Genomic DNA, 111259 nt, shown 5'->3' with positions numbered 1-111259 from the left:
CTTCTTCGCGCAGCATGTCCAGGGCGCGCAGGCTGTTCTTCTCCCGCAGCCGCGGATTCTTGCCGGCGTGAATCACCTGCAGCGCCTGGATGAAGAATTCGATTTCGCGGATGCCGCCCCGGCCGAGCTTGAGGTTGCGCTCCGCCTCTTCGCTGCGCACCAGGCTCCGGTCGATGCGCTGCTTCATCACCTTCATGTCCTCGACCATGCTGTAGTCGAGGTAGCGGCGGTAGACGAAGGGCTCGAGAATCTTCAGGAACTGGTCGCCGAGCGCCAGGGAACCGGCTACCGGCCGGGCCTTGAGCATGGCCGTCCGTTCCCAGCTCTGCCCCCAGCTTTCGTAATAGAGTTCGGCCCCGCGCAGGGAGTTGGCCAGCTCGCCGCGGCTGCCTTCGGGGCGCAGGTTGAGGTCGACGCGAAAGACGAAGCCGTCGGCCGTGACCTGCCCCAGGGCCCGGCTGATATATTCTCCGAGCTTGCAGAAATACGCATGCAGACCAATCCGGTTGCGGCGGCCGCCGCGGCCGTCGTCGATACCGGCGGTCTGGCCGCGATCGGAAGTGTAGATGTAGATCAGGTCGATGTCTGAGGAGAAGTTCAGTTCGCGGCCGCCGAGCTTGCCCATGCCGATGACGGTGAATTCGGCCTCCAGCGGGCAGGCATCCGCCTCGACCGCCAGCAGCGGCGCACCGTAGTCGGCGCGCAGCAGCCGGTCACAGATCTCGTATGCGCGCTGCAGGCAGGCCGAGGCCAGGTCGGCCAGCTCGCGGCCGGTGGCTTCGAAATCGGCCAGGCCGCACAGGTCGCGGCCGCCGATGCGCAGTATCTGCCGGTACTTGAAGCGGCGCAGCTGTTGCTGCAGGGTGGCGAAGTCGGTGTCGTCGGGTATCTGCTGCCGCAGCTGACGCAGCATCAGTTCCCGGTTTGAGTCCTGGTCGAGATCGCCGGCGATGAACAGCCGGTGGAAATGGTCGGCCGCGCGGCAGAGGATGCCGGTCATGAGGGCCGAGGCGCCAAGGATGGTGAGCAGCTGCCGCCGGCGCCGGTCGTCGGCCAGCACCTCGAGCAGCAGGTCGCGCTCGACCGACCAGCCGAGGCGTTCGAGATTGTTCAGCGCCTGGTCGGGGTCGGCGCTGGCGGCTCCGTCGGTCAGCACCGAGGCCAGCAGATCCGCATCGGCCAGCAGCTCGTTGAGCAGCAGCAGGTTGGCCGTGGTCTTGCCGGGATCGGCGTAGCCGAGACCGGCGGCGATGTCGGCCAGAACCTGGTCGTCGTGCCGGTCGCAGGCGTCCGCCAGCTGCTGACCGAGCCGCCTGTCCGTCACCGTTTCGTCCCCTCGGCAAGTTCCGGCAGGGTATGGACGAAATCGCCTTCGGCGACGCCGTTTTCGGTGATGATGGCGGTTATCAGGCGCGCCGGAGTAACGTCGAAGGCCGGGTTGTAGACCGCGATGTCCTCCGGCGCCAGCCGCTGCTCGCCGATGTGGGTCACCTCGCGCGGGTCGCGCTCCTCGATCGGGATCTGTCTGCCGTCGGTGAGGCTGAAGTCGATGGTCGAGATGGGGGCGGCGACATAGAAAGGGATGCCGTGTTCTTTGGCCAGTACCGCCAGGGAATAGGTCCCGATCTTGTTGGCGGTGTCGCCGTTGGCGGCGATGCGGTCGGCGCCGACGATGACGCAGTCGACGCGCCCCTGGCTCATCAGGTAGCCCGCCATGTTGTCGCAGATCAGGGTTGTCGGAATGCCGTCCCGCTGCAGCTCCCAGGCGGTGAGACGCGATCCCTGCAGAAAGGGCCGGGTTTCGTCGGCGAAGACCTCGATCTGCTTGCCGGCGGCGGCCGCCGCGCGGATGACGCCGAGAGCGGTGCCGTAGCCGCCGGTGGCCAGGGCGCCGGCGTTGCAGTGGGTGAGAATCCGGCACCGTTCGGGCAGCAGCTTCTGCCCGTGCTCGCCCATCGCCCGGTTGATGCGCTCGTCCTCCTCGAGAATGGCCAGCGCTTCGTACTCGAGGGCGATCTTGATCTGCAGCACCGGCCGGTCGGCGTGGCTGCGGGCGAAGGACTGCATCCGCTCCAGGGCCCAGAAGAGATTGACCGCCGTCGGCCGGCTGGCGGCCAGCAGCTCGCAGACGGCGGCGAACTGCTCGAGAAATGCGGCCGTCGAGTCGGTGTCGATGTCGCGGGCTCCGAACCAGGCGCCGAAGGCGGCGGCGCAGCCGATGGCCGGCGCGCCGCGCACCACCATGGTCCGGATCGCTTCCGCCACCTCGCGGTAGTCGCGGTAGTCGAGCCAGACCTCCTCGGTCGGCAGCCGGCGCTGGTCGATCATTTGCAGCACGCCGCCTGTGTATCGCAGAGGCTTGACGCCGCCGCCGGCGGCCGCGGCGCAACGGTTGGGAATGTTGGTTTGCATGATGATAACCTTTGTATTCAGGAGTCAGCCCTTGACCCCTTCGGCCGTTAATCCAGTTTCTTTCTCAACAACTCGTTGACCAGCTGCGGGTTGGCCTTGCCCCTGCTGGCCTTCATCACCTGGCCGACCAGAAAGCCGAGCACCTTGGTCTGCCCGGCGCGGTACTGTTCGACCTGGGCCTGGCAGTTGGCCAGCACCTCGTCGACCATGGCCTCGATGGCGCCGGCGTCGGTGACCTGTTTCAGCCCCTTTTCCTCGATGATGGCGTCGGCGGTCTTGCCGCTGTTCCAGATCTCCTCGAAAACCTTCTTGCCGATATTGCCGGAGATGGTGCCGTCGGCGATGCGGTCGAGCAGGCCGCAGAGCAGTTCCGGCGTCACCGGGCATTCGGCGATGGCGACCTCTTTCTCCTTCAGGTTGCGCAAGACCTCGCCCATGACCCAGTTGGCGCAGGTCTTCGGATTGCCGTGCCGTTCGACGCAGGCCTCGAAATATTCGGCGATGCCGCGGTCGGCGGTGAGGACGCCGGCATCGAACTCCGGCAGGCCGAACTCGCTGCGGTAGCGACGCCGCTTGGCCTCGGGCAGTTCCGGCAGGCTCTCGCGCACCCGGTCGATCCAGGCCTGGTCGATGGTCAGGGGAACCAGGTCGGGATCGGGGAAGTAGCGGTAATCATGGGCCTCCTCCTTGCCGCGCATGGAGCGGGTGACGCCCCGCTCGCTGTCGAACAGGCGGGTTTCCTGCACCACTTTGCCGCCGTCCTCGATCAGTTCGATCTGGCGCTCGATCTCGTACTCGATCGCCTCCTTGATGAAGCGGAAGGAATTGATGTTCTTCAGCTCTGCGCGAGTGCCGAATTCCTGCTGTCCCCTGGGGCGCACCGAGACGTTGGCGTCGCAGCGGAAGGAGCCTTCTTCGAGGTTGCCGTCGCAGATACCGAGGTAGACGACGATTTCGTGCAGCCGCTTCAGGTAGGCGACCGCCTCGTCGGCGCTGCGCATGTCCGGTTCGGAGACGATCTCGAGCAGCGGAGTGCAGGCCCGGTTGAGATCGACGCGGGAGGTCGCTTCGCCCGACTCGGAATGGAGCAGCTTGCCGGCGTCCTCTTCCATGTGAATGCGGGTGATGCCGATCTTCTTGGGACCGCCTTCGGTTTCGATCTCGAGCCAGCCATGCTCGCAGATGGGCCGTTCGTACTGGCTGATCTGGTAGCCCTTGGGCAGGTCGGGGTAGAAGTAGTTCTTGCGGGCAAAGATCGATTTGTCGGCGATCCGGCAGTTGGTGGCCAGGCCGGCGCGGATGGCGTACTCGACCACCTGTCGGTTGAGCACCGGCAGGGCCCCCGGCAGGCCGAGGCAGACCGGACAGGTCTGGCTGTTGGGCGTGTTGCCGAAGGCGGTGGAGCAGCCGCAGAAGATCTTGCTGTTGGTGGTCAGCTGGACATGGACTTCCAGGCCGATGACCGGTTCGAAGATTGAGGACATGGTGTTGCCTTTCGACACTGTTCTGTTTCGATATCAATCACACCACGAAGGCACGAAGAGCCCGAAGGAAAATCAGATGCCAGGGAATGACAGGTTTCAGTCTTCGTGGCTTCGTGGTTGCTTTTCTGCCGTTCGGTCAGATAGCCGCCTTTTTCAGATGCCAGTCGGTCGCCTGCTGAAAGGCGTGTCCGGCGCGCAGCAGGCTCTGTTCGGCGAAGGGACGGCCGATCAGTTGCAGGCCGATGGGCAGCCCGGCGGTGGAAAAGCCGCAGGGCAGACTGAGGCCGCAGGTGCCGGCCAGGTTCACCGGAATGGTGAAGATGTCCGAGAGGTACATCTGCAACGGATCGTCCAGCTTTTCGCCCAGGCCGAAGGCCGGGGTCGGCGCCACCGGGGTCAGGATCAGGTCGACCTGTTCGAAGGCGCGGACGAAATCGTCGCGGATCAGGGTGCGGACCTTCTGCGCCTTCAGGTAGTAGGCGTCGTAATAGCCGCTGGAGAGGGCGTAGGTACCGAGCATGATGCGGCGTTTGACCTCGGTGCCGAACCCCTGGGTGCGGGTGGCGCAGTACATGTCGATCAGCCCCTTGCCGGGATCGACCCGCCGGCCGTAGCGCACACCGTCGTAGCGGGCCAGGTTGCTGGAGGCCTCGGCGGTGGCGATCAGGTAGTAGCAGGCGACGGCGTAGTCGGTATGCGGCAGGCTGATGTCGACGATCTCGGCGCCCAGGCCGCGATAGACTTCGATGGCTGCCTCGATCGCCTTCTGCACGTCGGCGTCCAGGCCCTCGATGAAATATTCGCGCGGCAGGCCGATCTTCAGTCCCTCGATCTTCTGCTGCAGGGCGGCGGAATAGTCGGGCACCGGGCAGTCGATGGAGGTCGAATCCCGGTGGTCGTGGCCGGCGATGGCCTGCAGCAGCAGGGCGCAGTCCTCGACGGTACGGGCGACGGGACCGACCTGGTCGAGGGAGGAGGCGTAGGCGATGACTCCGTAACGGGAGACCCGGCCGTAGGTCGGCTTGAGCCCGACCACGCCGCAGTGGGCGGCCGGCTGGCGGATGGAGCCGCCGGTGTCGGTGCCGAGGGTGGCGACCGCCTGGCGGGCGGCGACGGCGGCGGCGCTGCCGCCGGAGGAGCCGCCGGGAACCCGCTCCGGATCCCAGGGATTGCGGCAGGGGCCGAAAGCGGAATTTTCGTTGGACGATCCCATGGCGAACTCGTCCATGTTGAGTTTTCCGAGCAGGACGGCGCCGTTTTCCTTCAGCCGGGCCACGGCCGTGGCGTCGTAGGGGGCGACATAGTTGTCGAGCAGTCGTGAGCCGGCGGTGGTGCGGGTCTGCTCCAGGTTGAAGATGTCCTTGACCGCCAGCGGAATGCCGGTCAAAGGGGCGGCTTCACCGGCCGCCAGCCGTTCGTCGGCGGTTTGAGCCTGGGAGAGGGCCAGCTCGGAGCAGATGCTGAGGTAGCTGTTGAGCCGGGCGTTGGTGGCCTCGATGCGCCGCAGGTAGGCTTCCGTCACCTCGCGGGCGCTGACTTCGCGTCTGTCGAGCGCCTGGCGCAGCTGCTGCAGATTGAGATCGATCAGATCCATGGAGTGTCAACCTTTTCAGTGGATGTTCGTCTGCATGTTTTGAGAACGGGTGGCGTTCCCGGCGGCGCGGACCCGGTCGGCCGCCGTTATTCGATGACCCTTGGGACGACGAAACAGTCTTCCTCGCGCTGCGGCGCGTTGGCCAGGGCCTTGTCCAGGCCGATGGACGGCCGGACCTCGTCCGGGCGGAAGGCGTTGTCGACGGGGACGGCGTGGGACGTCGGCTCGATGCCGTCGGTGTCGAGTTCGTTCAGCTTGTCGACATAGGAAAGAATGGCTTCCATGTCCACGGTCAGGCGTTCCAGTTCCTCGCCGGCCAGTTCCAGCCGGGCGAGACGGGCGACCTGAGCGACCTGGTCACGGGTGATTTTCATGGGGAGCTCCTTGCGAGATGGTGCGGGGTTGTCCCTGTGCAACGAAAGTGCTGTAAAATATCATGATCGCATTTCGGGGACAAGGGGCGCTCCGGCCGAATAAGTGCGCTGGCACGGGGGATTCTGTGCTAAGATTACGGCATCCGGTCGCAAGCACGAAGCGACCGATGACCACGACGATACGGAGGAATTCGAACATGCGCGCAATTCTGTTGATACTCATGGCATCCATCCTGATCGTAGCCGGCTGTGCACAGCCGCAAACCAAGGCGGGCAAGGGTGCCGCCTGGGGGACCGGCATTGGCGCCGCCGCCGGGGCCGGCCTCGGCCAGGCGATTGGCGGTGACACCAAGTCGACCTTGATCGGTGCCGGCATCGGTGCCCTGGTGGGCGGTCTGGCCGGATATCAGATCGGCAGCTACATGGATGCCCAGGAGGCGGCTTTCCGCCAGGAGTTGGCCACGGTCGAGGGCGCCAGCATCCGGCGCGACGCCGATACCCTGGCCCTGACCTTCAAGTCGGACGTGCTGTTCGATGTCGATTCGGCCCTGCTCAAGCCGGGGGCGCATGACGAGCTGTTCCGGGTGGCCAAGGTGCTCAACCAGTATCCGCAGACCACCCTGCTGGTCGCCGGCCATACTGACAGCACCGGCAGCGAGGAGTACAACCAGCGGCTGTCCGAACGGCGGGCCGAGGTGGTGAAGAACGCCCTGGTAGGCAACGGCGTCAATCCGGAGCGTATCCGCACCATCGGCTACGGTGAAAGCCGGCCGATCGCCAGCAACGCTTCCGAAAGCGGCCGTCAGCTCAACCGGCGGGTGGAGATTCGCATCGAACCGATTCGCCGCTGATATCCAATGTGGTTCCAAAATAACAAAAGCCCGCGCTTGTCAGCGCGGGCTTTTGTGTCGTGATGCATCTTTCGAATCAGTTGGGACCCGGTTTGTCGTTCGTATCCTTGTCCGCCGAATCCTTGTCATCCAGGCGCTTGAGCTCCTGGGCGTCCTGATCGTCACTGTCGTCATTCATCCCCTTCTTGAAGTTGCGGATGCCCTTGCCGAGGGCGCCGCCCACCTGCGGCAGCTTGCCGGCGCCGAAAATGACCAGGACGATGATGAGAATGATGATCAGTTCCTGGGTGCCGAGTCCGAACATGTGCTTCCTCCTACGATGGAATGCCATGGTTATACATCGACCGCCGGCAAAAGACAACAACTTCCCAAATCCACCTTCGGGGTTCGGTTGCCGTGTCAGAGCCATCCGATTCGTTGCCGCATCGATTCGCAACCGGATTTCGGGGTCAGGGGGGTGTCTGCGGTTTGACGACCATGACGCGGGCGATGTCGGTCAGGGTCAGTCCCATCTTCTTTTCCGGTTCGATAGAGGCTGCCCACTCGATCAGGGTCGGATAGTCGGGGGTGAGCCACTGGAAGGCGAGGCAAAGGGCGGTTTCGTCGTCGGCAACCTCGAAGGGGGCCGAGAATTCGTAATCCCGGTGGCGGATATTGCCTGTGCCGCGCAGGTGCAGGGTGCCGGAGAATCGTTCGTCGGTCGTCTTGCCGATGCGCAGGCGAAGCTCACAGACCGTATTGGTCAGGGCCTGTCGTGGAGCCGTCAGGTACAGCAGGGGCAGTTCGCCGGTCGGCGGATTGCATCCGGCGCAGTCGATGCGGCGGCTGGTGTTGACGATGTGTCGGCTGGCCAGGGCGCCGCGAAGATATTCGGCGGGAGAGATGCCGGTTCCGTTGGGGTCGTTTGCCTGGTCCATCTTTTCAGCCTGTTTGGATGGTTGCCGGGCCCCGCGGTCAGCGGGGCCCGGCGGTGCCGGTTCAGTGGTTGCGGGCGTAATCCGGATTGTCCATCGGATCGCCCTTGTAGCCCAGCTCCTTCCAGGGCAGGCGGCCGTTGTCGCCATGACAGTCGAGGCACTGCAGCGCCTCTTCTTTCGGAGCGACCTGGTGGTCGATCCGCCAGTACATCTCGGTCGGCGCGAAACCGTATTTGCCACTGTAGGGCAGTCCCGTCGATTCCATGCCGATTCTGGCGGCCTTGTCCCAGTCGAAGGTCGACCAGAAACCGTCTTCGCCGTAGACGTGGGCGGTGATGAAGATCTTGTTCTCGGTGTCGTAGATCTGTTTGCCGGTGTGGACCTTGAACGGATAGATCTTGGCGTTCTTGTCGTTGATGTCACCCAGCGGCCAGGTCAGTCTGGTCGGCTTGTCGGGGTCGATCTTCGAGCCGCGCAGGTAGACGCCGCTCTTGCCGTTGAACCAGGCGTAGGTCGGGATGACGTTCTTCTTGTAGGTCAGGGTGCCCATGGTCTTGCGGTACTTGATGCCGGCTTCGGCCGAGACGGTGTCCCTGCCTGCCGTCGACCAGTCCCAGTCCATCTGCGTCGGCATCTCGCGGGCGAAGGCCGGAATGTGGCAGGTCTGACAGGCGACGCTTGCCGTATGGCGATTCAGCCGCGATTCTTCATGCGGGGCGCTGTCGTGACAGCTGGTGCACTCGAAGCCGTTTTTGCCGTCGGGCGAAGTGGCCATGTTGGCGCCGGGAATCTGGTGGTTCTCGGTGACATGGCAGGTCTGGCAGGCAAAGTCGAGCCCGTCCGGCGACATGTGGACGTCGAGTTCGCGGTCCGGAAATTCCATCGACGAATCGAGGTCGCCGTGCTTGACGGCGTCACCGCCGCCGCCGAAGAAGTGGCAGGCGCCGCAGTTGTAGCGGCTCGGCTTGCCGACGTTCCGCGCGATTTCGAGAATGTCGACGCCCTTCCTCACTTCGCCGGCATTGTCACCGTCCTTGTGATAGCGGCCGGTGGTGTCATGGCAGACCAGGCAGTCGATGCGGCTCTGATCGGAGAAGTCGAAGTTCTCGTCCCGCCAGCCGTAGCCGATGTGGCACTCGCTGCAGTGCACCCGGTTGGTCGGCGTCGAGGTGCAGAAGTTGTTGATGGCGTTGATCTTGCCCAGCTTGACCTTCTTGCCGTTGACGACCTGCTCGCGCTGCCAGGTCCAGTGAGGCGTCTTCATCAGGTGCTCGGCCTCTTTCTTGTGGCACTTGAGGCACTGCTTGGTCGCTTCCGGTCCACTGTTGATCGGCCCCTTGATGTAGGCGGCATGCGACGGGGCGTCTTCATCGGCCACGGCATGCGTGCCGGTGGCCAGCAGGGCCAGGGTCAGGGTGAACAGCAGGGGAAAAAGTCTTCGCAGCATGATGGTTTCTCCTGGTCGTCTTTTGTTTCAACAATATGGATGTTTGCATGATTGTGCCGGGGAAAAAGGGGGGAAAGCCGCCCCCCTTTTTCCACCGGTTGCCGGTCAGAACCGCACGGTGATCGAGGCGTTGAGGTCCCAGACCTCGTCGATCGCCGGCAGCATCGAGTAGACCTTGCCGGCCTGAACGTCCTCGACTTTCTTCGGCTCGCCCACCGGGGCGCCGCTGCCGGTGTACTCGTAGTCGTAGTAGAGTCCGGCAACCTTGATGAACATGTTCGGGTTGACATCGACAATGTAGTAGACCTCGCCGACATGACCGCGGGTGGCCAGCTTGCTGCCGACGACGTCATCCTGCGCCTGGGTGAAGGGCAGCCAGTACTTGGAGCCGTAGTTGTACTCGACACCGAGCTTGCCCATCGGTGCCGGGATCTGCACGCCGAGATAGACCGAGTAGCCGTTCTCGGCGCTGTCGTCGGTGGTGCGGCCGGTCGGAGCGAAGGCAACGGCGTCGACACCGATGGTTGCCGGGTTGCCGTTGGCGTCGACCGGGATCAGCTCGGCGTCCTTGTTCAGGCCGCCGAACAGGCCCGCTTCCCCGTTGGGGTCGGTGCGGGTCCAGCCCAGGCTGACGAACCATTTCAGGCCGCTGTCCTCCTCGCGCAGGTAGCCGACACCGCCGAGCAGCATGTCACCGATGTTGTGGGTCGCCTGCACCCGGGTCAACAGGTTGAAACCGGGGAAAATGGCGGACTGGAAGCTGGCCGGCAGGAAGCTGCTGGGGACCGCCAGGACGCCCTTGAAACCATCGGTCACATCCTTGGCCCCGAACAGGGTCAGCTGCAGGAAGTTGGTGCCGTCGTTGAGCAGGTCGATGTTGAAGCCGCCCAGGTGGGTGTCCTCCAGGTCGATCTCGTTGAACAGCTCGCCGTTGCCGTACTCCGATTCATAGCCCTGGCCGTAGCAGAAGCGGACCACCTGCCCCTCGACGCCGGTCACCCGTCCCAGTTTGTAGCCGATGGTCATGCCGTCGAAGTTGAAATTGACCAGGTGGCCGGAAGGCGTGCCGCCGCGCAGCTCGTTCTCGCGCAGGTGGGCCGGCGGTCCGTAGGTCGAGGGCCGGCGGCCGATGGAGAGATAGAAGTTGCTGCCGCCGATGTCGTTCCAGCTGAAATAGGCGCGTTCCACCTGCAGGTAGTCGCTGGTGGTGTTGCCGCTGTTGGTGCCGTCCATGGTGAAGGAGTTCCAGGAATCGAACACCTTGACATTGGTCGAGTCGCCCCAGTTCTTGTACATCAGCAGCCGGCCATGGAACTTGACGTTCTTGTACACCTTGGCCTTCATGCCGAGTCGCAGCCGGGTGGTGTAGAGCAGGTCGTTGTCGAAATCGTCGGTCTTGCGCTTCAGGGTTCCGTCGGTGTTGAAGTTGGGAACCAGCAGGCCGGAGGTGGAATCATTGACAAAGGCCGGCTGGACGTTGGTGAGATCCCGGTAATGCAGGGTGTCCGCCTTGACCCGCAGGTCGCCGTAGAAGCTGATCCGGTCGGTGGCGGCGTGCATGGTGTTCTTGTCGATCTGCTCCTGCAGGTAGTCGATCTCTTCGTAGAGCTGGTCGATCTTTTTCTGCAACTCGTCTACCGAAGCGCCAAGAACCGTGCCCGGCAGGGCGATGGCCAAGGCTAGAATCAGGACGAAAAAGGTTCGCATCGCGTGCCTCCTCGGGAAAGGATTGAAAGGTTATCCGCAGGTTTCCGGCTGGTCGGAATCGGCGGCGTGGTCATAGAGGAACTGGTTGATGTCCTTCAGGTCCTTTTCCTTGAACTTGCCCCAGATTTCCGGTTTGGCCTTGTGCTTGTCGCGCTTGAAGAAGCGGTCCCACTGGCTCATGGTCTTCGACAGGGGAGTCAGCTCGCCGCCTTCGGCGCCGGCGACATGGCACCGCTTGCAGTGTTTCTTGAACAGGTACTTGCCCTTTTTCGGGTTGCCGCCCTGGGCGGCCATGACGGATGTCGCCGCGAACAGAGCGATGGCGACGATGGCTGTGATTCGTTTTGCCAGTTTCATCGTTGTGCCTCCATGTGGTTTGGTGACGCCGTGCGTCTGGTCTGTTGGTTGAGGTTCGTGTGCCATTTACTCTCGGCGTTTAATGATGATTTCGAATATTCGGGTATCATGATTTGTGCCAATATTTTACGGTAATTTATGCGACATTTCGTAAATATTCATTACGATTGAGACTTTTAGAAAAAGTTAAGAATTCATCCACCTTAATGAGCCTGCAAAAAAAAATGATTCGATCGCAATATTGCCTGATGGCGGCATGACATGCAGTCATTTGGCCAAACGGACCCGGCTAAGAGAGTTTTCGGCTGTCGGGGTGGGAGACTTTAGCTTTTTTGTCTGGCCGTCGGGGGGACGGCCGGATGGGTGGGATGCGGAGAGGGACTCAGAGTTCCGGCTCCATGTCGTCGCCGAAATCGTCGGCGTCGTCTTCGAGCTCGTCGATGAAGTCTTCGTCGAGAAAGTGGTCGAGAAACTTTCGATTGTTCTTCAGACAGCGTTCGATGTCCCGCTGCAGTTCGGCCAGTTCCGGATAGCGCTCTGAAATTGTCGCCGGGGCGGATCCTGATGAATCGACGCCGGTCTGTCGCTGTTCATCTCTTTCCTGTTCGCTCACGATGTTCCTCCAGGGTCTGCAGGTAGAGATCGAGATAACGGCTGGCGGAGCGCCGCCAGCTGTAGTCCTGCCGCATGCAGACGGCTACGAGACGTCGCCAGGCCGTCCGCTCGCCGAACCGGGCCAGGGCGCGGTCGACTGCTTGCAGCAGGGCCTGCGATGTCGGCTGTTCGAAGCAGAAACCATTGCCGGTTTGCGGCCGGCTGTCAATATCGAAAATGGTGTCGGCCAGGCCGCCGGTCGACCGCACCAGGGGCACGGCGCCGTAGCGCAGGGCGATCAGCTGGCCGAGCCCGCAAGGTTCGAAACGGCTGGGCATCAGAAAGAGGTCGGCCCCGGCGTAGATGCGCCGGGCGAGGGCGTCGTCGAAGCCGAGCCGGATCGCCACCCGGTCGGGATCGGCCGCCGCCAGGGCCTGCAGGCGTGCACTAAGGGCTCTGTCGCCGCTGCCGAGCAGTGCCAGCTGCACCGGCCGCCGGGCGAGCCTCGGCCAGGCATCGAGCACCAGGTCGATTCCCTTTTGCCGGTCGATGCGGGTGACCATCGCCAGCAGTGGTGTCCCGGCCTGCTGTGGCAGGCCCAGCTCGCGCTGCAGCCGCCGCTTGCACAGGGCCTTGCCGTCGAGGCTGTCGGCGGCATAGGGATACGGAACGGCGCTGTCGGCGGCGGGATTCCAGTCTTCGGGATCGATGCCGTTGAGAATGCCGCTCAGGCGCTTTTGCCGGCTGCGCAGAATGCCCTCGAAGCCGCAGCCGGATTCGGGCGTCAGGATCTCCTGGCAGTAGGTCGGTGATACGGTAGTGATGCGGTCGGCGAAGAAGATGCCGGCCTTGAGGAAGGAGAGCTTGCCGTAGAATTCGATCCCCTCGGGATGGAACAGTTCCTCCGGCAGGCCGAGCAGGGGCAGAACCTCCGGCTCGAACAGCCCTTGGTAGGCCAGGTTGTGAATGGTCAGCAGGCTGGCGATGGATCGATAGAAGGGGGTGCTGTGTAGTTCGGTGGCAAGCAGCAGGGGAATCAGTCCGGTCTGCCAGTCGTGAACGTGGATCAGCTCTGGCTGGAAGCCGAGGCGCGGCAGGGCCTCGAGCACCGCCCGGCAGAAGAAGCCGTAGCGCTGGGCGTTGTCCGGGTAGTCGACGCCCGCCTCGCCGTACAGCCCGTTGCGTTCGAACAGCTCCGGCCGGTCGATGAACCAGACCCGCACCCCCTCGTGGTCGAGCTGCCTGACGCCGCAGACTTCCCGCTGCCTTCCCATGGCAACCGTCAGCCGCAGACCGGTATCGGTCGGTGGAAATCCGCGCTGCCGCACCATGCGGTGCAGAGGGAGGATGATGGCGACCTGGTGCCCCATGCGGGCCAGGGCGCGCGGCAGCGAGCCGGTGACATCGGCCAGGCCGCCGGTTTTGGCAAAGGGGGCGACTTCGGATGCGACAAAGAGAATTTTCATGGCGGTCTCAGACGGGAGGAAGTTTAGCGCAATCGCCCTCCGGAGCGCCAGGGGGAGCGAGGTCGTCGAGATCCAGCCAGGCGGTGTTGCCGCCGGTTTGTTCGCGCCACAGCCTTTGCAGGCTGCCGTCGGCATCGGGCAGCGGTTTGAGGTGGAGCAGAACCCGGTACTGATAGGGGCCGAGCTCGAGGCGCAGCCCTTCCCGGCGCAGGGTCGGCAGGTGCAGCAGTATCTTCTTGCCCTCGCGGATTTCCCGGCCGGAGAGAAACGGCATCTTCTGTACCGCCGGCGCCAGGGCTTCGGCCAGCTCCGGAGACTGTTTCGCCACGGTCCTGTCTTCGGCGCTTCTGGAGACGGCGAAACGGATGCGACCCGCTGTCGGGTGCGGACTGTTGTTGACCACCACCAGCACCCTTTCGTCGCCGTGGCCGTTGCTGAAGGCGAAGACGTTTTCGTCGCAGCCGGTGTCGGTGACGAAATCGTAGAAGCGGAAACTGTCCGCCCCGCTGAACAGGCGCCGCCGGCGCAGCAGGGGGAAGATCTGGCTCTGGTGGTGGCGGAAGAAGCCTTCGTCCCGCTCTTCGTCGAGCAGGGGACGGACGAATTCCATGCCGTACTTTTCGCGCAGGCCCTCGACCTGTCCGTGACCGAACAGCGGCAGCCCGGGCAGGGTGGCGAGCAGGACGGCGACGGCGAAATATTTGTCGCCCTTGCCGAACTGCTCGACGGCGGTGGCTTCGTCAGGATTGTTCATGAAGTTGACGAACCGCTGCAGGATGCGCCGGTCGCAGGCGAGGGTGTCGCGGATGACCCGGTGGTAGCGGGCGTTCTCCTCGTGCTTGAGCATGTTCATGAAGGCACTGTTGTAGACCCGGTGCATGCCGAGTTCGCGCACGAAGTAGCCTTCGAGCATCCAGAAGGCTTCGGCCAGCAGCAGGGTGTCCGGCGCCTCGGCGGCGAGACGGTCGACCACCTGGCGCCAGAATTCCTGGGGAAAGGCGCGGTCGAACTCTTCGGCCGTCAGGGCGAACATGGCGCGGGACGGCACGCCGGAGCCGCCGCCGGGCAGGGGATACCAGAGACGCTGAAAATGCCGTTTCGCCAGGGTCATGGCGGCATCGAACCGGATCAGGTCGAAGCGTTTTGCCACCTGCAGAATCAGCTCGATCATCGCTTCGCGCACGTCCGGCCTGAGATAGTCGAGCTGGGCGGTGTCGTTCCAGGGCAGGTGGGTACCGTCGTTGCCGTGGTAGATGTAGCGGGTGCGGCCGCTGCGCCGGTCGACATGGCGGAAGACGACGGCGGCGTCGCTGTGATCCCAGTAGCCGTCCTCGATGACCAGCTCGATGTCCGGATGCCCGGACAGGTCGGGCCCGGTGAAGCTGTAGCCGGGGAAGGGGGGATGGTCGGTCTGGACGAAGCGCTCGGGATGATCGCGCAGCCAGCGGGAATCGAGGCCGAAATGGTTGGGAACCACATCGCCGCACAGGAGGATGCCGTGCCGGCGGCAGCGGTGCCGGAATCGGTCGAAGGCCGCGTCGCCGCCGATTTCCGCGGCGATGTCGTAGTCGAACAGGGCGTAGGCACTGGCGGCGGCGTCGCGGTTGCCGCGCAGCCGCTTGATCTTTGCCGAGGCCGGCGAGCGTTCCCACAGGCCGATCAGCCACAGGGCGTTGAAGCCGCAGGCTGCGAGCTGCTCCAGTTCGGTGTCGGGAATGTCGTCGAGGGTGCGGACTTCGGTCTGGTAGCGGTGGCCGAGCTGGTACATCCAGACCCGGATCGACTTGGCGATCAGCACCACGTCGGCCATCCAGTCGGCTTCGGGGGTGAAGCCGTCGCTTTCGTGTCCGCCAAGGCCGGGGGGCTGCGGCGGCCCCGCGCCACCGGTCGGCCGGCGCATCTCGGAGCTCACCGCTTCGAATACGGCATCCAGTTCCGCCAGCAGTTCCGCCGGCAGCAGGGGCTGCCAGTGCCGGCGAACCCATCTCAGCTGGTCGGCGAGGCTGTCCGGCTGGCGGCGGAGCGGTTCGCAGATCAGGTCGTAGAGGGTGCGCCCAGAACCTTCGCCTGCTTCCTCAAGGGGAAGTTGCAGCAGCCGGCGGTAGTGGCAGGCCGTCTCCAGCTCGCTGTCGTCGAACAGCGAACGGGCGCCTGCGGCGGCGGGATTGTCGTTCTGGGAGGCCAGGATGAAGATTTCCGGCAGCAAGCGGGCGATCGTCTCCGCTTGCGGCGCATCTTCGTCCGCTTCGGCTGGCGGGAAGAGACGCCGGAACTGGATGAGGGTCAGCTCCAGGTTGCTGTCGGCGGGCGGTTGCCGCCGGTGCAGCTGCTGCCGGCAGAGGTGGCGCTGGGCGCGGCAGAGGGCGGCGAGCAGCAGCAGCTCGCTACCGCTGGCGACGTTGGGGCCCTCGCATTCGCGCAGGGCGCCGGCGATGCGGAACAGCCGCTGCCGCTCGTGTTCCCGGGGGCAGTCCGCCAGCCTTTCGTCCAGCCGCAGCCGGCGCCGGGCCTTGTCCGAAATGGGAAAGGGCTGCCTGAGAGAGTTGCCGTGTCGGTTCATGGCATCGAATCAGCGTTTTTGAGCGGGGTTTTCGCCGCGCAGAAAGGCGGCCGCGTCTTCCGGCGCCACCAGGTTGACCGGCACTCCCGTGGCCTGCTCGATGCCGGTGCCCCGCGCCAGGCAGGGATGAATTTCGAGGTACCAGTGATAGTCGTGGGCCAGCGAGGTCCAGTAGTTTGGACGGCCGAAGCGGGTGTGCTGCGGCGGGGCCGTGCGCAGATAGAGCCGGTACGACGGCGTCCGCAGGGCCTGGCGCAGGCGTGCCAGGACGTTGCGCAGCACCTCGGCCAGCGCCAGCAGTTCGTCTTCGCCGACCCGTACGAAGTCGTGTTCATGCCGCCGGGGGACGAGCCGCAGCTCGAAGGGCCGGCCGGAAGCGTAGGGGACCAGGGCGACAAAGTGGCCGTCGTCGTGAACGATGCCGGTTTCGGTGTGCAGCTCCTGCCGCAGCAGGTCGCACAGCAGGCAGCGCTCCTTGCGGCTGAAATGGTCGCGGCAGTTGTGCAGTTCCGCCGCCATCAGAGGCGGAATCAGGGGCAGGGCGATGATTTGCGAATGCGGGTGCGGGATGTCCGCTCCCGCCAGCGGCCCCTGGTTGCGGAAGAGGCAGATGGCGCGAAAGCGCGTGTCGCGGCGCAGGTCGTTCAGGCGTCGCTGCCAGGTGTGCAGGACGGCGACCAGTTCCTGCGGCGCGAAGTCGGCCAGGTCGCGGTCGTGGTCCGGATTCTCGATGACGATTTCGTGGGCCCCGACGCCGTTCACCCGGTCGTAGAGGCCATGGCCGCGGGGATCGAGATCCCCCTCGATGGCGAGAACCGGATGCCGGTTGGGAATCACCCGGACCTGCCAGCCGGGGGTATCGGGGGGCTGGCGTTCGGGGCGGACTGCGTCGATCTCCGGCGGGGTGCGGCTTTCGTTGCCGTAGCAGAAAGGGCAGAACTCGACCCGGGGCGCCGGCTGTTCGAGCAGAAACTCCTGCAGGCGGCGGCCCCGTTCGCGGTCGACGATCACCCAGACGCCCTTGAGGGGATCCCAGCGGATTTCAGACATGCAACCGGTCCTTTCGACGGTCAGACATACCACTCGTCGGCTTCGAGCAGGGTGCCCCGGTAGGGAATTTCCAGCGGCGCCTCGACCGGCCAGCGGGCCATCTCCCGGTCCTGTTCGCAAAGGTGGAGACTGAGCAGCAGCACGTCCCCGGCCTTCAGCTCCAGCGGCGCCAGCGGGATGGCCAGTTCGACCACCTGCTCTACCGCGCCCTTGCCGCGGCCGACGATCCGGCTGTCGCCGGCCCGATAGAGGAAGACCTCCCCGCTTTTCGGAACGAACCGGGCCAGCCAGGCGTCGGCGGCGGTCAGGTGTATGTCGAGGTGATGCCCCTCTTCGAGCAGGTCGTCCTGGTGCGCGTGCGGGTCGAGACGCAGAAAGAGATGCTTCAGATCGTAACCGAAAAGCAGGCTGGTGAACAGCTGGTCGCGCGGGTGCATGGCGCCGCCGCCGGTCAGGCTGGCCCGGCCGGCGGCGAGCCACTCGAAGTAGTCGCCGGCCTGGCCGTTGATGGTGGGCGTGAACAGGGCCGTCGGTTCGCGCAGCCGCCGCCGTTTGCTGACCGGCGGCTTGATCGGCTGTTTCAGTTCGGGCGGCGCCGACCGGCCCGTCGCCAGGTAGAGGGCTTCGAGATGCCGGCGGAAGAGCAGGTCGAAGGTGTCGGCCTGGGCGCTGGCGTGATCGTCGCCGTACCACCAGAACCAGTCGCTCCCCTCTGCCCGCAGCAGATGGTCGCTCCGGCGATCGTCGGGCTGCGGCGCCTGATCGCCGAACGTCTCGCTCCGCGCCCGCGCCAGCAGCTCCCAGGCCCGGTTCTCCTCCGGGTGGCCGATCCAGATGTGGAAGTCGCTGTTGATCCAGGAGCCGGGGGCCAGCCGTTTCAGGCTCCTGGTCCGGCAGTGGTGCAGTGCTTCGCTGACGGTCGTCAGCCGCAGCCGGGAGGAGGCGCCGATCCCTTCGTAGAGGGTGCGCAGAAAGGGATAGCCGTTCTCTTCGTAGCTCTCCCAGCAGTTTTCGCCGTCGAGAACCAGGGCCAGCAGCCCGCCGGGGGCCTGTTCGGCCGCCCTCTCGAGATGTCCGATCAGGTCTTCGGCGGCCCGTTTCGGTTTCCAGTGGGCGTAGACGAAACCGATGCGGTCGGACAGCTCGAGGTCGCGGAAGATCAGGGGCAGTCCCCGGTAGCTGTAGGGGCGGTAAAGGTCTTTGCGGTTGCGCAGCCCGCCGGGGAGGCTGCGGTGCAGAATCCCTTCGTCGCTGGCGGCCCAGGGAATGTCTTCGTCGATCATCAGCTGCAGGGCTTCTTCGCTGACCGCTCCCTCGGCGGGCCACATGCCGCGCGGCCGGACGCCAAGATAGTGCTGTATCAGGTCGCGTCCGCGGCGGATCTGCAGCCGGGCGTCTTCGGGATGGCGGAAGCCGGTGGCGGGCAGGGTGGTGGCGGGCGATGCCTCGGCGGCGATGGCGGTATTGCAGAGCAGTGGCAGAATGGGGTGCGCGTAGGGGGTGAAGGAGATCTCAATGCGTCCTTCTTCCTCCAGTTGCCGGTAGAGGGGAAGAATGCCGGCGACCTCGGCATCGAGGCGGTCGAGCAGCCCGGCTTTTTCAGCTTCGCTGAATCCCTCCTGCTTGGCCAGCAGCTCTTTGACCGGGGGCTCTTGCCGCAAATGGTGCCCGGTCCAGCTCAGCAGAAACCAGACCTGCAGGTCGCGCAGGTCCTTTTCCCTGAACTCCCCGGCGCCGCCGGTCTCTTTCTTGCGGGCCAGCTCGCGGTAGCGCCTGTTGGGCAGGATGTGCCGCTCGGCGTGCACCGTGAAGAACCGGTCGACGAGAAAGCGGCGCTCGTCATCGTCGAGATCCCGCGGATCGCGGCGGGCCAGCTCGAGCCACAGATCCTGCACTTCGCCCCGGGCGTAACGGTCGAGTTGTTCCACCAGCACCGGCACCAGGTTGAAGGTGATGCGGGCCGCTTCGATTCCGGCCATCGTGCGCAGCATCTCGCCGTAATCCTTGACCGCGTGCAGCCAGGTCCAGGGCAGCAGGGTCAGGCCGCTGACCGGATCGCGATAGTCGGGCTGGTGCATGTGCCAGAGGATGCAGACGTTCAGTTGCTTCATGCCGCGGGCTCCGTTCAGGGGCGCAGATCGCGTTCCTGTTCCAGCGTCTTTTTCCAGGCCGTGATCTTCTCCCGGTAGTGTTCGAGCAATTTACCGGCGGTGGTGGCGTCCTCCGCCTCGGCGATGAGGTGGACGACCGGGCGGAACTGGTCGGGCAGCACCAGCACCCAGGCTTCGCCGTGGGTGATGCGCACGCCGTCGATGAAGCTCGCCTCCAGCTGCGAGGCGGTTTCGCTCATCCGGCGCATGATCCCCCCCTTGTATTCGGCGCTGCACGGCACTTCGCGATGCAGGTAGTGCCTGTGTTCGGCGACCTGTTTCAGGTCGTGCAGACTGCTGCCGGTGCGACAGAGCATCTCCAGCATCTTGGCAACGGTGAACAGGCCGTCGAAATTGGGATGCAGGGCCGGAAAGGCGAAACGCCCGTCGAGGGTGCCGGCCATGACCGTGCCGTTTTTGGTGGCGGCTTCCACCAGGGCACGGCCGTCGACGCGGGTGCGTTCGACGCTCAGCCCGGTCCTTGCCGCCAGTTCGTCGATGACGCTGGGCGCCGAAACCGGGACCACGAGCCTGCCGCCATCGTTGTCGCCGCAGCTCAGGGCGCAGAGGGCAACCAGGCTTTCCAGGTCGCTGAGCACCTCGCCCCGGTCGTCGATGATGGTCAGCTTTTCGCCCGATGGCCCGAGCCAGATGCCGGCCGTGGCGTCGAGGATGACGACGATGCGCGAGAGCTGTTCCAGGAAGAGGGCCTTCTGTTCAGGTGTGGTGCCCGCCTTGCTCTCCTCGACGTGGGAATTGATTTCGACCACCTCGCAGCCGAGCTCGTTGAGCAGTCCCGGCAGCAGGTCGGCCGCCGGCGAATGGTTGAGGTCGATGACGACCTTGGGCCGCCGGCGGCTGAGGAGCTTGCGGTCGATGGCCTTCAGGAAATGGTCGCGGTAGACGTCGTAGGCGCCCGGCATGTCGAAGATGCCGCCCGGTTCGCTGTGGTGGGCGCGTCGGAAATTCTCCTTGAAGTAGATGCGCTCGACGCTCTTGCCCATGGCGGAGGAGAATTCGAGCCCCTCGGCATCGAGAAAGACGATTTCGGTGGCGGCCGGGTCGGTCGGCGACTGGCGGAAGTGGACGCCTCCGACCTCGCCGAAGGTGGCCAGCTTGAAGGTCAGCACCGGCAGGGGGCAGGTCAGTACGTCGCGCACGTTGATGCCGGCCGACAGCAGGCCGCCGACGAAGGAACGCTTGAGCATCCGTGACGAGCGGATGGCGTCACGGCCGGCGAGAATGGTGCTGCCACGCGGCAGGGTGGAGCCGTAGGCCGCGCCCAGCCGGGCGGTGAATTCCGGCGTCAGCTCGACGTTGGTCAGGCCGCTGACCAGCGGCCCCTCGAACAGGGACTTGCGCCATCGTTCTCCCCAGATGAGATTGGTAGTGACCGTCGCATCGGCTTCCACCACCTTGCGCGGCCAGATCTTGACGTTTCGCTTGAGCAGCGCTCCGTCGCCGATGGTGGTTTCGTCGCCGACGATGACGCCCGGCTCGATGGTGACCTTGCGGCCGGTGCGGGCGTTGTGCCCCAGCACCGCGTCGCTGATGCGGGTGCCGCTCTTGACGTAGACGTTGTCCCAGAGGACGGCGCCGTTCAGCTCGACGCCGTCCTCGAGGGTGCAGTTGCGGCCGATGATGCTGTCGCGGATGACGGCGCGGCCGTTGATCTGGGTGTTCTCGCCGATAATGACCAGCCCCTCGAGAACGGCGCCGGCGCCGTTCTCGACGCTCGATTCGCCGCCGAAGTAGATACGTCTGTCAGGGGCGAGCAGCGGTTCTTCGATGGTGACCTCGACCCGGCCGCGGGCGATGTCACGGCAGGCTTCGAGGTAGGCGTCGGTGTTGCCGATGTCGGCCCAGTAGCCCTCGAGCCGGCAGCCGAACAGCGGGGCGTCGTCCGCCAGCATGGCCGGAAAGACGTCTTTCGACCAGTCGCGGTTGCTCTGCTCGGGGATCAGGTCGAGGACGCCGGGCTCGATCACGTAGATGCCGGTGTTGATGGTGTCGGAAAAGACTTCGCCCCAGCCCGGTTTTTCGAGGAACTTGGTGATGCGGCCTTGCGCGTCGGTGATGACGACGCCGAACTGCAGCGGGTCGGATACCGAGGTCAGGGCGATGGTGGCCTGCGCCTTTTTCTGCCGGTGAAAGTCGATGGCCCGGCGCAGGTCGATGTCGGTCAGCAAATCGCCGCTGATGATGAGGAAGGTTTCGTCGAGAAACTTGGCCGCGGCCTTGACCGCGCCGGCGGTGCCGAAGTCCTCCAGCGGGGTGACATAGCGGATGCGGACGCCGAACTCGCTGCCGTCGCGGAAGAAATTCTTGATGATTTCCGGCTGGTGATAGAGGAGCATGACCAGCTCGGTGATGCCGTGCCGCTTGAGCAGGTCGACGATGTGCAGCATGATTGGCCGGTTGGCCAAGGGAATCATCGGCTTGGGCAGGTTGATGGTCAGGGGCTGGATGCGGGTGCCGAAACCACCGGCCATGATGACGGCTTTCATAGTGGACGTATTCCTCCATGCCAATGAAATGCGCAACGCTCGCCGGAAGCGAAAGGCGATGGCCGGCCGGCTGCCGTCCTCAATCCCCCCCGCCGTGGTCCGTCATGGCCGTCTGTCGCCACCGGGTTCCGGTGCCGAACAAGTATATCAACAGCCGGCGGCTGCGCAACGCAGCCTCCGGCAGTCTTTTTCGCCGTCCAAATCCACCATCTGCTTTTCGCGGACCGGGGATGCCGGAACGGGCACAGATGCAAGGCATCCTGCCGATTCTGGTTCAGCGGTAGCCCAGGCTACGTCGAGCACCGAAGGCGCAGCTTGCGGGCTTGTCCTGCCGCCCGGAAGATGGCATAAAGGCGCCATGCGCGAAAAACGGTACCGGCTCTTTTCCGAGGTGATGAAGCGGCGGTTCGGCGGCCGGGTGCACAAGATCTCCGTCGATGCCGGTTTCGGCTGTCCCAACCGCCAGGGCGGACGGCGGGGAGGCGGCTGCATCTTCTGCGACCCCGGCGGCTCCGGCGCCGTCGGCATCGATCGCGGGCTGGACGTTGCCGGCCAGATCGAGGCCGGCAAGGAGGTGATGACCCGCAAGTACAAGGCGAAGCGGTTCATGGCCTATTTTCAGCCGTTTTCCAACACCTTCGCCCCCGTCGAACGGCTTCGGATTCTCTACGACGCCGCCCTGGAGGTGCCCGATGTCGTCGGCCTGGCGGTCGGCACCCGCCCCGACTGCCTGCCGGACGAGGTGCTCGACCTGTTGGCCGAATACCACCGGCGCACCTGTTTCTGGCTCGAAATCGGTCTGCAGAGCAGCCACGACGCCACCCTGGCCGCCATCGGCCGCGGACACGACTACGCCTGCTTTCTCGACGCCTTCCGGCGGGCGAAGGCGCGGGGGCTGCAGGTCTGCGTGCACGTGATTCTCGGCCTGCCGGGCGAGACGCGTGAACAGATGCTGGCCACCGCCGACGAGATGGCGCGTCTGCAGGTCGACGGCATCAAGCTGCACCTGCTGCACGTGCTGGAAGGGACCGAGCTGGGGCGGATGTACCGCGACGGCGGGGTTGACGTCATGGAGCGGGACGCCTATGTTGATCTGGTCTGCGACGTCATCGAGCGGCTGCATCCCGCAACCCTGATCCAGCGGCTGACCGGCGACGGGCCGCGGGATCGCCTGCTGGCGCCGCTCTGGTCGCTGAACAAGTGGGAGGTGCTCAACGCCATCGACGACGAGCTGCAGCGGCGGGGAAGCCGGCAGGGGAGCCGGCTGTGCCATCCGGCAGCCACCTGAGAGATTTTCATGGAGGAATCGTGCGACGTCTGATTTTCGGCACCCGAAGCTATCACTGGTTCGAACGCCTGGTGGTGGCCGCCCTGACCGCGCTGGTCAGCATTTCGGTGGTTCTCACCCTGATCCAGTCCGGCGTCGAGCTTTACCAGGTCGTTCTCACCGGCCCGGCCCTGTTCGACCACAACCAGTTCATCAAGGTTTTCGCCTCGTTCATGACCGTGCTCATCGCGCTCGAATTCAATCACACCGTGCTGGCCGACATCACCACCAAGAAGCCGATCGTCAAGGTGCGCGCGGTGTTGCTGGTGGCCATGCTCGCCCTGGCCCGAAAGGTGGTGCTGGTCGATTTCAAGGAGGTTTCCTACACCTCGATGCTGGGCCTTGCGGTGCTGATCATCTGCGTTTCCGGCGCCTACTGGGCGGTGCGCCGGGACGAGTTCCTGTCGGAGGGCGAGTCGGAGGAGGGACGTGATTGAGATCATCACCACCGGCGGCACCATCGACAAGGTCTACTTCGACGCCAAGAGCACTTATGAAGTCGGTGAGTCGCCGGTGGGCGAGCTGCTCAGGGAAGCCAATCTGACCGTCGACATCCGGGTACGCCCCCTGCTGCGCAAGGACAGCCTGGAGATGACCGACGCCGACCGGGCCCAGATCCGGCGGGCGGTGCAGGAATCGGCCACCGAACGGATCGTCATTACCCACGGCACCGACACCATGGTTGAAACCGGCCGGGCCCTGCTCGGCATTGCCGGCAAGACCCTGGTGCTGACCGGAGCCATGCTGCCGGCCCGCTTCCGCTCCACCGACGCCCTGTTCAACGTCGCCAGCGCCATCACCGCCGTGCAGCTGCTTCCGCCCGGCGTCTACATCGCCATGCACGGCCGTATCTTCGATCCGCGCACCACCCGCAAGAACGTGGCCGAAAACCGCTTCGAAACCCTCGCCGGCGACTGAGGCCGTGCAAGCGCTATCCTTGCCCGGAATCAGTACTTTGTGGCAGCGCGTAGCTGAACACGCTGCGTTCATTTGCCGGAGCCAGGTAGTCGGGGAAAACGAGGGCGAAGGCTTCGGCGGGAGTCCGGTAGAAAGAACCGATCTGTTCCCTTGATTCTGGTGACCAGGTGGTCGTCGCCGTGTGACACCGCCACCTTCGGCCTGTCCCAGGACTTCCCGCCCGTATCCATCTGCAGGCTGTTGCCGGGGGGGCAGAAATCCTCGATAATGCCTTCAATATCCTTTGTTCTCATATCTCTCCCACCGGAATCGCGGTTTCGAACTTGATCCGCTCCATGGCGAACAGGGTGCGGAACTTGACCACGTTGGGGTCGTGGTTGAAGAGCCGGTTGCAGATCGCCTGATACTCCTTCATGTCGACCAAGTGGATGACCAGCAGCACGTCGGTTTCGCCGGTGACGCTGTAGACCTGGGTCACCGCTGGTTCCTTCGCGAGCAGATCGAGAAACTGTCGCTGCGCCTCGGCGCCGTGGCGCTCGAGCGTGACCTCGACAATGGCGGTCAGGCCACGGCCAAGCCGGTCGGGATCGGCCAGGGCGACCGTTTTCAGCAGGACGCCTTTCTGTTTCAGTCGTTTGACCCGGCGCAGACAGCTGGAAGGGGAGAGGTTGACGCGGTCGGCCAGCTCGGCGTTGGTCAGATCGGCGTTGTGTTGCAGAACCTCGACAATGCGGCGATCAATGGCATCCATGTGCAATATTTCTCCATTTAGGTGTGCTCTATTGCAACAGTATGTCACAAAAGCGGCCATTTTGCTCCCCTATTTCATCCAGGCTGCACTATTCTTTGGCCACGGAGGTGCCCGGGAGAACCATGAAACCACTGATTCAGGTGAACGAGATTGTCCGCGATGGCGTCCGGCTTTACCTGGAGCTGCTCAAGGTGATGGTGCCGGTGATGGTGCTGGTGCGCGTCGCCGTGGAGCTGGGAGCCATCGAGCTGACCGGTCGGCTGGTGGCGCCGGTGATGGGACTGGTCGGTCTTCCCGGCGAGATGGGGTTCGTCTGGGTGACCGCCATGCTGGTCAACATCTACGCCGGAGCCGCCGCTCTGCTGACCCTGCTGCCGACGGTACCGCTGACCGTGGCCCAGGCGACCGTGCTGGGTGCGATGATCCTCATCGCCCATTCGCTGCCGGTGGAACAGCGCATCGCCCAGAAGGCCGGTGCCGGGTTTCTCTTTACCCTGGTTCTGCGTCTGATTGCAGCGCTGGTCTATGGGGTGATTCTCAACCTGATCTATGCCGGGTTCGAATCGATGCAGCAGCCGTCCCGGGTGGTCTTTCTGCATCTGACACCGCCGGCCTCCGGCTGGGGGGAGTGGCTGGTTGCCAGTGTCCGCTCGCTCTGGTCGATCTTCTGGATTATCCTGACCCTGCTGACTGGTCTGCGTCTGCTCGACCGTTTCGGCGTCACCGCGTGGATCGCCCGGCTCCTGCAGCCGGTGCTGCGGTTGATGGGGATCGGCACCACGGCCACCTCCATGACGGTGACCGGCAGCCTGCTGGGGATCTCCTTCGGCGGCGCGCTCATCCTGCAGGATGTGCGCAGCGGCATGGTCTCGGCCCGGGACGTTTTTCTCAGCCTCTGTTTCATGTGCATCTGCCACAGTCTGATCGAGGACACCCTGTTTGTGATGGCCGTCGGCGGGCACTGGTCAGGGCTGCTGGGGCGCTTTCTCTTCGCTCTGATCCTGACCGGCTTGCTGGCCCGGCTGGTTCAGAGGCTCCCGACCCGGACGGTGGAGCGCTTCCTTTTCGGGCGGTCCGTCCGGTCAGCCGGTTCCGGTGCCGGGTAGAACGCCCTTCGGATGTCGAGCTTCCGGAAACCGGCCATGCGTCGCAGTGATCGCAGATTGAGCGAGGAACAGTGCCGGGGGCTGCCAGGGCAGCCCGCGTCTGCCGGTTGGCCCTTTACGATCCGGAGGCCGGGGCCCCTACATCGTGCCGTTGACCTTCAGCTGGCAAGATGACCGGCTGGTCTTTCATGCCGCCAGAATCGGCCGCAAGCTGGATCTGATCCATCGGAAGGGCAGGGCTGCCTTCGAGATCGACCTGCACTCCGAGGTGGTTGTTGCGGCACAGGCCTGTGACTGGACGGTCAGGTTTGCCAGTCTGGTCGGCAGCGGTCCGATAAGGATTCTCGAAGACGAGGATGAAAAGGGCCGGGCTCTTGAGGTCCTGATGCGGCATAACAGGCATACGGGCCCCCTCGAGATACCGGTCGCGGCGGTGCGCGGGACGGCGGTTTTCAAGCTGCAGATCGAAGAGATGAGTGGCAAGTGCAACGATCTGGAATGGTTCAGTCAGGTCGTGAACCGGAACAAGGACAATGATGAGCTCTCTTCGTCTTCAGGCGGAGGGGGATGAACACACTCAAGGAGTCAGTAGACAACCCATGAAACAGGGAACCCTCAAGGCCGACATCCTGCTACTCATGACCGCCACCATCTGGGGCTTTGCCTTCGTTGCCCAGCGCGTCGGCATGGACTATGTCGGCCCCTTCACCTTCAACGGGGTGCGCTTCGCCCTCGGCAGCCTGTCGCTGCTGCCTCTGATCCTGCTGCTCGGCAAACGGCAGTCGCAGCCGAAGGGGATCGAGCGTATCCCGGTTTTCAAGGGAGCGCTACTGGCCGGGCTGGCGCTCTTTGCCGGATCTTCCCTGCAGCAGGCAGGACTGGTCTACACCACTGCCGGCAATGCCGGGTTCATCACCGGTCTCTACGTGGTGCTGGTGCCGATTGTCGGGCTGTTCTGGCGCCAGCGGCCACGTGTTGGCACCTGGATCGGCGCGATGCTGGCGGTGGTGGGGCTCTACTTTCTGAGTGTCACCTCCGATTTCACCATCTCCTTCGGTGATTTTCTCGTCCTGCTCGCGGCTTTTTTCTGGGCCGGGCATGTGCTGCTGATTGGCTGGCTGGCGCCGCGCACCGACCCCCTCAAGCTGGCCTCGGCCCAGTTCGCCGTCTGCGCGGCGCTGAGCCTGCTGACCGCCCTTGCCGTCGAGCAGGTGAGTCTGCAGGGGATTCTCGATGCCACGGTCCCCATCCTCTACGGCGGGCTCGGCTCGGTGGGGATTGCCTATACCCTGCAGGTCATCGCCCAGCGCGATGCCCACCCCGCCCACTCGGCGATCATCATGAGCCTTGAAGGGGTGTTCGCCGCCCTCGGTGGCTGGTGGCTGCTGGGCGAAATCCTCACCCTGCGCGGGTTGTTCGGCTGCGGCCTGATGCTCGCCGGGATGATCGTTTCCGAGCTGTCGGTCTTCTTCGGGCAGAAAAAGCCGGATGCCGCGGGGGAATTGAGTCCGGTCGGAGAGTGAAGCCGCAACAGGGCAGCCTCGCCGCGATCTGCATCGGTTCGTTGCGACACTTGATTGCTTTCAGCCTGGTGAAGAAGGTGTGGGGGATCTCATCAAGGCATTGATGGGAACGATTCCCGTGTGCGGGAATCGGAAGTCTTTTCGTTTTTATCGACCAGTGCCGCCTCCCGCGCCAGGATCGCCCGCTTGCGGGTGGTCCCCCAGCGGTAGCCGCCGATGCCGCCATTGCTGCGCAGCACCCGGTGGCAGGGAATCAGATAGGCGATGGGATTGTGCCCCACGGCGGTGCCGACCGCCCGGTGCGCGCCCCGATGACCGACCGCGTCGGCCAGGGCGCCGTAGGTCACGACCGCCCCTTCCGGAATTTTCAGCAGTGCCTGCCAGACCTTGAGTTGAAAATTGGTCCCTTTCAGCAGCACCTTGAGCGGTTTTTGTCCGCGCTTTTGGGCCGGGGCGAAGATCTGCCCGACGATGTCTTCGCTCGTCCGCGGGTTCTCGACCAGGGACGCCTCCCGCCAGTTGTGGCGCAACTCTTCGAGGGCTCTGTCCCGGGTCTCCCGGTCGACGAAGGCGAGACTGCAGATGCCGCGTCCGGTGACGGCGATCAGGCATTCGCCGAAGGGGGTGGGATGATAGCCGTACTGCAGGTTCAGTTCACGCCCCCAACTCTTGTACTCGCCCGGCGTCATCGCCTCGACGCTGACGAAGAGATCGTGCAGACGCCCCGGTCCGCTCAGGCCGACATCGAGGGCGGCCTCCAGCACCGAGGCCGAGTCGCGCAGCAGTCTCTTGGCGCTTTCCACCGTCAGGTGCTGCAGAAAGCGCTTGGGGCTGACGCCGGCCCAGGCCTTGAACAGCCGTTGAAAATGGTAGGGACTCAGGCCGATATGGGCAGCGACCTCCTCCAGTGAAGGTTGGTCGGTGGCATGTTCCTCCAGAAAATGGATCGCCTGCTCGATGCGTCTGTAGTCAGGATGGTCCAAGGCGGCGCCTCCTGTTTGCTTCCCGGAGCTGAGTTTACAGGAACGCGGCCAGAATAAACAGGGGGCGCAGGAGAAGCCACCCGATTCTTGCGGCGGAAAGGATCAAGAGCACCAGGAAAATCGGCGTGTTTTTGACGCAGGGCCGGAGAGGAGCAGGGGCGGAGGAGGGCAGATGAGGTCAGGCCCTGGACCTGCCCCCTTGGTCGGACTGCCTGGAATGGTTCCTTACCCCCTCTGCCTCCATATACCGGCTGCGCAGGAAAAGGTAAATTCCCGACGCGAGTCCGGCCGTGCCGAACAGCATGGTCATGACTACAATCTGGTACCGGACCGCGACCAGGGGGGAGATTCCCGAAAGAATCTGCCCGGTCATCATGCCCGGCAGGGAGACAAGGCCGACGGCCAGGAGGGTGTTGGTCACCGGAATCAGTGAGGCTTCGAAGGCCGTGCGCCGTGCTTCCGCCACGGGCACGCCGCGCAGGCTTTCCGCCTGAAAGCGCTCCGCCCCAAGGCTGACCGCGTTCATGGCGCCGGCGAAGATCATCCCGGCCAGGGGGACGAGAAACCGGGGTGCGAACCAGGGGTCCATGCCAATGACCCCCTGGGTTACCAGGGCCAGCACCGGCAGGCTGCTTGCGCCTATGGCAACAAGTCCTGCCGCAAAGGCGGCCTTTTTGCCGTCTCTGACATGCCGGACCGCTATCCTGGTGGCGAAAAAGAGCATCACGGCCAGGACCAGCAGAACCAGCCTGTAGTCTTCGCTCTTGAAAACATAGACCAGAAGATAGCCAATGGCGATCAGCTGCAGCAGCATGCGCGCCAGGGCATACAGACCATGAAACGCCTTGGCCCGCCACGCGGCCATGAGGACAAGCGCAATGGCCGGCGGAACGAAGGTCAGCGCCAGGCCGGTCAGGGAAATGGTGGGGATGTTAGATGCCATAAGGCCTCCTTTTGCATCCAATCCTTTCTGTAGTATCTCGCCCTGACGAATTTGCAAGCGTCTGCCGCAATGGTGTCGGGGGGGGGCAGAAATCCTGGCCCGGGAGGCGAGGGGGCAAGTCCTGAATTACAAGTTCAAAACCTCTGTCTCCCCCTGTCCATCTACTCCCTGCACCAAAATAAAACGCCCCGCGGCTACAGCCGCGGGGCGTTTTATTGATGTGTCGCAGGCCTCAGGCCTTTTCCTTGGCGTCCTTCTGCGTCTGCGTCTTGCGCCCCTTCCAGGTTTTGGGGCGGGTTTTGCCGGTGGTGCCGCGCCAGATCTTGCCGCGCTTGGTTCTGCGATCTCCTTTGCCCATGGGGAATCCTCCTTTGAACCTGTTGCTGTTCTATTGACGATTCATCGTGGTTTCAGGGGTCACGCGATGCCAATGATTTAGATTCTCAGCGATTTTTTGTCAAGAGGGGGGGCGGAAGACTTTTCAGGATGGAAAAAACGCCCTATCATGGCGGAACTTTCTTCGGCCTGCTCTCGAAACGGATCCGCGCGTGCTTCTTACCTGTCTCAAACTCTACGGCGCCGCTCTTTTCTGGGGCGGCACCTTCGTCGCCGGCCGCTGGCTGGGAGGCACCACCTCGCCGGTGACGGCGGCCTTTTTCCGCTTTGTCGTCGCTTCGCTGGCGCTGCTGGTGCTCCACTGGCGGCGGGAAGGACCTCTGCCCCGTCTTTCGCCGCGGCAGGCTGCAGCCGTTCTGCTGCTCGGACTGACCGGCATCTGCGCCTACAATCTGCTCTTTTTCGAAGGGCTGACCCGGATCGCCGCCAGCCGGGCGGCCCTGATCATCGCCCTGAACCCGGTGGCCATCACGCTCGGTGCGGCGCTGATGTTCGGCGAGCCGCTGTCGCGCCTGCGGCTGCTGGGGGCGGCCATTTCCCTGGTCGGGGCGGTGGTGGTCATCACCCGCGGCGAACCGGGACTGCTGCTGGACGTGGGAGTCGGCGCCGGTGAGCTTCTCATTCTGGGCTGCGTGCTGAGCTGGACGCTCTACTCCCTGATCGGGCGGCGGGCGATGCGGGGGCTGACGCCACTGGGCGCCGTCTGCTGGTCGTCAGTAGCCGGCACTTTGCTGCTCGCCTGTTTCGCCCTGCCTGCCGGCAGTCTGCTCGAGGGGGCGCGGCTGACGGCGGGCAGCTGGCTGGCGATCGGCTATCTCGGGCTGTTCGGTACCGTTCTCGGTTTTCTGTGGTATTTCCAGGGTATCCGGGCGCTCGGACCGGCCCGGGCGGCGGTTTTCATCAACTTCGTGCCGGTCAACGGCGTCCTGCTGGCGACCCTGCTGCTGAACGAGCCTCCCGATTCTTCCCTGCTCGCCGGGGGAGCCCTGGTGCTGACCGGCGCCTGGCTGGCCATCCGGCCGGCGACCGGGACGCGGGCGAAAGGGTGAAGGAGCGGACGCCCCATGACGAAGAACGGTTCCACGTCCAGGAAAGGTCCGGCCCGGAAACGGACCGACAGCTCGTCCGGGCTGCTCATCGCCCGGCTGTTCAGTTTCACCGGCCGCCAGCTCCGGCACATCGATCCGGAGCATCGTCGCGTTGGCGAGGTCAGCTTCCAGCAGTCGTAGGCGACGGTGTTTTTCCCGTTTTGGCAAAAAGAACGCCCCCGTGCCGGCATGGCGCGGGGGCGTTCTTTTTGAGAGCGGCCAGGGAGTTAGCTGGAGGGGCCGTCCGTGCCCGGGCTTTGGATCCCGGAGAAGGATTCGTTGAAGATTTCCAGCAGTTCCAGGTTCTGCTTGGAAATCATCATGGCGTTGCCGATGATGCCGTAGTAGAGGATGCTCAGCCGTGTTTTCGAGGTGTTGTCCTTGATGCGTTCGACCTGCTTCTCGTTCAGTTCGGCGGCCAGCTGGCGCAGCTGGAGGTCCTTTTCCTCGATGCCGCCCAGGTCGGCGATACGGCCGCGGCTGATCATGTCGGCGACGTCGAGCAGAATGGCCCGGATCTGCTCCCGTACCTGCTGCAGTTCCTCGATCTGCTCCGGCAGCAGGCCCTTGTGCTGGTTGCCGACGTGGGTGTAGGCGCGCAGGACGATGTCGCGGTGGCCGTCGGTCAGCTTCTGCAGCCGGCGGACGGTCTGGGCGTACTTGTGGCTGATGCGCATCCCTTTTTGCGCCAGCAGGCGCATCGCCTTGAAGATGTTGGCGCTGATGATGTTCGACCACTGCTGGTATTGGGTCAGTTTCTTGCGCTCGTAGCCGATGCGGTCGAAATTTCCCTTGAACAGGGCGTCGAGGGTGGCGTCGAGGGAGTCGGCGAGTTCCTTGAGCAGCAGGCTCATGTGTTCGAAGGTGGTAGCGATGGCGGTGTTGGCGTCCTCCACCGACTCCAGGTTGAAGATCGCCTGCTTCTTGCTCTGCTCTTCCATTTGGCGGTGCTTGCGGTGGGCGTTGTAGATCAGCACCGCCGCCAGCACCAGCAGCAGAATGACGCCGACGCCTTTGGTGTAGAAGATGATGGCGGCGAAGATGCCGGCGAAGGTGAAGGCGATGACGGCGGTCATGAACCAGCCGCCGATGACGGTCAGCACGCCGGTGACGCGGTAGACGGCGCTTTCCCGCCCCCAGGCCCGGTCGGCGAACGACGTGCCCATGGCGACCATGAAGGTGACGTAGGTGGTCGACAGGGGGAGCTTGTTGGCGGTGGCGTAGGAGATGACGGCGCTGGCGACCATCAGGTTGACCGAGGCGCGGATCAGGTCGAAGGAGGGACGGCCGCCGGCTCCCTGCACCTGAGGTATGTTTTCGGTGTCGAACCGCTCACCGATCCAGCGGCGGATCGGGGCCGGAATCAGAACCCGGATGCTGTCGGAAAAATAGAGCACCAGGCGGACGATGGCGCGCGACAGGCCGATCGATTCGAAACGCTCGACCCCTTCTTCCTGCTGGCTGAGCTGGATGGTTGTTTCGGTGACGCTGCGAGCCTTGCGCGACAGGAAGAGGGTGGCGACCATGATGGCGCCGGCGACCAGCAGGTAACTGGTTTCGGAAGGTACCTTTCTGCTCAGCGCGCCCATGGTGACGTGCAGCGGATCGGCGCTGGCCATGGCCGCCTTGAAGGCGTGCAGACCGGCCATGGGGACGCCGATGAAGTTGACCAGGTCGTTGGCGGCAAAGGCCAGGGCCAGGGCGAAGGTGCCGACCAGGATGATCGGCTTGAGGATGTTGACTTTCAGCGACTGCAGAATCTGCAGCACCACGGCGGAGACGACGAAGATGGCGCCCATCAGCAGCGGCCCGTGTCCCTTGATCCAGGCGATGTTCTCCCCGGTCATGAAGGAGGCGCCCTTGGCTCCCTTGATCAGGATGAAGTAGGTGATCGACGCCATGGCGATGCCGCCCCAGATGGCGCCGTAACGGCGCATCCGCTTCTGGTAGTCGAAGGTGAAGAGCAGCCGGGTGAGAAACTGGACGATGGCGCCGCAGACGAAGGCGACGGCGACCGAGAAGAGGATGCCCATGATGATGGCGATGGCCTTGGCCGAGTTGATGTACTGGCCGATGGTGGCCAGGCTGTCGCCGGCGTCGACAATCTTGAGCAGCGAGACGACCACCGCCGCACCGAGCAGTTCGAAGACCACCGAGACGGTGGTCGAGGTCGGCAGGCCGTAGGTGTTGAACAGGTCGAGCAGAATGATGTCGCTGATCATCACCGCCAGAAAGATGGTCAGCAGCTCCGGCATGGTGAAGAACTCGGGATGAAAGATTCCCTTGCGGGCCACTTCCATCATGCCGCTGGAGAAGAGCACGCCGGCCAGCAGGCCGAAGGCGGCGACGGTCAGGATGACGTTGCGCGAGGCGACCCGGGCGCCGATGGGCGAATTGATGAAGTTGACCGCATCGTTGCTGACACCCACCACCAGGTCAAGGGTGGCGATGAGAATCAGGATGCCGACGCCGACTGCGAAGAATTCAGTTCCCATGTTGCTAACCTCTTTGTTCGCGAAGAATGAATCCGGTCAGAAAACCTCGCCCCCGGCGCGACGGAAGGGCGCGGGGCGGCTCGGCGACAGGCGTTCTTTCGGCGCTGTTCTGCCGGACATTTTTTCCGTTTTCGGGCCAAAGACAGAGGCCGGCTTCATCTCCCGGTGCCGGTCGTCTTCTGTCCGGGGCGTTTATATCATTATTGGTCAGACATTTCTGCCATAAAATTTATCTGCCGAGACAAAAAATGGAATCAGGTGAGGCATGGCAGATCGGCGGCTGGGGAGGGAAGATCGGAGGACCGCCAGAAGGGCGCGACATCATGCAGCGCCTCTGTTTTGTGCGGTTTCGCTGTTGGCCGGTTGGTGCCGCCGTTGGTGGCGACACCAACTGGCCAGCCAGGCTGTTGTTACAGGATCTGGCTCAAAAAGAGCCTGGTCCGGTCGTTCTGCGGATTGGCGAAGAATTCGTCCGGCGTGTTCTGCTCTACGATCTGGCCGTCGTCCATGAACATCACCCGGTCGGCGACGCTCTTGGCGAAGCCCATCTCGTGCGTGACCACCAGCATGGTCATCCCCTCCTCGGCCAGTTCGACCATGACGTCGAGCACCTCCTTGACCATTTCCGGGTCGAGGGCGCTGGTCGGCTCGTCGAAGAGCATGATCTTCGGCTTCATGCACAGGCTGCGGGCGATGGCGACCCGCTGCTGCTGGCCGCCGGAAAGCTGGCCGGGGTACTTTTTCGCCTGTTCGGCGATCTTGACCTTTTCCAGGTACATCATGGCCATCTCCTCGGCCTCTTTCTTCGGTGTCTTGCGCACCCAGATGGGGCCGAGGGTCAGGTTCTCGAGGATGGTCAGGTGGGGGAAGAGGTTGAAATGCTGGAAGACCATGCCGACCTCGGCGCGCACCTTTTCGATGTTCTTGATGTCGTTGGTCAGCTCGATGCCGTCGACGACGATGCGGCCGCGCTGATGCTCCTCGAGCCGGTTGATGCAGCGGATCATGGTCGATTTGCCCGAGCCCGAGGGACCGCAGATGACGATGCGCTCGCGCGGCTGCACCTGCAGGTTGATGTCCTTGAGGACATGGAAGTCCCCGAACCACTTGTGCATGCTTTCGATGATGATGATCGGGCCGGTGCCCGTTAAGGTGGCGGAAGTCTGTCCGTTCATGGTGTCCTGTCCGTTCAGCGTCCGGTGTTCAGTTCCTTTTCCAGCCGGCGGCTGTAGCTCGACATGGCGTAGCAGCAGACGAAGTAGAGCGCGGCCAGAAAGAGATAGGCCTCGGTGGAAAAGCCCATCCATTCCGGGTTCGAGAGGGTGACCTTGGTGGTCTTCAGCACGTCGTAGAGGGCGATGATGACCACCAGCGAGGTATCCTTGAAAGCCGAGATCAGAATGCCGACCGTCGGCGGGATGACGATTTTCAGGGCTTGCGGCAGGATGATCAGCCGCATGGTCTTGCCGTAGTTCAGTCCCAGCGAGTCGGCCGCCTCGTACTGCCCCTTGGGGATGGCCTGCAGGCCGCCGCGCACCACCTCGGCGATGTAGGCGGCGGTGAAGAGGATGATCGCCACCTGCGCGCGCAGCACCTTGTCGAAGGTCACCCCTTCCGGCAGAAAGAGGGGGAACATGACCGACGACATGAAGAGCAGACTGATCAGGGGCACGCCGCGGATCAGCTCGATGTAGACCACGCACATCGACTTGATGGCCGCCAGCTTCGAGCGCCGTCCCAAGGCGAGCAGGACGCCGAGGGGATAGGCGAAGACCATGCCGAAGAAGGAGAGGAGCAGGGTCAGCGGCAGGCCGCTCCACTTGCCGGTCTCGACCACCGGCAGCCCCAGGCCGCCGTGCATCAGCCAGCCCATCAGCAGGATGCCGACCAGCCAGATGACGGCGAGGGATTTTTTCCAGCGGCGGCGGTCCTTGGAATAGAAGGCCAGTCCCACCAGCAGGATCATGGTCAGGGCCGGCCGCCATTGCTGGTCCTCGGGGAAGAAGCCGAAGAAGATGAAGCGGACGTTCTTCGGGATGATCGACCAGCAGGCGCCGCCGCCCTCGCGGCAGACGCCGGGATCGGTGTACCAGTGGCTTTCGATGAAAGCCCATTTGACCAGGGGCGGTATCGTCAGCCAGAGCAGATAGAGGGTCGCCAGGGTGAGCAGCGAGTTGAACCAGCCATTGAACAGGTTCTCCCGCAGCCAGCCGAGGACACCGACCTTGGTGACCGGAGGCCGGATCTCTTCATTGTCACGGATCAGGTCGCTCATGGTCAACGCTCTACCAGGGCCATTTTCTTGTTGTACCAGTTCATGAACAGCGAGGTGGACAGGCTGAAGAAGAGATAGACCAGCATGATCAGTGCCACGCCCTCGATCGCCTGTCCGGTCTGGTTGATAGTGGTGTTGGCCACCGAAACGAAATCGGCGTAGCCGATGGCGATGGCCAGCGAACTGTTCTTGGTCAGATTGAGCATCTGGCTGGTGACCGGTGGGATGATCACCCGCAGCGCCTGCGGCAGCACCACCAGCCGCAAGACCTGTCCCGGCTTCAGGCCGATCGACATGGCCGCCTCGATCTGTCCCTTGCTCACGGCCTGGATGCCGGCACGCACGATTTCGGCCACGAAGGCCGAGGTGTAGAGGATCAGGCCGATGAGCAGGGCGCTGAACTCGGGACTGACGGTCAGCCCGCCGCGAAAGTTGAAACCGCGCAGCACCGGAACGTCCATTGCCGTCGGCGCGCCGGCCAGCAGCCAGACCGCAAGCGGCAGCAGAACGGTGAGGGCCATCCCCATCCGGTGCACCGGCAGCAGCCTGCCGGTGCGGTCCTGCACCCGGTGTCCCCAGCGGACCAGCAGAAACCAGCCGACGATGCCGACGCCGGCGGCGGCCAGCATCCAGACATGGGACGGGTGCGCGGCCGGGACGGCGAAGATGAGGCCGCGGTTGCAGAGAAAGAGCCCCGGCAGCGGGTTCAGCGCCTGGCGCGGCGAGGGGAAGGCCTCGTAGAAGATGGCGTACCAGAAGAAGAGCTGCAGCAGCACCGGAATGTTCTGCATCACTTCGATGAAGGCCACCGAAAGCCGGGAAACCAGCCAGTTGTGCGACAGCCGCGAGATGCCGATGATGGTGCCGAGAATCAGCGAGAAGAAGATGCCGACGGAAGAGACCTTCAGGGTGTTGAGGGCGCCGACCAGCAGGGCCCTGCCGTAGGTGTCCGCCGCCGAATAGGGGATGGGCGGCTCGGCGATTTCGAAGCCGGCCTCGCGCTCCAGAAAGCCGAAGCCGGTGGCGATCGACTGGCGCTGCAGGTTGGCCTGGGTGTTGACGAAGAGGGTGTAGCCGATGGCCAGAGCCGTCAGCAGGACCGCCGCCTGAAAGAGGTGTCCCCGTTTCACCGGGTCGCGCCAGAAGGGGACCTTGCTCCGGTATTCGGTTGTTGCCATGTCAGGAGTGTTCAAAACGGATAACGTGATATTGCGAGAAATGGGGAGGCACCGGGCGGTGCCTCCCCCGCAAAGGACGACAGTTTACTTGAAGGGGGGCGTGTACATCAAGCCGCCTTTGGTCCACAGGGCGTTCAGGCCGCGCTCGAGGCCGAGCTTGGTGTTGACGCCGACGTTGCGCTCGAAGACCTCGCCGTAGTTGCCGACCTGCTTGATGATGTTGTAGGCCCACTTCTCGTCCAGGCCCAGGGCCTTGCCGTTGCCGGGAGTGACGCCGAGGAAGCGCTGGATGGCCGGGTCCTTGCTCTTGAGCATCTGGTCGACGTTCTTCGAGGTGATGCCGAACTCCTCGGCCTGGATCATGGCCATGACGGCGAAGTCGACGATGTCGCGGAACTGGTCGTCACCGTGGCGGACGGCCGGCGCCAGGGGCTCCTTGGAGATGATTTCCGGCAGGATGACGTAATCCTTCGGATTGGGGGCGACGGCGCGGATGCCGGCGAGCTGCGAGGCGTCGGAGGTCATCACGTCGCAGCGGCCGGCGAAGAAGGTCTTGGACAGTTCGGCGGTCGATTCGATGACCACCGGTTTCCAGGACATACCGTTGCTGCGGAAGTAGTCGGCCACGTTCTGCTCGGTGGTGGTGCCGGGCAGAACGCAGATGGTGGCGCCGTCCAGCTCCTTGGCGCTCTTGACGCCGAGTTTCTTCGGCACCATGAAGCCCTGGCCGTCGTAGTAGTTGACGTGCACGAAATTGAGGCCGAGCTGGGTTTCGCGGCTCAGGGTGCGGGTGGCGTTGCGGGTCAGGATGTCGATTTCGCCCGACTGCAGGGCGGTGAAGCGCTGCTGGGCGGTCAGCGGGGTGAACTTGACCTTGCTGGCGTCGCCGAAGATGGCGGCGGCCACGGCACGGGCGGTGTCGACGTCGAGGCCGCGCCAGACCCCTTTTTCGTCCGGCATGCCGAAGCCGAACAGGTCGCCGTTGACGCCGACCTGGATGAAGCCTTTCTTCCGGACCGCATCGAGGTCCTTGCCGGCGAAGGCGACGCCGGCCATGAGCAGGGACATTCCGACAACCAGGGCGATCAGTCTCGTCAGTTTCATCTCTTTGTCTCCTCCATTGTCTGTGATGGGTATCCGGCGCAAATGGCCGGATTCATTCAGCAAGCTTAGCCGCTTTTCGCCTTTCGAAAAGGGCCGGCGGCCGACATTGAACATCTTGAGGGGGCAGGTCGAAGCGCTTATTTGTCCGGCAAAAAAAGGATGTTCGGCAAAATCAAACAGAGTTTGATTCTATACGGCAGGGACAGGGGGCTTGTCAAATGGAAAATACGGCTGCCGGGGGTGGAAAATGGCGTTGCGGAAAGAGACGGGTCGCTCAGCGGCTGGCGGTCGCCGGCGGCGGGGACACGGCGGTGGCCTGGCCGGCCGGTCCCGTGCCCCAGGAGATGAAGAGCAGGGAGGCCCAGATGATGCCGATCAGAAGAACGAAGAGGCGCGCTTTCATGGTTGCGCAATCTAGCCCATCCGCCGGTCGAAATCAAGCGCTTGTCCGGGACGGGGCGCTGTGGTATTTTTCGCCTCCTTCCCTGCGACCGACAGATACCGATTCAGCATTCCGGACTTCATTCGATGATCGATCTGGCTACTCTCAATCCCCAGCAGCGCGCGGCGGTGGAACATGGCGAGGGCCCGCTGCTGCTTCTGGCCGGCGCCGGTTCCGGCAAGACCCGGGTCATCACCTTTCGCATCGCCTGGCTGGTCCAGGCCCGCGGGGTGGCCGCCGAACAGATTCTGGCGGTCACCTTCACCAACAAGGCGGCGCGGGAGATGCGCGAACGGGTTGCGGAGCTCATCGGCTCCGGGCAGGCGCGGAAGATGACCATCTCCACCTTTCACGCGCTCTGTTCAGCGATTCTGCGCCAGCACATCCAGCGCCTCGGCTACCGGCGCAATTTCACCATCTACGATGCCGCCGACCAGCTCAGGCTGGTGCGCGATCTGCTGGCCCGTCACGATTTCGCCGGCCGCGGCTTTGCCGCCGAACAGATTCTCTGGGTCATTTCCGACTGCAAGAACCGGCTGCTCGCGCCCGAGGATTTCCACCCCGCCGTTAATGACCCTCTGCAGCAGGCGGCGGCCGTCATCTACCCCGACTACCAGCAGGGGCTGCGGGCCTGCAACGCCGTCGATTTCGACGACCTGCTGCTGCTGACCCACCGGCTTTTTCTCGAGCACGAGGATGTCCTGGAGCAATGCCGGCAGCGGTTCCGGCATATCCTGGTCGACGAATACCAGGACACCAACACCGCCCAGTACCAGCTGCTGCGTCTGCTGGCCAGCCACGGCAATCTCTGCGTCGTCGGCGACGACGACCAGTCGATCTACGGCTGGCGGGGGGCCAACCTCGGCAACATTCTCGATTTCGAAAAGGACTTTCCCGGTACCCGCACCATCCGCCTGGAACAGAACTACCGGTCGACCGGAACCATTCTCGAAGCCGCCAACGCCGTGATCCGCCGCAACAGCCGCCGCAAGGAGAAGGCCCTCTGGACCGCCGGCGGCGCCGGCGAGCCGCTGGAGCTGATCGAGGCACCGGACGAGGAGGAAGAAGCCCGGCTGGTCGCCGAGCGCATCCAGGCGGAACGCTACCGGGGGCGGCGCTGGCGGGAGATGGCCATTCTCTACCGCACCAATGTTCAGTCGCGCCCCTTCGAGGAGCAGCTGCGCTATCTCGACATCCCCTACCGGCTGGTCGGCGGCCAGCAGTTCTTCGACCGCAAGGAGGTCAAGGACGCCGTCGCCTATCTCAAGGTGCTCTACAATCCGCGCGACGAAATCAGCCTGCTGCGGATTCTCAACTATCCGCGGCGGGGCATCGGCCCGACCAGCGTCGAAAAGCTGATCGCGCTGTGCAACCGGCGAGACGTCTCGCTCTGGGAGGTGTTGCGCGATCCGGACGAAGCCGGCCTCACCGACCAGGTGCGGGGCGAAATCGCCCTGTTCGTGCGGCTGATCGACACCTGGCGCTACCGCTTCGAGCAGGCCGACGATCTGCAGCAGACGGTGCGGCAGCTGTTCGACGAGCTCGGGCTCGAGGCCGAAATCCGGCGTACGGCCGGTAGCCGGGAGCAGGGGGATCGGCGCTGCGAGTTCCTGCAGGATGTGCTCAATGCCGTCGGCGCCTATCAGAATCGCGAAACCGCGCCGAGTCTGGCCGGTTTTCTGGAAAAGGTCTCCCTGCTCGACGACGATCGTCGGGAGGACGAGGAGGATGCAGAAGACGCCGTCACCCTGATGAGCCTGCACAGCAGCAAGGGGCTGGAATTTCCCCTGGTCTTTCTGGTCGGCATGGAGGAGGGCTGCCTGCCCCACCGCAAATCGGTCGATGCCCTCGAGGTCGAGGGCGGCTTCGATCCCCATCTTGAGGAGGAACGGCGGCTCTGCTATGTCGGCATCACCCGCGCCCGCGAGAAGCTGGTTCTGACCCGGGCTGCCAGTCGTCGCAAGAGGGGCCGGCCGGAGATGCGGGAGCCGAGCCGCTTTCTGCAGGAGATTCCCGAACGGCTGTTCACCGGCGGGGCGGTTTCGGGCCCGTCGCCGGAACGGGAGGAGGAGAAGGACCGGCGGGCGAAATCCTTCTTCTCCGACATCCAGTCGCTGCTCGGGGACTGAGCGTCCACTCTGGCGGCAATCTCTGATAAAGCTTGCGCGGCCGATCGCCGATGAGAAGCGAGGAGGGAGACGAGATTTTTCTCCGAAACCTTGTTTGCGAGGCGACGGCCATGTCACAACCTGCCACAGAGACGACTTTCGACTGGTTGCCACTGCCGGCCCTGCTGCTGGATGTCAGGGGCCGGCCGGTCGCCGGAAACCGGCGTTTCGGGGAATGCTTTCCGGATGCTTGTCGCGACGACGGTCTGGCCGGACTTCCGTCCTGGCTGGAAAAGCTGCCGGAGGAGCTCGCCGCCCGCGTCGCTCTTCCCGGCCAGCCGGTTTCGCTGCAGCTGCCGGTGGCGGATCCCGTACTGGCCTGCCGGCTGCCGGATGAGGCCGGCGGCGGCTGGCTGCTCCTTCTTCCGGACGAGAACGTCCGCTTCACGCCTGCCAGCGATGCCGATATCACCACCCTGCTCGAAGGTCTGCCCGATCCGGTCTGCGTGATCGAAGCGAAAACTCTCCGCATTGTCCACGCCAACCAGGTTTTTCGGGAGGCTTTTGCCGAAAAGGGTGACCCGATCGGCTGCACCTGCCACGAAATCACCCACGACAGCGTCTTTCCCTGCGCCGATGCCAGAGGACACTGCGCCGTGCGCCGGGCGATCGGCACAGGGCAGCGGGCCCGGGCCGAGCATGTCCATCCGGACGATGTTTGCGGGGAACGGTTCTTCGAGGCGATCGCCCAGCCGCTGGCCGGCTCTGGCGGCCGGGTTGACAAGGTGCTCTACTGCCTGCGGGACGTGACCGAAGCCCGGCGCTCGCGGGAGGAGATCCGGCAGCTTTCCAATTACGATCCTTTAACCGGCCTGCCCAACCGGGTTCTGTTCGTCAAGCGGCTGGGGACGGTGCTTGAGCGGGCGAGCCTGGAACGGAGCAGGGTGGCGGTGATGTTCCTCGATCTCGACCGCTTCAAGAGCATCAATGACACCCTGGGACACAACATCGGCGACATGCTGCTGCTCGGCATGAGCGGACGGCTGGGCGAATGCCTGCGCCGGGTCGACGTGGTGGCGCGGGTGGGCGGTGACGAGTTCGTGGTCATCCTGCCCGACCTGAAGGCGGAAGGGGAGGCGGAAGCGGTTGCCGAGCGCTGCCTGGCCCGGCTGGCCGAGGCGTTCGACATCGAGGGACAGGAGGTCTTCAGCACCGTCAGCATCGGTCTGGCCTACTTCCCCGACGATGGCCAGGACGAAGAATCGCTGCTGAAGAACGCCGAATTCGCCATGTACCAGGCCAAGGAGAAGGGGCGCAACACCTGGCAGCGTTTCTCGCTGGAGACCAATGCCGGGGCGGTGGAACGGCTGGTGCTCGAGACCGGGTTGCGGCATGCCCTGGAGCGGCAGGAGATCTTTCTGCATTTCCAGCCGCAGGTGCGCACCGTCGACGGCGTCTGGGTGGGGGCCGAAGCCCTCTGCCGCTGGCGGCACCCCTATCTGGGACAGGTGCCGCCGGTCAAGTTCATTCCGGTCGCCGAGGAATGCGGCCTGATTACCGAAATCGGTGCCTGGGTACTGGCCGAGGCCTGCCGGCAGGGCGTGGCCTGGCAGCGGCAGGGCCTGCCGGCGTTGCATATCGGGATCAACCTTTCCGCCCGGCAGTTCGCCACGCCGGGACTGGTGGAGAGTGTCGAGTCGATTTTGCGGCAGACCGGCATCGATCCCCGACTGGTCGAGCTGGAACTGACCGAGAGCATGCTGATGGATGACGCGGCGGGAGCGGCCGAGTTGCTGCACCGGCTGCGCCGGCTGGGGGTACGGCTTGCGATCGACGATTTCGGTACCGGCTATTCGTCTCTCAGCTACCTGAAGCATTTTCCCATCGACCGGGTGAAGATCGACCGCTCCTTCATCAAGGACCTGGAAACCGATCCGGACAGTGCCGCCATCGCCGGCGCCATCATCGCCATGTCGCACAGTCTCGGACTGGCGGTGGTCGCCGAGGGGGTCGAGACCGAGGGGCAGCTCGCCTTTCTGCGCGAGCGCGGCTGTGACGAAATCCAGGGATACTATTTCGGCAAGCCGATGAGCGCCGAGGATTTTTCCGCCTGTCTGCGGCGGCAGATGGCGGCTGCCGACCGTATCTGACTTTTCCTCAGTCCAGGATGATCGTCCCGCCGGCGGTCCGGATTCTGGCCGTCAGTCGCGGCGGTGTGCCCTGTGTTACCTTCACCCGGTCGCTCAGGCCGAGCTGTTCGAGAACCGTTGTCAGCCGCCGCGGCCGGTGCGGCGGTGGCGGTGGGGGCGCCCGCCGTTCACGCCAAGAAGACCTATCACTGGAAAATGGTTACCACCTGGCCGCCCAATTTCCCGGTTTTCGGCGAGAGCGCCAACCTGATCGCCAAGCTGGTCGAGCGGATGTCGGAGGGCCGGATGAAGATCTCCGTCTACGGTGGCGGTGAGCTGGTTCCGGCGCTGCAGGCTTTCGACGCCGTCAGCCAGGGGATGGTCGAGATGGGGCACGGCTGCGCCTACTACTGGGCCGGCAAGGCCCCGGCCGCCCAGTTTTTCGGTGCGGTGCCCTTCGGCATGAATTCCCAGCAGATGAATTCCTGGCTGCAGGACCAGGGGATGGACCTGTGGCGCGAGCTGTATGGCAATTTCAATTTGGTTCCCTTCTCGGTCGGGTTCTGCGGCGTGCAGATGGGCGGCTGGTTCAACCGTGAAATTAACACCCTCAAAGATCTCAAGGGACTGAAGATGCGGATTCCGGGTCTTGGCGGCAAGGTCATCGCCAAGGCCGGAGGTACGGCGGTTCTCTCCGCCGGCGGCGAGATCTACACCAATCTCGAGCGCGGCGTCATCGACGCCACCGAGTGGGTCGGCCCCTACCACGACTACAAGATGGGCTTCTACAAGGTCGCCAAGTACTACTACTATCCGGGCTGGCACGAGCCGGGAACCGCCATCGAGATGTTCGTCAACAAGAAGGCCTTCGAAAGCCTGCCCAGGGACCTGCAGCAGATCGTCGAGGCGGCGGCGCAGTTCTCCTGCAACTGGATGCTGGCCGAATTCGACGCCCAGAACAACAAGTACCTGCAGAAGCTGATCAACGACCACGGGGTGAAGCTGAAGAAGTTCCCCAGCGAGGTCCTCAGGCAGCTCAAGACCTACGCCGCCGAGGTGATTGCGGAAGTCACCGCCAAGGACGCGATGAGCAAGAAGGTTTATGCCAGCTACGGCAAGTTCCAGAAGATGGTGACCGACTGGAACAAGATTTCCGAGATGGCCTATCTCTCCATCGGCTGACGGATGGAGGGCCCCGCGCGTTGCGCGGGGCCCAGGGCCGCTGAAAAAGGCCTGTCTGCGGCGTTATCCTCATCTGTCCGGCACTCGACGTACGGCTTGAAGTACGCCTCATGCCTCGAGATTTCGGATGCCTTACATCCAGACCTTTTTGAGCGGCCTGCCGAAAAAAGGCCTGTCTGCAGCGTTATCCTCCCTCCTTGCGCATTCGACGATCGGTTTGAATGAACCTCCTGAAGTCGTATTGCCAACCGTTTCGGTTTTTCAATCCTGACAAAGAAGCAGCCAGAGCGCGACGGCGGCCAGGGCGATGACGGCGACGATGGTGGCGCCGATCAGGCCGGCCGCTTTCGGTGACGAACCGGTCACCGCCTCTTCCAGTCTGCCCACCACCGGAAAGCGCTCCATCACCGCCCGGACGTGCGGCGCCGATTTCAGTTCTTCCGTCAGGTCGGCTCCCGCCTGATGGATGTCCTGGTGGTTCCCTTCGGCCCACAGCGGGCTGGTGCTGACATCGTAGATCTTGCCGTTGACCGCGACATAGGCCTTTCGTCCTTCACGGCCGTCGTGACGGGCGAGTTCTTCACGGGTCATGGTCTGTTCCTCGTTTTTTTCTCCAACCTGAATCAGCGTGTCATGCCGGATGGAGAGTGCAAGTGCCTGGCCTGAATGGGTTTTTAAAAAATCTGAGGCCCCACCCATAGGTTCGCCGGCGATTCAGGTTCAAGGGTACCCCTTCGCGTCCGCGATACAAGCTGCTGCCGCCGGGGTTGGCAATCGGGCGGCGCATGGTGTATTAATTTATCCTGATTCTTTCGTCGTTTTCCCGCATCATGTGCCCTGGTCTGATGGAGGGGCCTGGCCAGACAAGGTTGCACTCCCATGTACCTGAGTCATTTCGGACTGAACCAGACTCCCTTTTCGCTGACTCCAGACCTCGATTTCTATTTCAGCTGTCCCGGTCATCGGCAGGCACTGAACGTGCTGCAGCTGGCCATCGAGGAGGGGGAGGGTTTCATCAAGATCACCGGCGAGGTGGGGACCGGCAAGACCCTGCTGTGCCGCAAGCTGCTCGATCTGCTGCAGCCCTCGCACCAGGCGGCCTACCTGCCCAATCCCCTGCTCGGGCCGCTCGAACTGCACCGGGCCATTGCCGAGGAGATCGGCGCCGGACCGCTTGGCGGCACCGAGTCGCTGCACGAGCTGCAGCGGCTGATTCTGGCCCGCTGTCTCGAACTCGGCGAGCAGGGAAAACGGGTGGTCGTCTGTCTCGACGAGGCGCAGGCCATGTCCGATGTCAGTCTCGAGGCGCTGCGGCTGCTGAGCAATCTCGAAACCGAAAAGCGGAAGCTGCTGCAGATCGTTCTCTTTGCCCAGCCGGAACTCGACGTGCGGCTCGAACAGCCCCACCTGCGGCAGCTGCGGCAGCGGATCGGCTTCGCCCATCATCTCGTTCCGCTCGACCGGCAGGGAGTGTGCGACTACATCGCACACCGGGTGCAGATCGCCGGCCGGAAGCTCGGACCGCTCTTTACCCCGGCGGCCTGCCGACTGATTGCCCGTGCCAGCCGGGGCGTGCCGCGCCTGGTCAACATCCTCTGTCACAAGGCGCTGCTGACGGCCTACGCCCAGGGCGATCCGCGGGTCGAACGGCGCCATGCCGTCGCCGCTGCCAGGGATACCGCCGAAGTCCAGGCTCCGTTCAGCTGGCGCGACCGGCCGACGCTTCTGTGGGGCATCGGCGTCGTCACCCTGGTCGAACTGGCACTGGTCACCTGGCTGCTCAAGGGGGGATGGTAGGCGGCCTTCTGCGATCGCTCAGGAGCAGAAGTAGGTCGTTTCCTGCAGGCAGCGGTCGAAGCGGGCGAGGATCGCCTGGCGGTCGGTCAGGCTGATCCGGCCCTCGCCGACCGCCTGCTCGGCCTGCCGCCGCAGCCGGTCGCGCAGATCCTCCACCCGGTACTGCATCAGCTGCAGAATGTCCTCCACCCGGTCGCCCCGGTCTTCGCGCGTGACCTGGAAGCCACCGTCGGGATCGATGCGCACGCTCGCCACGTCGGTGTCTCCGAACAGGTTGTGCAGATCGCCGAGGGTCTCCTGGTAGGCACCGACCAGGAACACGCCGAGCACATAGTCCTCGCCGGTCTTCAGTGCGTGCACCGGCAGGGTGCTGCGGGTCGCCCCGTCACCGATGAAATGCGAGATGCGCCCGTCGCTGTCGCAGGTGATGTCGGCGATGATCGCCTCGCGATCCGGCCTTTCGTCGAGCCGGTGGATCGGCGCCACCGGAAAGAGCTGGCCGATCGCCCAGTGGTCGGGCAGCGACTGGAAGACGCTGAGGTTGCCGTAGCAGATGTCGGCCAGCTCGTCGCGCAGCCGGTCCAGCTCCTTCGGCCGCCGATCCATGCCGCCGAACCTTGCCACCAGCCTGTGGCCGGCCGCCAGCAGCAGGTTCTGGACCCGCGCCCGCCGCCGCAGGGACAACTCGCCCCGGGTGAAGGCCTGGTGCAGCCGGTCGCGCAACTCGACGATTTGCCGGTAGGCGGTCGCCGGATCTTCGCCGTCGAGGGCCGCGAGCAGGTCATGCATCCGGCGCAGCTCGTCCGGATCGTCCGCTGCGGGCCGCAGCTGGTCCGGTTCGGCCTCGAAACGGGTGACGTCGAAGATGTCGAACAGCAGCAGGGAGTAGTAGGCGACGGTCGGACGCCCCGATTCGGTGATGATGAGCGGCGGATCGTCATCCGCCAGCTGTCGCTGAACCGTCGCCACCAGGCGGTCGGCGTATTGCCGCAGGCTGTAGTCGCGCGACTGGCTGTTCTGCGAGCGGTCACCGAGATAGTCGACGGCCAGGCCGCCGCCGAAATCGATCATGCCCATGGGGGCGCCTTCCTGCCGCAGTTCCCGGTAGAAGCGGCAGGCTTCCTGCGCCGCCTGGCCGATCTGGTCGAGGACCGGGATCTGCGAACCGAGGTGGCAGTGCAAAAGCCGCAGCGTCTCGAGCCGACCCGCCTGTTTCAGCCGGTCGACGACGCCGACGATCTGGCTGATGGAGAGGCCGAAGATGCTCCGCTCGCCGCTGGTCAGGTTCCAGTGGCCGTCGACCCGGGTCGAGAGCTTGGCGCGGATGCCGAGTACGGGCGTAACGCCCAGCCGGTCGGAGCAGTCGAGGATCAGGTCGAGCTCGCCCGGAGTTTCCAGCACGAAGACACAGTTGTGGCCGAGCCGCCTGGCTTCCAGCCCCAGCTCGATGAAGGTGCGGTCCTTGTAGCCGTTGCAGACGATCAGCCGTCCGTCGGCCGGCAGGCTGGCCATGGCGATGGCCAGTTCGGCCTTGCTGCCGGCCTCCAGCCCGTGCCGCCAGGGTGTGCCGAAGCGGGTGATCTCCTCGATCACCTGCCGCTGCTGGTTGACCTTGATCGGGAAGACCCCCTGGTAGCTGCCGCCGTAGCCCCGTTCGCGAATGGCCTGGTGAAACGCCTTGTTCAGGCGGGCGATCTGGGCGTCGAGCAGGTTTTCGATGCGCAGCAGCAGCGGCAGCCGCAGCCCCCGCCGGCGCAGCCCGTCGAGGATCGCCGGCAGCGCCACCCGGACATCCCCGCCGTCGAACGGCACCCTGACGGTCAGCGCACCATCGGGATCGACGTCGAAGTAGCCGTTTCCCCAGCGGCGGATGCCGTAGAGCTCGGCGGAATCGTCCGGGGTCCAGTTTTTCGGGATGGACGGCATGGTGCGGCTCCAAGAATCAATGCAGAATTCAAAGGTCAGGATATTTGACCATCTCCTGGCTCCTGAATCCTGTCTTCTGACTACTGCTGTTCGATATTCTCCTTCGCAAAGGTCGGCAGCATGAAGGCGCCGAGGTGCAGGTCCTCGTTATAATACCGGGTGCGGAAGGCCCGGTTCGCCGCCCGCTCACGGTCGAAATCCCGGACCGGGTGGTACTTCTTGCTGGCGAAGGCGAAGCTCCACAGGCCGGACGGATAGGTGGGGATGAAGGCCTGGTACATCTCGACGATGGGAAAGACCTCGCGCAGGGCCTGGTACATGTTTTTCTGGATCTCGGCGTGGTAGAAGGGGGATTCGCTCTGGGCGACCATGATGCCGTCCTCTTTCAGGGCGCCGTGAACCAGCTGGTAGAAGTCTTTTTCGAACAGGCCGACCGCCGGGCCGATGGGATCGGTGGAGTCGACCAGGATAACATCGAAGCTGTCCCGGTTTTCCCGGATGTAGGCCAGCCCGTCGTCGATGTGCAGTTTGACCTTCGGGTGGCTGCCGTCGATGGCGCAGGCCAGGCTCGGCAGATATTCGACCGATTTTTCCACCACCAGGCCGTCGATTTCACAGAGTGTGGCCAGTTCGACTTCGGGATGCCGGACCACCTCGCGGATGGTGCCGCCGTCGCCGCCGCCGATGACCAGCACCTGTTTCGGATCCGGATGCACGAACAGGGCAGGATGCACGATCATGTCGTGGTAGACGAACTCATCCCGCTCGGTGCACATGACCAGGCCGTCGAGCAGCATCATGCGGCCGTACTCTTCGGTCTCGACGATGTCAAGCTGCTGGAATTCGCTCTTGCCGGAAAAGAGGGTGCGCCTGATCTCGAGGGTGATGCCGGCGTGCGGGGTGTGCTTTTCAGTGTACCAGATGCTCATGCCAACTCCGTTGGATGTGGACGGACGAACGGAAGGCCGTCCGGCGAAAGGGAACCGGGCTGTCGGCGACCGGCGGGCCGGACCGTGGCGGGACCCTGGGGCCGCCACGCTTTCACCATCCTGCCGGACGTGCGGATTCCCGCCGTTTTGGCGGCCGGGATGAATCGCCTTATAACGCCCCTTGTGGGGGGTGTCAATCGAATTTGGCGGCGTGCGCCAATCCTTGACTTTTCGGGCTCTTCCCGATTTACTGGGACGGATTCTTCATGAAAGGATGCGACAGTCGATGGTCAACGGAGAAAAGATCGGTTTCATCGGCGGCGGCAACATGGCCGAGGCGTTCATCAACGGTCTGCTCAACGCCGGCGCCCGGACGGAGAACATCCGCTTTTTCGAGCCCAACCACGATCGGCGGCAGCACATTGCCGAAACCTACGGCGTGCAGGCGGCGGACGACAACCGCGAGCTGGTCGAGTGGGCCGGCGCCGTGGTGCTGGCCATCAAGCCGCAGATCGTCAAGGAGGTGCTGCGGCCGCTGCACGGCATTTTCACCCGCGACAAGCTGCTGATTTCCATTCTCGCCGGCGTTTCGACCCGGACCATCGAGGGGCTGCTGGGCGGCGAGCCGCGGGTGGTGCGGGCCATGCCCAACACCCCGGCCCTGGTCGATGCCGCCGCTTCGGCCATCTGTCGCGGCTCGTACGTCGAGGAGGGGGACATGGAGCACGCTGCCGGCCTCTTCCGTTCGGTGGGGACGGTGCACGAGGTGGCCGAGGACCAGATGGACGCTGTCACCGGCCTGTCCGGTTCCGGCCCCGCCTATGTCTTTACCGTCATCGAGGCGCTGGCTGCGGCCGGCGTGCAGCAGGGGCTGCGTCTCGATGTCGCTCACGAACTGGCGCTGCAGACGGTCTACGGTGCCGCCAAGCTGGTCAAGGAAACGGGCGAGCATCCGGCCCTGCTGCGGGAGAAGGTCTGTTCTCCCGGCGGCACTACCATCGCCGCCATCCGCACTCTCGAGGAGCGGGGGCTGCGCGCCAGCCTCATGGAGGCGGTGGCGGTGGCCACCCGGCGCTCCGAAGAACTGGGTCGGGAGTGACCTTTTCGTGACCACCCTGCTTTGTCAGCAATCTGTGGCCGGCATCTGCCGGCTTTTTTTGTCGGCGATTTCATTCATTATTGAATAAGTCAATTCATAAATGTATAGTGGCGGGAGGGAGGCGAGCATGAACCTTTCAAACGAGAGCGCGACCCGGCGGCTCGAGGCGCTGGTCCGGGAGCTCGACGCCATCATCGATTCGTCGTCCGACGGGCTGTGGATCTGTGACGCCGAGGGGAGGGTGATCCGCATCAATCCGGCGTCGGAGCGGATCAACAACATCCGCGCCGAGGAGGTGGTCGGCAAGCGGATGGACGAGCTGCTGGCAGCCGGTTTCGTCGACCGTTCGGCGGCCCTCGAGGCGCTGAAGGAGAAGCGGGTGGTCAGCCTGCTGCAGACCAACCACAACGGCCGGCGCCTGATCTCCACCGGCACGCCGGTGTTCGACGAGGCGGGCGAAGTCATCCGGGTGGTGGTCAGCGAGCGGGACATCACCGAGACCGAACGGTTGCAGCGGCAGCTCGAGGAGCAGCAGGCGATGGAGGAGAGCTACCGCGACCAGATGCTGCAGATGCAGCAGCTGGAACTGCGCAACCAGCCGATCATCGCCCGCAGCCCGGCCTTTGCCCGGGTGCTGCGCCAGGCGCTGAAGGTGGCCGCCGCCGATTCCTCGGTGCTGATCACAGGCGAATCGGGCACCGGCAAGGGGCTGCTGGCCGACATCATTCACCAGCATTCCGCCCGCGCCGACAAGCCGCTGATCAAGCTGAACTGCGGCGCCATTCCCGAAACCCTGATCGAATCGGAACTGTTCGGCTACGAGAAGGGGGCTTTTACCGGCGCCCGCAGCTCCGGCAAGCCGGGGCACCTGGAGCTGGCCAATGGCGGCATTCTCTTCCTCGACGAAATCGCCGAGCTGCCGCTGGCCTCGCAGGTCAAGCTGCTCCGCTTTCTCGAGGACGGCCGCATCACCCGTCTTGGCGGCACTCGGACGGTGCAGGTCGACGTGCGCATCATCGCCGCCACCCACCAGGATCTGCAGAAGATGGTCGACGAGGGGCGTTTCCGGTTCGATCTCTTCTACCGCCTCAACGTCATTCCCCTCAACGTGCCGCCGCTGCGGGAGCGCCGGGAATGCATCCTGCCGCTGGTGCGGCACTATCTCGAGCATTTCGGCGGCAGGATCGGCGCGCAGAAGCGGTTGACCACGGCGGCCTCCGACCGCCTCGAGGCCTACGATTTCCCCGGCAACGTGCGGGAGCTGATGAACATCTGCGAACGGCTGGTGGTGATGAGCGAAACCAATCTCATCGACGTCTCCGACCTGCCGGCCGTCGTGCTCGGAAAAGAGGCGGCCGACGATGAACTGAACGGCGACTGGCCGACGCAGATGGGGCTGGAGCAGATCGTCGCCAGCGTCGAGCGGCAGGTGCTGCGCCGGGCCTGCGAGCGTTACCGCAGCCAGGCGCGCATCGCCGCCGCTCTCGGAGTCAGCCAGCCGACCATCGCCCGCAAGCTGAAGAAGTACGGTTTGAGTTGCGGCTAGCGGACGCGGTTTATTCAATATTGAATAAAAAGTCGCCAGGCGCGCCCTGTTTGGCGAACCCTGTTTGTTTTTGTCGGCGCCATCCCTGATTTTCAATTTTCCCTTTGCCGTCAACGGCTTGCGCCTCCCCGCGTCCGGCCCTTCGGCAGCCGCTGTCAGGCGGCGTCTTTCTTTGCTTTCTGTTCCCTATCTATCTTGAATCACTTTGGTTTTCGTGCTGTCGGCGCCGGGTTCCGTGGTTGCCGCGCTCTCTGTTTGAAAGAGCAGAACAGTATTTGGCATTTCTCTTGCTGTTCCCTCTTGCCGCCGGAGTGATACGATTGTCGTTATCTTCCTGCTCCGTACCTGATCGCCAATTCCATTTCAGCGCGAGGTGAAAATGATGTCACACCTTTACAACAACGCCATTGTCGAGGTTCCCCGTCCCGAAAACGAGCCGGTCCTTTCCTATGCCCCCGGCAGTGCCGAACGGGCGAAGCTCAAGGCCGCCCTGGACGAGATTGCCGGCCAGAAGATCGAGATTCCCCTGATCATCGGCGGCCGCGAGGTGCGTACCGGCAACATCGCCCAGGTGGTGATGCCGCACGATCACGGCCATGTTCTCGCCGAATATCATCAGGCCGGCCCGAAAGAGGTTGAGCAGGCCATCGAGGCCGCCCTCGAGGCGCAGAAGGTCTGGCGCAGCCTGCGCTGGGAGGATCGGGCGGCCATCTTCCTCAAGGCGGCGGATCTGCTGGCCGGCAAGTACCGCTACCGGATGAACGCCGCTTCCATGCTGTCGACCAGCAAAAACGTTTTTCAGGCCGAGATCGACGCCGCCTGCGAGCTGATCGACTTTCTGCGCTTCAACGTCTACTACGCCCAGCAGATCTACCGGGAGCAGCCGATGTACAACGCGGCCGGCAGCTGGAACCTGGTGCAGCACCGGCCGCTGGAAGGCTTCGTCTTCGCCGTCACGCCCTTCAACTTCACCGCCATCGCCGGCAACCTGCCGACCTCGCCGGCGATCATGGGCAACGTGGCGGTGTGGAAGCCGGCTTCGAGCTGTGTCTACACCCCCTACCTCTTCATGCAGATTCTCAAGGAAGCCGGTCTGCCGGACGGCGTCATCAACTTCGTTCCCGGGCGCGGCGCCGCCGTCGGTGATGTCTGCCTGGCGCATCCCGATCTGGCCGGCGTGCATTTCACCGGCAGCACCGAGGTCTTCCAGAACATGTGGCGGACCATCGGCGAGAACATCCAGCGCTACAAGTCCTACCCGCGCATCGTCGGCGAGACCGGCGGCAAGGACTTCGTCTTCGCCCATGCTTCCGCCGACATCCCTTCGCTGGTGACGGCGCTGGTGCGCGGCGCCTACGAGTATCAGGGGCAGAAATGCTCCGCCGCTTCGCGCGCCTACATTCCCGAATCGATCTGGCCGCAGGTGCAGCAGGCGCTGCTCGACGAGCTGAAACAGACCCGGATGGGCGATGTCCGCGATTTCCGCAACCTGGTCAACGCTGTCATCGACCGCAAGGCCTTCAGCGACATCACCGCCTATATCGATTACGCCAGGGAGTCGGCCGACGCGGTCATTCTCGCCGGCGGCAATTACGACGACAGCAAGGGCTACTTCATCGAGCCGACGGTGATTCTGGCCAGCAAGCCCGACTTCAAGACCATGGTCGAGGAGATCTTCGGTCCGGTACTGACCATCTACGTCTATCCCGACGCCGAATACGAGCAGACCCTCCAGCTGTGCGACCGGACCTCGCCCTACGCCCTGACCGGCGCCATCTTCGCCCAGGAGCGGCAGGCGGTCAGCCAGGCCCTGGCGGCGCTGGAGAACTGCGCCGGCAACTTCTACATCAACGACAAGCCGACCGGTGCCGTCGTCGGCCAGCAGCCCTTCGGCGGCGGCCGCGCCTCCGGCACCAACGACAAGGCCGGCAGCCCCCTCAACCTGGTGCGCTGGGTGTCGCCGCGGACGATCAAGGAGAATTTCGTGCCGCCGACCGCCGTCCCCTATCCCTTCATGGACGCCGAGTAGGGGCAGGGGGTCGCCATGTCGCTCTTCAACCAGCTGGTATCGCGCACCATCATGCACATCCCGGCGCCGGTGGTGCGCTTCTTCGCCAAGGGCTACATCGCCGGTGAGCGGCTCGAGGACGCGGTGCGGGTGAGTCGCGAACTGAACGGCCGGGGCATCATGACCACCATCGACGTGCTCGGCGAGTTCATCACCACCCTCGACCAGGCCGAAAATTTCAAGCGGGAGTGCCTCGGGATTCTCGACACCATCGACCGCGAAAAGCTGGACGCCAACCTGTCGCTGAAACCGAGTCAGATGGGCCTGCTCCTGGACCGGGAGCAGGCGCTGGCCAACATCCGCGAGATCGTGGCGCGGGCGGCGGATCTGGGCAACTTCGTCCGCATCGACATGGAGGACATCTCCTGCACCGACGCCACCCTCGATTTCTACCGGGCGTTGCGCGAGGAGTTTCCCGGTCACGTCGGGGTGGTGCTGCAGGCCTATCTGCGCCGCACGCCGGCGGATGTCGCCGCCCTGGCCGATGCGCCGATGAACTTCCGGCTCTGCAAGGGTATCTACAACGAACCGCGTACCGCCGCCTGGAAGAATCAGGAAACCATCAACCGCAGTTTCGTCCACATCCTTGAGAAGATGCTGGCCGCCGGCGCCTATGTCGGCATCGCCACCCACGACGAGAAGCTGGTCTTCGAGGCGATGCGCCTGGTCGACGAGCAGGGGCTGAAGCCGGAGCAGTACGAGTTCCAGATGCTGCTCGGGGTCGACGAGGAGCTGCGCGACATCATCGTCGCCGCCGGTCACCGGCTGCGGGTCTATGTCCCCTACGGCGAATCCTGGCTGCCCTACTCGCGGCGGCGGCTGAAGGAGAATCCGAGCATCGCCGAGCATGCCCTGCGGCAGATGCTGAACATGCGCAAGGTTTGAATTCCGCCGCCCGGTTGCGTCTTGCCGGGCAACGGGAACTTGGAATGCGGACGCAGAACATGTAGTATCTGTCAACCATTGTTTGATTGAGCCAAACCGAGCCGGTTCACGAGGTGCGGCGGAACAAGACGGAGGCCGCCGTGCAATCACCAACACAAGGGAGGTAAGAGATGAAGAGACTGAATCGACTGATGCTGGCCCTGGCGGCCGTCTGCCTGCTGGCGGCGCCCGCTCTGGCCGACACCCTCAAGGTCGGTGTCCAGGCCCCGATCACCGGTTCCTATGCCAACGAAGGCCAGGGGATCGACAACGGTGTCCGCCTGCTCGCCGAGCAGATCAACGCCAAAGGCGGTGTGCTGGGCAAGAAGATCGAAGTGATCACCTGTGACGACCAGGGGACCGCCATGGCCGCGGCCATCTGCGCCAAGGACCTGGTCAACCAGGGAGTCAAGATGGTCATCGGCTCCTACACCTCGACCTGCGCCGAGGCGGCTCAGAAGACCTACTTCGACGCCGGCGTCATCCAGACTTCGGACGGCACCGCCGACAGCCTGACCGAGAAGGGCTACTGGACCTTCCTGCGCAACTCGTTCCCCAACAGCGCCGAGGCCGAGTTCGCCGCCAACTACATGGTCAAGGTCAAGAAGTACAAGCGCATCGTCATCATCTCCGACTTCTCGACCTACGCCGACGGGCTGGCCAACGCCACCGAGGCGGCGGTCAAGAAGCTCGGCGGCAACGTCGTCTCGCGTGACAAGATCAAGGCCGACTCGCAGAACTTCACCCCGGTGCTGACCCGCATCAAGGCCAAGAATCCGGACGTGATCTTCTTCGCCGGCTATTACACCGACGGCGGCCAGCTGCGCGCCCAGCAGGTGGCCCTCGGCATCAAGGCCGACTTCATCGGCGGCGACGCCAACGACAACCCCGACTTCGCCAAGCTGGCCGGTTCCGCCGCCAAGGGCGCCTACATCGTCAACGTCCCCTCGCCGGACGTGCTGCCCTATGACATCGCCAAGTCTTTCATCGCCGCCTACAAGAAGAAGTACGGCATCATGCCGGCCTCGATCTGGGGTCTGATGAACATCGACGGCATGCGCGCCATCATTCATGGCATGGAGCAGACCAAGAGCTTTGACACCAAGAAGGTCGTCGAGTACCTGAAGAACATGAAGGAGCCCCTGCCGGGCATCACCGGCCCGATCGCCTTTGCCGAGGACGGTAATCGCAAGGGCGGTTCCTACGTGGTCAAGATGATCCAGGCCGACGGCAGCTACAAGCACGTGTACGTCCAGTAAGATCATTGCCTGAACGGGTGGGGGGGAGTTTCCGCTCCCCTCCGCCTTTCCCCGAAAACAGATACCTGGCTGCCCCCCCAGAGGCGAGGGCAGGACGCTGGTGTCCTGTCCTGGCTTCTGGACGGCAGGTCCGCAGAAGCTCGTCAAGCAACGCGGGAGTGGAGTTTCATGGATATCTTTCTGCAACAGCTGGCCAACGGCCTGACCATCGGCAGCATGTTTGCGCTGGTCGCCCTCGGCTACACCATGGTCTACGGGGTTATGCGCCTGATCAATTTCGCCCACGGCGACCTGGTCGCGGCCTCGGCCTTCGTCGGCCTGACCATCTATACCCAGGTGATGGGGCAGGCGACCTCGCTGGCGGCGGTGATCGCCATCTTTCTGCTGACGGCCGGAGTCATGGCCTGTGTCGGCGTGCTGCTCGAACGGCTCGCCTACCGGCCCCTGCGCACCGCCCCGCGCCTGTCGGCGGTGGTGTCGGCCCTGGGGGCGTCGCTGGTGATCCAGAACGGCGTCATGCTGATCTGGGGACCGCAGATGCGCATCTTTCCCGAGCTGGTGCCGCAGGTCTACTACACCTTTGGCGGGGTGGTCATCAGCCTGATGCAGGTGATCATCCTGGTGCTGTCCCTGGTGCTGATGATCGCCCTCTACCTGTTCGTCGAGAAGACCCGCATGGGCGCGGCGATCAGGGCGGCGTCCATCGACCAGGATGCCGCCCGGCTGATGGGCATCAACGTCAACCAGATCATCGTGCTGATCTTCGTCATCGGCTCTTCGCTGGGGGCGGTCGGCGGTCTGTTCATCGGCCTCTACTATCGCGGCATCACCTTCAACATGGGCTGGCAGTACGGTCTCTACGCCTTCATCGCGGCGATCATCGGCGGCATCGGCAACATTCCCGGCGCCATGCTCGGCGGCATGCTGCTGGGACTGTTCAATGCTTTCATCGCCGGTTACGTCTCGAGTACCTGGGCCGACGCCTTTACCTTCATTCTGCTGATCGTGATTCTGATTGTCCGTCCCACCGGCATTCTCGGTGAGCGGGTTGCGGAGAAAGTCTGATGGAGAAACTGCAACGCTTTGGCTACCCGGTCTTTTTCGCGGTGATGGCGGTGCTGCCGCACCTGCTCAATCCGCGCTGGCAGGCGGTGGCCATCACCTTCCTGATCTTTGCCGTCGTCGCCCTGTCGCAGGACATCGTCCTGGGCAAGTGCGGCATGTTCAACATGGGCCAGGCGCTCTTCTTCGGGCTGGGCGCCTATGCCACCGCCATCCTCAACAGCAAGTTCGGCTGGCCGATGCTGGCGACCATCCCGGTGGCCATCCTGGTGCCGGCGCTGTTCGGCATCCTGCTGGCTGGCCCGATCGTCCACCTGCGCGGCGACTATCTGCTGGTGACCACCATCGGCTTCAACATCGTCTTCGTGCAGGTGCTGCAGAACGATCTCGGCGGTCTGACCGGCGGGCCCAACGGCATCTTCGGCCTCGACGCCATGAACCTGTTTGGTCTCAGGCTCGCCAGCCAGGTGTCGGTCTACTACTTCGCCTTCGCCGTGCTGCTGTTCACCCTCTGGCTGATGCACAACCTCGAAACCAGCAAGGCCGGCCGGGCGCTGCACTACCTGCGCGAGGACCAGCTGGCCGCCGAGAGCATCGGCATCAACGCCCGGGTCTACAAGATTTTCGCCTTCGGCCTGTCGGCGGGCATCGCCGGGCTGGCCGGAACGGTCTACGCCACCCAGTATTCCGCCGTCAGCCCCGAGGCCTTCGACTTCATCCAGTCGGTGCTCTTCTTCAGCATCGTCATCGTCGGCGGTTCCTCGGTGCCGGGGGTGCTGCTGGGGGTTTTCGTGATGTTCGTGCTGCCGGAGATCTTCCGCGAGTTCGCCACCTGGCGCTTCTTCATCTTCGGCTTCGCCATGATCCTGGCGATGATCCTGCGCCCGCGCGGCATCTGGCCCGCCAAGTTCGGCCGCATTCCGGCATATCTGGTCAAGGAGTCGAAGCATGGCGCCTAACGAGCTGATTCTGAAGAATGTCACCAAGCGATTCGGCGGCCTGGTGGCGGTCGACGATCTGAGCATGACCGTCGCGCCGGGACAGATCTACGGCCTGATCGGCCCCAACGGCGCCGGCAAGACCACCGTTTTCAACAACATCACCGGCATCTACCGGCCGGAAGAAGGTTCCATCCGCTGGCGGGGCGAAGAGCTGGTCGGCCTGCCGCCGCACAAGATCGTTGCCCGCGGCATCGTTCGCACCTTTCAGACCATTCGCCTGTTCGGTGAGATGTCGGTGGCCGAGAACATCATGAGCGGCCGGCACATCCGCAGCAGCCAGGGCTGGTGGCACGGCATCGTCCACACCCCCGGTTCCCGCCGGGACGAGCGCGAGAACTGGAAGAAGGTCGAGGAGCAGCTCGAGTTCTTCGATCTCGGCGAGTACGCCGCCATGCCGGCCGGCAGTCTGCCCTACGGCATCCAGCGGCGGGTGGAGATGGCGCGGGCGATGGCGGTCGATCCGACCCTGCTGATTCTCGACGAGCCGGCCGCCGGCCTCAACGATGCCGAAACCCTGCAGCTGCTGGAAACCATTTTCCGTATCCGTGACAAAGGGGTCACGATTCTGCTGATCGAGCACGACATGGACATGGTGATGGAGGCGACCGACTATCTGACGGTGCTCAACTTCGGCAAGAAGATCGCCGAGGGAACGCCGGAGGAGATTCAGCAGAATCCGGCGGTCATCGAGGCCTACCTGGGAAGCGAGGATGACGAATGAGCAAGGATGTCCTGTTCGAAATAGAAGACCTGCACGTCAGTTACGGCAGCATCGCCGCCATCAAGGGGATTTCGCTGCAGGTGCGCAAGGGGGAGATCGTCACCATCCTTGGCGCCAACGGCGCCGGCAAGACCACCACCATGCGCACCATCAGCCAGCTGATCAAGGCCAAGAGCGGCTCCATCCGCTTCAAGGGGCGGGAGCTGACCAGAATGTCCGCCCACCAGGTGGTGCGGCTGGGCATCAGCCATTCGCCGGAAGGCCGGCGGGTGTTCGGCATTCTCACCGTCGAGGAGAACCTGCTGCTCGGCGCCTTCACCCGCAAGAAGGTCGACCCGGAAATCCTGCGCTGGGTCTACGAGCTCTTCCCCCGGCTCGAGGAGCGCAAGAAGCAGCTCGCCGGCACCCTCTCCGGCGGCGAGCAGCAGATGCTGGCCATCGGCCGGGCGCTGATGAGCAATCCGGAAATGCTGCTGCTCGACGAGCCGTCCCTGGGCATCGCGCCGATCCTGGTCAAGGCGATTTTCGAGCAGATCCGGGAGATCGCCCGCAAGGGGGTCACCGTGCTGCTGGTCGAGCAGAACGCCAAGGCGGCCCTCAAGCTCGCCGATCGTGGCTATGTACTCGATGTCGGCAGGATCGCCCTGGCCGGCACCTCGGAAGAGCTGCTCGCCTCGCCCAAGGTGCAGGAGGCGTACCTGGGGAAGAAGCATTAGCGGGCTGATGAAAACGCCCATCTGCGGCGTGGCCCTCACCAAAAACTGTCTCGTGCCCGTTCGCTGGCGCTCACGCAGGACACAGAGCCGCAGGTAATAGCGGCCTTGGCTTTTCTCTCTGCGTCTGCGCGAAAAAGATTTCCAGGCGGCCGACCTCTTTTATGGGATTGGCGCTGTTTTCCTGTCACCACGCGGCAGGCAGATCGCGTCCCGGGTCCGTCCCCGGTACGGGCCGTGGGTGTAACCGACGACCGCGAAATCCTTCGCCAGTTTTTTTGCCAGGTCTTCGTAGTGGGGGCTCTTGCCCCGGATGCAGCTGGACAGGTGAACCACGTCGACGCCGAGCTGCTTCAGCCTGGCGATCTTGTGCTCCAGGTCGCCGCCGTCCTGGGTGAAGGCGACCAGCTCGGCGTCATCGCCGTAGCGGGCAAAGGCGTCGATCCGCCGGAAGAAGGCGTTGAGGCAGCCCTTGCCGGTGCACTTGTCGAGGGTTTCCCTGCGCACGATGATGGCGATCTTCATGTTCCCTCCCGTCATTCCATCCAGTCTAGCCGCTGTGGAGCGGAAAGTTTATGACCTGGATCAAGCCGGGATGCGGTTCGAACTGTTGACATCCCGCCACCAGCATCTAACGTTTCAGTAGTCGCTGGACCCTGAATCAGTGAGTTCATGCCGGATGAAGAGTGCATGTGCTTGGCCTGAATGGGTTTTTCAAAAGTCGCAAGGCGCACCCACAGGTTCGCCGGCGATTTTTGGAAAACGCAGACAGGTCAATGACTTGTGCCATCCGCAGGTGATGAGCTCGCTGATTCAGGTGAACCTTTGCGTGGCCCGGGACGGCGTTGCGGCCGTTCCGGATCGCCGGGAGGCCCGCCGTGCCGCTGTTCGATCTGCCCATGTCGATTCTGTTTCTGCTTTTTCTCTGGCTGTTCATACTGATCGGTTTCTATCCAGCCTGGAAGCGGGCCGCAGCGAAGTTCCGCCGTCTGCGCGAGGCGCGTGGCAAACGGCAGAAGGGCGGGCCGGGTGTCGCGGCCATGCCGGCGGAGGATTCGGCCGCCAGGCCGTCCCGGCAGCTGGACGATTTTGAAATCATCATCTTGCGTCGCCTGGCCCAGGGCGACGGCAAAGGGCTGTCGCGGCGGCGGCTGATCGCCGAGCTGCATCTGGAACCGCCGGTCGTCAGCCAGGCCCTGCGGACGCTGCAGATGCGTGAGCTGGTGGTCGAGGTCCGGGTTCTGCCGTTCGGAACGCACTTCATGCTCTCCCGCAAGGGACATGAATTCGCTGTCGCACAGGGCTTCATTCCCAGCATTCTGGAGGTCTGAACCCGCCCTTGTGCCTCCACGTTCCTTTTCATGCGGATTCGACTACGTCGGCTTCGTGAATGAATCAAATATTCTCCTGTAAATCAGAGTTGTGCTCCGGATGCCGGGGCTGTGACCGCATCAGAGTGGAAATTCCTGTTGTTTTCGCTGGTTGCAAGGTTCGGTCGTGGCTGGTGTTTCTGGTATTCAAATTGCCCCGTGCAGGTGCAGGTTTGTCGGCTGGAGACGGATTTGTCCCGGCCCTGAAAGCCGGCGGGGGCGCCCTGCGGTCAGTGGCTTCCACGGGAAAGAGATCAAATCAGGGCCCGAACCAGACAATTCTTAAGCGACAGCGGGAGGGGCGTTTCCCAAGCGGTTTCTTATTAATTTCTTGACGGCAAGGAGGCCTGACGCTATAACCGATTGAAATGTTTTAATTGTCATCCTGAGGAGGGGGTACAGGGAAGGATGTTCTCGACAGGAAACCGCCTTGGTCAGCATGGACTGACCGGGCGGTTTTTGCGTTTGTAACGGAAGTTCCGCAGGGAGGAGGGGGGATGGCGCGTTTCCCGACCGGCCGCACGGCCTTCGTGGTGATTCACGGCATCGGTGAGCAGAATCCGTTCGACACCCTTGACGGGTTCGGGCGGGGGATGGTGCAGCTGTTCGACCAGCAGGGAATCCGCTACCGGCTCGCCCACCGGTTGCGGCGGCACCGGCAGGGCGGCTGGACCGAGAGCTACCTGCGCATCACGCCGAAGGGCGGCGGCAAGAGCTTCATCGACCTGCACGAGGTCTACTGGGCCTACCTGACCGAAGAGCAGATCTCGACCGCCGAGATCCGCCGGTGGCTCGAGGACACGCTGGCCGGGGTGAAGAAGTTCTTCGACGAAAACCAGCAGCTGATCCGCGAGTACGAGCAGGCCGACCAGGTCGAGCAGCTGCAGAAGCTCAACAAGAAGCTGCTCTGGGGAGCCCGTCTCTACAAGCCGCTCAGCGCCGCGCTGCAGCTGCTCGATCCGCTCAGCAGGCTGACCGGCGGTTGGGGCGAGACGATGCTGAAATGGCTTGAGGAGAAGGCCAGTCCCTACCTGACCGGCTACCTCGGCGACGTCGCCATCTACACCACCACCGACCGCAAGTCGAAGTTCTTCAACCTGCGGCAGCAGATCCTGCGCGACAGCCTTGCCATGCTCAGGGCGGTGCTCGCCGACGGGGACGTCGAGCGGGTGATTCTCTGCGGCCACTCCCTCGGCAGCGTCATCGCCTACGACACCCTCAATCGGCTGCAGATCGAAGCCTCCCTGCCCGATGCCGAGGACCTGCCGCTAGACAAAATCAAGGGCCTGGTCACCTTCGGCTCACCGCTCGACAAGATCGCCTTCTTCTTCCGCCAGCACGCCGGCAGGGATCAGTGGCTGCGCGGCCAGATTCTCGGCCAGCTGCACTCCTTCAAGTCGAAACCGCTCTGTTTTGTCGATCCGCCGGTGACCATCGACGACCCGGTGAAGCACGTCTTCGCCGACCTGCCCTGGGTCAACTACTGGGACCGCCAGGACCCGGTCAGCGGCCGGCTCAACCTCTACCGGATCGCTCCGGAAGACAACATCGAACTCAAGCTCGGCAAGCCCTGGGGCGTGGCGCATGTCGCCTACTGGGAGCATGTGCCGATGTATGCGGATTTTGCGGGGAGGTTTTTGGGGATGGGGAAGGATTTGGGTTGACGGAGAAGGGGTATTGTGTCCCTGGAATTCCCAATACGTCTTGGGGCTTATGGGGTGAGTGGTGCGAGGATGACGCCTTGACAATGCGATGAAAACGAGCTAACAAAAATTGTTATACGGGAGGGGGGATTATGACACAATGAAAAAAGCCGTCCGGAGTGTAACCTTGCTGGACGGCTTTTTGTTTTATTCTAGCTTCTAACTCAAAAAACAACTGAAGGATATTATATGACAAAATTTTTTGTGGTTATGTACAATATAAATCCATCATTAAAACACGCAACACCAGAGCCTACAATAATAGAAGAATTTTCAACCATAAATGAAGCTCAAGGCGAGGCAAGAAAGCAAATTAACAATTATTATTGGATAAAAATATACAAAAACGAATTAAGAATGAATTGTCTCATAGAACAATGCCAAAACGGCAAGCTTTTAGATCCTAGCGGGAAAACAAAAAAACTAAAACAACACTGACAAAAGGATAAATATATTAATTATGTGTATCCGGAGGTTGCAATTATTAGCTATTTTGATTTTTTTGTCTCTTTCTACACTTTCGAATGCAGACACCTGCAAGGTGTTGAACGTTATCGATGGTGACAGCTTAATTGTTTCTTGCCAAACATATGAAGGAATACTAGGTATAGTTGGTGTAGATGCACCTGAAATTGGGCAAGAATATGGCACCGAATCAAGAAAATGTCTGGAGAAATTAACTCCTGTAGACTCAAAAATATTTGTAAAACAAATCGACTTAAGAACAAAAAGGGGTGAAGTAATATCTTATAATGGCTACAAGGTTTCAAGTAGACTCATTTCACAAGGATGTGCCTGGGTAAACGCGAAAGTCAAAACACCAAATACATACTTAAAAAAATTAGAAAAACTTGCAAAAAAACAAAAGCTTGGTCTTTGGTCTAAGTCAAATAAAATGCCACCTTGGGAGTTCCGAAAACGTTACAATATTGTAGACAACGAAGGAGACTGGAGAAAGCCCAATGTAAATCTTGGGAACATCGGGGGTGAAAACAAACGCAACAGCTATATAGAATCGCTCTATTCAAATTATAGAGAATGTTATGTCACTGAAAGAAACAAAGCCTTGAAGGGAGTGAAAAGTCCTTTATATTTTGGAACACTGAAAATTATGGCAGAAATGCATGCAGAAGAAGTCTGTGCCCCTCTTCGCACGAGAAAATAACATAAACAGCGTGAATTTGTCTTAAGACCAAAAGGAAAGGGTGTACAGAGCAGTTATCACGACTATATGGGTGTTGAGCTTGAACGGAGGCAGGTCGAGCGGATCAGGGCCATCGCTTATGATATTCGGAGAGGAAAAAGCCGTAAGCAGCAAATCTGGAACATGGCTGGAACATGGCTTGACGAGGAGAAAATGTTTAAGTAGGTTAGAAGGTATCAACTTATTGTGTGAGGGGGGCTGCGATGAACAAAAAAGATTAAAGGCCATCTGCGAGTGTAGCAGGTGGCCTTTTTGCTTCGTACCGTCGCACTTCTCGGGGAGGGGCGAGTTGTTGTGCTTTCCTGCCAAAAAATATTTAAACCATGGATGGTTCAGAAGAAAAAATAAATTTTTATACTCTTCGAGGTCTACCAAATACCATATTTGGCGAAACTTATGTTGTTGTTTCTGCAACTAGTGTTAATGAAGAAGCCTTTTATGTAGAGTACTATATACTAACACAAAGGCCTCAAGAGTCTTTGCTGTTTGACAGCATCAAAATTGTTATATCTGACATCACGCAGGATCTTGGTGCTGCCGATGCAAGCTCCGCCATCGAGGAAGGTTTGAGGCAGGCAGAAATTGCGATATATGACTTGCTAGAAAAAAGAGCGAGGGATTTGAATCGACCAGAAATAGCTATTATCCCATTTGAACTTCAGTCCTGCCAAGCCCCTTTTGTCGGCTGCCGTTATAGAGGACGATTCGTTGAACAAATAGCCAACATAGGAACTAATACAAAGTGTAAATCTTTGTTTAGACATATAGAGGCGATTAGGCAAATTGTTGTACAAAAATAATTAACAGGAGGGGCTATGTTTGGTTTTTTCAAAAAAAGGACAGCATATAAGGATAAAAGTTTGGATTATCAAGCAATTCTGCGAAGAGATTTTGACATGCTAGAGCCATATGTTGGAGAATTTATTAAGTATAGCGGTGATGAACTGTCAAAAACTGAACACAACATAAGGAGTGGGTATAAGTCGTCGGGAATGTCTAGTAGTATAAAAGCAATAATTAACGATTTTGGATTTGAGTATAGCGCCATAGTGTTTGTGTGCATAACAACGTACATGACAGACTTTAAGAAAGGAAAAACAAGATCAAAAAATTTTGAATATGCCGTTGTTGGGTTGTTGATTAAATTGAAGGAAATAACGAGGCGTGTAGATAGAAGGTTTTCTGAGTGGTTAATCAAAAATAAGGACCAAAAATGGCCAAATTTGGATCGGCTAGTTTTTGGAAAAGAGGACTCTTGAGCGCTCATCATGATTCAAGCAACGCGGAAATTCCGGGGACACAGTACCATTTTGGGGACGCTGATAAGGCAAAGGCTTGAAAAGTCTTTCAGGTTTTAGGGGTTTGATCGGCGTTCATCTGCGAAATCAGCGGCCTGTAGCTTTTGCTTTCTGGTTTGGCCGCAGATGAACGCGGATGGACGCGGATAAGGAAAAAGCTTGAATTCCGGAGATATGGCACCATTTTCTGCCGTCACGAAATCCCCTCAAACGGTTTGCCAACAACCTGTCAGGGGAGTCGCATCAACCGTTCGTTGCGCCAGATACGAACGATTGATATTTTCCGGCTGTCGCGACGGTAAACAATGCTGAAGGGCGGGTGAATCAGTTCTCTTTTTTTTCTGAATCAGGTTGCTGAACAGCAAGGGGCTTGACTTGTTCCCCATTCCGATGATGATTTAGGGGCTGTCCTGAACGGTACTTCAGTTGTTCAGGACGGCCCCTGTTTTTTGGTCGGGCAAAGACGAACGGTCGGTCTGGAAAAAAGGAGTTATGGCCATGGCACGAATCATCCCTGCAGGAACCGAATCCCCCGCCCAGGAGGTGGAGGCCGTTTTCCGGGAGATCGAAGACGCCTTCGGCATGGTGCCGAATCTCTTCAGGACCTATGCCCATCATCCTCCCCTGTTGCGGGCCAACTGGAACAAGGTCAAGGCGGTCATGATGGAAGGAAGCCTCGACCGCAAGGTCAAGGAAACCATCGCGGTGCTGGTCTCCAGGGACAACGGTTGCTCTTACTGCGTGGCAGCACATACCAGCGCCTTGCGGGCCATCGGGGTGACGGATGAGGAGCTTCAGGCCATTGAGGAGAACCTGGACCAGGCCGACTTCAGCGCCAGGGAAAAGGCCCTGATCGGTTTCGCCCGCAAGGCCAACCGGGATCCCCTGCGGATTTCCGATGACGAGTTCGAGGCCCTCCGCAGGGCCGGCGCCACCGACGCCGAGATCGTCGAGGCCCTGGGCGTCATGGAACTTTTCACCGCCTTCAACAAGTTTCTCGATTCCCTGGATGTGGAGATCGACTTCTGACGCGGACCGGCGCCGGCAACCGGCCGGCGCAGCGGTTTTCGACCGGGAGCCCATGCCGATGCGAAATGAAATCGTCGACGAGATCAGACGGTTTGTCCGTCAAAGTCCCGCCAACCTTCAGGAAGACGGTGTCACCCCGTATTTCGAGGAGCCGCTGGTCGGTTTCGCCGCGGCCGATGATCCCCTGTTTGCCCGCTACAAGACCATCATCGGTGAGTTTCACCTGACGCCGCAGGAATTTCTGGCGTCGCTGCCCGGAACGGCTCCGGAAAGAGGCGGGACGGTCATCTGCTGGGTTTTGCCGGTGGCGGAACCGACCCGCCTGAGCAACCGCCGCGAGCGGCAGTTTCCCTCGCGGGCCTGGGCCCGTACCCGCGACAGGGGAGAGGCCTTCAACGTGATGCTGCGGCGTCACCTGGTGGCCTGGCTCGGCGAGCGGGGATACCGGGCCCTGGCGCCGCAACTTTCCGACCGCTGGCATCAGATCGAGGTGCCGGACAGCGGGCCGGCCTCCAGCTGGTCCGAGCGCCATGCCGCCTACGCTGCCGGACTGGGGACCTTCAGCCTCAACGATGCCCTGATTACTCCCAGGGGGATCGCCCACCGGCTGGGAAGCGTGGTCACCGACTGCATTCTCTCCCCGACTCCGCGAAATGATTCCGACTACAGGGCAAACTGCCTCCATTTCCGTACCGGCGACTGTGGTTTGTGTATCGAGCGCTGTCCGGTGGGAGCGCTTTCTGCCGAGGGGCACGACAAGTTCAAATGCCGGGCCTATGTGTATGGCACCGTTCCGGACAGGATGGCGGAGAAGTACGGGGTCAAGGCCATCGGCTGCGGACTGTGCCAGACAAAGGTGCCCTGCGAGTTTCGCATCCCGGAAGCAAAGGCGTGAAAAACATCCCAACCGTCTCCCGGCATTATCGGCAGTGTAAATGAGGGTGACAGCGTCCTGGCTGTCACCCTGTTTTGGCATCCGCTCCAATCTCCTGTCATATCAGTATCTTACCTTTTTGCAGCATTGTAGAACGACGTTTGGCATCTTCCTTGCCATTTCCTTGATGCGTTGATTCCGTCGTCTGTTCCGGTCCGAATCCGCGCTCGTGCCGGGCGGGTTCGCCGTGACGGTATTTCAGTGAGGGAAAGGGGAATAGCCATGAAGATGTCAGCACATGCCTACGACAACATGCCGGTCAACCTGCATGGCCCGAACATGCACGACTACGAGGAGACGGTCGCCGGTTACCAGCTGCACGTTCCCGAGTTTTTCAACTACGGCTTCGATGTCATCGACCGCTGGGCCCAGGACCGGACCAAGCTGGCGCTGGTGTGGGCGGATCGCAGCGGCGAGGAGATCCGCAAGTACAGCTTCTACGATCTGCAGAGTCTTTCCAACCGCTTCGCCAACGCCCTGCGCGGGCTCGGTTTCAAGAAGGGCGATCGTCTGTTCGTGATGGTGCCGCGGCTGGTGGAGTGGTACGCGGTGATGCTCGGCAGCATCAAGCTGGGGGTGATTCCGCTGCCGGCGCCGAACATTCTGGTGCCCAAGGATATCGAATACCGGATCAACCAGGCCGAGGCGGTCGGGGCGGTGGTCTGGCACGAAAACGCCGAAAAGCTGGATGCGGCCAAAGGGAATTGCCCGAGTTTGCGGCATCTGATCAGTCTCGGCGCCGAGCGACAGGGTTGGCATTCCTTCTCCGAGCTGATGGAGCAGGCGTCGCCGCGGCTTTCGCGCGAAGAGGTCGAACCGACCCGCTCCGATGACGTGATGCTGATCTATTTCACCTCCGGGACCACCAGGTTCCCGAAAATGGTGCCGCACACCCAGGCGTCCTACGGCATCGGCCACATCATCACCGCCAAGTTCTGGCAGGACCTCAAGCCGACCGACCTGCACTGGACCCTCTCCGACACCGGCTGGGCCAAGGCGGCCTGGGGCAAGCTGTTCGGCCAGTGGCAGATCGGCTGCGCGGTGATGGTGCACGACGCCGACGCCAAGTTCAACGCCAGGACCCATCTCAAACTGCTGGAAAGATGCGGCGTGACCACCTTCTGTGCACCGCCGACCGTCTACCGGATGCTGGTGCTGGAGGATCTGAGTCAGTACGATCTCTCCGGCATCCGCCATTCGATGGCTGCCGGCGAACCGCTCAATCCGGAGATCATCAAGGTCTGGAAGGAACACACCGGCACCACCATCTACGACGGTTTCGGTCAGACCGAGTCGGTCAACCTGATCGCCAACTACCCATGCATGGAGATTCGTCCCGGTTCGATGGGCAAGCCGACTCCGGGCTTTGTGGTCGAACTGATCGATGACGACGGCAATCCGGTTCCGCAGGGGGAGGAGGGCAACATCGCCGTCAAGATCAAGCCCGAACCGCCGGTTGGTCTGTTGAAGGAGTACTGGCGCAACGATGAGGCGACCCGCGAGTCCTTTATCGGCGACTGGTATTACACCGGGGACAGGGCCTACAAGGACGAGGATGGCTATTTCTGGTTCGTCGGCCGGGCCGACGACGTGATCAACGCTTCGGGTTACCGCATCGGCCCCTTCGAGGTCGAAAGCGCCCTGCAGAGCCATCCCGCAGTCGCCGAGAGCGCCGTCGTCGGCTCGCCCGATCCGCTGCGCGGGACCATCGTCAAGGCTTTTGTAATTCTCGCCCCCGGCTTCGAGCCGAGCGACGAGCTGGTGACGCAGCTGCAGGAGCACGTCAAGCAGGAGACGGCGCCCTACAAGTACCCGCGGGAGATCGAGTTCGTGACCGAGCTGCCGAAGACCATCTCCGGCAAGATCCGCCGGGTCGAGCTGCGGCAGCGCGAGGAGCGGCGGAAGCGGGAAGGCAGCAGCTGAAACGTGGCCTTGCCGGTGCCTCCGCTCGCGCCGCGTTCGCTCACAAGACGCTTCGTATCGCAGTGTTTCAGGTCTGTTTCCTCCTCCCCTCATGGTCCCCCCGACTCTGTCGGCAACCGTGAGATGGCCGTCCCCCACAAGGGGGACGGCCGATTTTTTTTCGGCGGCGGTGTCGGCGGACATTTTTTCTTTTCCGGGCTTTTGTCTTCTGGCACCATGTCCCCCATGTCGAGGCCGGTTCTGCTGAGCTATGAACTGACCGCCGAGCTCTGGCGGCGTTTTCTGGAGGCGCATTACGCCTGCGACAGGTCGCTGAAGTGGCGTTACCTGTGGGGCGTATGCTGTATCGTCATTGGCTGCCTCGGATTCGGCGGTTTCTACGAGTCGGGGACCCTTGCCGCGCTGCTGCTGGTCACCGGTTTTTACGGTGTGCTGTCGAAGCCGCTTCTGGTCGTCCGTTCCCTGCGTCGGGCCGGTCGACACCCCTTTTTCGGGCGCGAACTGACCGTTTCGGCCGGGCCGGAAGAGCTTGCCGTCCGCAGCGGCAACGAAGGATACAGCCAGCCGTGGGACAATTTTGCCGGATACCGTCAGCTCGATCCCGGTCTGCTTCTCTACCACGACCACGACGCCTTCTTTTTCATTCCCGCCCAGGCGATGTCGGCCGGCGACCGCGGGCGGATTCGCGAATACCTCGAGGCGGCGGGCGTGCCGCGCTGGTGAGCGACGAGGACCGTTCTTTTCCGCTGGTTCCGGAGAGTGAACTTCTGTATTCTTGGCCTGAACCGGTGAGTTCATGCCTGGCACAACCGGCGGGGAGATGGACGCCGTCGCGGCCGAACATTTCACCCGCACGAACGCTTCGGCTTCCGGTCGAATTCCGTGCCCGCTTGCTCCGAGACCCTTGATTGTGCTGCATGTCGATCCGCGTTGACGAATCCCTGACCTTTTCCCGCATCTTCCGTTTCTGGTCACCACTGGCATTGACCTGGCTGTTGATGGCGGTCGAGGGGCCGCTGCTGGCGGCGCTGATCGCCCGGATGGCCGACCCGGTGACCAATCTGGCGGCTTTCGGGGTGGCCTATGCCTTTGCCCTGGTGGCCGAAGCGCCGGTGATCATGCTGATGAGCGCAGCCACGGCGCTCTGTCGCGACGCGGAATCCTACCGGCGACTGCGCATCTTCACTTTGCTGCTCAGCGGCGGGGTGACGCTGCTGCTGGTCCTGCTGCTGGTCCCGCAGGTTTTCACCCTGGTCATCGAGCGCTGGGTCGGTCTGCCGTGTCAGATCGCCGGGCCGACCCGGCAGGCGCTGTTCTGGCTGCTTCCCTGGCCCGGCGCGATCGGCCTGCGGCGTTTCTACCAGGGGGTGCTGATCGCCGACGGCCGCACCCGGCGGGTGACGGTCGGCACCCTGGCGCGGGTCGGGCTGATGGCCCTGAGCGGCTTTCTGCTGGCCGGCACGGAGATGCTTTCCGGGGCGGCGGCCGGTGGACTGGCGCTTTCGGCCGGGGTCGTGGCGGAGATGCTGGTGGCGCTGCGGCTGACGCGGCCGTCGGTCCGGCGCCTGCTGCGGCTGGCCGGGGAGGCGGAAACGCCGGATTTCCGTGCCATCCTGCGGTTTTATCTGCCCCTGGCCATGACGCCTCTCATCGGCCTGAGTATTCAGCCGGTGGTGACCTTTTTTCTCGGTCGCGGGCAAAACGCCATCGAGTCGCTGGCGGTGCTGCCGGTCCTGTACGGCCTGACCTTCATTTTTCGGGCCCTCGGACTCAGCTACCAGGAGGCGGCCATCGCCCTGGTCGGACGGAAGATGGAGCACCGCCGCGAAGCGGGGCGTTTCGCGCTCGCCCTGGGCGGCGCCTGCGTCGGGCTGCTCGGCTTGATCGCCCTGACGCCGCTGGCCGATCTCTGGCTGCGGGGCGTTTCCGGGCTGGCGCCGGAGCTGGCGCGGTTCGCCCGCTGGCCGCTGGGACTGATGGTGCTGCTGCCGGGCCTGACGGTCTGGATCACCTGGCAGCGTTCGCTGCTGGTGCTGGCCAAGCGCACCACGCCGGTTTCCATCGCCACAGCGGTGGAGGCGGCGGCGATCCTGCTGCTGTTGACGCTGCTGATTCCCCGGATGCCCTGGCCGGGCATCAGCATCGCCGCCCTGGCCCTGACCGCCGGGCGTTTCCTGGCCATTTTTTACCTGATGCCCTATTGCCGGAGGAGGAGTCTGCCGTCATGAACACATCGTCCAGCCGCACCGCCGGCGTCTTCTTCGTGCTCGGCGCCGCCCTGCTCTGGGGTACGACCGGCACCGCCCAGGCTTTCGCTCCGGCCGGGTTCGATCCGACGGTGATCGGCACTCTGCGCCTGGTGGTCGGCGGCGTGGCGCTGCTGGCCCTGGCCGGCACCCGGAGGGAAATCGCTCCCTTGCGGGAATGGAGGATCTTGCCGCTGCTTCTGGCCGGACTCTTTACCGCCGGCTACCAGCTCTGTTTCTTCGCCGCCGTCGCCCGCACCGGGGTTGCCGTCGGCACCATTGTCGGCATCGGCAGTTCGCCGATCGCCGCCGGCATTCTCGGCTTTCTGTTTCGCGGCGAGCGACCGGGGCGGCGCTGGGCGCTGGCGACGGTTCTGGCGATCATCGGCTGTTCCCTGCTGAGCCTCGGCGGTGGCCGGGTCCAGGTCGATCCGCTCGGCATTCTGCTGGCTCTGGGAGCCGGCGCTTCCTATGCCGCCTACACCCTGGCGATCAAGGGGCTGCTGGAGGAGCATTCCCCCAACGCGGTGATGGCGCTGGTGGTCTGCGCCGGTGCGCTGATGCTGTCGCCGCTGCTGCTCGGCCGCGACCTTTCTTGGGTGCTGCAGCCGCGAGCCATTGCCGTTGTCCTGCACCTGGGGCTGGCGACCATGGCGCTCTCTTACTGGCTGTTCGCCCGCGGGCTGCGGACGGTGCCGGTTGCCACGGCGGTGACCCTGTCCCTGGCCGAGCCGATGACCGCCAGTCTGCTGGGGATTTTCGTTCTCGGCGAGGTGTTGACCCTGCGGGCTTTCAGCGGCATCGGCCTGATTTTTTCAGGCCTGATGATTCTCGCCCTGCCGGCCGGACTGGCGGCGCGTGCAAAGAGGAGGAACATTCGGTGAAGAACCAGCGCAAGGCGATGGCGTACGGGCTTGTCACGGTTCTGCTCTGGTCGACCGTCGCTTCGGCTTTCAAGCTTTCGCTTCGGTATCTCGAACCGGCCCACCTGCTGCTCTATTCCGGATCCTTTTCCACCCTGCTGCTGGCGGTCATCCTCGCCTGCCAGGGAAAATTCGGGCGGGTCTTCCGCTGCAGCCGCGGAGAGTACGGCATGTCGCTGCTGCTCGGCCTGCTCAATCCCTTTCTCTATTACCAGGTTCTCTTCAAGGCTTACGATCTGCTGCCGGCGCAGCAGGCCCAGCCGCTCAACTACACCTGGGCCATCACCCTCAGCCTGCTGGCGATTCCGCTTTTGGGCCAGAAATTCAAGTGGAAGGAGTTCGCCGCCCTGTTGCTCAGTTATTGCGGGGTGGTGGTGATCTCGACCGAGGGCGATCTGCTCGGCCTGCACTTCTCCAACCCGCTTGGTGTCGCTCTGGCCCTGGCGAGTACGGTGATCTGGGCGCTCTACTGGATTTTCAATACCCGTGACCGGCGTGATCCGGTGGTGGCCCTGCTGGCCAACTTTCTGTTCGGTCTGCCTTTTGTGTTCGGCTATTGTCTGCTTTTCACCGACCTGAGCTGGCCGCCGCTGCCGGGGCTGCTGGGCGCTGTCTATGTAGGCACCTTCGAGATGGGGGCCTGCTTCGTTTTCTGGCTGCTGGCCATGAAGTACGCCGAGAGCACGGCGCGGGTCAGCAACCTGATCTTTCTTTCACCCTTTCTGTCGCTGGTACTGATTCACTTTCTGGTTGGGGAGGAGATTCTGTCCTCGACTCTGGTCGGGCTGGTGCTGATCGTCGCCGGGCTGATCGTGCAGCAGTGGCCGGGGAGGAAGGGGGGATAATATTCAAAGTTGCTTTGCGTGTGAGATTGATTTTATCATTTCCGCTACTATGGCCGAATGGCAACGTTGTGGTTTTTTTTCTTTTGCGTCATCATTTCGTGAATGTTTTTGTATGCCAACCGAGAAGCATTTTCTCTCGAGATGAACGAGCAGGGGGATCAATTGGGACAGGATGGCCTAAAATACAGTGTAGTCATACCAGTATACAACAGCGAGCGGATTGTCGGGGAAACGATTGACAGAACAGTCGATTTCTTCGAAAGGGAGAAACTCGATTACGAGATCATCCTGGTCAATGACGGCAGCTCGGATAACAGTTTTGAAATTCTTAAAGAGAAGGCACGCCTGAACAAGAATATTATCGCTGTCGATCTATTGAAGAACTACGGGCAGCACACGGCCAATTTCTGCGGGTTCAAAAAATCAACAGGTGATTATCTGATCACCATGGACGATGACCTGCAAAATCCTCCAGAGGAAATCGCCAAACTGATCAATGCGGTTAAGGATGGCTATGACGTCGTCTTCGGAGTCTTTCGTGAGAAGAAACACGCAGGTTACCGTAAAATAGGCACAAGAATCATCTCATTTGTCAACCGCAAGATTTTTGGCAAGCCAAAGGACCTGATCCTGTCCAATTTTCGCATTATCCGGCGGGATGTTGTCGACCGTATCTGTCAGTACAAGACGGGCTACCCCTATATTCCAGGCCTGGTCCTTATGTTTTCTTCCAAACAGGGGAATGTGCTGGTGGAGCATCACGAGCGTAAGGTTGGCAAGAGCGGTTACACTCTTTTCAAGATCGCAGAGCTCGTCATGCGGATCCTCTTCAACTATTCGTCCTACCCACTGCGGTTGGTTGCCTTCTGTGGTATCGGTGTCTCCCTGGCAAGTTTTCTGCTCGGCGGTTTTTACCTCCTGAAAGCATTTTTCCACAAAGCGGCTGTTCCGGGTTGGACGACGGTCGTTGTGCTTCTTTCTTTTTTCAATGGTATCGCCCTGCTTGTCCTTGGCATGTTGGGAGAGTACTTGATCCGCTTGGTCAATCAGACCAGCAGTTCATCCCCTTATCAGATCAAGGAGAGCGTGAATTGTGATTGATCATTTCATCATCGGAGGAGCCCAGAGAAGCGGCACGACGTTTCTTTATCGCATGCTTGATGCGCATCCTGAAATCCAGATGGCTAAGCCGGTTCGGCCCGAGCCCAAATTTTTTCTGAAAGACGATCTTTTTCAGGGAGGGCGGAAACTCTACGAAGAGACCTGTTTCGGCCCCCCGGATCCTCGGATCAGGGTTCGGGGCGAGAAGAGTACGAGCTACATCGAATATGAATCTTGCGCCCGGCGAATCCGGGCGATCCTGCCCGAGGTCAAGCTGATTTTCGTGCTACGAAACCCTGTCGAACGGGCGATCTCCAATTACTGGTTTTCCGTCAACAATGGCCTGGAGAACAGACCGATAAACGAGGCCCTTGCCGTGGGCGGCCAGAAAGCATTCACGGTAGAGGGATCGGGCCTTTCCGCCTCGCCCTACAATTATCTCGGTCGCGGGAAATATGTCGACTACCTCAATGTCTACCGGAAGTACTTTCCGGCGGAGCAGTTGAAAATCGTCCTTTTCGAAGAGATGGTCGCAGGAGGTGGTGTTGTCTATGCTGATCTGTTGTCATTTCTGGGGCTTGCACCGACAGAAGACTTGCCGGATGGCTTGGGGCCGGTCAACGCTTCGGAAAAGCACGACATCGGCCTGTCCGAAGAACTGCGACGCGAGTTGACGAGCTTTTTTCTTCCATGGAATCAACGTCTGAAGGATGAATTTCAGGTAAACACTGATCTCTGGTTGATGTGACGATGGAACGGTTCGGTCCTCTCTTGGTCGTATTTTTTGCCATCCTTCTCAATATCATTGGAGCCGTGTTGTTGAAGACGATGGCGTCGAGGCCCGATCTTAGTCTGTGGCTGCTGATTGGTGGTGTGGTTTTGGTCGCGGCAGTCAACATCCTTCGGTTTCTGGTCTGGGGATTGGCGCACAAAAAGTATCCTCTGAGTAAGACCTATCCTCTCAGCAGCCTGTTTTTTCCAATGATTTTAATTGTTTCCTACTTTTACGGCGAGGAGATCCGTTCAGGACAAATCCTGGGCGGAGCGATTGTTACCATCGGGGTGTTCTGGATAGCCTGGATCAGGGAGGTTGAGTCCGATGTTGAGGCAGGCTCTGCTGAAAAACAATAGACTGAAGTTGATAATCAACAACCTTTACGTCTATTTTATTAATCTTTTTCATGTTGTGCTTGAGGTCGTGCCAGGGTTCATTCGAAATCCTGTTCTGCGCCTTGCTGCGGGAAAATGTGGAAAGAATGTCTACTTTGACTACCGCGTCTACATGAAGTTCCCATGGCTTGTTCATTTCGGTGACAATGTAAGTGTCAATCGTGGAGTCGAGTTTTACAGTGATGGTCTGAACAAAAAAAGAATCATTATAGGATCAAATGTCAGAATAGCTCCTAATGTAAAATTTCATGCTGCCGGTCATGACTATTCGGATGATAATTTTGTCCACACTGGTGACGAAATCATTGTCGGTGACAATGTCTGGATTGGTGCTGCGTCAATTATTCTGCCGGGTGTAACCATTGGTAATGGAGCTGTTATTGGTGCCGGCAGTGTGGTGACCAAAGATGTTCCCGAAAATGCTATTGTCGCCGGAGTTCCGGCGCGTTTTGTGAAGAGCAGGAACAACTGATGGTGCTGTACTGGCTTTCTCTGCTTGCCGCCTTGCTGGGGACGGCATTTGCGCAGTTTTTTTACAAGGTCTATTTCGTCAAGAGAGAGAAAAAATATCTCTTTTTGACTCTGCTGATTTTTGTCAACGTTCCCTTGTTCTCCTATTATGCTCTCAGGGCGATCGATCTCAATATCGTCTACATGAGCACGGCGGTAACCCAGGTCATAATCGTACTGCTGTCGAAGTTCGGACTCAATGAAACAATACAGTTCCAGAAGGTATGTGCAATCGGCATAATCATCTTGGGGATGGCTGTCTATCTCTTTTTCTGAGGGAGGCCGAGTGATCAAGTTCAACAGGCCCTTTATTGCGGGCAAGGAGCTTTACTACATCAGTCAGGCCGTCATGAAATATTCACATATTTCAGGCGATGGCGAATTTACCAGGAAATGCCAGCGGTGGTTTGAGGAGACTCTTGGCTGCAAGAAGGCGTTGCTGACTCATTCCTGTACGGCCGCGCTTGAAATGGCCGCGTTGCTGTGTGATATACGGCCGGGCGATGAAGTCATCATGCCTTCCTTTACCTTTGTCTCGACCGCCAACGCTTTCGTGCTACGTGGGGCGACCCCTGTTTTTGTTGATATCCGCCCAGACACCCTGAATATCGACGAGAAGCTGCTTGCCTCCGCGGTTACGGAAAAAACCCGGGCCGTTGTACCGGTCCATTACGCAGGTGTCCCCTGCGATATGGACACCATTCTCGAGGTCGCCCGAGACAAGGGTCTGTTCGTGATCGAGGATGCAGCCCAAGCTCTGCTTTCGAAGGATGAGACTGGGTTCGCCGGTGCCCGTGGGGATTTCGGCTGCGTGAGTTTCCACGAGACCAAGAACATTATCAGCGGCGAGGGTGGGGCACTGTTCGTCAACAACGAGCAATTCATCGAACGGGCCGAGATCATCCGGGAGAAGGGGACCAATCGCAGCAAGTTCTTCCGTGGGGAGGTTGACAAGTACACTTGGGTCGATGTCGGCTCATCTTTTCTGCCGAGCGACATCATTGCGGCATTTCTCTACGCCCAGCTCGAGCACGCCGAAGAGATCGTGACGCGCCGGAAAGAGCTGCTCATTTCCTATCGGGAGAAGCTGGAGGATCTGGAGTGCCGGGGCATGTGTCAACTCCCCGCCAGGGAGACCCTGGAGTCTTCCAGCGGACATATCTTCTACCTGCTGTGCCGTTCTTTAGAGGATCGGGACGCTCTGCTCGCCTTTTTGAAACAGAGAGGCATCGGCGGCGTGTTTCATTATGTTCCCCTGCATGATTCCCCTTTTGGTAAGCAGGTGTGCAGAGTCCATGGGACGATGAAGGAAACGCTCAGGGCGGCAGGATCCTTGCTGCGTTTGCCCCTTTACTACGAAATGACCGATGAAGAGCAGGATCGATGCGTCGAGGCTGTTTATGAATTTTATCAAGACAAGTAAATCCATTGCCTTGCGAGGAGCCCCCTATGTTTGTTTTCTGATCGTTTTTGCGTATGCCTTATACGTGAATAAGGATGTCGTCCGGGCCGACCAGTGGCGGTTCTTGTTTCTGATCGAAAGATTCATGGACGGCAGCCTGTCGTGGAACGACCTTTTCATGTCGCATTCGCATCATGTCAAGCCAGGCTACAAGATCCTCTTCATTCTCAACGCAATATTGTTCCATCTGAATCTGAAACTGGAACTTTTGTTGGGCATTGTCGTCCACCTGCTTTCCCTGCTTTTGATCCGGGCTACGGTTTTCGGCAGTCAAGAGGATCAGTTCAATTCCCTTTGCTACGTTACCCTGTGCTTGACTTGGTTCAGTTTCAACCAGGTTGCCAATTTTACCTACAGCCTGCTTTCGTTCGGTGGTTTCGTAGGTACCTTTCTGATGGTTTTCTACTGCTGCTTGTTCGACAGGGCGCTGAAGGAAAATCTCTCCTATCGCTGGATGACTGCCGCCTTGTTCGGCTACGCAGGCTGTAGCCTGCTGTTTCACGGGGCACGTTCCCTGGCCGCCTTGGTTGCTTTGGTGTTGACCCTGTTTTTTTGGATCATGGCCCGCAAGCCGGCAGTTCACTGGAGGAGAATCGTATTTTTCATTTTCGGACTTGCACTGGTACAGCTTGGCTATTGGAGCTTGCTCAAGACGGGCAAAAAGGTTTCCGCCGATAGCAGTATCATGTTCGTTCTTGGTCATCCCTTTGATTCGGTTAAATATGTTTTGATTTCATTGTCTGCAGCCGTTATGCCAACCTCCTGGATGTTGAAGCGAGGAATATCTGAAGACATAATGGCGTTGGTTGGTGCTTTTTTGGTGTTTACTACTATATTCATTCTTTATCTGTTTTTCAGGTATAGGCTGTATGAAAAAACAGTTGTTCCTCTGATATTTGTAATTTACTCTTTCATGTTTGTGTTTGAGATTCTGGTAGGACGATTTGGCAAAGGATTTCCAATAACTAATGGTGCTTCGCCAAGATATGTTTTCGACATCCAGATGTTGACAGTTGGTCTGCTGATTGTCACGGCAATTTATCTGCAGGACAAATCGTCCTTCATGTTACTGAGGCGAATCGCCTTCTTTTTTGTTTCTGGAATTTTTGTGATTCAGTTGATCGTGATGGTGAACAGTTTGCAGAGAATGAAAATAGTGAAAAAGTCGCAGGAAAAAATGGCGGCCATTATCTTGTCGGGAGACTTTTCTGCGGCTCCAAGGTGGGTTTGCCCTGACAAGAGTCTTTGTCAGGAAAAGGTCCAATTTCTGAAGTTGAACCATCTAAGTGTTTTTAAATACAAGTAAAATTCCCGTGTTTTGTAACCTCACCTCGAAGTAATGTGTCTGGGGATAGAATTTTCCAGCCACACTTGACCGCCATCCCCCGCAGGACGCGGCGGAGGATGGCCGGGGCTCCGGCGATCTGCAGTTCGTCGAGCTGTTCGAGAACAAAGCCGCCGGAACGGATGGTCGCGGCGGTGTCACGGGTCAGGTGGCAGTTGCAGGCGACCTGTTTCCAGAGCGGTTCCCAGAACCGTTGCCAGCGGCGGGTGGCGGGCTGGTCGGAGAGGACGTGCTCCAGAAAGAGCAGGCAGCCTCCGGGGCGCAGCACCCGGCGGATCTCCTCCAAGGCGGCCTGCGGGCTGTCGACCGAGCAGAGCACCAGGGTCGAGACGACGGTGTCGAAGCTGGCGGCGGGGAAGGGGAGCTGTTCGGCGCCGTGAGTGCAGATGACCGCCGGCAGCGGGGCAGCCGTCAGCTTTTTCTGCAGCTGCTGGCACATGAAGGGATCGGGTTCGCCGAGCACCAGCCGGGTCAGCCCCGGCGGATAGTGGGGCAGGTTGCTTCCGGTGCCGCTGCCGATTTCCAGCACCGCGCCCTGCGCCTGTTCGAGCAGTTCCCGGCGCCAGGCGCCGAGGCAGCGGCGTTCGGCGCTGGCCATGGCCCGATCGTAGACGGCGGCGAACAGGCGCCGGTAACTGTTTTGCAGTCTTCCGGGCCGGGTGCACATCAGCGGGTCAGGTTCCGGTAGCGGATGCGGTGTGGCTGATCGGCGTCCCGGCCGTGGCGCTTGCGGTAATCTTCCTCGTATTCGGAATAGTTGCCCTCGAACCAGACCACCTGTGAATCGCCCTCAAAGGCGAGGATGTGGGTGGCGATGCGGTCGAGAAACCAGCGGTCGTGGCTGATGACCACGGCGCAGCCGCCGAAGTTCTCCAGGGCTTCTTCCAGGGCCCGCAGGGTGTTGACGTCGAGGTCGTTGGTCGGCTCGTCCAGCAGCAGCACGTTGGCCCTCGAGTGCAGCATCTTGGCCAGATGAACCCGGTTGCGTTCGCCGCCGGAGAGGGAGCCGACCTTTTTCTGCTGGTCCGAGCCGGAGAAGTTGAAACGGGCGACATAGCCGCGCGAGTTGATCAGCCGGCCGCCGAGATCGATCTGTTCCTGCCCGCCGCTGATTTCCTCCCAGATGGTCTTGTTCGGATCGAGGGTCTCCCGGGACTGGTCGACGTAGGCGAGCTTGACCGTTTCGCCGATCCGGATGGTGCCGGAATCGGGCTGCTCCTGGCCGGTGATCATCCGGAACAGGGTGGTCTTGCCGGCCCCGTTGGGGCCGATGACCCCGACGATGCCGCCGGGCGGCAGGCGGAAACTCATGTTGTCGATGAGAAGCTTGTCGCCGAAGCTTTTCCGCACGTTTTCCGCCTCGATGACCAGGCTGCCCAGGCGAGGCCCCGGCGGGATGAAGAGTTCGAGATCTTTTTCACGCTGAACCGCTTCCTGGCCGAGCAGTTTTTCGTAGGCGTTGATGCGGGCCTGGCTTTTGGCGTGGCGGCCCCTGGGCGACATGCGGATCCATTCCAGCTCGCGCTGCAGGGTCTTCTGGCGGGCGCTTTCGGCCTTTTCTTCCCGGCGCAGGCGTTCCTGTTTCTGCTCGAGCCAGCTCGAATAGTTCCCCTTCCAGGGGATGCCGTGGCCGCGGTCCAGCTCAAGTATCCAGCCGGCGACATTGTCGAGAAAGTAGCGGTCATGGGTGACGGCGATGACCGTTCCTTCGTAGCGCTGCAGGTGTTGCTCCAGCCAGGCGACGGTCTCGGCGTCGAGGTGGTTGGTCGGCTCATCCAGGAGCAGGATGTCGGGCTTTTGCAGCAGCAGGCGGCAGAGCGCCACCCGGCGGCGTTCCCCGCCGGAGAGAACCTTGATCGGCGTGTCGGGCGGCGGGCAGCGCAGGGCTTCTTCGGCCAGGTCGAGCCGTGAATCGAGGTCCCAGGCGTCGAGGGCGTCGAGCTTTTCCTGCACTTCTCCCTGTCGCGCGAGCAGCTTGTCCATGTCGGCGTCGGGATCGGCGAAGGCGTTGTTGATCTGCTCGAATTCCGCCAGCAGGTCGACGATTTCCTGGACGCCTTCCTGCACCACTTCGCGCACGGTCTTGGTTTCGTCCAGTTGCGGTTCCTGCTCGAGATAGCCGACCGTGTAGCCCTCGGAGAGGACCGCCTCGCCGTTGAAATCCTTGTCCATCCCGGCCATGATCCGCAGCAGGGTCGATTTGCCCGAGCCGTTCAGGCCGAGGACGCCGATCTTGGCGCCGTAGAAGTAGGAGAGGGAGATATCCCTGAGAACGGGCTGCTTGTTGTAGTACTTGCTCACCCGCATCATGGTGTAGATGACTTTTTTGCTGTCTTCGCTCATGGAAAAACCTCTGGTTGAAAAGCGGCCGCCAAGACGCCAGGGACGACAAGAAAACCTTTTTTAACGCGGAGACGCGAGAGAGGGAGAGGCCGCAGAGAAAAACCCAATAGGGATTTTGGTTTCAAACAAAGATTTTCTCTCCGTCTCTGCCCCTCTCCGCCTCAGCGTCAAGGAATTTCGCTTTTGAATGTCTTGGCGGCGGAATAGGTTGCAACTGTTGAACCGGACTTATACACCAACCAGCTCGGGATAAACAAGCCGTGCGGAGCTCTGGTTACTCCCCGAGCACCTCGGGGTAACTGGTGATGGCATCGATACCGCGAACCCAGTCGAGCTGGCTGGAGCAGAAGATGTTGGCGGTCGGGCGGAGCGTTTGCGGGGTGTCGAGGGTGCCGAGAAAGAGCATGCGAAATTGCGGATAGCGGCTGTTGGTGTTGAACAGCGGCGTGCCGCAGTGCCGGCAGAAATGCTTGTGCACCCGCTCGGAATAGCCGTAGCCGGCGAGCGCGCCCCGGGCATCCTGCAGCTCGAAAAACCGTTCCGGGATCACGGCGTAGCTGCTGAAGGCCGCACCGTTGTGCCGGCGGCACATGGAGCAGTGGCAGTTGACGACCGACCGCGGCCGGCGACGGAGGGTGTAGCTGACGGCGCCGCAGGCGCAGCGTCCGGTGAGTGGTTCGCTCATGGCTGTCTCCCTGGCTGAAAGGTTCGTTTCGGTTGGCCTCGTCATGCTTTGTTGCGGCGCCAGGCATGGAATTTCTCGACCCAGCGCAGCAGTCTTTCGGGGGCGTGTTCCTTTTTCCACAGCCCAGCTGCCATCTTGTTTGCTTCGGCGAGAGTCGGATAGATGTGGATGGTGCCGAGGATCTTGTTCAGCCCCAGCCCGTGTTTAATGGCCAGAACATATTCGGCCAGCAGGTCGCCGGCATGGGGGGCGACGATGGTGACGCCGAGGATCTTGTCCGATCCCCTGCGGGTCAGTACTTTTACCCATCCATGATCTTCCGAGTCGGCGATGGCCCGGTCGAGATCATCCAGCCCGTAACGGGTCACCTCGAAGGCCAGCCCCAGCTCCCTGGCCTCGGTTTCGTTCAAACCCACCCGGGCGACTTCGGGGTCGGTGAAGGTACACCAGGGGATGACCCGGTAGTCGACCTTGAATTTCTTGAAGTCGCCGAACAGGGCGTTGACCGCGGCGTACCATGCCTGGTGTCCGGCGGTGTGGGTGAACTGGTAGGGACCGGTGACGTCCCCGGCGCAGAAGATTGTGGGGATGTTGGTGCGCAAAAAGGGATCGGTTTCGAGGCTTCTCCGGTCGTTCAGGCGCACGCCGAGTTCCTCCAGTCCGAAGCCTGTGACGTTGGGACGGCGGCCGAGGGCGACCAGCAGGCGGTCGAACTCGATCTGTACCTCTTCGCCCCGGTGCTCGCAGAGCAGGATCTGCCGGCCGTCTTCGACCAGCACTTCCCGGGCCCGGTGCCCGGTCAGCACCCTGGCCCCCTCGGCCTCGAAGCGCTGGCGAATGAAATCGGCGGCGTCGGCATCCTCGCGTCCCATGATTTGCGGACCTTTTTCCACCAGGGTGACCTTCGCACCGAGGCGGGTGAAGGCCTGGGTCATTTCGCAGCCGATCGGGCCGCCGCCGAGCACCACCAGTTTTTGCGGCAGTTCACGCAGTTCCCAGATCGTGTCGGATGTCAGGTAGTCGACCTGTTCGATCCCCTTGATCGGCGGCACGAAGGGAGTGGCGCCTGTGGCGACCACGATCGCCCGGGTGGTCAGGGTGCGGCCGTCGACTTCGACCGTCCAGGGGGAGGTGACGCGCGCCTCGCCCAGGATGCAGTCGACGCCGAGTTCGCGGTAGCGCTCGGCTGAATCGTGGGGTTCGATCTCGGCGATGATCCGCTGCACCCGCTCCATCACTTCGGCGAAGTCGAATTCCACCTCCATCTTTTTCAGTCCGAATTCCTTGGCCCGGCGTGCGTAGCCGAGCATCTTCGCCGTGCGGATCAGCGCCTTGCTCGGCACGCAGCCAGTGTTCAGACAGTCACCGCCCATTTTGTGTCTTTCGATCAGCGCCACCTTGGCCTTGACCGCGGCGGCGATGTAGGCGGTGACCAGTCCGGCGGAGCCGGCGCCGAGGACCACCAGGTTGTAGTCGAAGCCCTCCGGCCTGGGGAATTTCTTCATGGCCTTGCGGGTCTTGACAATCTCCAGTATTTTTTTGGCGACAAGAGGGAAGATGCCGAGGATGACGAAGGAGATGATGATGCCGGGGGAGAGAATCCCCGCCGCCGATTCGAGCCGGCCGAGCTGGGTGCCGGCGTTGACGTAGACCGCGGTGCCGGCCAGCATGCCGACCTGGCTGACCCAGTAGAAGGTGCGGACCTTCATCGGGGTCAGGCCCATCACCAGGTTGATGACGAAGAAGGGGAAGAGCGGCACCAGGCGCAGGGAGAAGAGGTAGAGGGCGCCTTCCCGCTCGATGCCGGTGTTGATGGCCCCGAGCTTGTCGCCGAACCGGGCCTGGACCCAGTCGCGCAGCAGAAAGCGGGAGACGACGAAGGCCAGGGTGGCGCCGATGCTGCTGGCGAAGGAGACCACCAGCAGGGCCGTCCAGAAACCGAACAGCGCCCCGCCGGCCAGGGTCATCACCGCCGCTCCCGGCAGGGAGAGGGCGGTGGCCAGGATGTAGAGCGTGAAGTAGAGCAGCAGGGTCTGTCCGGTGTGTTCGGCGTAATAGGCATCGAACGCCGCTTTCTGCGATTTCAGGTAGTCGAGAGTCAGGTAGCGGCCAAGGTCGAAAACGAAGAAAGCCGCGATCAGCAGCAGAAAGGTGAATACGATGGCGATACGGGCATGTTTTCCGGTCATGATGGCCTCGTGGGCATGTTGTGGGTTGCCCCCATTGGGGACATATGACACTCTTGCCAGAATATCATCCTGCTGACAATATACATGTTTTGCTGTGTTTTTTGGCACAATCTCTGCTTTCGCGCATTCAGGCTAGATGGAAAACGACCTGTCGACTGGACGCCTGTCGAATGCGGCATTTCGAGCCGCAAAAGGTCAACCGTTACGCTTTTTCTCGGAATAGATACGCAGATTCTTGGCCAGGGGAAACAGCGAGCTAGGTTTTGAAGGGATCATGAAGATTTCATCGAAGCACTTGTGGCAGACTCGGATGCCCGGCAGGACCGTGTCGAGTCGATTGAAGGAATGGTGGCCGGTTGGCGGATCCGGACAGCGGGGCTTTTCCCTTGTCGAGCTGGTGCTGGTTGTCAGTTTTCTTGGCATTCTCATGATGATCGCCATACCGACTTTCAGAAGTTTTGTCGAGCGGGCCAGGGTTTCCCGGGCCGCCGCCGATATCAGGGCCATCGAGAAGGACATCACTTCCTATGCCCTCGACTATGACCGGTATCCCAATTCCCTGAGTGACATCCATCGGGACGGGTTGCGTGATCCCTGGGGGCATCCCTACCAGTATGTCAACCTGTCGTCCGGCGCACCGCCGCGGCAGAGTACGTTTTTTATCGACCTGAACAGTGACTACGATCTCTACAGTCTCGGACAGGATGGCCAGAGTGCCCAGGTCATCTCCGACCCGGCCAGTCTCGATGACGTGATACGGGTTTCCGATGGCGGCTGGGTCGGCAAGGGAGCGAATTTCTAGCGGTCTGACTCTTTCGGAGCCGTAGCTCCGTTCAGCAAGGTGTAGCGACGATGCATTGTCCCTGTCCCAAATGTGAAGCGACCATCGACATTGCCGTCGGGGAGATCTCCGGTCAGGGCGGTTACCGGAAATGCCCGGAATGCGGTGACAAGTACTGGCTCGGCCGTGAGGATTTCACCCTGCGGGTCTACAAGAAGGATGGTCCCATCTATTGTGCCGGCTGCGGCTCTGCGCTCGGTCATGAAGATCTCTGTCTGCATTGCGGCCGGCTCTATCCCGACTATGTTCTGGTGCAGAAGGAGAAGCCGGCGGTACGCAAGGCGCGCGGGGGCGGTTTTAGTCTGGAATTCGGTGGGCGCAGCCGCCGACACGCTCCGGTCATCGTGGCGGATACTCCAGCGCGCGAACCTGTCAATCTGCGCTGGCTCTGGTATCTCGCCGCGGCGGCGCTGGTGGTGGTGCTGGTGGCGGGGGGCATCATGCTGCTGCAGGACAGGCAGGTCGGCAGCGAGTACAGCCGCAATTACGTGGTCGCTCTCTATGGTGTCAAGTCGGGGCTCGACCAGAACCTGAAGGTGGCGCGCGATCGGGCGGAAGCCTGGAGACATCAGCAGGGGTCGGCCCGGGCTGTTGCGCCGCCGATTCCCGACAAGGAGAAGAAGAGGCTGGCCAAGATCAGGACGGCCGTGGCCGGGGCGCTGGCCAGGCTGCAGGACACACCTGACGAGTACGCGGCGGCCAGAAGGCGGCTTGACCGGCTTCATGCCATCTATCTGAAGGCCCATCAGCTCAACATGGCCCGGCCCGAGTCTCCGGATGGTTACGAGCAGGCAGCCGGGGCTCTGGAAAGGGAATTTCTCGAGACGGCATCGGGACTCAGGCAGGAGATGCCGCCCGACCTGCGCAAGGCGCTGAACGAGGCGTTGCCGCGCTATCGCAATCTGGCCTTTCTGAAGTAGGTTCGATTGCGTGGATGAACAAAAAATGACACCGCCGGTGTCCTGTTTGGTCAGGCGCCGGCGGTTTTTTCGTGTCTTTTTATTGCCCGGACAACCTCGTCGACTACTTCTTCCAGGTTTTTCCCCTGCCCATCGATGGTGATTTCGGCCCAGCGCCGGTAGAGCGGCAGCCGTTCGGTGTACAGGTCGGCCAGGCCGGCACCGGGGCCGATGACCAGGCCGCGGCTCTGCATGTCGTGCAGTCGTTGCGCCAGTTCACCCAGTGGAACGTCGAGAAAGACGATGGTGCCGATGGCCGCCAGGTGGCGCATCGCCGCCTCGCTGTAGATCGCCGAGCCGCCGGTGGCGACCACGGTGTTGCAGCCGTCGAACTCGCACAGGGTCCGCTCTTCCAGCCGGCGGAAGGCCGCCGTGCCGTCCTGGTCGATGATCTGCTGCAGTTTCTTGCCGGCGCGCTGCTGGAGCAGCAGGTCGGTATCGACGAAGCCGAGCCCGAGGCGTTTGGCCAGCACCACGCCGACGGTGCTCTTGCCGGCGCCCGGCATGCCGATGAGGATGATGTTGGTTCGCTCGCGGGTCATGGAGGAAAAATTAGCACGGAATGGACGGGGTGTCTTTGGCTTGTAGTTCGGGGCGCCCCTGCGGCGGGGCGCATGCCGGTGATTGTCGGGGCATGGTTCGTTACGTCCGTGCTTCACGTTGACTGACGATGGCCTCGAGGATGGCGGCCAGCAGCCTGCCCTCGGCTTCGGCGGCATAACTGAAGGGATCGGGCCGGGCGAGGCGACGCCGCAGATCGGGATCGGTCAGCAGCCTCCGGGCCTGGCGGTGGAAACCGGTTTCGTCCCCGTAGAGCAGGCCGTTGACCTCGGGAATGACCACCGCCCGGTTGCCGGGGATGTCGCGGGCGAGGATCGGCCGGCCGAGGGTGGCGGCTTCGACCAGGGCGTTGGCGACCCCTTCGGAGAGCGAATTGTTGAGGATCAGGTCGGCCTGGCACATCGCCGCCGGCATGGCGGCGCAGGGAATCTCTCCCAGGTAGCAGGCGTGGGGACGGGTTTTAAGGGCGGCGAAAAAGGCTTCGGCGTAAGACCGGTCGAGAACCGGGCCGCAGAAGACCAGCCGGAAGGCGCTGTCTGCTCCAAGCAGATGGTCGCTCATGCGCAGCAGTTCCAGGTTGCCCTTGACCGGACGGATGCTGGCCGGATGGAGCAGCAGCAGCACATTGTCGTCCGTCATCCGGAGCCGCTCGCGCAGGGGATAATCCTGGCTCCCCAGGCGGGTGCCGGGCGGCAGCAGGTGCAGTTTTTCCCGCCAGGGCGATCCGCCGCGGCGCAGCTGTTCGAAGACGAGCCGGTTCTGCACGATGACGGCGGCGGCCCGCTGTCGGACCTGGTGAATGACGGCGGCCTTTTCCGGAATGTCCAGATCGCGGTTCAGATCGGTGCCGGTCATCAGCACCGCGAAGGGGATGTCTTTTGCTTCCGGCGTCTGCAGCCAGGGGTGTCCGCTGCGCCAGGCGTGCAGCAGCAGGGCCACGTCCGGTCTGTTTTGCCGCAGCGCGCCGGCAATGGCGGTGGTATTAATCGGGTCGGTTTCGACGCGCCGCACCTGCCAGCCCAGCTTGTCGAGCTGTTCGGCGAAGCGGGCGGCGGTGACGTGATTGCCGGTGGCGCGGGACTGCCGGGGGATGACGATCAGCAGGTGCAAGTGAGGTCTCCAAAGGTGATCAGGCGGATGTTTCGTTGTTGCAGCCGGTCGCGGATGCGCCTGCTGAGCAGCGCCTGCAGCTCGAGCTGTCGTTCCTCGCCGCCGAAAGGGTTGTCCAGGTCCCGGTAGCCGGGATGGACCATCAGTTCCCAGTCTCCGTCCGGTATCCGGTCGACGATCCGACCGAGGACGGCTTCGTCCAGCCGGTCGAGTGCCGGCATGCCGAACAGGCCGCGCGGACTGCGCTTTTCTCTGGCCCGGATAGCCCTGGCCGCTTTCGGCCCCAGCCGGCGGTAGAGCCGCATCTCTTCTCCCAGCTCGCCGTCCGGGTCGGCGGCCGGATCCTCCACCGGCAGCGGCAGACGCACGGCCGGTATCCGGTAGGTGTCGGCCAGGTCGAGAACCAGCTCCGTCATCTGCGGAAAGAGGAAAAAATGCTGATGGGTGTCGAGGTGGTCGGGACGGACGCCCAGCTCCAGGGCCCTGTCGATCTGGGCCGCCAGTTCGCGACGGATGGCCCGCAGGTCGGGAACGGTCTGCAGGATTTGGCGCAGATCCCGTTTGCCGGGGAAGGCGCCGTTCGCCCGGGTCAGCCCGGATATCGGGCCGCTCAGGGCAAAGCCGTCGGCCAGGTTGAGATGAACGCCGAGCGGCAGGCCGGCATCGAGCGCCATCCGGACCGCTTCTTTCGCGTGAGGTGCGTTGACCAGCAGCGAGGCGCTGGTGACGATGCCGTGGGTGAAAGCGTGCAGGATGCCCCGATCGGTGCCGAAACCGGCACCGAAATCGTCGGCGTTGACGATCAATCGGGGCATCCTGCCTCGAGCCCGGTCCGGACTCACCGGATTTTCAGGACGATTTTGCCGAAATGCCGGTCCTCTTCCATCATCCGGTGCGCGTCCTGCACCTGCTCGATGGGGAAGACCTTTTCGATGATCGGCACGATCCGCCGGTCGGCGAAGGCGGGCAGGGCCCGTTCGGTGAACATGCGCACGATCTCGCCCTTTTCCGGCACCGGCCGCGAACGCAGCACCGAGCCGATGATCTCCTGGCGCTTGACCATCATCAACGCCAGATTCAGTTCCGCCTTGATGCCGCTGATGACGCCGATGATCACCAGCCGGCCGGCGTAGGCGAGCGAATCCATGTTCGGCTTCAGATACTTGGCGCCGACATGATCGAGAATGACGTCGACGCCCTTCTTGCCGGTGTTGGCGGCGGTCCACTCCTTGACGATTTCCGAAAAGTCGGGCGTGGTGGTGAAGTCGATGGTCAGATCGACACCCAGCTCCTTCACCTTGGCTTCCTTGTCCGGATGGGTGGTGACGATCAGCCGGCTGGCGGGGGTCAGGGCCTTGGCCAGCTGGATGGCGGCCGTGTTGACGCCCCCGCCGCCGCCGTGAAAGATGGCCGTTTCCCCGTCCTTGAAGCGGCCGAGGACGAAGACGTTGTGAAAGGCGGTGATGTACGATTCGCAGACGCAGGCCGCCTCTTCGAAGCTCATGCTGTCCGGAACGGGAATCAGGTGACAGCCGTAGGCGACGGCGTATTCGGCGTAACCGCCGCCGCCGACCAGGGACATCACCCGGTCGCCGACTTTCCAGCCGGTTACCTCGCTGCCGACTTCCTCGATGGTGCCGGCCACTTCGAGACCGAGGATCTCCGAATCGCCGGGAGGCGGCGGATATTTTCCTTCCCGCTGTACCAGGTCGGGACGACTGATCGAACTGGCATGGACCTTGACCAGGACCTGGTCGGGCTTGGGAACCGGTTTTTCGGCCTCGCCGACGCGCAGTACCTCGACGCCGCCGAAACCGTCCATCAGAACTGCTTTCATCTCTCTCCTCCTCTTGTCGAAAACGGTAAACGGGATGTGGTCCGATTATAGGGGTTTGTCCGGTCGTTGCAAGTCTTACCGCCGCCGGTGGCAAAAGAGCGGTTTGCGCCCATGCGCGCCTGTATCCAATGACGTTTTGCAATGCCCTGCTATGCTTGTTGACAGGCCGGTGAGGGCCGGAAAGGAGATGATCATGGTGAAACGATGGCGCTGTACGGTTTGCGGCTATATCCACGAAGGGACGGAACCGCCGGCCGTCTGTCCGGCCTGCGGAGCCGATTGTTCCCGGTTCGAAGTGGTTCGCGAGGATGAACCGGCGTTTCGTGGGCCGGGGCCTTCGGTGGCCGACCACCTGCATCCGATCCTCGCCCATTTTCCCAACGGCCTGATGCCGACGACCATCTTCCTGCTGGCGGTCTCGTGGCTGTTTTCCCGCCCTGCGCTCGAAGAGGCGGTGGTCTGGATGGTCGGTCTGGTCACCTGTGTCGTGCCTCTGAACCTGCTGACCGGCATTCGCGACTGGAGGCGCTACCATGGCGGGATCAAGGCGTCGATTTTTCGCAAAAAGATCGCCTTGGGCATCGCTTTGGGCCTGATGGGAGTGGTGGCGCTGGCCCTGCGCCTGCTGGGCGGGTATGGTCTGCGGCCCCTGTATCTGACGCTGCTGTTCGGGATGCTTGCCGCCAGCGTCGCGCTCGGATATCTTGGTGGCCAGCTCATGTTCGTCGCGATTGACAAGAGCGATCCACATTGATGGAAGGAGCTGGTGGTTTTCATGGCTACAGGCAAGGATCGTCCGGAGAAGGGAGCCATCGTGCAGCGTGACCGCACGACCTACGGCATCGCTCCGCACACGCCGGCCGGCATCGTGACGCCGGAGGTGCTGCGGCGCATCGCCGATGTCGCCGAAAAGTACCAGGTCGGTCAGATCAAGCTGACCAGCGCCCAGCGCATTGCCCTGCTCGGGCTGCCGGAGGAAGAACTGGATGCGGTCTGGGCGGATCTCGGCATTAAGCCGGGGGCGCCGCTGGGGCTCTGTGTCCGTTCGGTCAAGATCTGTCCCGGCAACGACTGGTGCAAGCGCGGGCAGCAGGATTCGGTCCGGCTGGGGCTCGAGGTCGACCGGCGCTATCACGGCCGGCAACTGCCATGGAAGTTCAAGATGGGGGTTTCGGGCTGCGCCAACGACTGCGCCGAGGTCTGCCTCAAGGATCTGGGCCTGATCGGCACCGCCCGGGGCTGGCATCTGATGATCGGCGGCAACGGCGGTGCGGCGCCCCGTCTGGCCCGGCGGCTGATCGAGCATGTTCCCGGCGAGGAAGAGGCGCTGGCCATGCTGGAGCGCCTGGTCTCCTGGTTCGCGAAGCAGAATCGCAAGTGCCGGCTGGGCAAGTTGCTCGACGAGGTCGGCGAAGAGACCTTGCGCCGGGTGGCGCTGGGCGAGGAGTGATCAGGAAGCCGTCCCCGGTTTTCTTTCGTCCTGAATCAGTGAGTTCATGCCGGATGGAGAGTGCAAGTGCCTGGCCTGAATGGGTTTTCAAAAAATCTCAGGTGCACCCACAGGTCCACCGGTGATTTCTGGGAAATGCAGGCAGGTCAATGACTTGTGCTATCCGTTGGTGATGAGTTCACTGATTCAGGCCGTCTTTTCCGGTTCGAGAACCAGGCGGTAGCCGCGGCCGCGGACGGTGAGAAAATGTCTCGGCCGGGCCGGGTCCGGCTCGAAATAGCGTCGCAGCCGGACGATGAAGTTGTCGAGGGTCCGGGTCGCCGTTTCCGGCCGCATCCCCCAGGCTTCCTTCAGCAGCAGTGTCCGGTCGACTACCTCGCCGGCCCGTTCGGCAAGCACCCGCAGAAGCTTCAGTTCCTGTTCGGTCAGGGTCAGCTCGCCCCTGGCCGTCGTCGCGGTCCCCTGCCGCAGGTCGATCCGGTTGTCGCCGAAGACCAGCTCGCTCACTGTTTTCGCCTGGTACCATTCCGCCCGTTTCAGCATGCCCCGCACCCGCAGCAGGAACTCGTCGAGGGAAAAGGGCTTGATCAGGTAGTCGTCGGCGCCGAGGGCGAGTCCCTTGACCCGGTCGCGTTCCTCGGCCCGGGCCGAAAGGATCAGCACCGGCAGCCGCGGATTGCCGGTGCGCAGCCGGCGGCAGACCTCGTAGCCGGAGATGCCCGGCAGCATCAGGTCGAGGACCAGCAGGCTGACCTGCTCTCGCTGCAGCAGTTCGAGCCCCTCTTCCCCGCTCTGTGCCCACAGCACCCGGTACCCTTCGGCCTCCAGGTTGAAGATCAGGCCTTCGGCGATATGTTGTTCGTCCTCGATCAGCAGAATCGTCGGTGTACTCATCCCATCTCCTCGCCGGACGGAACCGGGCCTTTCCAGGCCGGCAGCAGCACATGGGCCGTCGTTCCCTTGCCGGGCCCCGGACTTTCGAGCCAGACCTTCCCCTTGTGCATGCGGACGATCGCCCGGACGATGAACAGCCCCAGCCCGGAGCCCCGGATGGTCTTGCCGGTCCCCTGGACCCGGTAGAACATCTTGAAGACCTTGCGCAGCTCGTCTCTGGCCAGCCCGCAGCCGTTGTCCCGAAAAGCGAAATGCAGGCGCGTGCCTTCCCGTTTCAGGCTGACGTGCAGCTGTGGGGTGCCTTCGCTGTAGAGCAGGGCATTTTCCAGCAGGTTGCGAAAGACGGTGCGCATCGACTCGGCCTCGAAGTGGGCGTGGAGATCGGGCTCGATGTCGAGGGTCATGTGACCTGCTCTGGGCAGGGCGTACATGATGTCCTTGAAGTAGGACTCGGTCAGGGCGGAGAAATTACCCGGCTTCAGCGCCAGTTTCAGCCCCTTGTGCTCCAGGCGGTTGACCGTCAGCAGGTTGCTGGTCAGGATGTCGAGCCGCTTGACGTCGGCCTGCATGGTGTCGAGAAAGGTCGCCAGACGCTCCGGGTCGACCCGGTGGCGGCGCAGGGTTTCGATGTGCAGCTGCAGCGAGGATAGGGGGGACTTCAGTTCGTGGGTGACCTGGGCGATGAAATTGCGCTGGGCGCGGTTGAGCGCGATCTGCCGGCGCCAGTAGATGAAGATGACGTAGGCGGCGGCGAGGATGGCCACCAGCAGCAGAATTCCCTCGACCAGGATGACCCAGTCGATCTGGCTGCCGGCCAGTTCAGGGCTGTAACGTTCCGCCAGCTCTCTGAGCTGCTGGTGGCGGCCCATGAACCAGTTGATCCAGCCGAGCAGGACCAGCACCCACAGGATCTGCAGGCCGACGAAGGCGAAAACGGGGTTGAAGAGACCGCGCAGCAGTTTCATGCGGTTTTTCTAGCATTCTGGAGCGAATCCGGCAAGTTTTACAGAAGTTTGACAGAAGGAAACCCGCCGCTTTGCTACCTTAAAAAAGGTTGAAACAAGCATTGACCCGGAGGTGATCCATGGTGCCAACCTTGAAAATCGGACGACACGAAGTTCCTTTTCCCCTGATTCAGGGCGGTATGGGGGTCCGCGTGTCCGGTGCCAGCCTCGCCGGCCATGTCGCTCGTTGCGGAGGCATAGGGTTGGTCGCTTCGGCGGGCATCGGTCTGGGCAGCCGTTTTTTCGAAGGAAACAACTATTTTGTCGCCGAGCCGCTGGCCATGAAGGAGGAGATCCGCAAGGCCTACGAGATCGCGCCCGACGGCGTGATCGGGGTCAACTGCATGGTCGCCGCCAGCGACTACGACGTGCTGGTGCGTTCGGCCTGCGAGGCCGGGGCCAAGCTGATCGTCAGCGGCGCCGGACTGCCGCTGAATCTGCCCGGACTGACCGAGGACTTTCCCGAAGTCGCCCTGGTGCCGATCGTTTCCTCGGTCAAGGCGGCGGAACTGATCTGCCGCAAATGGCAGCGGGGCTTCAATCGCCTGCCGGACGCCATCGTGGTCGAGGATCCGGAAACGGCGGGCGGGCATCTCGGTGCCCGGCCGGAGGATATCGGCGCCGGCACCTACGACCAGATGGCCACGGTGCGCGGCGTCAAGCGGATGCTGACCGAGAAGTTCGCGCTCGACATTCCGGTCATTACCGCCGGCGGCATCTGGGATCGCTCGGATCTGCTGCAGGCGCTGGAGGCGGGAGCCGACGGTGTGCAGATGGGAACCCGCTTCGTCACCACCGAGGAATGCGACGCCTCGCCGGCCTTCAAGCAGGCCTACATCGACTGCCGGCCGGAGGATATCGGCCTGATCATGTCGCCCGCCGGGTTGCCGGGGCGGGCCCTGAAAGCCAACGTTCCGGCGCTCGAAGAGCGCGAGAGACGTCTAGGTACGAGCTGCCCCATGGGATGTCTGCGCAAGTGCAGCTACCAGGCGTCACGGGAGCGGTTCTGCATTATCAGTGCCCTTGACCGGGCCCAGCGCGGCGACACAGAGACCGGCCTGGTCTTCTGCGGCAGCAACGCCTGGCGGGCCAGCCGCATCGAGACGGTGCAGGAGATTTTCAACGATCTGTTCGCTCTGCAAAGCGAAGAGGTGGTGAATCAGTAGTCGCCGGGTTCTTCTCCGGGATGTCGATCTGAAAAGCCCCGCCGGCAGCAGCCGGCGGGGCTTTTTTACATGGACAGTTCGATATCCTGCTAGAACTTGATCCTGTTGTAGGGCGACGCGGCCGAGGCGATCAGGGCCTCCTCCAGGGTGTGAATCCCCCTGGCTTCGAGCAGGGGAATGAGCCGGACCAGGACTTCGGCGGTGACCAGGGCGTCTCCGAGGGCGGTGTGGCGGCCGACGATCGGAATGTCGAGGCGTCGAGCGATGTCGTCCAGGTTGTGGTTCTCCTGGTTGGGGTGCACCACCCAGGAGAGCAGCAGCGTGTCGAGGACCGGATGGTCGAACCTGAGGCCGGTCAGCTCTTCCTTCATCTGCAGAAAGCGCATGTCGAAGGCGGCGTTGTGGGCCACCAGCACCGAGCCTTCGCAGAAATGGTGGAAATTGGGCAGCACCTTGTCGATGGTCGGCTGGCCGCGCAGCATTTCCGGCTGAATGTGGTGGATGGCGACCGATTCGGGCGGCACGTGGCGCTGCGGATCGACCAGCTGGTCGATGGTTTCGTCGTAAAGGATGCGGGTGCCTATCACCCGCACGCCGCCGATCTGGATGATTTCGTCCCCCTTCGACGGATTGAGGCCGGTGGTTTCGGTATCGAAGACGACATAGGTCAGGTTGCGCAGCGCCACCTGGCCGAGCTCTTCCCAGCCGTGGCGCTGAAAGAGGTTGAATTCGTAGTAGACCGGTCGGTGTTCCGGCCCCTCCAGGGTTTCGAACCGCTCCTCCGGTTCGCCCCGGCGCAGGCTGATGTCGATCCCTTCGCACAGGTTGTCGGCGTTGAGCCGGGGGGTGATCTGCCCGTCCCATTTCTGTACCAGGTCGAGGACCGAGATCAGCTGGTCGCGGGCGTCGCGGATCAGCGGCCGCCGCTGCCAGCGATGGAGCTCTTTCAGTTCGAGGGCGCAGCCTTTCCAGTGGATGGCCAGAACGGCCCTGTTGTCACCCCGCCCCTTCAGTTCGAGAGCGATCTCCGCCAGTCCCTGCTGTTCGGCGAGGCGGTTGGCCAGCTGGCCGATCCCCTGCAGCAGGCTGTAGCTGTCGGTCTTGAGCCAGATCTCCTGCTCCGCCTGCATGGCAACGGGACGGCGTAACTGCCGGCGCAGGTGGCGTTTCAGCAGCTCCAGTAGGTCGGAGGCAAGAATGTCGTCAGTGCGGCTGCGGCTGCTCAGGTGGCGTGCGTAGGCGCTGCGGGCATGTTTCAGCTGTTCCTCCAGCGCCTGCGAGGCGCGGTCGATCACCTGGCGCAGCTCGAACAGCTGTCCGGCGTCGAGGTTCGGTCGGGACAGGATGGTGGAAATGGCCTGCCTGATTTCGTCGGTGGAAAAGCGCATCGCTTCGGTCAGGGTGCGGAAGACCATGTCCCGTTCGAGTTCGGCCTCGAGCTGGCTGGTCATGTCCTCCAGGGCCAGAACGAAGCCGGTCATGTGGCGATCGCCGTTGCCGTTGGCGAAAACCGGCGCCATGTTCACCCGCAGGCTCAGGTTTTCCCGGACTGTCATGATGAAGTTGGTCTTCGGGCTTTTCTGGCCGTTGCGTGCGGCATGGTGCAGCACGTCCAGGGCGTGCAGGATCGGTTCCCGTTCCAGCACCGAAAAGACCGAGCGGCCCAGGCCGACCAGCTTTCCCGGCTGTTGCAGCAGGTCCTGGGCCCGGGCGTTGTAGAGCAGGATCTGGCCGTCGGTGTTGCAGACCAGCACGCCGTTGGGCAGTTCCGACATCAGGGCCGCCAGGCGGTTGCGCTCGGCCTGCAACTCGGCCCGGGCCTTGTCGACCTCGGCGCGCACTTCCTGCTGCAGTTTCTGGTACGCGTCGGCGGTTTCGTTGATGACCTCGATCAGCTTGACCACTTCCCGCGCCCCCTTCGGCTTGATGCGGTAGTTCGGGTTGGCGACCGAGATCAGCTTGGTCTCCTCGCTCAGCTGCAGGATCGGAATGATGTAGTGCCTGAAAAGCAGGCTGACCAGCGAGCCGATGATCAGGCAGAGGATGATCGCTCCCATCAGGGGGTAGGGGAAGAGTTTCCTGGCGAACTTCTCGACCAGGGCCTGTTCTTCGGGGCTGAGGGCGAACCAGGAGGCGGTGAAGCTGGCGAAGATGACCAGAAAGAGAAGGAAGATGATGGCCAGCAGAAAAACCCAGTACTTGGTTGTCGGCTTGATGGTAGATGTGTCCATTCCGTTCCTCGGCACCGCGGGATGAGCCGGACTGCGACCCGGACCCGGGAGGATGTGCAACGCCCGGTTCGGGCAAAACAGTGTTTGCCAATATACACCGGGCGGGGAGGGTTTGACAACGGCTGCCGGCGGTGAAAGGAGCTTGTTTCTTGTCTGGTTTCGCCCCCTGGTGTAATATGAAAATTCATGTCTTGCGACCAGGACGACAAAGGAGATTTCATGGCGGACCAGGACGAAAAATTCATTCCCAAGTGGATCGCCTGGGAGACGACCCAGCGCTGCAACCTGAACTGCGTACACTGCCGCTGCTCTTCCGACATGAATGCGGCGGCCGGCGACTTCAACACCGAAGAGGCCTTCAAGCTGATCGATGATATCTGCGAGGTCTCCAAACCGGTGCTGGTTCTTTCCGGCGGTGAGCCCCTGTTGCGGGACGATATCTTCGACATCGCCCGCTACGGCACCGAAAAGGGACTGCGGATGTGCATGGCGACCAACGGCACCCTGATCACCGATGAGGTCTGCCGGCAGATGAAGGAGGCCGACATCAAGATGGTCTCCCTCTCCCTCGACGGTTCGACCGCCGAGGTGCACGACAATTTCCGCAACTGCGAGGGGGCCTTTGAGGGGACGGTGCGCGGTGCCGAAATTCTGAAGCGCAACGGCATCAAGTTCCTGATCAACTCCTCCTTCACCAAGCGCAACCAGCACGACATCGGCAACACCTTCCGGCTGGCCAAGAGTCTTGGTGCCACCGCCTGGTACATGTTCATGATCGTGCCGACCGGACGCGGCGAAGAGATCATGAACGAGTTGATCTCCAAGGAGGACTACGAAGAGATTCTCAAGTGGCACTACGAGCAGGAAAAACATGAGGACGAAATTCTCATGCGGCCGACCTGCGCTCCACACTACTACCGGATCGTACCGCAGATGGCCAAAGCGGAAGGGGTCGATTTCAAGCGCCGCAGCCTGACCTTTTCCACCGGCGGCGGCAAGGGCTGCATCGCCGCCCAGACCATCTGCCTGATCGACTGTTTCGGCAATCTGAAGCCCTGCTCCTACTTCCACTCGTCGGTCGGCAACGTCAAGCAGATTCCGTTCAAGGAACTCTGGTTCAACGCCAAGACCTTCAAGGATTTGCGTGATTTCAAGGCCTACAAGGGCAAGTGCGGCGAGTGCGAATTCATCAACATCTGCGGCGGCTGCCGCGCCCGGGCCGACGCGGTCTACGGCGACTACATGGCCGAAGAACCCTTCTGCAACTACATTCCGGCCCGCACCCGCAAACGGCTGCAGCAGGAAGCGGCGGAATAGACCTGAATGTTTGCCACAGAGCCACGGAGGTCACGGAGAAGGCCGGTCTGGCCAGCTCCTGACTCCGTGCTCTCTGTGTCTCCGTGGTGAAAACGATTTTCCGATATCCCAACCAGGAGGCAATCACCGATGTCCCAGGACTACACCTTTCTCAAGGCCTGCCGCGGCGAGCGGACCGACTACACCCCGGTCTGGCTGATGCGCCAGGCCGGCCGTTATCTGCCGCAGTACATGGAGGTCCGTCGCAAGGTCAGCTTTCTCGAGCTGTGCAAGACGCCGGAGCTGGCGGCCGAGGTGACCATCCAGCCGATCGACTATCTGAACGCCGACGCGGCGATTCTCTTTTCCGACATCCTGACCCCGGTCGAGCCGATGGGACTGAAGCTCGATTTCGTCCCCGGGCCGGTGTTCGAAAATCCGGTGCGCACCGCAGCCGACATCGAGGCGCTGCGGATTCCGCAGGTGGAGGAGGATGTGCCCTATGTCTATGAAACCATCCGCATCCTGCGCCGCGAACTGGACGGCCGGGTGCCGCTGATCGGTTTCGGCGGGGCGCCCTTCACTCTGGCCTGCTACATGGTCGAGGGGAAGGGGAGCAAGGATTTTGCCCAGATCAAGCGGATGATGTACGGCGCACCCGAGCTCTACGCGGCGCTGATGGAGAAGGTGACCGAAATGGACCGGCTCTACCTGAACGCCCAGGTCGCCGCCGGCGCTCAGGCGATCCAGATCTTCGACACCTGGGGCGGAATCGTCTCCCCGCTCGACTACGAGAAGTTCATCCTGCCCTACACCAGAAAACTGATTGCCGGTCTTGACAAGAGCGTGCCGATCATCCACTTCGTCAAGGGCGCCGGCACCATGCTCGACAAGGTGAAGCTGGCCGGCTCCGACGTGGTCGGCCTCGACTGGCATGTCAATCTGGGCGCCGCGCGCGACATTCTCGGTGCCGATGTCGCCGTGCAGGGCAACCTCGACCCGACCGTGCTCTACGCGCCGAAGGAGCATATCCGCACCGAGGTGAAGCGGATTCTGGACGAGAACGCCGGCCGCCCCGGGCATATCTTCAACCTCGGGCACGGGATCCTGCCGACGGTCGCCCCGGAACACGCGAAGTACATGGTCGAGTGCGTGCATGAACTGAGCGGCAAGTAGGGGGGCTTCGCCAGGAGCTCTGTGACTGCGTTACGCTCGGTCAGGCCCACTCGACGTATCTGCCCGATACGCCTCGCGGCCCTGACCTCGCAAGCCTTGCCGCAAAGCCCCTGGCTGTGCCCTGAACCGGGAGCGGGGCTCTTGACCACCGCATTCTCCGTGCCTCCGTGGTGAATGAATGATGTCTGACCGACTCGGACTGGTACTGCTCAACATGGGAGGGCCCGACTCGCTGGAAGCGGTCGAGCCCTTTCTCTACAACCTGTTCAGCGACCGGGAGCTGATCCGGCTGCCGGGCGGGGCGCTGCTGCAGAAACCCTTCGCCCGGCTGATTTCCCGTTTTCGCGCCCGCCATGTCCGGCAGCTCTACGACGACATCGGTGGTGCATCGCCGCTGCGCGAGTGGACCGAAAGGCAGGCGGCCGGCATTGCCGCCAGGCTGGGGGAGCAGGTCCGCCCCTTTGTTGCCATGCGCTACTGGCATCCTTTCGCCGACGAAGCGCTGGAGCGCATGAAGACGGAGGGCATCGACCGGGCGGTGGTTCTTTCCATGTATCCGCACTATACCGGCGCCACCACCGGCAGCAGCATCAACGATTTTCGCCGCCGGGCGGCGGTCGTCCATCCCCAACTCGAGTATTCGCTGATCGAGCAGTGGTACGACTGGCCGGGTTATCTCGACGCCCTGGCGGCACGGGTGACCGCCGGACTCGAACAGTTCCACGAACTGCTCCGCGACCAGGTGCGCATCCTCTTCTCCGCCCATGCCCTGCCGCAGAAATTCATCGACCGCGGCGATCCCTACCTGCGGCATGTGACCGCGACCGTCGAGGGGGTCATGCAGCGGGTCGGCCATCCGCACTGGACCATCGCCTTCCAGAGTCGCAGCGGCCCGGTGCGCTGGATGGAGCCCGACACCGTCGAGGTGATCAGGGACTACGGCCGCCAGGGGGTGGAGAGCCTGCTGGTGGTGCCCATCTCCTTTGTCTCCGACCATATCGAAACCCTGCACGAAATCGACATCCAGTACCGCAACCTGGCCTTCGAGCACGGCATTCGCCATTTCCACCGGGCGCCATCCCTCAACGACGGCGACGATTTCCTGCAGGCCATGGCCGGGCTGGTTCGCCGACATCTGGAGGCCTGGCCATGAAGACCTGTGCCGTCTGCGGCGAGCGCTTTCACGAAACCGCCGAGGCAACAGACCCGGCCGCCGAGATGGGCGCCTTTCTGGCCCGGGAAGTCTATGCCGATGCCGGCCGGCTCTGTCTGAAGTGCCTTGCCAACCGCGGCCGGCTGGCGCTGATGTACATGCGCGAGTTCGACTGAGTTCCCGCTGCGCCCCTGTTGCACCCCTTCAGGTCTCTGTTAAGCTGTTGACATCACCCTGAATCAGCGAGTTCATCATCGGCGGATAGCACAAGTCATCGACCTGCCTGAACTTTCCAAAAATCACCGGCGAACCTGCGAGAACGCCTCAGATTTTTGAAAAGCTCATTCAAACCAAGTCATTGCACTCTCCATCCGGCATGAACTCCCTGATTCAGGGTCTCGGGAAAACAGGACGTTTGTCGACAGAGAGGTTTTTCATGTCTCCCCAGTCCCCAGCCGAAGACCTGGTGGTCTTTCTCGACTCGGTCATGGTGGCCAAGCTGCTGCTGGCTTCGCTGGCCGGTGGTCTGGTCGGATTCGAGCGGGAGCGGCACGGTCGTCCGGCCGGCCTGCGTACCCACCTGCTGGTGGCTCTCGCCGCCTGCCTGATGATGATCGTGTCCGAGGCCTTCTTTCTCAAGTACGAGGTGCTGTCAGCCGATTCGGTGGTCCGGCTCGACCCGGCGCGCATCGCCGCCCAGATCGTGACCGGCATCGGTTTTCTCGGTGCCGGGGTCATCCTCAAGGAGGGGGTGAACGTTCGCGGTCTGACCACGGCCGCTTCCCTGTGGGTGGTCGCCGGGCTGGGGATGGCTTTCGGCGCCGGGCTTTTCGCTGTCGGCGCCCTGGCGACGGTGCTCGCCCTGATCAGCCTGGTCTGGCTGAAGCGGCTCGATCCGATGCTGAAGAAGGACCGCTACACGAACTTCAAGGTTACGGGCCGGTACCGGGAGCAGCTGGTCGACGAGGTGGAGAAGATGATCGTCGACCGCGGGCTGCGTATCGTCGACGCGCGGATGACCATTAATCGGATGGGCGGCGAGATCGTTCTCGAATACGTGATCACCAACCACCGCCGCCGCATCGGCCGGGAGCTGACGGCGAGCATCTTGCAGTTGGAGGGAGTGGAGCGGATCAGCTACCGTTGATTCCTCAGGCCACTGAAAAAGGTTCGTCTGTAGCGTTTCCTCATTTCCCGGTGCTCGACGCACGAGGTGAAGTACGCCGCATGATTCGACATTCCGGATGCCTTGCATCCGAAGTTTTTCCGGTATGCCCGGGTTGTCAGCAATCCGAACGATCCGTTACAGGCCGGTCTCTCTCAGCTTTTCGAGCAGTTCCTGCTGCTGCGGGGTGAGACTGGCCGGAACCTCGACACGGATGACAGCGTAGAGATCGCCGCTGTCGCCGTTGCGTCCATTGACGCCGAAGCCCTTCAGGCGCACCTTGGTGCCGCTGCGGGTCCCGGGCTTGATCTTGACCCGCCTGGTTCCCGACAGGGTCGGTATGTCGACGCTGGTTCCGAGGCAGATGCCGCTGAAAGGAACGTAAACGTCGACATAGAGATCCCTGCCCTGGCGGGTAAAGACCGGGTCCGGCTCGATGTGGATGTCGAGCAGCAGGTCGCCGCGCGGGCCGCCGCCGGGGCTGTGGCCGCCGCGTCCGGCGACGCGCAGGCGTTGCCCTTCCTCGACACCGGGGGGAATTCGCACCTGGACCTCCTCGGTCCCCTGGTCGCCGCGAAAGCGGACCCGCCGCTCGCCCCCTTCCACGGCCATGCGGAAGGGGATGTCCAGCTTCAGCACATAGTCCTGCCCGCGCACCACCTGGCGCCCGCCGCCGTGAAAGAAGCTTCCCTGACGGTCGCCGAACAGGCTGCCGAAAATGTCCTCGATGCCGCCGCCGAAGCCGAATTCGCGGAAAATCTCGTTGAAATCGGTGCCGCGGAATATGTCCTCTTGGCTGAAGCGCTGGTGAAAGGCGGCGTCGCCGAACTGGTCGTACTGCCGTTTCTTTTCCGGGTCGGACAGCACGGCGTAGGCCTCCGAAATCTCCTTGAACCGCTCTTCGGCCTTCTTGTCGCCGGGGTTCTTGTCCGGGTGGTATTTGACGGCCAGCTTGCGATAGGCCTTCTTTATTTCGTCGGCGCTGGCATTCTTGTCCAGCCCGAGAGCCGCGTAATAGTCTTTGGCCATGAATGAACGAATCTCCTGATGTTGTCAAAAACGGCGAATCCGTCGCCGCGCAGTGTGCGTGAATCGGGAACAGAAAAAATATAGGTAGCCGCAATGGCGGCGTCAAGGCGGCACCGGCGGTTTGCCCTTGACGAAAAGGCGGTTTTTCGGGTAGTTGTCATGTGCTGATCGTTATTGAATTAAGATGGGCCGTCCCCGAGACGGTGGATTGCCATGTATCGTTTCAGGAGCTTTTCCCTTCCCGAAGAGGATTTTCGCCCTCTGTTCGCCGGGCAGGCCGAGAGGTCAGGTGCTGAATTCGTCCCCGGCCTGCCGGTGACCGTCGTCGAGGCTTCCCCGAAGGTCGAGGTGCTGACCGGCGACAGGTCGTTCGGTGCTTTCGCCCGGCCGGTTTGCGGTTGTTCGCCACGCAGTAAATAAACACCGTCACCCGTTCACAATCTTCCCTCGAGACGCCAGGGGCGGCACCAGGAAACCCCGAACCTCACCGCAGGCACGAAGAAAACAGAGAAAACGTCCGGGAGTCTGGACCCCTCGGGATTTTTCTTTTCCCTGTGGTCTCTGTGACTCCGTGGTGAAATTCTTGTTCGTTCTGTTGGCGGCCTTCGCGTTCCTGTTCCCCATGCCAACCACCACCGCCTTTTCAGTCGTGAAAGTGGCGGAAGACGGTTTCCGCCAGGTTGCGCGGCAGTCCGGGAACGGCCCGGAGTTCTTCCAGGGTCGCTGACCGGATCCCCTTCAGGCTGCCGAAATGTTTCAGCAGCAGTTTTCTGCGTGTCGGGCCGACGCCGGGGATGTTTTCCAGCGACGAACGCAGGGTGTGCTTTCGTCGCAGCTTGCGGTGATAGTCGATGGCGAAACGGTGCGCTTCGTCGCGCAGGCGCTGCAGCAGAAAGAGCACCGGCGACCCCTGCCGGAGGGTGACGGGGTTTTTCCGGCCGGGCAGAAAGAAGCGCTCTTCGCTGCGCTCCACCGCCTTGCCGCGTGCGTTGGCCACGACCCGGCTCTTGGCGATGCCGAGCACATCGATCCTCTGCCTCAGCCCAAGCTCGTCGAGGACATCGACCACGCCGGACAGCTGCCCCCTGCCGCCGTCGATCAGCAGCAGGTCGGGCAGGTCGTCTTCCCGCAGACCGCGCTGCAGCCGCCGCGACAGCACTTCACGCAGCGAGCCGAAATCGTCGGTGCCGCTCACGGATCGGATGCGGTAGCGCCGGTAGAGGGCGCGGGCCGGTTCGCCGTCGACGATGACGGCCATGCTGCCGACCGTCTCCGCCCCCTGAAAGGTCGAAATATCGAAACACTCGATTCGGCGCGGCAGCCGTTTCAGGTGCAGCTGCTGTTGCGTCTGCGCCAGCAGCCGCTGGTCCGCCGCCCGCCTGTCGGCGCGGTTTTTCGCCCGCTCTTCGGCGTTGCGCTCCGCCATGGCGACCAGTGCCGCCCGCTCCCCCCGCTGCGGAGCGGCGATCTCGACCCGCCGTCCCTTTCTCTCCTGCAGCCAGTCGCGCAGGGTTTCGCAGTCTTCGGGCAGAAAGGGGAGCAGGATCTGGTCCGGAATCAGCAGCTCGCGATTGTAGAACTGCCGCAGAAACGAGGCGAGCAGCTCCTCGCTGTCGAGCTGCCAGTCGAGGGTGAAGCCGCGCTGGCTGATCAGCTGCCCGTGGCGGTAGAAGAGAACCACCAGGTCGATCTGACCGCCGTCCCGGTAGAGGCCGAAGACATCCTGGTCGATGTCGCGGTTGCCGGCGACCTTCTGGCGTTCGATGGTGGTTTCGATGGCCCGGATCCGGTCCCTGAGCTTCGCCGCGTCCTCGAACCGCATCTCGGCACTGGCCTGCTGCATCTGCCGGCTCAGGTCGGCGACGATTTCCGCGCCGCGACCGTCGAGCAGGGCGAGGGCGCCCTCCACCAGGCGACGGTAGTCGGCCGGCGAGATCAGTCCGTGGCAGGGGGCCGAACATTGGCCGATCTGGTAGTAGAGACAGGGGCGGCCGCGTTGCCGGCAGCGTTCGAGCGGAGAGTGCCGCAGCGGAAAGATGCGATAGATCTGCTTCAGGGTCTGGCGGACGGCGCCGGCCGAGGCGTAGGGGCCGAAATAGCGGGCCCCGTCGCGCCTGATGCGGCGGGTGATCTCCAGGGTCGGGAACTCCTCGCGCAGGTCGATGCGCAGGGAGACATAGGTCTTGTCGTCGCGCAGGTTGATGTTGTAGCGCGGCCGGTGCCGCTTGATCAGGGTGTTTTCCAGGATCAGCGCTTCCTTGCCGGTATCGGTGACGATGGTGTCGATGTCTCGCACCCGGTCGACGAGAAAGCGGATGTGGTAGCGTCCGTCGCCGGCGGTGCTGAAGTAGCTGCGCAGGCGGTTGCGCAGGTTGTTGGCCTTGCCGATGTAGAGGATGGTGCCCTCGCCGTCCTTCATCAGATAGACGCCGGGGGCGTTCGGGTATCGGTCGGCTCTGAAGGTGAAAGGTTCGCTCATGTCGGAAACGGTTCTGGCCGTGGGATGGGTGTTTTTCGTTTGTTGTCCCGGTTGGTTAGGCTATAATACCGCAATCAGCGAGTTCATCACCGGCGGATAGTACAAGCCATTGGCCTGCCTGCATTTTCCAAAAATCGCCGGCGAACCTGCGGGTGCGCCTCAGATTTTTGGAAACCCGTTCAGGCCAGGCACATGCACTCTCCATCCGACATGAACTCACTGATTGAGGCATAGTAGCAGACTCCGGAGGTTCGTTTCATCCGGATTCGTCCCGTCTTTCAGGAGGAGATGCGCGTGAGGATACCTGGACTGACCGGCCTGCTGTCGCTCTTTCTGGTCCTGTCGGTGCAGGCGGCCGAGGTGCCGGTGCTGGAAAAGGTCGCCAGGGCCTATGCCAAGCGGCAGCCAGCCCTGGAAAATTACGTCGTCACCGTCGAGACCGACCGCATCCGGCAGACCATCGAGCAGATGACCGCGTCCCTCCCCGCCGATGTCCCGCGTCCTCCCGCCCCCGTCATCCGCAAATACTGGAAACGCAGCAGCGGCAAGTCGCTGATCCGGGCCGAGGGGGCGAACGTTTTTCCCCTGATGCGTCAGATGGCGCAGCGCTTTTCGCGCCAGTTCGCCCTTGAGCTGTTCGACTTTTTCCTTCCCGCCGGCCGTGGCGGTGACCGGGCCCGCTTCTTCGATGCGGCCGAGGTCAAGGTGGTGGAGAACGATCTGGCCGGGGTGCGGCTGCAGAGCGTGACCCTGCAGTTTGCGGAACCGGTCGATCTCGGCGGCGCCTTTTACGGCGACGGGTTCGGGTTGCCGCAGAAGGGGGTGCGTCGCCTGGTGATCGATGTCGACCCGGAGAAGGAGGTGGTCAAGCGGATCGAGATCACCACCGCCGACGATCGCATCCTGACCCTCGAGGCTCGTTATCGCGAGGTTTCGTCGGGCCTGCTGCCGGAAGAGCTGATGCTGACCTCCTTCGACGGCAGTCTCGACGCGCGTCTGGAGACCGTGTTCAAGCAGTTCGACGGCATCTGGCTGCCGGTACGCCAGACCCGGAGCATCCGCCGGGGCGAGCGGCAGGACGCGATGACCGTCTCCTTCGTCGATTACGAGGTCAACACCTCGTTCGCTCCTGAGGTGGAGAAGCTGCTGGCTCCCTGATCTCCGCCGGCGCTGTCCACGCTGCCATGTTGTCGGGAGGGTGTCTTGACTCTGCTGTGGAAGAACATCTTCGCCAGGAAACCCGAGGAGGACTCTCTCGCCGGTTTTCTCGGCACCATCCCCCTCTTTTCGGAACTGACCGGTCGCGATCTGCTGGCGCTGGAGTCGATCGTCCATGTGCGCGACTACGATGAGCACGAGACGGTTTTCGCCGAGGGCGATCCGGGATCGGGGCTCTACGTCATCCGCGTCGGCCGGGTGAAGATCTTCACCCGTGACAGCCGGGGCCGGGAGCATGAGCTGGCGGCTCTGGAAACCGGGGATTTTTTCGGCGAGACGACGCTGGTCAGTCCGGCCGTGCGCAGCGCCTCGGCCCGGACCATCGAAAAGGCGCAGCTGGTCGGCTTTTTTCGCGCCGACCTGCTCGATTGCCTGGAAAAGAACCCCCGTCTGGCGACCCGCATTCTGCTCGGACTGACCCGGGTGATGAGTGAGCGGTTGCATGTCGCCGACCGGGAGCTGAAACGTCTGCATAACGCCCTGCAGGAAGCCGCGGACGCGAAGGAGTGAACCGATGGCGGAGACGCCCACCCTGACCCGCGGCCACGTCCTGCTCTTCTTCCTGGTCATGACCGCCAGCATCGCCGCCGGTCTGGCCATCTACAGCTCGGCGTCGCGCATCACCGAGTTGCTGCATACGGCGACGACCGGCATCGTCCTGCCGATTCTGCTGGCCCTGGTCCTCAGCTTTCTGCTCGAGCCGCTGGTCCGCCTGTTCGAGCGGGGACCGCTCAATCGCACCGCCAGCATCTTTCTCGTCTTCTTTCTGGTCGCCCTGCTGATCTATCTGGCCATCCGCTGGCTCAGCCCGCACTGGGCCGACATGTGGTTTTCCCTGCGCACCGATCTGCCGCGCTACCTGGGGCGCGCCATCGCATTGCTGAAGGAGGCGCAGGCGAAGCTCCAGGAGGTGTTCCCCTACGTCGGGGGCATCGACCTGCCGTCCCGCGGCCGGATTCTGGCCGAGCGGCTCTTCGGAGAAATCCTGTCCCACACCACCGGCTCGGCGCTGAGACTGGGCGGCCTGATGGTGCTGGTGCCGCTGTTCACCTTCTTCTTTTTGCGCGACGGACAGAAGATCATCCGTTTTTCCGTCGGCCTGGCGCCGAACCGCTACTACGAGATGGCGCACGATCTGGCCTGGCTGATCAGCCGGCAGCTCAGTCATTTCGTCCGGGGGCGGGTGCTGGAGGCGGCCATCGTCGGCCTGGTGGTGGGGGTCGGCCTCTCTTTGACCGACATCCGCTACGCCCCCCTGCTGGCCATTTTCGCCGGCGTCACCAACCTGGTCCCCTATCTCGGCCCCCTGGTCGGCATGGTACCGGGGATTCTCATCGCCCTGGTCGATCTGGGGCTGGGCGGTCAGTTCTGGTGGATCGTTGCCACCTACGTTCTCATCGCGCAGGTGGTGGTGGACAATTTCATTCTCATTCCCATTCTCATCTCCCACGTCTCCAACCTGCATCCGCTCTGGGTCATCATCGCCATCATCATGGGGGGCAAGCTCTACGGCGTGCTCGGCATGATCATCGGCGTGCCGGTGGCCAGCATCATCAAGATCATCATCATCGAGATCCGCTACTACCGCCAGACCTTCGCCCTGCCGCTTTCCGACCTGGAATACTGACCCCAGAACCCGTGAGCTCATGCCGGGCAGAGAGTGTAAGCTCTTGGCCTGGATGAGCTTTTCAAAAATCGTAAGGTGCACCCATAGGTTTGCCGGCGATTTTGGGGGAGGCTCAGGCAGGTCAGTGACTTGCGTTATCTGCCGGTAATGGCTTTACGGATTCAGGGGATTCTTTCAGGCGGCTGAAAAAGGCTCGTCGGTGGTGTTGCCCTGTCGATGCCCTGGTTTTCATCGGCGGTCTTTTCTGCTAGGATGCGCCGCCGTTGCCGCCGCCGTCCGGGCGGCGGCCCAATTCCCGAGCAGGGCAGTAGATTCATGCGTCAGAAACCGACTGTGGCCGCGGACGTCCAGCGTCCGTCGACCTGGGTCCGGTACCGGGCCCGTTTGTGCCGGAGCTGTCAGGGAACCTGTTGCCGTCTGCCGGTCGAGGTGTCGGTCGGCGACCTGGTCAGGATGGGAGTGGTCGATGCCTTCGAGGCGGAGGAGCCGCCGCACCGGCTGGCGCGCAGGTTGGCGCGGCAGGGGATCATCGAGCATTACAGCCCCGGCCGGCAGCTCTTCACCCTGGCCCGGCTGGCGAACGAGGACTGCATCTACCTCGACCAGCGGAGCCGGCGCTGCACCATCTACGAACGACGGCCGGAAACCTGCCGGCAGCATCCTCACATCGGACCGCGACCGGGCTATTGCGCCTGGCGGCCTCGTTAGCGGCAGGCGAGGTCAGAGTTCGGCGCCGATGATGCTGGCCAGTTCCACCAGCAGTTCGGCGTCGGCCGTGCTGAAGTCGGGCAGCTCGTCCCCCTCGTCCCCCTTGCGTGAGATCTGGATGACGCCGCGGATGTCGCCGTCGGCCACCATCGGCACGCTGATGATCTTCTGGATCGGCTTGGGGCGCTCGGTGATGCCGTCCTTGAGACGGATCTTCTCGAAGAAGGAGGCGTGGTGGACCGAGGCGAAGGTGTTGTTGAGGAAGACCCGCCCTTCCCGGGCGGTGCGGGCCGCCAGCGAATCGAGGGAGGAATAGGGGATGAAGCCGACCTGCTTCAGCCGCAGCGGCCAGAGAAAGTGCAGCACCGTCTTGCGTTCGTCGAGCAGAAAGAGGGCGACTTCGTCGGTCGCTACGCCGAACCGGCGGCTGAGAACGGGGACCGCCTTTTCGACCTTGTCGTCGAGTTCGCTGCACGACCGCAGTTCCCGGCGCAGGCTGTTGCTGATCGCCTTTCCGTTTTCGCTGTCAGAACCCATGAATGCCTCCCGTGCCGTCTGGGACTGAATCCGTGAGCTTATCCCAGGCGGACAGCACAAGTCCTTGACCTGCCTGAACATCCCAAAAATCGCCGGCGAACCTGCGGGTGCGCCATTCGATTTTTGAAGACCTCATTCAGGCCAGGCACTTGCACTCTCCATCCGGCATAAACTCACGGTTCCAGGTGGAATGAAATTCGCGTAACAGTCTACAACGCTTCCGGGGGAAATGCCACGACCTCCGCGATATCGGTCCGGCCTGTCAGCAGCATCACCAGACGATCGACGCCCAGGGCGATGCCGGCGGCCCGGTCGAGGTGTTCCAGTTCGGCGAGAAAGCGTTCGGCCGAAGGGACCGCGGGTTTGCCCGCCGCCCGGCGCGCACGCTCCTCGGCCTCGAAGCGCCGCCGCTGCTCGTCCGGGTCGGTCAGCTCGGAGAAGCCGTTGGCCAGCTCCATGCCGGCGATATAGAGTTCGAAACGCTCGGCGACATCGGGCTGCCCCGGTTTTCTCCGCGCCAGCGCCGCCAGCGGCAGGGGGTAGTCACAGAGCAGGGTCGGTCGCGGCCGCCCGAGGGCCGGTTCGACCCGTTCGCTCAGCAGTTCCTCGAAGCGGTCGTCGGCCAGGGCCCGCTCCACCGCCATGCCGGCGTGCCGGCGGAAGGCCTCGGCGACGGTCAGCACCTCCCAGGGCGGCGACAGGTCGATGGTCTCGCCCTGCCAGGTCAGCCGGCCCTCCGGCGCCAGCGCCGCCAGCAGCCGCTGGCAGTCGGTCATCAGCGTTTGGTAGTCCGTGTCGCTGCGGTACCATTCGAGCAGGGTGAATTCGGGCAGGTGCAGCCGGCCGCGCTCTCCTTTGCGCCAGCACTGGCAGATCTGGAAGATTTTCGCGTAGCCGGCCGCCAGCAGCCGTTTCATGCACAGCTCGGGTGAGGTGTGCAGGTACCAGTCACCGGCCTCTTCCGGGTCGATGTGGCATTCCGGTGCGTTGCCCGGAATCCGGTGGGCGGTGGTGACCTCGACGAAGCCGTCAGCAACGAAAAAGGCCCGGATTCTCTGCAGGATCCGGGCCCTCTGTTCCAGAACCGGCCGTTTGCGGGCCAGTTGCCAGTTCAGATCCATGTCGGGTGTTATTCCTTGACCCGGGTGACGTACTCGCCGGTGCGGGTGTCGATCTGGATCAGGGTGCCCTCCTCGACGAACGAGGGGACCTGCAGGGTGTAGCCGGTTTCCACGGTCGCCGGCTTGCTGTTGCCGGCGGCGGTGTCGCCCTTGACCCAGGGCTCGGCCTTGGTGACGCGCAGGTTGACGAAGTTGGGCAGGGTGACGCCGATGCCCCGCTCGCCGAACATCAGCACCTTGACCTCCATGTTGTCGATGAGAAAGTATTTGTCGTCGCCGAGGACGTCTTCCGGAATGGTGACCTGCTCGTAGGTCCGCTGGTCCATGAAGACGTAGCCGGTTTCGTCCTGGTAGAGGTACTGCATGTCGCGCTCCTCGAGGCTGGCCGGCTCGAAGCTTTCGCCGGAGCGGTAGGTGCGGTCGAACAGGGCGCCGGTCAGCATGTTGCGCAGCTTGCACTTGTAGAGGGCCTGCCCTTTGCCCGGCTTGGTGAAATCGAACTGGACGATGACATGCGGCTCGCCGTCGATGAGCAGCTTCAGCCCCTTTTTCAGATCGGAACATGTGTACATGGTTCAGACTCCTGGTATCGGTGTCGCGCCCGAAGCGCCGATTTTCGAAAAACCACATTTAAACACAGACTTGCGACCTTTGTCACGGAAAACCTTTGGCCGCCGCCGACGGCTGTGCTATAAGGCGGCCAGATTTCTGTGACAAGGAGCCGCAAGCATGTACACGACAGCCGATTTCAAGCGCGGGCTGGTCATCCTGCTCGACGGTGCGCCCTGTGCGCTGCTCGACGTCAGCCAGCACACTCCCACCGCCCGGGGCGCCAACACCCTGGTGAAGACCAAGTACCGCAACCTGCTCACCGGCCAGGTGCTGGAAAAGACCTTCAAGGCCGGGGAGAAGGTGGAGGAAGCCGACTTCGAAAAGCGCAAGGGACAGTTTCTCTACGCCTCTTCCGACGAGGAAGGAACCTTCATGGACCTGGAGAGCTACGACCAGTACGAGCTGGGGCCCGAGATCTACGGACCGGTCAAGGGCTATCTGCTGGAGGGGATGGAGGTCGTGCTGGGGCTGTTTCAGGGGCAGGTGGTGTCGGTCGAACCGCCGATGACCGTCGAGCTGACCATCACCGAGACGCCGCCGGTGCTGAAGAACGCCACCGCCACCGCCCAGACCAAGGAAGCGACCCTGGAAACCGGCCTGGTGCTGCAGGTGCCGCCCTACCTGGAACCGGGCGACCGGATCAAGGTCGACACCCGCGAGGGCCGGTTCGTTTCGCGGGCGTGAAGGGCAGGAGTCAGGAGTCAGGAGGGGTTAATGAAGTGGTTTTCTCCTGAATCCTGTATTCTGACTCCTGTATTCCTGTTTTTCTACGAATTCAGATACACCACCCGGGCGCCGTCCGGCGCCCGCAGCACCAGCTCGTCCCCCCAGCTTTCGACATAGTCGTTGGTGACCGGCACCTTCCCCTTGCCGCCGGGCAGGTCGATGACGTATTGCGGAATGCCCATGCCGGTGATCCGGCCGCGCAGGGCCTGCACCAGCTCGCGGCCCTTCTCCACCCGCACCCGGAAATGACCGGTGCCGGCGGTCAGGTCCATCTGGTGCAGGTAATAGGGGCGGACGCCCATCTGCAGCAGGTTGCGGTTCAACTGCAGCAGGGTGTCGGCATCGTCGTTGACCCCGCGCAGCAGCACCGTCTGGTTGCCGAGAATCACCCCGGCGGCGGCGAGCCGGGCGCAGGCCTGCCAGCTCTGCTCGGTCAGCTCCCGCGGATGGTTGAAGTGGGTGTTGAGGTAGAGGGGCCGAAAGCGCTGCAGCATCCGGCACAGTTGCGGGGTGATCCGTTCCGGCAGTACCACGGGAATACGGCTGCCGATGCGGATGATCTCGACGTGCGGGATGCGTTTCAGCCGGTCGAGCACCTCTTCCAGCAGCCGGTCGCCGAGCAGCAGCGGATCGCCGCCGGAAAGGAGCACGTCCCGGATCTGCGGCCGGCCGGCGATGGCGTCGATGCCCCGCTGCAGTTCGCCGAAGCTGATGCCGTGTTCGCGCCGGCCGATGCGCCGCTTGCGGGTGCAGAAGCGGCAGTAGCCGGCACAACTGTTGCCGGTCAGCAGCAGGCCGCGGTCGGGATAGCGGTGAACCAGGGCCGGGACCGGCGAGTGCTCCTCCTCGGCCAGGGGATCGGCCGGCAGGCCGGCGTCGTCCAGTTCGGCCGGGTCGGGAACGCACTGCCGCCAGATCGGGTCGCCTGCCTGGCGGATCAGGCCGGCGTAGTAGGGGGTGATGCGCAGCGGATAGCGCTCGCAGACCGCCTCCAGCGATTTCGGGTCGATGCCGAAGCGTTCGGCCAGCTGAGACGGCGAAGTGATCGCCGCCCGCAACGCGTTTTGCCAGCTCTCCATCATCAGTTCTTTCGGGCGGGAAGACAACGGTTGCTCAGGTGGAAGGTGAAGTGAGCCAGTACCAGCAGTGCCAGATCGCGCAGCAGCGCCTCGCCGATGCCGGTTTGGGCTCCGGGTTCGAAACAGCCGCAGCTGATGTCGAGTCCGCGCACCCAGGCCGAAAGCAGGGCGGCGATGAAAACCAGTGTCAGCAGGCCGCAGAGCAGGGCTGCCGGACGCACCCGTCGATTGGCCAGCAGCAGGGCGCCGGCGATGATCTCGATGTAGGGCAGGGTTGCCGCCAGCAGGTAGTTGCCCAGATAGGGCAGGATCCGGTAGGCGGCGATGTCGCCGGCGAAGCCGGTGACGTCGAGCCCCTTGCTCACCCCGGCATAGAGGAAGACCGCGCCCAGCACCAGCCGGCAGCCGTGATAGACCAGCCACGGAGTCTTCATGGCCCGCTCTCCGTTACCTCGATCGGCAGTCCGGCGTCGCGCCATTCGGGGAATCCGCCTTCAAAGACCAGCACCCGACGGTAGCCGGCGGCGATCAGCTTCA

At 62.4% G+C, this 111259-nt stretch carries 107 protein-coding genes and 1 pseudogene (2 of these 108 only partly in view); 58 read left to right on the top strand and 50 right to left on the bottom strand.

Features of this window, described 5'->3' with window-relative positions; all coding sequences use genetic code 11:
• The 5 genes from glnE to gatC form a co-directional block, all read right to left on the bottom strand.
• Positions 1-1324, bottom strand: partial view of a bifunctional [glutamate--ammonia ligase]-adenylyl-L-tyrosine phosphorylase/[glutamate--ammonia-ligase] adenylyltransferase gene (gene glnE / locus EDC39_RS06375; protein WP_148895548.1) — the beginning only. Its footprint begins 1877 nt before the window's first position; only the first 1324 of its 3201 coding nucleotides appear in the window; its start codon is at positions 1322-1324; its stop codon lies beyond the left edge, outside the window.
• Positions 1321-2412: an S-methyl-5-thioribose-1-phosphate isomerase gene (gene mtnA, locus EDC39_RS06370; RefSeq protein WP_148895547.1), complete on the bottom strand. Its 1092-nt coding sequence runs from the start codon at positions 2410-2412 to the stop codon at positions 1321-1323. Before mtnA ends, glnE begins: the two co-directional genes overlap by 4 nt.
• Before the next feature lie 47 nt (positions 2413-2459).
• On the bottom strand, positions 2460-3896 hold the full coding sequence (gene gatB / locus EDC39_RS06365; RefSeq protein ID WP_148895546.1) for an Asp-tRNA(Asn)/Glu-tRNA(Gln) amidotransferase subunit GatB: 1437 nt from the start codon (positions 3894-3896) through the stop codon (positions 2460-2462).
• A 136-nt stretch (positions 3897-4032) separates the two neighbouring features.
• Positions 4033-5490, bottom strand: coding sequence for an Asp-tRNA(Asn)/Glu-tRNA(Gln) amidotransferase subunit GatA (gene gatA / locus EDC39_RS06360; protein ID WP_148895545.1), 1458 nt, complete (start codon positions 5488-5490; stop codon positions 4033-4035).
• A gap of 86 nt (positions 5491-5576) precedes the next feature.
• A complete protein-coding gene (gatC, locus tag EDC39_RS06355) occupies positions 5577-5864 on the bottom strand; it encodes an Asp-tRNA(Asn)/Glu-tRNA(Gln) amidotransferase subunit GatC (protein ID WP_148895544.1) in 288 nt (95 codons plus the stop codon).
• A 197-nt stretch (positions 5865-6061) separates the two neighbouring features.
• Here gatC and EDC39_RS06350 point away from each other — a divergent pair, with 197 nt between their 5' ends.
• Positions 6062-6715 carry an OmpA family protein gene (locus EDC39_RS06350; RefSeq protein ID WP_148895543.1) on the top strand — a complete coding sequence of 218 codons (654 nt, stop codon included), beginning with the start codon at positions 6062-6064 and terminating at the stop codon, positions 6713-6715.
• Positions 6716-6791: 76 nt separating this feature from the next.
• On the opposite strand, the gene tatA is transcribed toward EDC39_RS06350, so the two are convergent.
• From tatA to EDC39_RS06295, 11 genes are all read right to left on the bottom strand, one after another.
• Positions 6792-7019 (bottom strand): twin-arginine translocase TatA/TatE family subunit, encoded by a 228-nt coding sequence (gene tatA / locus EDC39_RS06345; protein ID WP_148895542.1) that lies wholly within the window; start codon positions 7017-7019, stop codon positions 6792-6794.
• 145 nt (positions 7020-7164) lie between these two features.
• On the bottom strand, positions 7165-7632 hold the full coding sequence (locus EDC39_RS06340; protein WP_148895541.1) for an SRPBCC family protein: 468 nt from the start codon (positions 7630-7632) through the stop codon (positions 7165-7167).
• 61 nt (positions 7633-7693) lie between these two features.
• Complete coding sequence (locus EDC39_RS06335) at positions 7694-9079, bottom strand: tetrathionate reductase family octaheme c-type cytochrome (protein ID WP_148895540.1); 1386 nt, start codon at positions 9077-9079, stop codon at positions 7694-7696.
• A 105-nt stretch (positions 9080-9184) separates the two neighbouring features.
• Positions 9185-10786: a DUF3373 family protein gene (locus EDC39_RS06330; protein ID WP_148895539.1), complete on the bottom strand. Its 1602-nt coding sequence runs from the start codon at positions 10784-10786 to the stop codon at positions 9185-9187.
• Positions 10787-10816: 30 nt separating this feature from the next.
• Entirely contained in the window at positions 10817-11143 is a 327-nt protein-coding gene (locus tag EDC39_RS06325; protein ID WP_148895538.1) for a c-type cytochrome, read from the bottom strand.
• Between the two features lie 382 nt (positions 11144-11525).
• Complete coding sequence (locus EDC39_RS06320) at positions 11526-11756, bottom strand: hypothetical protein (RefSeq protein ID WP_148895537.1); 231 nt, start codon at positions 11754-11756, stop codon at positions 11526-11528.
• Positions 11734-13203, bottom strand: coding sequence for a glycogen synthase GlgA (glgA, locus tag EDC39_RS06315; protein ID WP_148895536.1), 1470 nt, complete (start codon positions 13201-13203; stop codon positions 11734-11736). The genes EDC39_RS06320 and glgA overlap by 23 nt, the downstream gene beginning before the upstream one ends.
• A 7-nt stretch (positions 13204-13210) precedes the next feature.
• The gene (locus EDC39_RS06310; RefSeq protein ID WP_148895535.1) at positions 13211-15763 is read right to left on the bottom strand and encodes an alpha-amylase family glycosyl hydrolase; all 2553 of its coding nucleotides are present in this window, start codon (positions 15761-15763) and stop codon (positions 13211-13213) included.
• A 9-nt stretch (positions 15764-15772) separates the two neighbouring features.
• The gene (locus tag EDC39_RS06305; protein ID WP_148895534.1) at positions 15773-16813 is read right to left on the bottom strand and encodes a galactose-1-phosphate uridylyltransferase; all 1041 of its coding nucleotides are present in this window, start codon (positions 16811-16813) and stop codon (positions 15773-15775) included.
• A 20-nt stretch (positions 16814-16833) separates the two neighbouring features.
• Positions 16834-18924: a glycoside hydrolase family 57 protein gene (locus EDC39_RS06300; RefSeq protein WP_148895533.1), complete on the bottom strand. Its 2091-nt coding sequence runs from the start codon at positions 18922-18924 to the stop codon at positions 16834-16836.
• A gap of 14 nt (positions 18925-18938) precedes the next feature.
• Entirely contained in the window at positions 18939-21470 is a 2532-nt protein-coding gene (locus EDC39_RS06295) for a mannose-1-phosphate guanyltransferase (RefSeq protein WP_148895532.1), read from the bottom strand.
• A gap of 358 nt (positions 21471-21828) precedes the next feature.
• Here EDC39_RS06295 and EDC39_RS06290 point away from each other — a divergent pair, with 358 nt between their 5' ends.
• The 3 genes from EDC39_RS06290 to EDC39_RS06280 are packed head-to-tail and all read left to right on the top strand — an operon-like array spanning position 21829 to position 23715.
• The gene (locus EDC39_RS06290; RefSeq protein WP_148895531.1) at positions 21829-22758 is read left to right on the top strand and encodes a TIGR01212 family radical SAM protein; all 930 of its coding nucleotides are present in this window, start codon (positions 21829-21831) and stop codon (positions 22756-22758) included.
• Positions 22759-22778: 20 nt separating this feature from the next.
• Positions 22779-23234 carry a phosphate-starvation-inducible PsiE family protein gene (locus tag EDC39_RS06285; protein ID WP_148895530.1) on the top strand — a complete coding sequence of 152 codons (456 nt, stop codon included), beginning with the start codon at positions 22779-22781 and terminating at the stop codon, positions 23232-23234.
• Complete coding sequence (locus tag EDC39_RS06280; protein ID WP_148895529.1) at positions 23227-23715, top strand: asparaginase domain-containing protein; 489 nt, start codon at positions 23227-23229, stop codon at positions 23713-23715. Before EDC39_RS06285 ends, EDC39_RS06280 begins: the two co-directional genes overlap by 8 nt.
• Positions 23716-24004: 289 nt before the next feature.
• Here the strand turns inward: EDC39_RS06280 and EDC39_RS06275 are convergent, their stop codons facing one another.
• Entirely contained in the window at positions 24005-24466 is a 462-nt protein-coding gene (locus tag EDC39_RS06275; RefSeq protein ID WP_148895528.1) for an Lrp/AsnC family transcriptional regulator, read from the bottom strand.
• A gap of 122 nt (positions 24467-24588) precedes the next feature.
• Between EDC39_RS06275 and EDC39_RS06270 the strand changes: the two genes are divergently transcribed.
• The 3 genes from EDC39_RS06270 to EDC39_RS06260 all read left to right on the top strand — a co-directional run bounded on the left by EDC39_RS06270 (position 24589) and on the right by EDC39_RS06260 (position 27095).
• Positions 24589-25572, top strand: coding sequence for a hypothetical protein (locus EDC39_RS06270; RefSeq protein ID WP_148895527.1), 984 nt, complete (start codon positions 24589-24591; stop codon positions 25570-25572).
• Between the two features lie 100 nt (positions 25573-25672).
• Positions 25673-26143 carry a pyridoxamine 5'-phosphate oxidase family protein gene (locus EDC39_RS06265; RefSeq protein WP_148895526.1) on the top strand — a complete coding sequence of 157 codons (471 nt, stop codon included), beginning with the start codon at positions 25673-25675 and terminating at the stop codon, positions 26141-26143.
• Positions 26144-26171: 28 nt separating this feature from the next.
• Positions 26172-27095, top strand: coding sequence for a DMT family transporter (locus EDC39_RS06260; protein WP_148895525.1), 924 nt, complete (start codon positions 26172-26174; stop codon positions 27093-27095).
• Positions 27096-27187: 92 nt separating this feature from the next.
• On the opposite strand, the gene EDC39_RS06255 is transcribed toward EDC39_RS06260, so the two are convergent.
• From EDC39_RS06255 to EDC39_RS06245, 3 genes are all read right to left on the bottom strand, one after another.
• Positions 27188-28078, bottom strand: a complete 891-nt coding sequence (locus EDC39_RS06255; RefSeq protein WP_148895524.1) for a bifunctional transcriptional activator/DNA repair enzyme AdaA — start codon at positions 28076-28078, stop codon at positions 27188-27190.
• A gap of 178 nt (positions 28079-28256) precedes the next feature.
• Positions 28257-29021 (bottom strand): ABC transporter permease, encoded by a 765-nt coding sequence (locus tag EDC39_RS06250; RefSeq protein WP_222862842.1) that lies wholly within the window; start codon positions 29019-29021, stop codon positions 28257-28259.
• A gap of 232 nt (positions 29022-29253) precedes the next feature.
• On the bottom strand, positions 29254-29379 hold the full coding sequence (locus EDC39_RS06245; RefSeq protein WP_148895523.1) for a 30S ribosomal protein THX: 126 nt from the start codon (positions 29377-29379) through the stop codon (positions 29254-29256).
• A 190-nt stretch (positions 29380-29569) separates the two neighbouring features.
• On the opposite strand from EDC39_RS06245, the gene EDC39_RS06240 reads away from it, so the two are divergent.
• A complete protein-coding gene (locus EDC39_RS06240) occupies positions 29570-30466 on the top strand; it encodes a DMT family transporter (protein ID WP_148895522.1) in 897 nt (298 codons plus the stop codon).
• 15 nt (positions 30467-30481) lie between these two features.
• Entirely contained in the window at positions 30482-30646 is a 165-nt protein-coding gene (locus EDC39_RS15310) for a hypothetical protein (protein ID WP_187426673.1), read from the top strand.
• Between the two features lie 86 nt (positions 30647-30732).
• Here the strand turns inward: EDC39_RS15310 and EDC39_RS06235 are convergent, their stop codons facing one another.
• From EDC39_RS06235 to EDC39_RS15705, 6 genes are all read right to left on the bottom strand, one after another.
• On the bottom strand, positions 30733-33000 hold the full coding sequence (locus EDC39_RS06235; protein WP_148895521.1) for an inorganic phosphate transporter: 2268 nt from the start codon (positions 32998-33000) through the stop codon (positions 30733-30735).
• A 410-nt stretch (positions 33001-33410) separates the two neighbouring features.
• A complete protein-coding gene (locus EDC39_RS06230) occupies positions 33411-34175 on the bottom strand; it encodes an amino acid ABC transporter ATP-binding protein (protein ID WP_148895520.1) in 765 nt (254 codons plus the stop codon).
• Between the two features lie 14 nt (positions 34176-34189).
• Entirely contained in the window at positions 34190-35275 is a 1086-nt protein-coding gene (locus tag EDC39_RS06225) for an amino acid ABC transporter permease (RefSeq protein WP_148895519.1), read from the bottom strand.
• A gap of 2 nt (positions 35276-35277) precedes the next feature.
• On the bottom strand, positions 35278-36453 hold the full coding sequence (locus tag EDC39_RS06220) for an amino acid ABC transporter permease (protein WP_148895518.1): 1176 nt from the start codon (positions 36451-36453) through the stop codon (positions 35278-35280).
• A gap of 84 nt (positions 36454-36537) precedes the next feature.
• Positions 36538-37557: an amino acid ABC transporter substrate-binding protein gene (locus EDC39_RS06215; RefSeq protein ID WP_148895517.1), complete on the bottom strand. Its 1020-nt coding sequence runs from the start codon at positions 37555-37557 to the stop codon at positions 36538-36540.
• A gap of 274 nt (positions 37558-37831) precedes the next feature.
• Positions 37832-37960 carry a hypothetical protein gene (locus tag EDC39_RS15705; RefSeq protein WP_281289732.1) on the bottom strand — a complete coding sequence of 43 codons (129 nt, stop codon included), beginning with the start codon at positions 37958-37960 and terminating at the stop codon, positions 37832-37834.
• 125 nt (positions 37961-38085) lie between these two features.
• On the opposite strand from EDC39_RS15705, the gene EDC39_RS06210 reads away from it, so the two are divergent.
• From EDC39_RS06210 to EDC39_RS06200, 3 genes are all read left to right on the top strand, one after another.
• Positions 38086-40128: an ATP-dependent helicase gene (locus tag EDC39_RS06210; protein WP_148895516.1), complete on the top strand. Its 2043-nt coding sequence runs from the start codon at positions 38086-38088 to the stop codon at positions 40126-40128.
• 110 nt (positions 40129-40238) lie between these two features.
• Positions 40239-42257, top strand: a complete 2019-nt coding sequence (locus EDC39_RS06205) for a putative bifunctional diguanylate cyclase/phosphodiesterase (protein WP_187426672.1) — start codon at positions 40239-40241, stop codon at positions 42255-42257.
• 117 nt (positions 42258-42374) lie between these two features.
• A complete protein-coding gene (locus tag EDC39_RS06200; RefSeq protein WP_246140191.1) occupies positions 42375-43418 on the top strand; it encodes a TRAP transporter substrate-binding protein in 1044 nt (347 codons plus the stop codon).
• Positions 43419-43679: 261 nt separating this feature from the next.
• Here EDC39_RS06200 and EDC39_RS06195 read toward each other — a convergent pair whose 3' ends face one another.
• Positions 43680-44009 (bottom strand): cytochrome b5 domain-containing protein, encoded by a 330-nt coding sequence (locus tag EDC39_RS06195; protein WP_148895514.1) that lies wholly within the window; start codon positions 44007-44009, stop codon positions 43680-43682.
• A 288-nt stretch (positions 44010-44297) separates the two neighbouring features.
• On the opposite strand from EDC39_RS06195, the gene EDC39_RS06190 reads away from it, so the two are divergent.
• Positions 44298-45215, top strand: coding sequence for an ExeA family protein (locus tag EDC39_RS06190; RefSeq protein WP_148895513.1), 918 nt, complete (start codon positions 44298-44300; stop codon positions 45213-45215).
• A gap of 18 nt (positions 45216-45233) precedes the next feature.
• On the opposite strand, the gene speA is transcribed toward EDC39_RS06190, so the two are convergent.
• Together speA and speE are read right to left on the bottom strand one after the other, a co-directional pair.
• Entirely contained in the window at positions 45234-47141 is a 1908-nt protein-coding gene (speA, locus tag EDC39_RS06185) for a biosynthetic arginine decarboxylase (RefSeq protein ID WP_148895512.1), read from the bottom strand.
• 80 nt (positions 47142-47221) lie between these two features.
• Positions 47222-48070, bottom strand: a complete 849-nt coding sequence (speE, locus tag EDC39_RS06180) for a polyamine aminopropyltransferase (RefSeq protein ID WP_148895511.1) — start codon at positions 48068-48070, stop codon at positions 47222-47224.
• A 286-nt stretch (positions 48071-48356) separates the two neighbouring features.
• Between speE and proC the strand changes: the two genes are divergently transcribed.
• From proC to EDC39_RS06135, 9 genes are all read left to right on the top strand, one after another.
• Positions 48357-49169 (top strand): pyrroline-5-carboxylate reductase, encoded by an 813-nt coding sequence (proC, locus tag EDC39_RS06175; protein WP_148895580.1) that lies wholly within the window; start codon positions 48357-48359, stop codon positions 49167-49169.
• A gap of 127 nt (positions 49170-49296) precedes the next feature.
• Positions 49297-50715, top strand: coding sequence for a sigma-54 interaction domain-containing protein (locus tag EDC39_RS06170; protein WP_246140190.1), 1419 nt, complete (start codon positions 49297-49299; stop codon positions 50713-50715).
• A 379-nt stretch (positions 50716-51094) separates the two neighbouring features.
• On the top strand, positions 51095-52744 hold the full coding sequence (gene pruA, locus EDC39_RS06165; RefSeq protein ID WP_246140189.1) for an L-glutamate gamma-semialdehyde dehydrogenase: 1650 nt from the start codon (positions 51095-51097) through the stop codon (positions 52742-52744).
• Between the two features lie 15 nt (positions 52745-52759).
• Positions 52760-53668: a proline dehydrogenase family protein gene (locus EDC39_RS06160; RefSeq protein ID WP_148895508.1), complete on the top strand. Its 909-nt coding sequence runs from the start codon at positions 52760-52762 to the stop codon at positions 53666-53668.
• Between the two features lie 170 nt (positions 53669-53838).
• Positions 53839-54966: a branched-chain amino acid ABC transporter substrate-binding protein gene (locus EDC39_RS06155; RefSeq protein ID WP_148895507.1), complete on the top strand. Its 1128-nt coding sequence runs from the start codon at positions 53839-53841 to the stop codon at positions 54964-54966.
• Positions 54967-55134: 168 nt separating this feature from the next.
• Positions 55135-56031 (top strand): branched-chain amino acid ABC transporter permease, encoded by an 897-nt coding sequence (locus tag EDC39_RS06150; protein ID WP_148895506.1) that lies wholly within the window; start codon positions 55135-55137, stop codon positions 56029-56031.
• The gene (locus EDC39_RS06145; protein WP_148895505.1) at positions 56031-56987 is read left to right on the top strand and encodes a branched-chain amino acid ABC transporter permease; all 957 of its coding nucleotides are present in this window, start codon (positions 56031-56033) and stop codon (positions 56985-56987) included. Before EDC39_RS06150 ends, EDC39_RS06145 begins: the two co-directional genes overlap by 1 nt.
• The gene (locus EDC39_RS06140; RefSeq protein ID WP_148895504.1) at positions 56977-57750 is read left to right on the top strand and encodes an ABC transporter ATP-binding protein; all 774 of its coding nucleotides are present in this window, start codon (positions 56977-56979) and stop codon (positions 57748-57750) included. Before EDC39_RS06145 ends, EDC39_RS06140 begins: the two co-directional genes overlap by 11 nt.
• Positions 57747-58466, top strand: coding sequence for an ABC transporter ATP-binding protein (locus EDC39_RS06135; RefSeq protein ID WP_148895503.1), 720 nt, complete (start codon positions 57747-57749; stop codon positions 58464-58466). The genes EDC39_RS06140 and EDC39_RS06135 overlap by 4 nt, the downstream gene beginning before the upstream one ends.
• Positions 58467-58625: 159 nt before the next feature.
• On the opposite strand, the gene EDC39_RS06130 is transcribed toward EDC39_RS06135, so the two are convergent.
• Positions 58626-58988, bottom strand: a complete 363-nt coding sequence (locus EDC39_RS06130; protein ID WP_148895502.1) for a CGGC domain-containing protein — start codon at positions 58986-58988, stop codon at positions 58626-58628.
• A gap of 353 nt (positions 58989-59341) precedes the next feature.
• Between EDC39_RS06130 and EDC39_RS06125 the strand changes: the two genes are divergently transcribed.
• The 6 genes from EDC39_RS06125 to EDC39_RS06100 all read left to right on the top strand — a co-directional run bounded on the left by EDC39_RS06125 (position 59342) and on the right by EDC39_RS06100 (position 63999).
• On the top strand, positions 59342-59794 hold the full coding sequence (locus tag EDC39_RS06125) for a hypothetical protein (RefSeq protein WP_148895501.1): 453 nt from the start codon (positions 59342-59344) through the stop codon (positions 59792-59794).
• A 536-nt stretch (positions 59795-60330) separates the two neighbouring features.
• Positions 60331-61497 carry a hypothetical protein gene (locus tag EDC39_RS06120; RefSeq protein ID WP_148895500.1) on the top strand — a complete coding sequence of 389 codons (1167 nt, stop codon included), beginning with the start codon at positions 60331-60333 and terminating at the stop codon, positions 61495-61497.
• 228 nt (positions 61498-61725) lie between these two features.
• Positions 61726-61974 (top strand): RNA-binding protein, encoded by a 249-nt coding sequence (locus EDC39_RS06115; protein WP_148895499.1) that lies wholly within the window; start codon positions 61726-61728, stop codon positions 61972-61974.
• A 106-nt stretch (positions 61975-62080) separates the two neighbouring features.
• Complete coding sequence (locus EDC39_RS06110) at positions 62081-62701, top strand: thermonuclease family protein (RefSeq protein ID WP_187426671.1); 621 nt, start codon at positions 62081-62083, stop codon at positions 62699-62701.
• A 362-nt stretch (positions 62702-63063) separates the two neighbouring features.
• Positions 63064-63540 (top strand): hypothetical protein, encoded by a 477-nt coding sequence (locus EDC39_RS06105; protein WP_148895497.1) that lies wholly within the window; start codon positions 63064-63066, stop codon positions 63538-63540.
• A 15-nt stretch (positions 63541-63555) separates the two neighbouring features.
• Positions 63556-63999 (top strand): hypothetical protein, encoded by a 444-nt coding sequence (locus EDC39_RS06100; protein WP_148895496.1) that lies wholly within the window; start codon positions 63556-63558, stop codon positions 63997-63999.
• A gap of 268 nt (positions 64000-64267) precedes the next feature.
• Here the strand turns inward: EDC39_RS06100 and EDC39_RS15930 are convergent.
• Positions 64268-64372: pseudogene (locus EDC39_RS15930) on the bottom strand (type II toxin-antitoxin system RelE/ParE family toxin); the annotation flags it as partial.
• Between the two features lie 164 nt (positions 64373-64536).
• Between EDC39_RS15930 and EDC39_RS06095 the strand changes: the two are divergent.
• The 14 genes from EDC39_RS06095 to EDC39_RS06030 all read left to right on the top strand — a co-directional run bounded on the left by EDC39_RS06095 (position 64537) and on the right by EDC39_RS06030 (position 77487).
• The gene (locus EDC39_RS06095) at positions 64537-65067 is read left to right on the top strand and encodes a carboxymuconolactone decarboxylase family protein (RefSeq protein WP_148895495.1); all 531 of its coding nucleotides are present in this window, start codon (positions 64537-64539) and stop codon (positions 65065-65067) included.
• A gap of 58 nt (positions 65068-65125) precedes the next feature.
• Positions 65126-65962 (top strand): epoxyqueuosine reductase, encoded by an 837-nt coding sequence (locus tag EDC39_RS06090; protein ID WP_148895494.1) that lies wholly within the window; start codon positions 65126-65128, stop codon positions 65960-65962.
• 261 nt (positions 65963-66223) lie between these two features.
• Positions 66224-67924: an acyl-CoA synthetase gene (locus EDC39_RS06085; protein WP_148895493.1), complete on the top strand. Its 1701-nt coding sequence runs from the start codon at positions 66224-66226 to the stop codon at positions 67922-67924.
• A gap of 225 nt (positions 67925-68149) precedes the next feature.
• Entirely contained in the window at positions 68150-68647 is a 498-nt protein-coding gene (locus tag EDC39_RS06080; protein ID WP_148895492.1) for a YcxB family protein, read from the top strand.
• A gap of 194 nt (positions 68648-68841) precedes the next feature.
• Positions 68842-70152 carry a hypothetical protein gene (locus EDC39_RS06075; RefSeq protein WP_148895491.1) on the top strand — a complete coding sequence of 437 codons (1311 nt, stop codon included), beginning with the start codon at positions 68842-68844 and terminating at the stop codon, positions 70150-70152.
• A complete protein-coding gene (locus tag EDC39_RS06070; protein WP_148895490.1) occupies positions 70149-71054 on the top strand; it encodes a DMT family transporter in 906 nt (301 codons plus the stop codon). Before EDC39_RS06075 ends, EDC39_RS06070 begins: the two co-directional genes overlap by 4 nt.
• Positions 71051-71938 (top strand): DMT family transporter, encoded by an 888-nt coding sequence (locus tag EDC39_RS06065; protein ID WP_148895489.1) that lies wholly within the window; start codon positions 71051-71053, stop codon positions 71936-71938. Before EDC39_RS06070 ends, EDC39_RS06065 begins: the two co-directional genes overlap by 4 nt.
• A gap of 141 nt (positions 71939-72079) precedes the next feature.
• The gene (locus EDC39_RS06060; protein WP_187426670.1) at positions 72080-73039 is read left to right on the top strand and encodes a glycosyltransferase; all 960 of its coding nucleotides are present in this window, start codon (positions 72080-72082) and stop codon (positions 73037-73039) included.
• The gene (locus EDC39_RS06055) at positions 73032-73787 is read left to right on the top strand and encodes a sulfotransferase family protein (RefSeq protein ID WP_187426669.1); all 756 of its coding nucleotides are present in this window, start codon (positions 73032-73034) and stop codon (positions 73785-73787) included. Before EDC39_RS06060 ends, EDC39_RS06055 begins: the two co-directional genes overlap by 8 nt.
• 2 nt (positions 73788-73789) lie before the next feature.
• Positions 73790-74170 carry a hypothetical protein gene (locus EDC39_RS06050; protein ID WP_148895486.1) on the top strand — a complete coding sequence of 127 codons (381 nt, stop codon included), beginning with the start codon at positions 73790-73792 and terminating at the stop codon, positions 74168-74170.
• Positions 74139-74681 carry an acyltransferase gene (locus EDC39_RS15700; RefSeq protein WP_148895485.1) on the top strand — a complete coding sequence of 181 codons (543 nt, stop codon included), beginning with the start codon at positions 74139-74141 and terminating at the stop codon, positions 74679-74681. Before EDC39_RS06050 ends, EDC39_RS15700 begins: the two co-directional genes overlap by 32 nt.
• Positions 74681-74995, top strand: a complete 315-nt coding sequence (locus EDC39_RS06040) for a hypothetical protein (RefSeq protein ID WP_148895484.1) — start codon at positions 74681-74683, stop codon at positions 74993-74995. Before EDC39_RS15700 ends, EDC39_RS06040 begins: the two co-directional genes overlap by 1 nt.
• 10 nt (positions 74996-75005) lie before the next feature.
• On the top strand, positions 75006-76142 hold the full coding sequence (gene rffA, locus EDC39_RS06035; RefSeq protein WP_148895483.1) for a dTDP-4-amino-4,6-dideoxygalactose transaminase: 1137 nt from the start codon (positions 75006-75008) through the stop codon (positions 76140-76142).
• A complete protein-coding gene (locus EDC39_RS06030) occupies positions 76120-77487 on the top strand; it encodes a hypothetical protein (protein ID WP_148895482.1) in 1368 nt (455 codons plus the stop codon). Before rffA ends, EDC39_RS06030 begins: the two co-directional genes overlap by 23 nt.
• On the opposite strand, the gene EDC39_RS06025 is transcribed toward EDC39_RS06030, so the two are convergent.
• The 4 genes from EDC39_RS06025 to EDC39_RS06010 form a co-directional block, all read right to left on the bottom strand.
• Complete coding sequence (locus EDC39_RS06025; RefSeq protein ID WP_148895481.1) at positions 77474-78193, bottom strand: class I SAM-dependent methyltransferase; 720 nt, start codon at positions 78191-78193, stop codon at positions 77474-77476. The two genes, EDC39_RS06030 and EDC39_RS06025, sit on opposite strands and share 14 nt — an antisense overlap.
• On the bottom strand, positions 78193-79869 hold the full coding sequence (ettA, locus tag EDC39_RS06020; protein ID WP_148895480.1) for an energy-dependent translational throttle protein EttA: 1677 nt from the start codon (positions 79867-79869) through the stop codon (positions 78193-78195). The genes EDC39_RS06025 and ettA overlap by 1 nt, the downstream gene beginning before the upstream one ends.
• A gap of 274 nt (positions 79870-80143) precedes the next feature.
• The gene (locus tag EDC39_RS06015) at positions 80144-80554 is read right to left on the bottom strand and encodes a GFA family protein (protein WP_187426668.1); all 411 of its coding nucleotides are present in this window, start codon (positions 80552-80554) and stop codon (positions 80144-80146) included.
• Positions 80555-80595: 41 nt separating this feature from the next.
• Complete coding sequence (locus EDC39_RS06010) at positions 80596-82743, bottom strand: FAD-dependent oxidoreductase (protein ID WP_148895478.1); 2148 nt, start codon at positions 82741-82743, stop codon at positions 80596-80598.
• A 310-nt stretch (positions 82744-83053) separates the two neighbouring features.
• Here EDC39_RS06010 and EDC39_RS06005 point away from each other — a divergent pair, with 310 nt between their 5' ends.
• Positions 83054-83545 carry a type II secretion system protein gene (locus EDC39_RS06005; protein WP_187426667.1) on the top strand — a complete coding sequence of 164 codons (492 nt, stop codon included), beginning with the start codon at positions 83054-83056 and terminating at the stop codon, positions 83543-83545.
• A gap of 50 nt (positions 83546-83595) precedes the next feature.
• Positions 83596-84504: a hypothetical protein gene (locus EDC39_RS06000; protein WP_148895476.1), complete on the top strand. Its 909-nt coding sequence runs from the start codon at positions 83596-83598 to the stop codon at positions 84502-84504.
• Between the two features lie 50 nt (positions 84505-84554).
• On the opposite strand, the gene EDC39_RS05995 is transcribed toward EDC39_RS06000, so the two are convergent.
• The 4 genes from EDC39_RS05995 to EDC39_RS05980 form a co-directional block, all read right to left on the bottom strand.
• Entirely contained in the window at positions 84555-85085 is a 531-nt protein-coding gene (locus tag EDC39_RS05995) for a shikimate kinase (protein WP_148895475.1), read from the bottom strand.
• 100 nt (positions 85086-85185) lie between these two features.
• A complete protein-coding gene (locus tag EDC39_RS05990; RefSeq protein ID WP_148895474.1) occupies positions 85186-86214 on the bottom strand; it encodes a GPMC system family 4 glycosyltransferase in 1029 nt (342 codons plus the stop codon).
• Positions 86202-87029: a carbohydrate deacetylase gene (locus tag EDC39_RS05985; protein ID WP_148895473.1), complete on the bottom strand. Its 828-nt coding sequence runs from the start codon at positions 87027-87029 to the stop codon at positions 86202-86204. The genes EDC39_RS05990 and EDC39_RS05985 overlap by 13 nt, the downstream gene beginning before the upstream one ends.
• A 23-nt stretch (positions 87030-87052) precedes the next feature.
• Positions 87053-88051, bottom strand: coding sequence for an NAD(P)H-quinone oxidoreductase (locus EDC39_RS05980; RefSeq protein ID WP_148895472.1), 999 nt, complete (start codon positions 88049-88051; stop codon positions 87053-87055).
• Between the two features lie 193 nt (positions 88052-88244).
• Between EDC39_RS05980 and EDC39_RS15525 the strand changes: the two genes are divergently transcribed.
• Both EDC39_RS15525 and EDC39_RS05970 read left to right on the top strand, forming a co-directional pair.
• Positions 88245-88805: a rubredoxin-like domain-containing protein gene (locus EDC39_RS15525; RefSeq protein WP_148895471.1), complete on the top strand. Its 561-nt coding sequence runs from the start codon at positions 88245-88247 to the stop codon at positions 88803-88805.
• 21 nt (positions 88806-88826) lie between these two features.
• A complete protein-coding gene (locus tag EDC39_RS05970; RefSeq protein WP_148895470.1) occupies positions 88827-89501 on the top strand; it encodes a nitrite/sulfite reductase domain-containing protein in 675 nt (224 codons plus the stop codon).
• A gap of 186 nt (positions 89502-89687) precedes the next feature.
• Here EDC39_RS05970 and EDC39_RS05965 read toward each other — a convergent pair whose 3' ends face one another.
• Both EDC39_RS05965 and EDC39_RS05960 read right to left on the bottom strand, forming a co-directional pair.
• A complete protein-coding gene (locus tag EDC39_RS05965) occupies positions 89688-90395 on the bottom strand; it encodes a response regulator transcription factor (RefSeq protein WP_148895469.1) in 708 nt (235 codons plus the stop codon).
• A complete protein-coding gene (locus EDC39_RS05960; protein ID WP_148895468.1) occupies positions 90392-91360 on the bottom strand; it encodes a sensor histidine kinase in 969 nt (322 codons plus the stop codon). The genes EDC39_RS05965 and EDC39_RS05960 overlap by 4 nt, the downstream gene beginning before the upstream one ends.
• Before the next feature lie 119 nt (positions 91361-91479).
• Here EDC39_RS05960 and EDC39_RS05955 point away from each other — a divergent pair, with 119 nt between their 5' ends.
• Positions 91480-92565 carry an NAD(P)H-dependent flavin oxidoreductase gene (locus EDC39_RS05955; RefSeq protein WP_148895467.1) on the top strand — a complete coding sequence of 362 codons (1086 nt, stop codon included), beginning with the start codon at positions 91480-91482 and terminating at the stop codon, positions 92563-92565.
• Positions 92566-92654: 89 nt separating this feature from the next.
• Here EDC39_RS05955 and EDC39_RS05950 read toward each other — a convergent pair whose 3' ends face one another.
• On the bottom strand, positions 92655-94796 hold the full coding sequence (locus tag EDC39_RS05950; protein ID WP_148895466.1) for a 3'-5' exonuclease: 2142 nt from the start codon (positions 94794-94796) through the stop codon (positions 92655-92657).
• 219 nt (positions 94797-95015) lie between these two features.
• Here EDC39_RS05950 and EDC39_RS05945 point away from each other — a divergent pair, with 219 nt between their 5' ends.
• From EDC39_RS05945 to EDC39_RS05925, 5 genes are all read left to right on the top strand, one after another.
• Positions 95016-96113, top strand: coding sequence for a radical SAM/SPASM domain-containing protein (locus EDC39_RS05945; protein WP_148895465.1), 1098 nt, complete (start codon positions 95016-95018; stop codon positions 96111-96113).
• A gap of 129 nt (positions 96114-96242) precedes the next feature.
• Entirely contained in the window at positions 96243-97268 is a 1026-nt protein-coding gene (gene hemE, locus EDC39_RS05940; RefSeq protein ID WP_148895464.1) for a uroporphyrinogen decarboxylase, read from the top strand.
• A 181-nt stretch (positions 97269-97449) separates the two neighbouring features.
• Positions 97450-98421 (top strand): ferrochelatase, encoded by a 972-nt coding sequence (hemH, locus tag EDC39_RS05935; protein WP_148895463.1) that lies wholly within the window; start codon positions 97450-97452, stop codon positions 98419-98421.
• Positions 98418-98597 carry a hypothetical protein gene (locus EDC39_RS05930; protein ID WP_148895462.1) on the top strand — a complete coding sequence of 60 codons (180 nt, stop codon included), beginning with the start codon at positions 98418-98420 and terminating at the stop codon, positions 98595-98597. Before hemH ends, EDC39_RS05930 begins: the two co-directional genes overlap by 4 nt.
• A gap of 260 nt (positions 98598-98857) precedes the next feature.
• Positions 98858-99568 (top strand): MgtC/SapB family protein, encoded by a 711-nt coding sequence (locus tag EDC39_RS05925; RefSeq protein WP_187426666.1) that lies wholly within the window; start codon positions 98858-98860, stop codon positions 99566-99568.
• Between the two features lie 156 nt (positions 99569-99724).
• Here EDC39_RS05925 and EDC39_RS05920 read toward each other — a convergent pair whose 3' ends face one another.
• Positions 99725-100615: a DnaJ C-terminal domain-containing protein gene (locus tag EDC39_RS05920; RefSeq protein ID WP_148895460.1), complete on the bottom strand. Its 891-nt coding sequence runs from the start codon at positions 100613-100615 to the stop codon at positions 99725-99727.
• A 213-nt stretch (positions 100616-100828) separates the two neighbouring features.
• Between EDC39_RS05920 and EDC39_RS05915 the strand changes: the two genes are divergently transcribed.
• Positions 100829-101035: a hypothetical protein gene (locus EDC39_RS05915; RefSeq protein ID WP_148895459.1), complete on the top strand. Its 207-nt coding sequence runs from the start codon at positions 100829-100831 to the stop codon at positions 101033-101035.
• Positions 101036-101258: 223 nt separating this feature from the next.
• On the opposite strand, the gene uvrC is transcribed toward EDC39_RS05915, so the two are convergent.
• The gene (gene uvrC, locus EDC39_RS05910) at positions 101259-103094 is read right to left on the bottom strand and encodes an excinuclease ABC subunit UvrC (RefSeq protein ID WP_148895458.1); all 1836 of its coding nucleotides are present in this window, start codon (positions 103092-103094) and stop codon (positions 101259-101261) included.
• 294 nt (positions 103095-103388) lie between these two features.
• Between uvrC and EDC39_RS05905 the strand changes: the two genes are divergently transcribed.
• The 4 genes from EDC39_RS05905 (at position 103389) to EDC39_RS05890 (ending at position 106647) form a co-directional block, all read left to right on the top strand.
• Positions 103389-104252, top strand: a complete 864-nt coding sequence (locus tag EDC39_RS05905) for a hypothetical protein (RefSeq protein WP_148895457.1) — start codon at positions 103389-103391, stop codon at positions 104250-104252.
• 45 nt (positions 104253-104297) lie between these two features.
• Complete coding sequence (locus EDC39_RS05900; protein ID WP_187426665.1) at positions 104298-104822, top strand: Crp/Fnr family transcriptional regulator; 525 nt, start codon at positions 104298-104300, stop codon at positions 104820-104822.
• A 4-nt stretch (positions 104823-104826) separates the two neighbouring features.
• Complete coding sequence (locus tag EDC39_RS05895; RefSeq protein WP_148895455.1) at positions 104827-105939, top strand: AI-2E family transporter; 1113 nt, start codon at positions 104827-104829, stop codon at positions 105937-105939.
• A gap of 315 nt (positions 105940-106254) precedes the next feature.
• Positions 106255-106647 carry a YkgJ family cysteine cluster protein gene (locus tag EDC39_RS05890; RefSeq protein ID WP_148895454.1) on the top strand — a complete coding sequence of 131 codons (393 nt, stop codon included), beginning with the start codon at positions 106255-106257 and terminating at the stop codon, positions 106645-106647.
• 12 nt (positions 106648-106659) lie between these two features.
• On the opposite strand, the gene EDC39_RS05885 is transcribed toward EDC39_RS05890, so the two are convergent.
• The 3 genes from EDC39_RS05885 to efp all read right to left on the bottom strand — a co-directional run bounded on the left by EDC39_RS05885 (position 106660) and on the right by efp (position 108877).
• On the bottom strand, positions 106660-107184 hold the full coding sequence (locus tag EDC39_RS05885) for a GAF domain-containing protein (RefSeq protein ID WP_187426664.1): 525 nt from the start codon (positions 107182-107184) through the stop codon (positions 106660-106662).
• A gap of 209 nt (positions 107185-107393) precedes the next feature.
• The gene (gene epmA / locus EDC39_RS05880) at positions 107394-108305 is read right to left on the bottom strand and encodes an EF-P lysine aminoacylase EpmA (protein ID WP_148895452.1); all 912 of its coding nucleotides are present in this window, start codon (positions 108303-108305) and stop codon (positions 107394-107396) included.
• An 8-nt stretch (positions 108306-108313) separates the two neighbouring features.
• Positions 108314-108877: an elongation factor P gene (gene efp, locus EDC39_RS05875; protein WP_148895451.1), complete on the bottom strand. Its 564-nt coding sequence runs from the start codon at positions 108875-108877 to the stop codon at positions 108314-108316.
• A gap of 157 nt (positions 108878-109034) precedes the next feature.
• Here efp and EDC39_RS05870 point away from each other — a divergent pair, with 157 nt between their 5' ends.
• Positions 109035-109601 carry an elongation factor P gene (locus EDC39_RS05870; protein ID WP_148895450.1) on the top strand — a complete coding sequence of 189 codons (567 nt, stop codon included), beginning with the start codon at positions 109035-109037 and terminating at the stop codon, positions 109599-109601.
• Positions 109602-109684: 83 nt separating this feature from the next.
• Here the strand turns inward: EDC39_RS05870 and EDC39_RS05865 are convergent, their stop codons facing one another.
• The 3 genes in view from EDC39_RS05865 to EDC39_RS05855 are tightly spaced (at most 2 nt apart) and all read right to left on the bottom strand, a layout consistent with a single transcriptional unit that may run on beyond the window.
• Positions 109685-110722: a KamA family radical SAM protein gene (locus EDC39_RS05865; protein WP_148895579.1), complete on the bottom strand. Its 1038-nt coding sequence runs from the start codon at positions 110720-110722 to the stop codon at positions 109685-109687.
• Positions 110723-110724: 2 nt separating this feature from the next.
• Entirely contained in the window at positions 110725-111156 is a 432-nt protein-coding gene (locus EDC39_RS05860; protein ID WP_148895449.1) for a MauE/DoxX family redox-associated membrane protein, read from the bottom strand.
• A protein-coding gene (locus EDC39_RS05855; protein ID WP_148895448.1) for a rhodanese-like domain-containing protein crosses the window boundary here: on the bottom strand, positions 111153-111259 show its final stretch. It continues 412 nt past the right edge of the window; only the last 107 of its 519 coding nucleotides appear in the window; its start codon lies beyond the right edge, outside the window; its stop codon occupies positions 111153-111155. The genes EDC39_RS05860 and EDC39_RS05855 overlap by 4 nt, the downstream gene beginning before the upstream one ends.

The sequence above is a fragment of the Geothermobacter ehrlichii genome, from assembly GCF_008124615.1.
In the GTDB taxonomy this organism is placed as follows: Bacteria; Desulfobacterota; Desulfuromonadia; order Desulfuromonadales; family Geothermobacteraceae; genus Geothermobacter; species Geothermobacter ehrlichii.
This window is presented reverse-complemented; position numbering and strand designations above follow the sequence as displayed.

What these genes read in the sequence shown, in the direction of transcription:
- mtnA (WP_148895547.1), bottom strand. Translation starts at nt 2,412, where the DNA reads ATGCAAACCAACATTCCCAACCGTTGCGCCGCGGCCGCCGGCGGCGGC.
- gatB (WP_148895546.1), bottom strand. Translation starts at nt 3,896, where the DNA reads ATGTCCTCAATCTTCGAACCGGTCATCGGCCTGGAAGTCCATGTCCAG.
- gatA (WP_148895545.1), bottom strand. Translation starts at nt 5,490, where the DNA reads ATGGATCTGATCGATCTCAATCTGCAGCAGCTGCGCCAGGCGCTCGAC.
- gatC (WP_148895544.1), bottom strand. Translation starts at nt 5,864, where the DNA reads ATGAAAATCACCCGTGACCAGGTCGCTCAGGTCGCCCGTCTCGCCCGG.
- EDC39_RS06350 (WP_148895543.1), top strand. Translation starts at nt 6,062, where the DNA reads ATGCGCGCAATTCTGTTGATACTCATGGCATCCATCCTGATCGTAGCC.
- tatA (WP_148895542.1), bottom strand. Translation starts at nt 7,019, where the DNA reads ATGTTCGGACTCGGCACCCAGGAACTGATCATCATTCTCATCATCGTC.
- EDC39_RS06340 (WP_148895541.1), bottom strand. Translation starts at nt 7,632, where the DNA reads ATGGACCAGGCAAACGACCCCAACGGAACCGGCATCTCTCCCGCCGAA.
- EDC39_RS06335 (WP_148895540.1), bottom strand. Translation starts at nt 9,079, where the DNA reads ATGCTGCGAAGACTTTTTCCCCTGCTGTTCACCCTGACCCTGGCCCTG.
- EDC39_RS06330 (WP_148895539.1), bottom strand. Translation starts at nt 10,786, where the DNA reads ATGCGAACCTTTTTCGTCCTGATTCTAGCCTTGGCCATCGCCCTGCCG.
- EDC39_RS06325 (WP_148895538.1), bottom strand. Translation starts at nt 11,143, where the DNA reads ATGAAACTGGCAAAACGAATCACAGCCATCGTCGCCATCGCTCTGTTC.
- glgA (WP_148895536.1), bottom strand. Translation starts at nt 13,203, where the DNA reads ATGAAAATTCTCTTTGTCGCATCCGAAGTCGCCCCCTTTGCCAAAACC.
- EDC39_RS06310 (WP_148895535.1), bottom strand. Translation starts at nt 15,763, where the DNA reads ATGAACCGACACGGCAACTCTCTCAGGCAGCCCTTTCCCATTTCGGAC.
- EDC39_RS06305 (WP_148895534.1), bottom strand. Translation starts at nt 16,813, where the DNA reads ATGTCTGAAATCCGCTGGGATCCCCTCAAGGGCGTCTGGGTGATCGTC.
- EDC39_RS06300 (WP_148895533.1), bottom strand. Translation starts at nt 18,924, where the DNA reads ATGAAGCAACTGAACGTCTGCATCCTCTGGCACATGCACCAGCCCGAC.
- EDC39_RS06295 (WP_148895532.1), bottom strand. Translation starts at nt 21,470, where the DNA reads ATGAAAGCCGTCATCATGGCCGGTGGTTTCGGCACCCGCATCCAGCCC.
- EDC39_RS06290 (WP_148895531.1), top strand. Translation starts at nt 21,829, where the DNA reads ATGCGCGAAAAACGGTACCGGCTCTTTTCCGAGGTGATGAAGCGGCGG.
- EDC39_RS06275 (WP_148895528.1), bottom strand. Translation starts at nt 24,466, where the DNA reads ATGGATGCCATTGATCGCCGCATTGTCGAGGTTCTGCAACACAACGCC.
- EDC39_RS06270 (WP_148895527.1), top strand. Translation starts at nt 24,589, where the DNA reads ATGAAACCACTGATTCAGGTGAACGAGATTGTCCGCGATGGCGTCCGG.
- EDC39_RS06260 (WP_148895525.1), top strand. Translation starts at nt 26,172, where the DNA reads ATGAAACAGGGAACCCTCAAGGCCGACATCCTGCTACTCATGACCGCC.
- EDC39_RS06250 (WP_222862842.1), bottom strand. Translation starts at nt 29,021, where the DNA reads ATGGCATCTAACATCCCCACCATTTCCCTGACCGGCCTGGCGCTGACC.
- EDC39_RS06245 (WP_148895523.1), bottom strand. Translation starts at nt 29,379, where the DNA reads ATGGGCAAAGGAGATCGCAGAACCAAGCGCGGCAAGATCTGGCGCGGC.
- EDC39_RS15310 (WP_187426673.1), top strand. Translation starts at nt 30,482, where the DNA reads ATGACGAAGAACGGTTCCACGTCCAGGAAAGGTCCGGCCCGGAAACGG.
- EDC39_RS06235 (WP_148895521.1), bottom strand. Translation starts at nt 33,000, where the DNA reads ATGGGAACTGAATTCTTCGCAGTCGGCGTCGGCATCCTGATTCTCATC.
- EDC39_RS06230 (WP_148895520.1), bottom strand. Translation starts at nt 34,175, where the DNA reads ATGAACGGACAGACTTCCGCCACCTTAACGGGCACCGGCCCGATCATC.
- EDC39_RS06225 (WP_148895519.1), bottom strand. Translation starts at nt 35,275, where the DNA reads ATGAGCGACCTGATCCGTGACAATGAAGAGATCCGGCCTCCGGTCACC.
- EDC39_RS06220 (WP_148895518.1), bottom strand. Translation starts at nt 36,453, where the DNA reads ATGGCAACAACCGAATACCGGAGCAAGGTCCCCTTCTGGCGCGACCCG.
- EDC39_RS06215 (WP_148895517.1), bottom strand. Translation starts at nt 37,557, where the DNA reads ATGAAACTGACGAGACTGATCGCCCTGGTTGTCGGAATGTCCCTGCTC.
- EDC39_RS15705 (WP_281289732.1), bottom strand. Translation starts at nt 37,960, where the DNA reads ATGAAAGCGCGCCTCTTCGTTCTTCTGATCGGCATCATCTGGGCCTCC.
- EDC39_RS06210 (WP_148895516.1), top strand. Translation starts at nt 38,086, where the DNA reads ATGATCGATCTGGCTACTCTCAATCCCCAGCAGCGCGCGGCGGTGGAA.
- EDC39_RS06205 (WP_187426672.1), top strand. Translation starts at nt 40,239, where the DNA reads ATGTCACAACCTGCCACAGAGACGACTTTCGACTGGTTGCCACTGCCG.
- EDC39_RS06195 (WP_148895514.1), bottom strand. Translation starts at nt 44,009, where the DNA reads ATGACCCGTGAAGAACTCGCCCGTCACGACGGCCGTGAAGGACGAAAG.
- EDC39_RS06190 (WP_148895513.1), top strand. Translation starts at nt 44,298, where the DNA reads ATGTACCTGAGTCATTTCGGACTGAACCAGACTCCCTTTTCGCTGACT.
- speA (WP_148895512.1), bottom strand. Translation starts at nt 47,141, where the DNA reads ATGCCGTCCATCCCGAAAAACTGGACCCCGGACGATTCCGCCGAGCTC.
- speE (WP_148895511.1), bottom strand. Translation starts at nt 48,070, where the DNA reads ATGAGCATCTGGTACACTGAAAAGCACACCCCGCACGCCGGCATCACC.
- proC (WP_148895580.1), top strand. Translation starts at nt 48,357, where the DNA reads ATGGTCAACGGAGAAAAGATCGGTTTCATCGGCGGCGGCAACATGGCC.
- EDC39_RS06170 (WP_246140190.1), top strand. Translation starts at nt 49,297, where the DNA reads ATGAACCTTTCAAACGAGAGCGCGACCCGGCGGCTCGAGGCGCTGGTC.
- pruA (WP_246140189.1), top strand. Translation starts at nt 51,095, where the DNA reads ATGATGTCACACCTTTACAACAACGCCATTGTCGAGGTTCCCCGTCCC.
- EDC39_RS06160 (WP_148895508.1), top strand. Translation starts at nt 52,760, where the DNA reads ATGTCGCTCTTCAACCAGCTGGTATCGCGCACCATCATGCACATCCCG.
- EDC39_RS06155 (WP_148895507.1), top strand. Translation starts at nt 53,839, where the DNA reads ATGAAGAGACTGAATCGACTGATGCTGGCCCTGGCGGCCGTCTGCCTG.
- EDC39_RS06150 (WP_148895506.1), top strand. Translation starts at nt 55,135, where the DNA reads ATGGATATCTTTCTGCAACAGCTGGCCAACGGCCTGACCATCGGCAGC.
- EDC39_RS06145 (WP_148895505.1), top strand. Translation starts at nt 56,031, where the DNA reads ATGGAGAAACTGCAACGCTTTGGCTACCCGGTCTTTTTCGCGGTGATG.
- EDC39_RS06140 (WP_148895504.1), top strand. Translation starts at nt 56,977, where the DNA reads ATGGCGCCTAACGAGCTGATTCTGAAGAATGTCACCAAGCGATTCGGC.
- EDC39_RS06135 (WP_148895503.1), top strand. Translation starts at nt 57,747, where the DNA reads ATGAGCAAGGATGTCCTGTTCGAAATAGAAGACCTGCACGTCAGTTAC.
- EDC39_RS06130 (WP_148895502.1), bottom strand. Translation starts at nt 58,988, where the DNA reads ATGAAGATCGCCATCATCGTGCGCAGGGAAACCCTCGACAAGTGCACC.
- EDC39_RS06120 (WP_148895500.1), top strand. Translation starts at nt 60,331, where the DNA reads ATGGCGCGTTTCCCGACCGGCCGCACGGCCTTCGTGGTGATTCACGGC.
- EDC39_RS06115 (WP_148895499.1), top strand. Translation starts at nt 61,726, where the DNA reads ATGACAAAATTTTTTGTGGTTATGTACAATATAAATCCATCATTAAAA.
- EDC39_RS06105 (WP_148895497.1), top strand. Translation starts at nt 63,064, where the DNA reads ATGGATGGTTCAGAAGAAAAAATAAATTTTTATACTCTTCGAGGTCTA.
- EDC39_RS06100 (WP_148895496.1), top strand. Translation starts at nt 63,556, where the DNA reads ATGTTTGGTTTTTTCAAAAAAAGGACAGCATATAAGGATAAAAGTTTG.
- EDC39_RS06095 (WP_148895495.1), top strand. Translation starts at nt 64,537, where the DNA reads ATGGCACGAATCATCCCTGCAGGAACCGAATCCCCCGCCCAGGAGGTG.
- EDC39_RS06090 (WP_148895494.1), top strand. Translation starts at nt 65,126, where the DNA reads ATGCGAAATGAAATCGTCGACGAGATCAGACGGTTTGTCCGTCAAAGT.
- EDC39_RS06085 (WP_148895493.1), top strand. Translation starts at nt 66,224, where the DNA reads ATGAAGATGTCAGCACATGCCTACGACAACATGCCGGTCAACCTGCAT.
- EDC39_RS06080 (WP_148895492.1), top strand. Translation starts at nt 68,150, where the DNA reads ATGTCGAGGCCGGTTCTGCTGAGCTATGAACTGACCGCCGAGCTCTGG.
- EDC39_RS06075 (WP_148895491.1), top strand. Translation starts at nt 68,842, where the DNA reads ATGTCGATCCGCGTTGACGAATCCCTGACCTTTTCCCGCATCTTCCGT.
- EDC39_RS06070 (WP_148895490.1), top strand. Translation starts at nt 70,149, where the DNA reads ATGAACACATCGTCCAGCCGCACCGCCGGCGTCTTCTTCGTGCTCGGC.
- EDC39_RS06060 (WP_187426670.1), top strand. Translation starts at nt 72,080, where the DNA reads ATGAACGAGCAGGGGGATCAATTGGGACAGGATGGCCTAAAATACAGT.
- EDC39_RS06050 (WP_148895486.1), top strand. Translation starts at nt 73,790, where the DNA reads ATGGAACGGTTCGGTCCTCTCTTGGTCGTATTTTTTGCCATCCTTCTC.
- EDC39_RS15700 (WP_148895485.1), top strand. Translation starts at nt 74,139, where the DNA reads ATGTTGAGGCAGGCTCTGCTGAAAAACAATAGACTGAAGTTGATAATC.
- EDC39_RS06040 (WP_148895484.1), top strand. Translation starts at nt 74,681, where the DNA reads ATGGTGCTGTACTGGCTTTCTCTGCTTGCCGCCTTGCTGGGGACGGCA.
- EDC39_RS06030 (WP_148895482.1), top strand. Translation starts at nt 76,120, where the DNA reads ATGAATTTTATCAAGACAAGTAAATCCATTGCCTTGCGAGGAGCCCCC.
- EDC39_RS06025 (WP_148895481.1), bottom strand. Translation starts at nt 78,193, where the DNA reads ATGTGCACCCGGCCCGGAAGACTGCAAAACAGTTACCGGCGCCTGTTC.
- ettA (WP_148895480.1), bottom strand. Translation starts at nt 79,869, where the DNA reads ATGAGCGAAGACAGCAAAAAAGTCATCTACACCATGATGCGGGTGAGC.
- EDC39_RS06015 (WP_187426668.1), bottom strand. Translation starts at nt 80,554, where the DNA reads ATGAGCGAACCACTCACCGGACGCTGCGCCTGCGGCGCCGTCAGCTAC.
- EDC39_RS06010 (WP_148895478.1), bottom strand. Translation starts at nt 82,743, where the DNA reads ATGACCGGAAAACATGCCCGTATCGCCATCGTATTCACCTTTCTGCTG.
- EDC39_RS06005 (WP_187426667.1), top strand. Translation starts at nt 83,054, where the DNA reads ATGCCCGGCAGGACCGTGTCGAGTCGATTGAAGGAATGGTGGCCGGTT.
- EDC39_RS06000 (WP_148895476.1), top strand. Translation starts at nt 83,596, where the DNA reads ATGCATTGTCCCTGTCCCAAATGTGAAGCGACCATCGACATTGCCGTC.
- EDC39_RS05995 (WP_148895475.1), bottom strand. Translation starts at nt 85,085, where the DNA reads ATGACCCGCGAGCGAACCAACATCATCCTCATCGGCATGCCGGGCGCC.
- EDC39_RS05985 (WP_148895473.1), bottom strand. Translation starts at nt 87,029, where the DNA reads ATGCCCCGATTGATCGTCAACGCCGACGATTTCGGTGCCGGTTTCGGC.
- EDC39_RS05980 (WP_148895472.1), bottom strand. Translation starts at nt 88,051, where the DNA reads ATGAAAGCAGTTCTGATGGACGGTTTCGGCGGCGTCGAGGTACTGCGC.
- EDC39_RS15525 (WP_148895471.1), top strand. Translation starts at nt 88,245, where the DNA reads ATGGTGAAACGATGGCGCTGTACGGTTTGCGGCTATATCCACGAAGGG.
- EDC39_RS05970 (WP_148895470.1), top strand. Translation starts at nt 88,827, where the DNA reads ATGGCTACAGGCAAGGATCGTCCGGAGAAGGGAGCCATCGTGCAGCGT.
- EDC39_RS05965 (WP_148895469.1), bottom strand. Translation starts at nt 90,395, where the DNA reads ATGAGTACACCGACGATTCTGCTGATCGAGGACGAACAACATATCGCC.
- EDC39_RS05960 (WP_148895468.1), bottom strand. Translation starts at nt 91,360, where the DNA reads ATGAAACTGCTGCGCGGTCTCTTCAACCCCGTTTTCGCCTTCGTCGGC.
- EDC39_RS05955 (WP_148895467.1), top strand. Translation starts at nt 91,480, where the DNA reads ATGGTGCCAACCTTGAAAATCGGACGACACGAAGTTCCTTTTCCCCTG.
- EDC39_RS05950 (WP_148895466.1), bottom strand. Translation starts at nt 94,796, where the DNA reads ATGGACACATCTACCATCAAGCCGACAACCAAGTACTGGGTTTTTCTG.
- EDC39_RS05945 (WP_148895465.1), top strand. Translation starts at nt 95,016, where the DNA reads ATGGCGGACCAGGACGAAAAATTCATTCCCAAGTGGATCGCCTGGGAG.
- hemE (WP_148895464.1), top strand. Translation starts at nt 96,243, where the DNA reads ATGTCCCAGGACTACACCTTTCTCAAGGCCTGCCGCGGCGAGCGGACC.
- hemH (WP_148895463.1), top strand. Translation starts at nt 97,450, where the DNA reads ATGTCTGACCGACTCGGACTGGTACTGCTCAACATGGGAGGGCCCGAC.
- EDC39_RS05930 (WP_148895462.1), top strand. Translation starts at nt 98,418, where the DNA reads ATGAAGACCTGTGCCGTCTGCGGCGAGCGCTTTCACGAAACCGCCGAG.
- EDC39_RS05925 (WP_187426666.1), top strand. Translation starts at nt 98,858, where the DNA reads ATGTCTCCCCAGTCCCCAGCCGAAGACCTGGTGGTCTTTCTCGACTCG.
- EDC39_RS05920 (WP_148895460.1), bottom strand. Translation starts at nt 100,615, where the DNA reads ATGGCCAAAGACTATTACGCGGCTCTCGGGCTGGACAAGAATGCCAGC.
- EDC39_RS05915 (WP_148895459.1), top strand. Translation starts at nt 100,829, where the DNA reads ATGTATCGTTTCAGGAGCTTTTCCCTTCCCGAAGAGGATTTTCGCCCT.
- uvrC (WP_148895458.1), bottom strand. Translation starts at nt 103,094, where the DNA reads ATGAGCGAACCTTTCACCTTCAGAGCCGACCGATACCCGAACGCCCCC.
- EDC39_RS05895 (WP_148895455.1), top strand. Translation starts at nt 104,827, where the DNA reads ATGGCGGAGACGCCCACCCTGACCCGCGGCCACGTCCTGCTCTTCTTC.
- EDC39_RS05890 (WP_148895454.1), top strand. Translation starts at nt 106,255, where the DNA reads ATGCGTCAGAAACCGACTGTGGCCGCGGACGTCCAGCGTCCGTCGACC.
- EDC39_RS05885 (WP_187426664.1), bottom strand. Translation starts at nt 107,184, where the DNA reads ATGGGTTCTGACAGCGAAAACGGAAAGGCGATCAGCAACAGCCTGCGC.
- epmA (WP_148895452.1), bottom strand. Translation starts at nt 108,305, where the DNA reads ATGGATCTGAACTGGCAACTGGCCCGCAAACGGCCGGTTCTGGAACAG.
- efp (WP_148895451.1), bottom strand. Translation starts at nt 108,877, where the DNA reads ATGTACACATGTTCCGATCTGAAAAAGGGGCTGAAGCTGCTCATCGAC.
- EDC39_RS05870 (WP_148895450.1), top strand. Translation starts at nt 109,035, where the DNA reads ATGTACACGACAGCCGATTTCAAGCGCGGGCTGGTCATCCTGCTCGAC.
- EDC39_RS05865 (WP_148895579.1), bottom strand. Translation starts at nt 110,722, where the DNA reads ATGGAGAGCTGGCAAAACGCGTTGCGGGCGGCGATCACTTCGCCGTCT.
- EDC39_RS05860 (WP_148895449.1), bottom strand. Translation starts at nt 111,156, where the DNA reads ATGAAGACTCCGTGGCTGGTCTATCACGGCTGCCGGCTGGTGCTGGGC.